The organism is Bifidobacterium saguinibicoloris (genome assembly GCF_019331725.1).
Classification (GTDB): domain Bacteria; phylum Actinomycetota; class Actinomycetes; order Actinomycetales; family Bifidobacteriaceae; genus Bifidobacterium; species Bifidobacterium saguinibicoloris.
In genome coordinates, this window is record NZ_JAHBBF010000009.1 from 1 (window position 1) to 107055 (window position 107055).

At 65.8% G+C, this 107055-nt stretch carries 75 protein-coding genes and 2 pseudogenes; 62 read left to right on the forward strand and 15 right to left on the reverse strand.

The window, feature by feature from the left end:
* The 4 genes and pseudogenes from KIH78_RS06855 to KIH78_RS06870 all read left to right on the forward strand — a co-directional run.
* Positions 1–230 (forward strand): annotated as a pseudogene (locus tag KIH78_RS06855) (carbohydrate ABC transporter permease); the annotation flags it as partial.
* A gap of 154 nt (positions 231–384) precedes the next feature.
* Complete coding sequence (locus tag KIH78_RS06860; RefSeq protein WP_219131759.1) at positions 385–2463, forward strand: beta-galactosidase; 2079 nt, start codon at positions 385–387, stop codon at positions 2461–2463.
* Positions 2464–2846: 383 nt separating this feature from the next.
* Positions 2847–4190, forward strand: coding sequence for an ABC transporter substrate-binding protein (locus KIH78_RS06865; RefSeq protein ID WP_219131760.1), 1344 nt, complete (start codon positions 2847–2849; stop codon positions 4188–4190).
* Positions 4191–4357: 167 nt separating this feature from the next.
* Positions 4358–5773 carry an ABC transporter substrate-binding protein gene (locus KIH78_RS06870; protein WP_219131761.1) on the forward strand — a complete coding sequence of 472 codons (1416 nt, stop codon included), beginning with the start codon at positions 4358–4360 and terminating at the stop codon, positions 5771–5773.
* A gap of 33 nt (positions 5774–5806) precedes the next feature.
* Here KIH78_RS06870 and KIH78_RS06875 read toward each other — a convergent pair whose 3' ends face one another.
* Together KIH78_RS06875 and KIH78_RS06880 are read right to left on the reverse strand one after the other, a co-directional pair.
* Positions 5807–6571, reverse strand: a complete 765-nt coding sequence (locus KIH78_RS06875) for a type III pantothenate kinase (protein WP_214312868.1) — start codon at positions 6569–6571, stop codon at positions 5807–5809.
* A gap of 118 nt (positions 6572–6689) precedes the next feature.
* Positions 6690–8102, reverse strand: coding sequence for a bifunctional phosphopantothenoylcysteine decarboxylase/phosphopantothenate synthase (locus KIH78_RS06880; RefSeq protein ID WP_219131762.1), 1413 nt, complete (start codon positions 8100–8102; stop codon positions 6690–6692).
* Between the two features lie 280 nt (positions 8103–8382).
* On the opposite strand from KIH78_RS06880, the gene KIH78_RS06885 reads away from it, so the two are divergent.
* From KIH78_RS06885 to pepN, 6 genes are all read left to right on the forward strand, one after another.
* Positions 8383–12186: an SNF2-related protein gene (locus KIH78_RS06885; protein ID WP_219131763.1), complete on the forward strand. Its 3804-nt coding sequence runs from the start codon at positions 8383–8385 to the stop codon at positions 12184–12186.
* A 158-nt stretch (positions 12187–12344) separates the two neighbouring features.
* Positions 12345–13100 (forward strand): 4-hydroxy-tetrahydrodipicolinate reductase, encoded by a 756-nt coding sequence (gene dapB / locus KIH78_RS06890; RefSeq protein ID WP_219131764.1) that lies wholly within the window; start codon positions 12345–12347, stop codon positions 13098–13100.
* Positions 13101–13151: 51 nt separating this feature from the next.
* A complete protein-coding gene (locus KIH78_RS06895) occupies positions 13152–14687 on the forward strand; it encodes a tetratricopeptide repeat protein (protein WP_219131765.1) in 1536 nt (511 codons plus the stop codon).
* A 147-nt stretch (positions 14688–14834) separates the two neighbouring features.
* Entirely contained in the window at positions 14835–15740 is a 906-nt protein-coding gene (dapA, locus tag KIH78_RS06900) for a 4-hydroxy-tetrahydrodipicolinate synthase (RefSeq protein WP_219131766.1), read from the forward strand.
* 55 nt (positions 15741–15795) lie between these two features.
* Entirely contained in the window at positions 15796–17670 is a 1875-nt protein-coding gene (locus tag KIH78_RS06905; protein WP_214312857.1) for a ribonuclease J, read from the forward strand.
* Positions 17671–17946: 276 nt separating this feature from the next.
* Positions 17947–20556, forward strand: a complete 2610-nt coding sequence (gene pepN, locus KIH78_RS06910) for an aminopeptidase N (RefSeq protein WP_219131767.1) — start codon at positions 17947–17949, stop codon at positions 20554–20556.
* Positions 20557–21313: 757 nt separating this feature from the next.
* Here the strand turns inward: pepN and KIH78_RS06915 are convergent.
* The gene (locus tag KIH78_RS06915) at positions 21314–22360 is read right to left on the reverse strand and encodes a hypothetical protein (protein WP_236034493.1); all 1047 of its coding nucleotides are present in this window, start codon (positions 22358–22360) and stop codon (positions 21314–21316) included.
* 457 nt (positions 22361–22817) lie between these two features.
* On the opposite strand from KIH78_RS06915, the gene KIH78_RS06920 reads away from it, so the two are divergent.
* The 9 genes from KIH78_RS06920 to KIH78_RS06960 all read left to right on the forward strand — a co-directional run bounded on the left by KIH78_RS06920 (position 22818) and on the right by KIH78_RS06960 (position 33180).
* The gene (locus KIH78_RS06920; protein WP_219131768.1) at positions 22818–23798 is read left to right on the forward strand and encodes a sulfite exporter TauE/SafE family protein; all 981 of its coding nucleotides are present in this window, start codon (positions 22818–22820) and stop codon (positions 23796–23798) included.
* An 80-nt stretch (positions 23799–23878) separates the two neighbouring features.
* Positions 23879–24604, forward strand: a complete 726-nt coding sequence (locus KIH78_RS06925) for a hypothetical protein (RefSeq protein ID WP_219131769.1) — start codon at positions 23879–23881, stop codon at positions 24602–24604.
* Positions 24601–25419 (forward strand): hypothetical protein, encoded by an 819-nt coding sequence (locus tag KIH78_RS06930; protein WP_219131770.1) that lies wholly within the window; start codon positions 24601–24603, stop codon positions 25417–25419. The genes KIH78_RS06925 and KIH78_RS06930 overlap by 4 nt, the downstream gene beginning before the upstream one ends.
* Positions 25420–25429: 10 nt before the next feature.
* The gene (locus tag KIH78_RS06935; protein ID WP_214312847.1) at positions 25430–25756 is read left to right on the forward strand and encodes a hypothetical protein; all 327 of its coding nucleotides are present in this window, start codon (positions 25430–25432) and stop codon (positions 25754–25756) included.
* 223 nt (positions 25757–25979) lie between these two features.
* Complete coding sequence (locus KIH78_RS06940) at positions 25980–26978, forward strand: DUF4190 domain-containing protein (protein WP_219131771.1); 999 nt, start codon at positions 25980–25982, stop codon at positions 26976–26978.
* Positions 26979–27196: 218 nt separating this feature from the next.
* Complete coding sequence (locus tag KIH78_RS06945) at positions 27197–28015, forward strand: hypothetical protein (RefSeq protein WP_219131772.1); 819 nt, start codon at positions 27197–27199, stop codon at positions 28013–28015.
* 922 nt (positions 28016–28937) lie between these two features.
* Complete coding sequence (locus tag KIH78_RS06950; protein ID WP_236034487.1) at positions 28938–29774, forward strand: hypothetical protein; 837 nt, start codon at positions 28938–28940, stop codon at positions 29772–29774.
* A gap of 992 nt (positions 29775–30766) precedes the next feature.
* Positions 30767–32155, forward strand: a complete 1389-nt coding sequence (glmM, locus tag KIH78_RS06955; protein ID WP_219131773.1) for a phosphoglucosamine mutase — start codon at positions 30767–30769, stop codon at positions 32153–32155.
* 371 nt (positions 32156–32526) lie between these two features.
* Positions 32527–33180, forward strand: coding sequence for a peptide deformylase (locus tag KIH78_RS06960; RefSeq protein ID WP_214312839.1), 654 nt, complete (start codon positions 32527–32529; stop codon positions 33178–33180).
* Between the two features lie 191 nt (positions 33181–33371).
* On the opposite strand, the gene KIH78_RS06965 is transcribed toward KIH78_RS06960, so the two are convergent.
* The 3 genes from KIH78_RS06965 to KIH78_RS06975 are packed head-to-tail and all read right to left on the reverse strand — an operon-like array spanning position 33372 to position 38052.
* Complete coding sequence (locus KIH78_RS06965) at positions 33372–34886, reverse strand: S8 family serine peptidase (protein WP_236034488.1); 1515 nt, start codon at positions 34884–34886, stop codon at positions 33372–33374.
* Positions 34887–34912: 26 nt separating this feature from the next.
* Positions 34913–36355, reverse strand: coding sequence for a type VII secretion protein EccB (gene eccB, locus KIH78_RS06970; RefSeq protein WP_219131775.1), 1443 nt, complete (start codon positions 36353–36355; stop codon positions 34913–34915).
* A gap of 32 nt (positions 36356–36387) precedes the next feature.
* Positions 36388–38052 (reverse strand): EsaB/YukD family protein, encoded by a 1665-nt coding sequence (locus tag KIH78_RS06975; RefSeq protein WP_219131776.1) that lies wholly within the window; start codon positions 38050–38052, stop codon positions 36388–36390.
* Positions 38053–38351: 299 nt separating this feature from the next.
* Here KIH78_RS06975 and KIH78_RS06980 point away from each other — a divergent pair, with 299 nt between their 5' ends.
* From KIH78_RS06980 to KIH78_RS07080, 21 genes are all read left to right on the forward strand, one after another.
* Positions 38352–38663: a WXG100 family type VII secretion target gene (locus tag KIH78_RS06980; RefSeq protein ID WP_214312826.1), complete on the forward strand. Its 312-nt coding sequence runs from the start codon at positions 38352–38354 to the stop codon at positions 38661–38663.
* Positions 38664–38712: 49 nt separating this feature from the next.
* Complete coding sequence (locus tag KIH78_RS06985) at positions 38713–39000, forward strand: WXG100 family type VII secretion target (RefSeq protein WP_214312824.1); 288 nt, start codon at positions 38713–38715, stop codon at positions 38998–39000.
* Positions 39001–39166: 166 nt separating this feature from the next.
* Positions 39167–39655, forward strand: coding sequence for a hypothetical protein (locus tag KIH78_RS06990; RefSeq protein WP_214312822.1), 489 nt, complete (start codon positions 39167–39169; stop codon positions 39653–39655).
* 179 nt (positions 39656–39834) lie between these two features.
* Positions 39835–41688 carry a S8 family serine peptidase gene (locus KIH78_RS06995; RefSeq protein ID WP_219131777.1) on the forward strand — a complete coding sequence of 618 codons (1854 nt, stop codon included), beginning with the start codon at positions 39835–39837 and terminating at the stop codon, positions 41686–41688.
* A gap of 47 nt (positions 41689–41735) precedes the next feature.
* Positions 41736–43232, forward strand: coding sequence for a hypothetical protein (locus KIH78_RS07000; RefSeq protein WP_219131778.1), 1497 nt, complete (start codon positions 41736–41738; stop codon positions 43230–43232).
* 171 nt (positions 43233–43403) lie between these two features.
* A complete protein-coding gene (locus KIH78_RS07005; protein WP_219131779.1) occupies positions 43404–44234 on the forward strand; it encodes a hypothetical protein in 831 nt (276 codons plus the stop codon).
* Between the two features lie 139 nt (positions 44235–44373).
* Positions 44374–45684 (forward strand): hypothetical protein, encoded by a 1311-nt coding sequence (locus tag KIH78_RS07010; RefSeq protein ID WP_219131780.1) that lies wholly within the window; start codon positions 44374–44376, stop codon positions 45682–45684.
* Positions 45684–46784 (forward strand): hypothetical protein, encoded by a 1101-nt coding sequence (locus tag KIH78_RS07015; protein WP_219131781.1) that lies wholly within the window; start codon positions 45684–45686, stop codon positions 46782–46784. Before KIH78_RS07010 ends, KIH78_RS07015 begins: the two co-directional genes overlap by 1 nt.
* A gap of 42 nt (positions 46785–46826) precedes the next feature.
* The gene (locus KIH78_RS07020; protein WP_219131782.1) at positions 46827–47255 is read left to right on the forward strand and encodes a hypothetical protein; all 429 of its coding nucleotides are present in this window, start codon (positions 46827–46829) and stop codon (positions 47253–47255) included.
* Between the two features lie 48 nt (positions 47256–47303).
* Positions 47304–48464: a hypothetical protein gene (locus KIH78_RS07025; RefSeq protein WP_219131783.1), complete on the forward strand. Its 1161-nt coding sequence runs from the start codon at positions 47304–47306 to the stop codon at positions 48462–48464.
* Positions 48458–49615, forward strand: coding sequence for an FHA domain-containing protein (locus KIH78_RS07030; RefSeq protein WP_219131784.1), 1158 nt, complete (start codon positions 48458–48460; stop codon positions 49613–49615). The genes KIH78_RS07025 and KIH78_RS07030 overlap by 7 nt, the downstream gene beginning before the upstream one ends.
* Entirely contained in the window at positions 49612–53577 is a 3966-nt protein-coding gene (gene eccCa, locus KIH78_RS07035; protein WP_236034489.1) for a type VII secretion protein EccCa, read from the forward strand. Before KIH78_RS07030 ends, eccCa begins: the two co-directional genes overlap by 4 nt.
* 73 nt (positions 53578–53650) lie before the next feature.
* Positions 53651–54274: a hypothetical protein gene (locus KIH78_RS07040; RefSeq protein WP_219131786.1), complete on the forward strand. Its 624-nt coding sequence runs from the start codon at positions 53651–53653 to the stop codon at positions 54272–54274.
* Between the two features lie 101 nt (positions 54275–54375).
* Complete coding sequence (locus tag KIH78_RS07045) at positions 54376–55830, forward strand: 3'-5' exonuclease (RefSeq protein WP_219131787.1); 1455 nt, start codon at positions 54376–54378, stop codon at positions 55828–55830.
* Between the two features lie 130 nt (positions 55831–55960).
* Positions 55961–57688 (forward strand): ABC transporter substrate-binding protein, encoded by a 1728-nt coding sequence (locus KIH78_RS07050; RefSeq protein WP_219131788.1) that lies wholly within the window; start codon positions 55961–55963, stop codon positions 57686–57688.
* Between the two features lie 51 nt (positions 57689–57739).
* Positions 57740–58708 (forward strand): ABC transporter permease, encoded by a 969-nt coding sequence (locus KIH78_RS07055; protein WP_219131789.1) that lies wholly within the window; start codon positions 57740–57742, stop codon positions 58706–58708.
* A gap of 17 nt (positions 58709–58725) precedes the next feature.
* Positions 58726–59631, forward strand: coding sequence for an ABC transporter permease (locus KIH78_RS07060; RefSeq protein ID WP_219131817.1), 906 nt, complete (start codon positions 58726–58728; stop codon positions 59629–59631).
* 11 nt (positions 59632–59642) lie between these two features.
* Positions 59643–60434: an ABC transporter ATP-binding protein gene (locus tag KIH78_RS07065; RefSeq protein WP_219131790.1), complete on the forward strand. Its 792-nt coding sequence runs from the start codon at positions 59643–59645 to the stop codon at positions 60432–60434.
* Between the two features lie 76 nt (positions 60435–60510).
* Positions 60511–61317, forward strand: a complete 807-nt coding sequence (locus KIH78_RS07070) for an ABC transporter ATP-binding protein (protein WP_219131818.1) — start codon at positions 60511–60513, stop codon at positions 61315–61317.
* 461 nt (positions 61318–61778) lie between these two features.
* On the forward strand, positions 61779–62801 hold the full coding sequence (locus tag KIH78_RS07075) for a pyridoxal-phosphate dependent enzyme (protein ID WP_219131791.1): 1023 nt from the start codon (positions 61779–61781) through the stop codon (positions 62799–62801).
* Positions 62802–62895: 94 nt separating this feature from the next.
* A complete protein-coding gene (locus KIH78_RS07080) occupies positions 62896–64080 on the forward strand; it encodes a cystathionine gamma-synthase (RefSeq protein ID WP_219131792.1) in 1185 nt (394 codons plus the stop codon).
* 40 nt (positions 64081–64120) lie between these two features.
* Here the strand turns inward: KIH78_RS07080 and KIH78_RS07085 are convergent, their stop codons facing one another.
* The 3 genes and pseudogenes from KIH78_RS07085 to KIH78_RS10880 form a co-directional block, all read right to left on the reverse strand.
* Positions 64121–65158 carry a serine hydrolase gene (locus tag KIH78_RS07085; RefSeq protein WP_236034490.1) on the reverse strand — a complete coding sequence of 346 codons (1038 nt, stop codon included), beginning with the start codon at positions 65156–65158 and terminating at the stop codon, positions 64121–64123.
* Positions 65155–66060, reverse strand: a complete 906-nt coding sequence (locus tag KIH78_RS07090) for a serine hydrolase (RefSeq protein ID WP_219131821.1) — start codon at positions 66058–66060, stop codon at positions 65155–65157. The genes KIH78_RS07085 and KIH78_RS07090 overlap by 4 nt, the downstream gene beginning before the upstream one ends.
* 156 nt (positions 66061–66216) lie before the next feature.
* Positions 66217–66285: pseudogene (locus KIH78_RS10880) on the reverse strand (zinc-ribbon domain-containing protein); the annotation flags it as partial.
* Between the two features lie 88 nt (positions 66286–66373).
* Between KIH78_RS10880 and KIH78_RS07100 the strand changes: the two are divergent.
* Positions 66374–66868 carry an S-ribosylhomocysteine lyase gene (locus KIH78_RS07100; protein ID WP_214312756.1) on the forward strand — a complete coding sequence of 165 codons (495 nt, stop codon included), beginning with the start codon at positions 66374–66376 and terminating at the stop codon, positions 66866–66868.
* 95 nt (positions 66869–66963) lie between these two features.
* Here KIH78_RS07100 and KIH78_RS07105 read toward each other — a convergent pair whose 3' ends face one another.
* Positions 66964–67698, reverse strand: coding sequence for a FadR/GntR family transcriptional regulator (locus KIH78_RS07105; protein ID WP_219131793.1), 735 nt, complete (start codon positions 67696–67698; stop codon positions 66964–66966).
* Positions 67699–67878: 180 nt separating this feature from the next.
* On the opposite strand from KIH78_RS07105, the gene KIH78_RS07110 reads away from it, so the two are divergent.
* From KIH78_RS07110 to KIH78_RS07125, 4 genes are all read left to right on the forward strand, one after another.
* Positions 67879–69303, forward strand: a complete 1425-nt coding sequence (locus KIH78_RS07110; protein ID WP_219131794.1) for a GntP family permease — start codon at positions 67879–67881, stop codon at positions 69301–69303.
* 62 nt (positions 69304–69365) lie between these two features.
* On the forward strand, positions 69366–69920 hold the full coding sequence (locus KIH78_RS07115) for a gluconokinase (RefSeq protein ID WP_236034491.1): 555 nt from the start codon (positions 69366–69368) through the stop codon (positions 69918–69920).
* A gap of 124 nt (positions 69921–70044) precedes the next feature.
* Positions 70045–70938 (forward strand): phosphogluconate dehydrogenase (NAD(+)-dependent, decarboxylating), encoded by an 894-nt coding sequence (gnd, locus tag KIH78_RS07120; protein ID WP_219131795.1) that lies wholly within the window; start codon positions 70045–70047, stop codon positions 70936–70938.
* A 203-nt stretch (positions 70939–71141) separates the two neighbouring features.
* On the forward strand, positions 71142–71627 hold the full coding sequence (locus KIH78_RS07125; RefSeq protein WP_214312919.1) for a GNAT family N-acetyltransferase: 486 nt from the start codon (positions 71142–71144) through the stop codon (positions 71625–71627).
* Positions 71628–71740: 113 nt separating this feature from the next.
* Here KIH78_RS07125 and KIH78_RS07130 read toward each other — a convergent pair whose 3' ends face one another.
* A complete protein-coding gene (locus KIH78_RS07130) occupies positions 71741–73201 on the reverse strand; it encodes an amino acid permease (RefSeq protein WP_219131796.1) in 1461 nt (486 codons plus the stop codon).
* A 311-nt stretch (positions 73202–73512) separates the two neighbouring features.
* Between KIH78_RS07130 and alr the strand changes: the two genes are divergently transcribed.
* The 9 genes from alr to KIH78_RS07175 all read left to right on the forward strand — a co-directional run bounded on the left by alr (position 73513) and on the right by KIH78_RS07175 (position 88537).
* Complete coding sequence (gene alr / locus KIH78_RS07135) at positions 73513–74871, forward strand: alanine racemase (RefSeq protein ID WP_219131797.1); 1359 nt, start codon at positions 73513–73515, stop codon at positions 74869–74871.
* Between the two features lie 405 nt (positions 74872–75276).
* Positions 75277–79026, forward strand: coding sequence for a fibro-slime domain-containing protein (locus KIH78_RS07140; protein WP_219131798.1), 3750 nt, complete (start codon positions 75277–75279; stop codon positions 79024–79026).
* A 140-nt stretch (positions 79027–79166) separates the two neighbouring features.
* The gene (locus KIH78_RS07145) at positions 79167–80852 is read left to right on the forward strand and encodes an isopeptide-forming domain-containing fimbrial protein (protein ID WP_219131799.1); all 1686 of its coding nucleotides are present in this window, start codon (positions 79167–79169) and stop codon (positions 80850–80852) included.
* 228 nt (positions 80853–81080) lie between these two features.
* Positions 81081–81560 (forward strand): hypothetical protein, encoded by a 480-nt coding sequence (locus tag KIH78_RS07150; RefSeq protein WP_214312713.1) that lies wholly within the window; start codon positions 81081–81083, stop codon positions 81558–81560.
* A gap of 26 nt (positions 81561–81586) precedes the next feature.
* A complete protein-coding gene (locus KIH78_RS07155; protein ID WP_219131800.1) occupies positions 81587–82873 on the forward strand; it encodes a deoxyguanosinetriphosphate triphosphohydrolase in 1287 nt (428 codons plus the stop codon).
* 97 nt (positions 82874–82970) lie between these two features.
* Positions 82971–85079, forward strand: a complete 2109-nt coding sequence (dnaG, locus tag KIH78_RS07160) for a DNA primase (RefSeq protein ID WP_219131801.1) — start codon at positions 82971–82973, stop codon at positions 85077–85079.
* Positions 85080–85299: 220 nt separating this feature from the next.
* A complete protein-coding gene (gene pdxS, locus KIH78_RS07165) occupies positions 85300–86175 on the forward strand; it encodes a pyridoxal 5'-phosphate synthase lyase subunit PdxS (protein WP_219131802.1) in 876 nt (291 codons plus the stop codon).
* A gap of 16 nt (positions 86176–86191) precedes the next feature.
* A complete protein-coding gene (pdxT, locus tag KIH78_RS07170) occupies positions 86192–86830 on the forward strand; it encodes a pyridoxal 5'-phosphate synthase glutaminase subunit PdxT (RefSeq protein ID WP_219131803.1) in 639 nt (212 codons plus the stop codon).
* Between the two features lie 57 nt (positions 86831–86887).
* Entirely contained in the window at positions 86888–88537 is a 1650-nt protein-coding gene (locus tag KIH78_RS07175) for an aminotransferase-like domain-containing protein (RefSeq protein ID WP_219131804.1), read from the forward strand.
* A 48-nt stretch (positions 88538–88585) separates the two neighbouring features.
* On the opposite strand, the gene phnX is transcribed toward KIH78_RS07175, so the two are convergent.
* From phnX to KIH78_RS07195, 4 genes are all read right to left on the reverse strand, one after another.
* Complete coding sequence (gene phnX / locus KIH78_RS07180; RefSeq protein WP_214312697.1) at positions 88586–89368, reverse strand: phosphonoacetaldehyde hydrolase; 783 nt, start codon at positions 89366–89368, stop codon at positions 88586–88588.
* 59 nt (positions 89369–89427) lie between these two features.
* Entirely contained in the window at positions 89428–90636 is a 1209-nt protein-coding gene (locus KIH78_RS07185; RefSeq protein WP_214312696.1) for a 2-aminoethylphosphonate--pyruvate transaminase, read from the reverse strand.
* A gap of 306 nt (positions 90637–90942) precedes the next feature.
* Positions 90943–93807, reverse strand: coding sequence for an extracellular solute-binding protein (locus KIH78_RS07190; RefSeq protein ID WP_219131805.1), 2865 nt, complete (start codon positions 93805–93807; stop codon positions 90943–90945).
* Between the two features lie 3 nt (positions 93808–93810).
* Positions 93811–94614: an ABC transporter ATP-binding protein gene (locus tag KIH78_RS07195; RefSeq protein WP_219131806.1), complete on the reverse strand. Its 804-nt coding sequence runs from the start codon at positions 94612–94614 to the stop codon at positions 93811–93813.
* 511 nt (positions 94615–95125) lie between these two features.
* Between KIH78_RS07195 and KIH78_RS07200 the strand changes: the two genes are divergently transcribed.
* The 8 genes from KIH78_RS07200 to KIH78_RS07235 all read left to right on the forward strand — a co-directional run bounded on the left by KIH78_RS07200 (position 95126) and on the right by KIH78_RS07235 (position 106431).
* Positions 95126–96322 (forward strand): SLC13 family permease, encoded by a 1197-nt coding sequence (locus tag KIH78_RS07200; RefSeq protein WP_219131807.1) that lies wholly within the window; start codon positions 95126–95128, stop codon positions 96320–96322.
* Positions 96323–96647: 325 nt separating this feature from the next.
* Positions 96648–97886, forward strand: a complete 1239-nt coding sequence (locus KIH78_RS07205; RefSeq protein ID WP_219131808.1) for an ABC transporter substrate-binding protein — start codon at positions 96648–96650, stop codon at positions 97884–97886.
* A gap of 121 nt (positions 97887–98007) precedes the next feature.
* Positions 98008–98943 (forward strand): carbohydrate ABC transporter permease, encoded by a 936-nt coding sequence (locus tag KIH78_RS07210; RefSeq protein ID WP_219131809.1) that lies wholly within the window; start codon positions 98008–98010, stop codon positions 98941–98943.
* Positions 98940–99776, forward strand: a complete 837-nt coding sequence (locus tag KIH78_RS07215; RefSeq protein ID WP_219131810.1) for a carbohydrate ABC transporter permease — start codon at positions 98940–98942, stop codon at positions 99774–99776. The genes KIH78_RS07210 and KIH78_RS07215 overlap by 4 nt, the downstream gene beginning before the upstream one ends.
* Before the next feature lie 73 nt (positions 99777–99849).
* Entirely contained in the window at positions 99850–100875 is a 1026-nt protein-coding gene (locus KIH78_RS07220) for a LacI family DNA-binding transcriptional regulator (protein WP_219131811.1), read from the forward strand.
* A gap of 161 nt (positions 100876–101036) precedes the next feature.
* A complete protein-coding gene (locus KIH78_RS07225; protein ID WP_219131812.1) occupies positions 101037–102677 on the forward strand; it encodes an MGH1-like glycoside hydrolase domain-containing protein in 1641 nt (546 codons plus the stop codon).
* 68 nt (positions 102678–102745) lie between these two features.
* Positions 102746–105319 carry a DUF4978 domain-containing protein gene (locus KIH78_RS07230; RefSeq protein ID WP_219131813.1) on the forward strand — a complete coding sequence of 858 codons (2574 nt, stop codon included), beginning with the start codon at positions 102746–102748 and terminating at the stop codon, positions 105317–105319.
* Positions 105320–105561: 242 nt separating this feature from the next.
* Positions 105562–106431 (forward strand): MurR/RpiR family transcriptional regulator, encoded by an 870-nt coding sequence (locus tag KIH78_RS07235; protein ID WP_219131814.1) that lies wholly within the window; start codon positions 105562–105564, stop codon positions 106429–106431.
* Positions 106432–107055 lie beyond the last annotated feature (624 nt).

Sequence of the window (107055 nt, forward strand, 5' to 3'; positions counted from 1 at the left end):
CGTGGAACAACTACTTCCTGCCCCTGATCATGTTGAAGGACGCGGACTGGTATCCGCTGACGATCGGCCTGAACCAGTGGAAGGACCAGGCCTCGACTGCTGGTGGCCAGGCGATCCAGAACCTGGTCATCACGGGGTCGCTGATCACGATCATCCCGTTGGTCATCGCGTTCCTGTGCCTGCAGAAGTACTGGCAGTCCGGCCTCGCCGCCGGCGCCGTCAAGGAATGACCGGCATACGTCCGGTATGGCGGCCGCCATACCGGACGGTCTCCCTCCATCGCCTGTGAATGATGGGCGACGGGCTCCGGCCCGCCGCCCATCATCTCTATCGGTGGATTTCAATCGTTGGCAATGAAGCACAACCCAACCAAAAGGAAAGAACATGACCGAACGTAGAACGTTCAAGTGGCCGCAGCCTCTGGCGGGCGGCAAGCCGCGCATCTGGTACGGCGGCGACTACAACCCGGACCAGTGGCCCGAGGAGACCTGGGACGAGGACATCATCCTGATGAAGGAGGCCGGCGTCAACCTGGTCTCCGTGGCGATCTTCTCGTGGGCGAAGCTGGAGCCGCGCGAGGGCGTGTACGACTTCGCGTGGCTGGACCGTGTCATCGACAAGCTCGGCAAGGCCGGCATCGCCGTCGACCTCGCCTCGGGCACGGCGTCGCCGCCGATGTGGCTGACGCAGGCGCATCCGGAGATCCTGTGGGTGGATGAGCGGGGCGACGTGTGCCAGCCGGGCGCGCGCCAGCATTGGCGCGCCACGAGCCCGGTGTTCCAGGAGTACGCGCTCAGGCTGTGCCGTGCGATGGCCGAACACTACAAGGACAACCCGTATGTGGTGGCGTGGCATGTGAGCAACGAGTACGGGTGCCACAACCGGTTCGACTATTCGCCGGACGCTGAGCGCGCGTTCCGCGCCTGGTGCGAGGATCGCTACAAGACGATCGACGCGGTGAACGAGGCGTGGGGCACGGCGTTCTGGGCGCAGCGGATGAACTCGTTCAGCGAGATCATCCCGCCGCGCTACATCGGCGAGGGGAACTTCATGAACCCGGGCAAGCTGCTGGACTGGAAGCGGTTCAGCTCGGACGCGCTGCAGGACTTCTACCGCGCCGAGCGCGACGCGCTGCTTCAGATCGCGCCGAAGCCCCAGACCACCAACTTCATGGTCTCCGCCGGCGGCACCGGTCTCGACTACGACAAGTGGGGCGCGGACGTGGACTTCGTATCCAACGACCACTACTTCACCCCCGGCGAGGCCCATTTCGACGAGCTGGCGTACTCCGCCTCGCTCGTCGACGGTATCGCGCGCAAGAATCCATGGTTCCTCATGGAGCATTCCACGTCCGCGGTGAACTGGCGTCCCATCAACTACCGGTGCGAACCGGGCGAGCTGGTGCGTGATTCGCTGGCGCATCTGGCGATGGGTGCGGACGCGATCTGCTACTTCCAGTGGCGTCAGTCGAAGGCGGGCGCGGAGAAGTGGCATTCGTCGATGGTGCCGCACGCGGGCCCGGACTCCCAGGTGTTCCGCGATGTGTGCGAACTCGGCGCCGACCTGAACAAGCTCGCCGACGAGGGCCTCCTCGACACCAGACTGGTCAGGTCCAAGGTGGCCGTGGTGTTCGACTACGAGTCCGAGTGGGCCACCGAGCACACCGCCACGCCCACGCAGCAGGTGCGCCACTGGACCGAGCCGCTCGACTGGTTCCGCGCCCTCGCGGACAACGGCATCACCGCAGACGTGGTGCCCGTGCGCGGGAACTGGGACGACTACGAGGCCGTGGTGCTGCCCAGCCTCGCCATCCTCAGCGAGGAGACCTCCCGTCGCGTGCGCGACTACGTGGCGAACGGCGGCAAGCTGTTCGTCACCTACTACACCGGTCTGGTCGACGAACGCGACCATGTGTGGCTCGGCGGCTATCCCGGCTCCATCCGGGACGTCGTCGGCGTGCGCGTCGAGGAATTCGCCGCCATGGGTGACGACTTCCCGGGCGCGATGGATCATCTCGACCTGGACAACGGCGCGACGGCGCACGACTTCGCCGACGTCATCACCTCCGTGGCCGAGACCTGCCGCGTGGTCGCCAAGTTCAAAGCGGACAAGTGGACCGGTCTGGACGGCTCGCCCGCCATCGCCGTCAACGAATACGGCGACGGCAAAGCCGCCTACGTCGGCGCGCGACTCGGGCGTGAGGGTCTCGCCAAGAGCCTGCCCGTACTGCTCGAGGATCTCGGCATCGAGGTTCCGGCCGGCGATGACCGGGACGAGGTGCTGCGCGTCGAACGTGCGGACGACACCGGCGAGAACCACTTCGTGTTCCTGTTCAACCGTACGCACGGCACGGCCGTGGTGGACGTCGAGGGCGAGCCCCTCGTCGCCTCCCTCGCCCAGGTCAACGAGAGCGAGCACACGGCCGCCATCAGTCCCAACGGCGTCCTCGTCGTCAAACTGTGACCTCGTGGCCGGTGCATGGGCAGGTCGTCCTCTTCCCCGGATCGTGGGGAGACAGCGGCCAGCCCTTCGCCGCAGTCGCGTCTGGCCGGAACCGCCCTTGGGCATGCCGGCCGGACGCGTCCGTCCATAACTGAAGAACGACAACTGAAGAACATGCCGTGTTATCGATAACACGCCGAAACACCCAAGCTGGTGGCGAAAAAGCTCGACATGTGTATAATCAATGTTATCGCAACCATCAAAGCGGAACAGGTAGGCAATTCAACCGGTTCTCACAGCCGAGAATCGAAGAGATTCGGTTCGAAGATCGCGGAGATGGAAGCGGCAACCACAAATGTCTTCGGTCGAAATGGAGTCGGCCGAAGGGAAGGAGATAAAGGACGATGAAGTTCACGAACGCCAAGAAGGCCATCGCACTGACCGGTGCGGTCGCTATGCTGGCCAGCCTCGCCGCCTGCGGTTCCGACAACGCCAGCGACCAGCCGGCGCAGGAGAAGGACGCCAAGGAGATTACCGTGTGGGCCTGGGAGCCCACCCTGACCCAGGTCGCCAAGGACTTCACGAAGAAGACCGGCATCAAGGTCAACCTCAAGAACGTCGGCACCAACACCAAGGAATACACCCAGCTGGACAACGCCATCGAGGCCGGCTCCGGCGCCCCGGACGTCGCCCAGGTCGAGTACTACGCCATCCCGCAGTACGCCATCAAGGGCAACCTGCTGGACATCACCGACAAGACCTCCGGCTACGAGGACTTCTACACCCCCGGCCCGTGGGCTTCCGTGCAGTTCTCCGGCAAGGTCTACGGCCTGCCGATGGATTCCGGCCCGATGGCCTTCTTCTACAACAAGGAGGTCTTCGACAAGGCCGGCGTCGACGCCGAGCAGATCAAGACCTGGGATCAGTACTACGATGCCGCCAAGAAGATCCACGCCCTCGGCGACAACTACTACATCACCTCCGACACCGGCGACGCCGGCTTCTTCGACTCCATGACCTGGCTTGCGGGCGCCACCCCGTTCAAGACCTCCTCCGATGGTTCCGAAGTCACCGTCAACCTGACCGGCGACGAGAAGGTCAAGACCTTCACCGACTTCTGGCAGAAGCTCCTCGATGAGGGCCTGCTCGACACCAAGACCACCGGCTGGTCCGAGGATTGGTTCAAGGGCATGGGCGACGGCACCATCGCATCCCTGTTCACCGGCGCCTGGATGCCGGCCAACCTCGCCAACTCCGCTCCGGCTGGCGCCGGCAAGTGGCGCGTCACCCAGATGCCGACCGCTGACGGCTCCGCGACCAACTCCGAGAACGGCGGTTCCTCGCTGGCCATCCTGAAGTCCTCCACCAAGGCCGACGCCGCGTACAAGTTCATCGAGTACGCGAACCACGGCGACGGCGTGGCCACCCGTGTGGCCGGCGGCGCCTTCCCGGCCGACAAGGCCTCCATGGAAGCCGATTCCTTCAAGAACGCCACCACGGTGAAGAACTCCGATGGCGAGGACGTCGACTACTTCGGCGGACAGAAGTACAACGAGGTCCTGGCCCAGGCCGCTGAGAACGTGTCCTCCGACTACCAGTTCCTGCCCTTCGAGGTCAAGGCCCGCACCATCTTCGGCGACTACGTCGGCAAGTCCTACACCGGCGACCAGAAGCTGAGCGACGGCATCGCCGCCTGGCAGAAGGCCCTGCAGGACTACGGCAAGGATCAGGGCTTCACCGTCAAGTGAACCCGACTCCGGTCCGAACCGGACGCGCCGGCGCGGACTGACGCATAACCGAACACGCGAGGCCCCTTGGAGCGATGCACGCATCGCCCCAAGGGGCCTCGTCATTGCGTGTAGACTCGAGACGACGGTACGCAACTGACGGACACAGGCAAGGAGCACGGACGGACATGGCACTGCGCAATCGGATCACCCGCGTCGTCGCATCCCTCGCGGCCATCGCCTCCATCGTCTCCCTCGCCGCCTGCGGACAGGCCGCCGACGACCGCACGCACATCACCGTATGGAGCTGGGAGCCGAGCATGGCCACCGTGGTGGACCGGTTCGAACAGGCCAATCCGGACATCGTCGTGGACCTCAAGGACATCTCCGGCTACGAGAACCTCAACACGGCCATCCAGGACGGTTACGGCATGCCCGACGTCGCCCAGATCGAATATTTTGCGCTCCCGCAATACGCCGTGTCCGGACAGCTGCTCGACCTATCCGACTACGTGGGTGACGACTATCCCGGGTTCTTCTCACCCGGTACCTGGTCGAGCGTGCAGCTCGCCGGACGCGTCTACGGCCTGCCGATGGATTCCGGCCCGATGGCCTTCTTCTACAACAAGGAGGTGTTCGATCAGGTCGGTGTCGACGCCAGCCGGATCAAGACCTGGGACGACTACTACGAGGCCGCCAAGAAGCTCAAGGAGATCGGCGTGTACATCGCCGCGGACGCCGGTGACGCCAGCTTCTACGCGGCCATGATCTGGCTGGCCGGCGGCCGGCCGTTCCACACCAGCGCCGACGGCAAGACCGTCACCGTGGACCTCGCCGGCGACGAAGGCACCGAACGGTTCACCGAATTCTGGCAGAAGATGATCGACGAGGGACTCGTCGACACCCGCCGCACCACATGGTCCGACAGCTGGAAGCGCGCCCTCGGCACCGGCGACGTCGCCTCCGTGTTCTCCGGCGCATGGATGCCGTCCATGCTGCTGTCCAACGTGCTCGGCGCCTCCGGCCTGTGGCGCGTCACGGCCATGCCCACGCCGGACGGCTCGACCACCACGGCGGAGAACGGCGGATCGGCCATGAGCGTCCTCCAATCCACGCGCAAGCCTCGCGCCGCGTACCGGTTCGTCGACTTCGTCACCCACGACAAGGAGGGCATCGGCGCGCGCGTGGACGGAGGCGCGTTCCCCGCCGACCTCGCCACCCTGCAAAGCGAGAGCTTCCTCGACAAGACCACCGTGCGCAACACGGACGGCATCGACATCCCGTACTTCGGCGGCCAGCAGTTCAACCGCGTGCTCGCCGAGGCGGCGGAGAACGTGTCCGTCGGATACCAGTACCTGCCGTTCGAGGTGTACGCGCGCACCGATTTCCGCAACACGGTGGGCAAGGCCTACCGGTGGTCGAGCTCATGGCAGGCGTACAAGAGACGTCAGGAGCAGATCCGCCAGGGCATGAGGGACGAGAACGGCGACCCGCTCCAGCCGCTGGAGAGGCCGGAGGCGAAGGTGAGCCTGCGCAAGGGGCTTTCCGCGTGGCAGGCCGACCTGCGCGAGTACGGCACGAACCAGGGCTTCACCATCGAATAGGAAGCCCCTGAATAGGAAGCCCGCGACGCCGCGTCACACGTTGCGCGAGTAGATGTACGCCATGCCCTTGAAGATGAGGTCCGGATCGTAGATGTCGATGAGGTCCGTGTCGTTCTTGAAGATGCGGCTCAGCCCGCCCGTGGCCACCACGCGGAACGGTTCGTCGATCTCCTTGCGGAACTGGGTGATCGTGCGTTCGATGCCGCCCAGGAACGTGTAGTACAGGCCCGCCTGCATGGCGGTGCGCGTGTTCGTGGCGAGGATCGACTGCGGACGGGTGATCTCCACCTCCGGCAACTGCGCGGTCTGCCCCCACAGCGCCTCGGCGCCGGTGCGGATGCCCGTGGTGATGAACCCGGAGCAGATCGTGCCCTTGGCGTCCACGAAGTTGAACGTGGTGGCGGTGCCGAAATCGGCCACCAGCACCGGTCCGCCGTACGTGTGGTAGGCGCCCGCGCAGTCCGCGATGCAGTCCGATCCGAGCGTCTTCGGATCGTCCAGGCGGATGTTCATGCCGGTCCTGATGCCCGGTCCCACCACCATCGGTTCGAGCCCGAGGAACTTGATGATCGACGAGCGGAACGAGTACATGACCTTCGGCACCACGGAGCAGACGATGACGTCGTCCACGTCCTCCGCCGTGTAGCCTTTGAGCGCGAGGAACTGGGTGATCATCAGCCCGTACTCGTCCGAGGTGTGCGTCGCCTTCGTGGTGATGCGGTACGTGCCGACGATGCGGTCCCGCTCCAGGAATCCGATGACGATGTTCGTGTTGCCGATATCGACGGCCATCAGCATGATGTCTGCTCCTTGGATGTGCTTGAATGCTTCGTTGCGTGTGTCGCGTGTGTCAGGTGTGTTGCGTGTGTCACGTATCGTGCCGCGCCGCCGTATACCGTGCGCGGCATACGGCCGGTCAGCTGTTGCGCAGGGCCGCGAGCCGCAGCATGATGCGCTTCGCCAGCACGGTCTTGTCCATCTTGTCCCAATGCTCGACCTGCGGGGTGCGCGGGTCCGCGATCCCCGGGGTGAGTACGGTGACCACGTTCGTGTCCGTGGCGAAGCCGGCGCCCTCCTCGCGCAGGTTGTTGGCGACGAGCATGTCGCAATGCTTCTCGGCGAGCTTCCTCGCCGCGTTGCGCAGCAGGTGCTCGGTCTCCATCGCGAACCCGCACAGGACCTGCGATCCGTCGTCGCGCTTGCGCCCGCCCGCCCAGGCGAGGATGTCCGGGTTGGCCACGAGCGTGAGCGTGATGGAGTCGCGCCCCGCCTTCTTGATCTTCTCCGGCGCCACGTCGGCCACGCGGAAGTCGCCGACGGCGGCGGCCATCACGGTGATGTCCGCGGAGGCGAACCGTTCCGCCACCGCGTCGAACATGTCCTGTGCGGTGGAGACGTGCACCACGTCCACGTCGGGGGAGTCCGGCGCGGCCAACGCCACCGGTCCGGAGACGAGCGTGACGTGTGCGCCCAGCGCCGCGGCCGATTCCGCCAGCGCGTAGCCCATCTTGCCGGTGGAATGGTTGGTGAGGAACCGCACCGGGTCGAGCGGCTCCTGCGTGGGGCCCGCGGTGACGAGCACGTGCAGGCCGTCGAGCGGGCGTGAGGCGACGGGATCGCCGTCCGTGATGCCGGAATCGGCCGCGGGGACGGCGTCTTCGACGTCCGTCCTCCGGACTGCGTCGCGCCCGGGTTGCGGGACCGCCTGCGTCCGTGCGGTCTGCGGGTTCCGCACGGTCTCGCCGGATGCGTCGCGACCGTGCGCGAGCAGTCCGTCCGCCGCGCGTTCGATGACGTCCGGTTCGGCCATGCGCCCGCGGCCTGTGTCGCCGCACGCCAGCGTGCCCTCGCCCGGTTCGACGATGTTCCAGCCGAGCTCCCGGCAGGTGGCGAGGTTGCGTTGCGTGACGGGATTGTCGTACATGTGCACGTTCATGGCCGGGCACAGGACCTTCGGCCCTTCGTACGCGAGGATGGTGGAGGTGAGGGTGTCGTCGGCGAGTCCGCAGGCGATCCGCGCGATGACGTCGGCGCTCGCCGGCGCCACCACCAGCAGGTCCGCCCAGGAGGCGTCCTTGACGTGGTTGATGGCGGCGGGCGACTGCGGGTTCGCGGCCACATCGCCGGGTACGGCCGGTATGGCCGGGAACATGGCGGTACGGGTGGTCTGGCCGGTGAGCGAGGTGAAGGTGAGCGGGGTGACGAACCGTTCCGCCGCGGCCGTCTCGACCACGCGCACCGTGTGTCCGGCCTTCGTCCAGTCCGAGGCCAGGTGGCATGCCTTGAATGCCGCGATGCTGCCGGTGACCCCGAGAAGAATGTTCGCCATATGCCAAGCCTCCGGCCGGAAATCCTTCCGGCGTGCGCACGCGCGCCGATGCCGCGTGCCGGTCGCCGCGGACCTTCCGTCGACGCCGAGACCAGTATAGCCGCGCGTTGTGGCCGGATCGGTATGGTCGCCGCCGTCTGAGCCGGGGATGGACGGGCGGGACACGCCGGCATGCCGGTAGGGGACGGCTCCGGGCGATATCGCCCGGAGCCGTCCCGCGACGATAGAATGGCGGGGCGGGACGCGGCCGTTCGCGTCCGTCGGGTCTCGCGGAAAGGAGATGCACATGGGCGTGAGCGTGTTCGGGCATGTACCGGGCGATTTCGACGACGTCGGGTTCGACGACGGCCCGATCTCCGGATTCCCTGCGTTCGGCGACGGTCCGGCCGAAGTCGATCCGTGGAGCGACGGCGCGTGGGGGAGCGGCGGCATGCGGCGGTCCGGCGCACGCCGGGGCCGCGGCGGGCAACGGCCCATCGACCGGTCCTTCATGGACGACCTGATGACCGACCTCAAGTACGAGGCGGACGCCGCGACGGTGTCACGCGCCCGGGTCATCGCGCGTCGTGTCGCCTCGATGATGGACTCGCTGACCTACGACCGGGACGAAGGCGGCGCGGTCACCATCTCCGGACGCGTGCACGGCACCACCAGCCCCACGAGCCGGTACACGGTGAACGTGTACATCGGCGGGCAGGATGCGGTGGTCTCCGGCGGGGGATGCACGTGCCCCGCATACCGCCGCGGCTACGTGGTCTGCAAGCACATGGCGGCGCTCGTCATCGCGTTCGCGGGCCGGCCCGAGATGTTCGCGGGATTCACGGCACGGCCGGCGCACGCCTCTTCGGCGGATCTGCTGGCCGTGATGCGGGCCATCGACGAACAGGACGAGCAGGAGCGGGACGCGAAACGCCGTGAGACCATCGCCCGCGCCGGCACGTCGGACGCGCGCGGCGGCGGCGAGGCGCGGCCGGTGGTGGCGCCCGGACAGGTCGAACTGCTGCCCACGCTGCGCCGCGTGAACGGATGGAACGTCTGGTTCCGCATCGGCGCGGGCGGCGGCTCCTCCTATGTGCTCAAGACGATCTCCGGCCTGCTGGACGACGTGCGCGCCCGCCGATACCACGAATACGGCAGGAAGCTCGCGTTCACGCATACCCCTTCCATGTTCGACGAGCGTTCGCGGCGGCTCCTGTCCTTCCTCGGGGGCGTCGAGGACGTGCGCCGCGCCACCGACCTGCAGGACATCCGGTACGGCAGATTCGGCGCCGTCACCATCGACCGCTACCTGACGTTGGCGGACAGCGAGACGGCCCGGTTGCTCGACATCATGGACGGCGGCCGTATGGACCTCGTGCTGGACGCATGGTACGACAATTCGCCGGCCACGGTGGACGTCGGCGGGGACGCGCCGTTCGCCATGCCGCTGGTGTCCATGAGACGCATCAACGGCAAGCAGGGCGTGGACGGATATGCGCTCAGCGGCGAACCCACCGTGGACTCCGTCATCACGGGCGATCACGGCGCCTGGCTGCTCATGCCGCCCGGCGAGAAACGGGGCGCCACGGTGACGCGGTCCGCGCGGAGCCGGCTGACGTACCGGAACGACGTGCACGTCAGCGCCGCCGGATACCGCTTCGTCCGTTGCCCCGAAACGCTCGAACCATACGCGGACCTGCTGCCCGTGCTCTGCGGCGGGACGGAGACGACCATCGCGTTCGACGACGCGCCGCTGTTCGCGCGCACCCTCCTGCCCAGGATGATGGACTCCGGGCTCCTGCCCGCCGGCAACGTGCCGAAGGAGATCGAACTGCTGCGTCCCGTCGAATGCGAACCCGAGTTCTACCTCGACCGGGACGAGCACGGCCTGACCTGCGTGGCGAAGGCCCGCTACGGGGAACGGGAGACCGTCATCGTGCCCCAGCGCGGCGGCGACTTCGCCTCCGGCGTGACGCCGATGGTCGGCGCCGGCCACGACTTCGGCGCCGAACGCATGATCATGGACCTCGTCCGCGCCTACTTCACCATCGACGCGCCCACCGCCCCCGGACGCATCGGCCGCGACGAGACCACGCGCATCGTGGCCCTGTTCGACAAGGGGCTGCCCGCCCTGCGGCAGGCCGGCAAAGTGTTCACCACACCCGCGTTCGACCGCATGCTCGCCCCCAAGCCGCCCACCGTGAAGGTGGGATTGTCCGTCAAATCCAATCTGGTGGAGATCTCGCCCATCGCCGACGAGGTGCCGCCGGACGAGGTGGGCTCGCTGCTCGCCTCATACCGCAGACGCCAACGCTTCCACCGGCTCAGGGACGGCACGCTCGTCAACCTCGAAGGCGCCCGGCTCGATGCGCTGGACCATCTGGCCGATGACCTCGACCTGAGCGAGGATGAGCTCAACGGGGGAGCCGTCACCCTGCCCGGCATGCAGGCGTTCCTCCTCGACGGCGAACTCGCCGGGACGGACGTCGAGAAGGAACCCTCGTTCATGGCGTACGTGGACGAGCTCACGCACATCGACCCGGCCGCCTACGAGGTGCCCGAACCCCTGCGCGGCGTTCTGCGCCCCTATCAGGAGGACGGCTACCGTTGGCTGCGCACCCTGTGCGACAAAGGCTTCGGCGGCATCCTCGCCGACGAGATGGGCCTGGGCAAATCCGTGCAGCTCATCGCGCTGCTGGAGGGGCTGCGATCCGCGGACGCCTCCTTGCCCTCGCTCATCGTGTGCCCCGCCTCGCTCGTCTACAACTGGGTCGCCGAATTCGCCAAATTCGCGCCGGACATCCGCGCGGTGGCCGTCGCCGGTACCAAGACCGAACGCCGCGCCGCCATCGCCCGGTACGCGCCGGCCGGGGAACAGGGCGACGGCGGCGAAGGCGACGGCCATGACGGTACGGACGCCGACCGGGACGCCGCGCCCGCCGTACTCGTCACCTCCTACGACCTGCTGCGCCGGGATGTGGACGACTACGCCGGGCGCCGGTTCTCCGTGATGGCCCTCGACGAGGCGCAGGTCATCAAGAACCACACCACCAAGATCGCGAAAGCCGTCAAGACCATCGAAGCCGACCACCGCATCGCCCTGACCGGCACGCCCATCGAGAACCGGCTGAGCGAGCTGTGGAGCATCTTCGACTTCCTCATGCCCGGCCTCCTCGGCTCCTACAAACGCTTCCACGAACGCTACGAACTGCCCATCGCCAACGGGCGCGCCGCGGACGCCGCCAGCGAACAGGGACGGGCCGCCGCCCGCATCAACCCCGAAAGCGAACAGGTGGCCCGGCGCCTCCAGGCGCTCGTCGGCGTCTTCATCAAGCGCAGGCTCAAAAGCCAGGTGCTCACCGACCTGCCGGACAAGATCGAGACGACGATCACCGTCCAGCTGGAAGGCGAGCAGCGCAAGCTCTACGCCGCTCACGAGCAGCGCCTGCGCCGACAGCTCGAACACAAGGACGACGGCGACTTCAACACGTCCAAGATCCAGATCCTCGCCGAACTGACCAAACTGCGGCAGATCTGCTGCGACCCGCGCCTCCTGTACGCCGACGCCAAGGACCGCTCCGCCAAGCTCGCGGCCATCGAGGAGCTCGTGGACAGCTGCATGTCCGAAGGCAAGAAGGCGCTCGTCTTCTCCCAGTTCACCAGCTATCTCGAACTCATCGCCGCACGGCTCAACCAACACGGCATCCGCCACTACACCATCGACGGGTCCACGCCGAAGAAACGCCGGCTCGAACTCGTCGACCGGTTCAACGCGGACTCCACGCCCGTGTTCCTCATCTCCCTCAAGGCGGGCAACACCGGGCTGAACCTCGTGGGCGCCAGCGTGGTCATCCACGCCGACCCCTGGTGGAACGCCGCAGCCCAGAACCAGGCCACCGACCGCGTACACCGCATCGGCCAGACCAGGGACGTGGACGTCTACCAGATCGTCGCCAAGGACACCATCGAGGAACGCATCCTCGAACTGCAGCACACCAAAAGCGAACTGGCCAGACAATTCACCGACGCCTCCGCGCTCGCCGAGGCCGCGCCCGCCTCCATCGCCTCCCTCACCAGGGACGACCTGCTTGGACTGCTGACATGAACGCCGGCACACCGCCCGTGGAACGGACGCGCACCGGGCAAAACGGAAATGATAGGCTCGACACGGATGCGACGCCCCGCACGCCACGGGCGGACGGGACGCCCGCGGATGAACGGTACGACGCCGGCATGACGCCGGTGCAACGGAAAGGAACGGACATGATCAGGGTTTCGGTCGTCGGCGCCAAGGGACGCATGGGATCGCACGTGGTGGACGCGGTGAACAGCGCCCCGGACACGCAGCTTGCGCTCGCGCTCGACGCAGGCGACGACCTCACCGCCATCACGCCGGACAACACCGACGTCGTCGTCGAATTCACCGTGCCGTCCGTAAGCCTCACGAACGTGCTCGCCCTCGTCGCCCAAGGCGTCGACGTGGTCGTCGGCACCACCGGCTGGACCGAGGAGAAGCTCGCGCAGGTGCGCGAGGCGCTCGCCGCCGGTCCGCGTCCGGACACGCAGAAGGTGTTCATCGCGCCGAACTTCGCGATCTCCGCCGTGCTCGCCGATTACTTCTCCACGCAGGCCGCAAAGTACTTCGAATCCGTCGAGGTCATCGAACTGCACCATCCGAACAAGGTGGACGCCCCCTCCGGCACCGCCATCCACACCGCCGAGGGCATCGCGGCCGCCCGCAAGGCCGCCGGCCTCGGCCCCGTGCCGGACAACACCCAGACCGACGGCGGCTCGCGCGGCCAGGTCGTCGACGGCATCCACGTCCACGCCGTGCGCCTGCGGGGACTCAACGCCCACGAGGAGGTGCTCTTCGGCAACGCCGGCGAGCAGCTCGTCATCCGCGCCGACAGCTTCGACCGCGGCTCGTTCATGCCCGGCGTGCTCCTCGCCGTCCGCAAGCTCGCCGGCGACGCGCCCGCGGGACTCACCGTCGGACTCGACAAGTTCCTCGACCTGTGAACGGCGCCGGACGGCGGCGGATGGTCAACGGCATTTAGGGAAGGACCGATCATGAGCGACGATACCGACGATATCCAGGACCTGATGCGGCGTGCGCAGGCCGGCGACGCGGAGGCGCAGCTCGAACTGGGCCGATGCTACGCGACGGGCGACGGCGTGCCCCAGGATAACGCGGCGGCCCTGCACTGGCATCTGGCCGCCGCCCAGCAGGGATACGCGCAGGCCCAGTGGATGCTCGGGGCGATCTACGCGTACGGCTTGTTGGGCATGGCCGAGGACATGCAGCAGGCGCGGCAGTGGTACGCCAAGTCCGCCCAGCAGGGATTCGTCAATGCACAGTTCGCGCTCGGTGATTGCTACGCCTATGGCGACGGTGTCGAACAGGATTGGGCCGAAGCGGTGACATGGTACCGCGCGGCGGCCGAGCAGGGACTGGACGAGGCACAGAAGAGGACCGGCGACTGCTACGCGCAGGGACAAGGCGTCGAACAGGACTACGCGCAGGCGGTGTCCTGGTACCGTGAGGCCGCCGAACAGGACTACGCCGACGCACAATGCGCCCTGGGCAGCTGCTACTACGGCGGTTATGGCGTGCCGCAGGACTACGCGCAGGCGGTCGTCTGGTTCACCAAGGCCGCCGAGCAGGGGAACGCCGTCGCCCAATCGCTGCTCGGCGACTGCTATGCGCAAGGACAAGGCGTCGGACAGGATGACGCCCAGGCGGTCGCATGGTATCGCAAGGCCGCGGAGAATGATGAGCCGGACGCCCAATACACGCTCGGCGTGCTGTACCGGGACGGCGCCGGCGTGCCGCAGGACTACGCGCAGGCGGCGGACTGGTATCGAAAGGCCGCGGAGAACGGCCATGCACGCGCCCAATTCACGCTTGGTGCGGTGTATGAGACAGGCAAAGGCGTGCCGCAGGATTATGCGCAGGCCGCGGATTGGTATCGCAGGGCTGCGGAGAACGGTGATACGGACGCTCCTTTCCTGCTCGGACTGATGTATCAGGAAGGCCGTGGCATGCCGCAGGACGACGCCCAGGCGTTCACTTGGTTCGAACGGGCCGCGCGGCAGGGCAACCTCGACGCGCAGGTCATGATGGGATCATGTTATGCGAACGGCATCGGCGTGGCGGAGGATTGGCACCAGGCGGCGGATTGGTACCGCAGGGCCGCGGAACAGGGGAATGCCGTCGCCCAATGGACCCTCGGCGTCTTCTGCATGGAAGGAGCCGGCGTGCCGCAGGATGACGTCCAGGCGGTGCATTGGCTGACCGCGGCCGTCGAACAGGACTACGCCAACGCGAAGGCGAGTCTGGGGGACTGCTACGCGCAGGGCAGAGGCGTGCCGGTGGACGTGGCGAAGGCCGTCGATCTGTATCGTGAGGCCCGGCAGGAGGGCGTCGACCTCACGCCGGAGCAGCTGCGGCTGATCAACCCGCCGCAGCCGTCCCTCCCGCCGCGTCCGGCGGTCCCCGCTCCGCAGGCTCCGCAAGCGCAGCAGGTCCCGCAGCCGCAACCCGCGGCCCAGCCCCAACAGCAGCAGCCCAAGCGCGGCGGCCTGTTCTCGAGGTTGTTCCGCTGATTGGGATGCTCCGGAACGTATCTCCGGAGCATCCCATGGTCCGCGCCATGAGAGGACGCCCATGACGCGGACCAGCGTCCGCCGCGCATCCATGCGCCCGCGGACGGCCCCCATACGGCGTCCATAACGCGAAGTACGGTGAACACTATGACTGAGAGCGCTATGCATCTGCTGAATCCGGCCCCGTTCGGGCGCATCCTGCCCGCCATGGTCACTCCGATGAAACCCAACGGGGACGTCGATTTCGAAGCGGCGCAGAAACTCGCCAGACAACTCGTCGCGGACGGCGCCGACGGCATCGTCGTCAACGGCACCACCGGCGAATCGCCCGTCACCCACATCGACGAGAAGGTCGACCTCGTGCGTGCCGTCAAGGAGGCCGTCGACGTGCCGGTCGTCTCCGGCGCCGGCTCCAACGACACCGCGCACACCGTGCGCATGGTCGAACAGACGCAGGAGGCGGGCGCCGACGCGGTGCTCGTCGTCATGCCGTACTACTCCCGCCCCTCCCAGGACGGCGTCGTCGGCCACTACAAGGCCGTCGACGAAAGCACCGACAAGCCGATCATCATCTACGACGTGCCCGGACGCACCGGACTCAAGGTGAAGGTCGACACCTACGACCGTCTCGCCGAACTCGAGCACGTCGTGGCCGTCAAGGACGCCACCGGCGACCTCGCCGCCGCCGTCGAGAAGCAGCAGCGCACCGGCCTCGCCTGGTACTCGGGCGACGACGGCCTGTTCCTGCCGTTCCTGTCCATCGGCGCGGTGGGCATCATCTCCGTCATCGCGCACGCGGCCGCCGGCCCCATGCGCGACCTCGCCGAGGCGTTCGACCGCGGCGACATCCACGAGGCACAGCGCCTCGCCAACCGTCTCGCGCCGCTCGTCCACGCCCTCAACGGCGACGGATACCAGGCCGTCATGGCCAAGGCCGCGCTGAAGATCCGCGGCGTCATCGACTCCACCACCATGCGTCTGCCGAACGTCGGCCCGGACGCCAACCAACTCGCCAAGGCCGAGGAAGGCATGCGCGCCGCCGGCCTGCTGTAAAGCCACAGTCCCCGTGAGAGCACGGGGGCGAAAACCCAGGAAACACAAGAAAGCAATGGCACAAGAGAACACCAACACCAAATCCACCAAGAACTCCAAGAACGCCGGCGGCTCCCGCCGGCGCGGAACCGGCGCCGGCCGTGGCCGTGGCACCGGGCGCACCCGCGGCGGCAACACCGGACGCGGACGCCACCAGAACACCACCACACAGGCCACCGCGCCCCAGCAGGACGCCGTCCTCATCGCCCCGCCGAAGTACCGCAAGGGCTCGATGCGCATCACGCCGCTCGGCGGCCTCGGCGAAATCGGCCGCAACATGAACGTCATCGAATACAACGGCCACCTGCTGCTCATCGACTGCGGCGTGCTCTTCCCCGAGGAGGAGCAGCCGGGCGTCGACCTCATCCTGCCGGACTTCAGCTACATCAAGAACCGTCTCGACAAGGTCGAGGCGCTCGTGCTCACCCACGGCCACGAGGACCACATCGGCGGCGTGCCCTACCTGCTCAAGCTCCGTCCGGACATCCCGCTCATCGGCTCCAAGCTCACGCTCGCGTTCGTCGAAGCCAAGTGCAAGGAACACCATCAGAACCCCACCAAGGTGGAGGTCCAGGGCCGCGACAAGCTCAAGGTGGGCCCGTTCGACCTCGAGTTCATCACCGTCACGCACTCCATCCCGGATGCGCTCGCCGTGCACGTGAAGACCCCCGCCGGCTCGCTCATCGACACCGGCGACATCAAGCTCGACCAGCTGCCCCTCGACCACAAGATCACCGACCTCGTCGAATTCGGCAAGATCGGCGAGAAGGGCGTGGACCTGCTCATGATGGACTCCACCAACGCCGAGGTGCCGGGCTTCGTCAAGCCGGAGACCTCCATCGGTCCGGCACTCGACCAGGCGTTTGCGCAGGCCACCCGCAAGATCATCGTCGCGAGCTTCTCCTCGCACGTGCACCGCGTGCAGCAGGTCGTCGACACCGCGCACAAGTACGGCCGCAAGGTCGTGTTCGTGGGCCGCTCCATGGTGCGCAACATGTCCATCGCCGCCGACCTCGGCTACCTGCACATCCCCGAAGGCACCGTCGTGGACCTCAAGCAGGCCAACGACATCCAGGACGACAAGCTCGTCTACATGTGCACCGGCTCCCAGGGCGAGCCGATGGCCGCCCTCGGCCGCATCGCCGACGGCAACCACCGCGACATCCACATCAACGAGTTCGACACCGTCATCCTCGCCAGCTCGCTCATCCCCGGCAACGAGCACGGCGTGTACAAGGTCATCAACAAGCTCGTGCAGCTCGGCGCGAAGGTCGTCAACCGCGACAACGCCGCCGTGCACGTGTCCGGCCACTGCAACGAGGGCGAGCTGCTGTACATGTACAACATCGTCAAGCCCAAGTGCGCCATGCCGATCCACGGCGAGAACCGCCACCTCGTGGCCAACGGCCTCATCGCCGTCAAGACCGGCGTGGACCCGCAGAACGTCGTCCTCGCCGAGGACGGCGACGTGGTGGATCTCTACCACGGCAAGGCCGCGGTCGTCGGTTCCGTGCCGTGCGGCTACGTGTACGTCGACGGCGATTCGGTGGGCGAGCTCACCGACGAGGAGCTCGAGAAGCGCCGAATCCTCGGCACCGAAGGCTTCGTCTCCAGCTTCGTGGTGGTCGACACCGAAGCCCGCGAGGTCGTCTCCGGCCCGAAGATCTACCTCAACGCCGTGGCCGAGGACGAAAGCGAATTCAACAAGATCCGCCACCAGATCGTCGAACAGCTCAACGACGCGATGATGCAGGGCACCACCGACACGTACAAGCTGCAGCAGATCATGCGCCGCACCCTCGGCGGATGGATCGCGCGCCAGCTGCGCCGCAAGCCTATGATCGTCCCCGTCGTGGCCGACATCGCCACCGACGTCGAAGAGCAGCACTGATCCCAAGCCGTTCCGGCACGCCGGAACGGCCTCATCGGACGACACCGCGGGCGCAACGGACACGTGCGGCCGTCACCGACGGCCGTGCGGACGTGACCCGCGGACCATAAAACGTAAGGCTCCCCGCTCGGGGAGCCTTGTCGCGTGGAAGACACATGCGCCGTACGCCACCGGCGCGCCCGCCGTCGGAAACGCACTCCAGCAGACCAACCGCACCGGTCGCATCCCACGGATGCGACCGGTCACAGACAACAAGCATCGCACAAGGAGAACCACATGCCCGGATCGAACCTGACCCGCGTCGAGGCCGAGGAACGCAAGGCCGTCGTCGAAGCGCCCATCCACTACCATGTCAACCTCGACCTGACGGTCGGCGCGAAGACCTTCGGCTCCGACACCCTCATCTGCTTCAACGCGAAGCCGGGCTCCGCCACCTTCCTCGACATCATCGCCGACCAGGTGACCGAAGTGACGCTCAACGGCGTCGCCCTCGACCCCGCCGAAGTGTTCGCCGACGACCGCGTCGAACTCAAGGACCTCAAGGCCAAGAACGAAGTCGTCGTCAAGGCGCTGTGCCGCTACTCCAACACCGGAGAAGGTCTGCACCGCTCCGTCGACCCGTCCGACGGCAACGTGTACCTTTACTCCCAGTTCGAAGTGCCGGACGCCCGCCGCGTGTACGCCGTGTTCGACCAGCCCGACCTCAAGGCCACCTTCGACTTCAAGGTCCTCGCCCCCAAGAGCTGGATCGTCACCTCCAACATGCCCGCGCACAGCGTGGAGGACGACCCGCGCGAGACCCTCGACGGCACCCTCGAAGCCAAGCCGAATGAAACCACCCGCCTGTGGTCCTTCGACCCCACGCCCGTGATGAGCTCCTACCTGACCGCCATCTGCGCCGGACCGTACGCCGAATGGCACACCGAATACCAGAACGAGGACGGCCGCACCGTGCCCATGGCCCAGTACTGCCGCCAGTCTCTCGCCGAAGCGTTCTCCAAGGACGTCGACTACCTGTTCGACATCACCAAGAAGGGCTTCGCGTTCTACGCCAAGACCTGGGGCGTGCCCTACCCGTACGCCAAGTACGACCAGATCTACGTGCCCGAATACAACGCGGGCGCCATGGAGAACATCGGCATGGTCACCATCCGCGACTCCTACGTCTTCGAATCCAAGGTGACCGACGCCCTGGCCGAACGCCGCGTCGTCACCGTGCTCCACGAGCTCGCCCACATGTGGTTCGGCGACTACGTCACCATGAAGTGGTGGAACGACCTGTGGCTCAACGAGAGCTTCGCCGAATTCACCTCCACCCTCGCCACCGCCGAAGCCACCGAATGGCACGACGCATGGGCCACGTTCTGCTCCGGCGAGAAGAGCTGGGCCCTGCGGCAGGACCAGCTGCCCACCACGCACCCGATCGTCGCGCCCATCAACGACCTCAACGACACGTACGTCAACTTCGACGGCATCACCTACGCCAAGGGCGCCTCCGTGCTCAAGCAGCTCGTGTTCTACGTGGGCCGCCGCAAGTTCTTCGAAGGCATCCACAACTACCTCCAGAAGCACGCGTACTCCAACGCCACGCTCGCCGACCTGCTCGGCGAACTCGAGAAGACCTCCGGCCGCGACCTCAAGACCTGGAGCGCCAAGTGGCTCGAGGAATCCGGCATCAACACCATTGCCGCCGACGTGCAGGAGCGTGAGAACGGCGCCATCGACGCGCTCACCCTCACCCAGACCGCGCCCGCCGAACACCCCGTGCTACGCCCGCACCGCCTCGCCATCGGCTTCTACAACGAGGACCCCGCGACCAAGCGCATCGTGCGCACCGACCGCTACGAACTCGACGTGGACGGCGAAACCACCCTCGTGGACGCCGTGGCTGGCAAGCAGCGCCCCTCGCTCGTGCTCGTCAACGACGAGGACCTCACCTACACGAAGATCCGCTTCGACGCCGACTCCCTGCGCTTCGCCGAACAGCGCCTGCCCGACTTCGATGACGCGCTCGCCCGCGCCGTGATCTGGCTCGCCTTCTGGGACATGACCCGCGACGGCGAATTCCCCGCCGAACGCTTCGTGGACCTCACCCTGCGCCTGCTCGCCCGGGAGACCGAATCCACCACGTTCCGCTACGCGCTCGCCTGCATGAGCACCACCGCGCACCACTACGTGGCCGCCGACCGCCGCGAGACCGTGCTGCGCCACGTGGCCGCCGAACTGTGGAAGCTCGTCGCCGCCGCACCCGGCGGCTCCGACCAGCAGTTCCAGCTCGCCACCGCCTACCTCGGCTACGGCGAGGAAGGCGACCAGGCGTTCATCGAGCACGCCCGCGGACTGCTCGACGGCGACGTCATCGTGCCCGGACTGGACATCGACAACAACTTCACGTGGACCATCGTCAACGCGCTCGCCTCCGTGAACGCGTTCGGCGAGACCGACATCGACGCGCAGCTCGCCAAGCGCGAGACCACCGAGAACCGCGAGTTCGCGTACGGCGCGAAGGCCGTGCGCGGCACCGCCGAGGCGAAGGCGTGGGCGTGGGACCAGGCGCTCCACAACGAGGAGCTCACCAACAGCCAGCTCGAGGCCGTGGCCCGCGGATTCGCCGCCACGCCGCGCACCGACCTGGCCGAGCCGTACGCGGCCAAGTACTTCGAGACCATCGACTGGATCTGGGGCAACAAGACCTACCACATGGCCGAGGCGCTGCTCAACGGCCTGTACCCGGGCTACGCCGACCCCGCCACGCTCGTCTCGCTCGGTGAGTCCTGGCTGGAAGGCCACGCCGATGCCGCGGACGCCCTGAAGCGTCTCGTCGTCGAGAACGTCGCCTCCTCAAAGCGCACCCTCAACGTGCGCCGCTACAACGAGGGGCTGTGACCTGGTCCGGTTATGACGCGGTCCGGTTGTGACGCGGTCTGGTTGTGACACCGGGTGATGCGTGGATTCACGGCGTGGATCATCGCTGAAGCCTGCTGAAGCCGTATGGGGCGTGCCGAATCGATTCGGCACGCCCCATACGCATATGACTGCATGCCACATACCCGTATGGCAATGCGGTTGCGGGTATGCAATAGCCTATTCGGGCATATCCCGGGTGTGTACCACTCGGGTGGGGGACATGACCGTGTTCCGCGCTTTGACGGTGTTGTGTACCCCGGGGCTCTGGTACGCAATGTGATTCCGAGGACCTGTGGTGTTGTGTACCCCGGGGCTCTGGTACGCAATGTGATTCCGAGGGCCTGTGGTGTTGTGTACCCCGAATTTGCGGTACACAACGCGGTTTCAGGGGCTGATGGCATTGCGTGCCGCGGCGGACCATGGTGCTCACGATGAGAACGGCCATTTCCCAACGGTTCGCCATGGCGTGAGCCGAAACATCGGGGTACACGGTCTTGCGGGATGCGTTAATCGTGTTGTGTACCCCGAATTTGCGGTACGCAACGTCATGAATCTCTGTATCAGCGTTGCGTACCACTGGCAATGCAGATGTATACCGGTGAGCCGTTGCCCGTCCATGACATTCCGCTGGATTCCGTGTCACCTGTCCGTCGGCGCTTCCCCACCGGACGTCCGCATTTCCATTACCCATCCTCCGTCCGGTTTCTGTATACCGTCCGATTCCTGTACTCCGTTCCTACATCCCGCCCGTATCCGATCGCCCGGCTCGTTCCCGCGCGATACGTTCCAACGGCCGGGCGAGGACATGGAAATCGAATATGGCGCCGCGTCCTGCGAGCACACGGGCGATGGAGAAGGCGAAATCGGCGCGGGACGCGTCATCGGCGAGTGTGGCCGCGGTGGCGATGCCGATGTGCCAGCCTCTGCCGCGAAGACGATCCCTCTTCTCCTGGTCGCGCCGCCATTGCGCCCGGTCGGTGCGATGCTGATCACCGTCGTATTCCACGGCGACCAGATGCGCCGGCCATGCGAGGTCCAATGTCATGGGGCTGCCGGAACGGAATGTCACATCGGGAACGGTGTAGCTTGCCACGGGATCGGGTAGTCCGTGAGCCAGCAGCCCGAGACGGGTGCGTGTCTCCTGCGGTGACTCCGCATGGGGACGCATCATTGCCATGGCCTGTTCGCATAGCCGTTTGCCTTTGAACCGGGGCATCGAGGTGAGCCATGCATCAAGCTCCCGCAGGATGGTGTCCGGTGCCCGTCCGTTCGCCAGCGCCGGTTGACGGCTTATCGCGGTGACGATCGACTCGCCGAGTATGATGGTCGATTCCAACGTCAGGTGGTTGGACAGCTGCGCCCACGTGTGGCGCAGGTCCAGCGCGTATACGAGCCGGTTGATGCGGATGTGGTCTGATGGTGGCAGCGGTTTCCAGATGTGGTTGCGCATTGTCGATGCGCGTTTGCGCACGCGTTTGGTCCTGCTGCTGGATACCGTATGCAGCAGTGTCTCATCGATGCCGCAATCAGGCGGAATCGGTACGGTCTGCAGCATGAGTGACGTGGTCATGCCGAACAGCAGGGTCGTTTTCGCGGACTGGGCCTCCTGCGTGCATCGGCGGATGACATCCTGTCTGCGTTGGACGAGGCTCATGGTCATGGGCGCGGTGCTCGTGGATATGTCCGTTGTGGTGTCCGCCGTACGCCGGTGGGTCACAACCGACGCGCTCGAAGCCGGCGGTGGGCAGGGGAGAGACACCGAGGGAACGGCTGGCTCATCCATGCCGTCCACGGGCTCGTAGGTCCAATCGTCATCGATCATCGTGTTCGTGTTCATACGGGCACGGTACGGGGAACGGACGTCGCGTGTAAACCCGATGCAGGGGTTGTGGTCGGAGCCCTCGCGAATCTTCACAATCGGGATTGGCCAGCATAGGACGTCCACGCATCAGGAGGACACGTACCAAGAGGCACGCCATGGCAGGCATGCAACGGTGCCCGTCCGTTCGCCGTTGGATGCGCCGACGCGTCGTTCGGCGCGCGTCCATGCATCGGCGTGCGATCGCGAAGACTCCGGAGGGGTGGCGCGGTCCGTATGGCAAGAGAAAACCCGCGGCCGGTTCCCAACGGCGTATCCTCGCAACAGGTTGATAGGAAAACCAGGGTTCCCGTGTGCTCCGTGGAAGGCATGCCCTGTCATGGACGCGGGACGATGCATGACGAGGTTGAAGGATGTGGATATGGTCGCGGGTTTTTCCTTGGTGACGCTGCTGTTGATTCTGCTGGCCGGTGTGGGTGCGGGATTCGTCGGGTATGCGGTGGGTGCCTCGTCGCTTGTCTCGTACCCCGCGCTGCTCGCATGCGGCATCCCGCCGGTGCTGGCGAACGCCTCGAACACGGTGGGTGTGGTCGGCACCGGCATCGGCGGCGTGATGGGCGCGCGTCGCGAACTGAAGGGACAGACGCTGCGCTCGGTGGTCTACGTGGCCGTGGGTGCCGTGGGCGGGGTGATCGGCGCGTTCCTGCTGCTCGAACTCGATCCGAAGGTGTTCGAATTCGCCGCGCCCGCGTTGATCCTGTTCTCGTCGCTCATCATCGCGGTCAACCCGCGCGGACGCATGCAGGCGAAGCAGGCGGCCGCCGACGCGAACGCGCAGTTGGCGCGCATGCGGAACGCCGAGGCATCCGCCGCAACGGGTGTGTCCGATAAGTCCGACAAACCCGATAAGTCCGACAAACCCGATAAGTCCGACAAACCCGATAAGACCGACAAACGTTCGTCCGTCGCCTCCGGTCCGTCTGCCGCACCCACTTCGTCCGCCGCGTCCGATTCCCTCGAACGCCCCGTGCAGCCGCTGAAGAAGGACTCCTGGTGGGTGTGGCTCGGCGTCGACGCGGTCGCTGTGTATTCCGGATACTTCGGCGCGGGCGCCGGCACGCTCGCGCTCGCCGTGCTCGACGCGGCGAAGATCGGCCCGTTCCATAAGATCAACGCGTTGAAGACGCTGATCGGCACGGGCGCGAACATCACCGCGTCGGTCGTGTTCATCGCGCGCGGCGCCGTCGACTGGCCCGCCGCGATCATGCTGTGCATCGGCTGTTTCATCGGAGGGTACATCGCCCCGCCCATCACCCGACGCATCCCCGCGAACATCATGCGCGCCGCCGCCGTGATCGCCGGCGTCGTCCTCACCATCGACCTCGCGTTGAAGACGTACTGAATCGTCGTGTCGCCGCGACGGTTCCTTCCTCGACGGCGATAGACTGGGCGATACCGGGAAACGGGGGAATCGAGGCGACGATGCGCAGACCGAACGGCAGACTGCTGGACAATCCGCTCTCGCAGGGAAACGTGGCCGCACGCCTCGTGGCGAACCGCACCGAACAGTGGCTCGCCGGACCGGGCGCCGTGGACCGGGTGGCGTCCGCGTACGCGGCCGGATGGATGCTGTGGGACTACACGCACGGACGGCTCATCGGATGGCAGTCCGGGCCGAACGACGTGTACGGCGTCACCCGGCATTGGCGTCATGTAATCTTCACCATGCCGAGCGCCGAATCGGAGAACGCGATGGTCGCCACGGCCGTGGGACAGCTCGCCGTGGACCATCTGCTGCCGTTCGGCGCGGACATCGCCGCCAGCATGGCCATGGGCGATGAGGAGGCGCGGCGGAACGCGGAACGTCGCATCGTGCTGCAGCCGCCGGACGGGCCGGACATGATGCCGTTGACCGCGCGCGCCGTCCAACTGCTGCAATGGGCGGACGCGACGGTCGGCGCCATGCGGTTCGTGGACGTGCCGCTCCTCATGGCGAACGCGGCCGCCGCGCGCGTCGCGCTCGCCGAATTCACGTTCCGCGAATACCGGGGACTGATCTGCGAGAGCGTGCCGGGAGCGGGCATGAGCCCGTACCCGCCTGCATGCCCGCCCGGCTGGACGCCGCCCGTGAACAGGCATGTGAACGGTCCCAACAGTCCCATGAACGGTCCCGTGAACAGGTCCGTGTATAGAGGAGGCGCGCGATGACCGTCCGCGCCGTCGGCATCTGGCGGTCGAACACTCCTGCGTCGAACCCCCGCCACTGGGCGCGACGCGGCTGGTATGGGCCGGGGCATACGGGCGGCGCCGCGCGTCCCTCGTTCGACCTGCCGCGTTGCCTGTTCTTCACTGCCGCGTCGGGTCGTGATGCGCCGGTCGCGCCCGATGACGGGATGCCGTTGGGCGGTCCCGCGGACCGCCGTTGGCAGTCGCGTCTTACATGGCGTGACGGCTGGGTGGCGGCCGATTGCGATTCCGTCGATCGTTTGTCTGGTGGTTTGGACTCGTCGACCGACGGAGTCGTGTCGCCGTATTACCGTCCGGTCCGACCGATGCCGTCCCTATGGAATCGTGAGGTGAATGAAGCGTGGTTCGATGTGCTGCGTGCTCCGTTTCCGTTGACCTCGGATGTCTCATTGACGTTGCATGCGACGTGTTCGTTGGGTCATGTGGACGATCCGCCGTTCATGCTGCCGTATACGGGCAGGCCATCGGTCTGTATGGTCGAGCTGATGAACGGTATGGCGATGAAGCCGGGTTGGATTGTATGGAATGGGTACCTGTATGTGTGGGTGAACCGGATGTACTGGTGCCGCATGCCCGGCGCCGATCCGGATTTGGAATATCTGGCGTCCGGTATGGCGGCCTCGATGGAATTGGTCTTGTTTCGTGCGTATTGCACGTACTATGAGCAGTTGCGACGCGAATTGCCTTGCCCGTATGCGGGGCCGATCGTGTGGCCGGACCAGTGCGACCCTCGGTTCCCGCTGCCGTCCGATCCGCGATACGGTGCGTACGTGTAGGAGGATGCCGATGTCGCGTCTCATGGAACGGGTGGACCGTCTGGATCGTCTGGCGGAACGCCTGACACGGATTCACATGGACTGGCTGCTGTACCTGATCTGGTTCGCGGTCTGGCTCATACCCGGCACGATGCAGGATGCGCCGCCGAATCTGCCGCAACGGCTGATGTTGGTGCTCTACATCCCGTTCTTCCCGATGATGACGTTCGTGTGCTGGCGATGCATGCGTACGAGGAACCTGAAGGTAAGACATTGGCGGTATCCGGGCGGAGTGTTCAGCATGTGGATGCTGACCGTGCTCATGGAGGGAGTGGCGATTTCGACCTTGATGAGATAGGACGTGAACGGGTGTGGGGGACGGAATCATGCGGGTCGGGTTTCGTAGGTGGCGCGATAGGGGGTAGGCTGGACGTGAAGGGATTTCCTGAATGGTACGGCGATCTCCTCGGAATCATCCAACGGCGGCGTGAGCCGTCGAACGCATGAAGGAGTGCGGACGTCAAGGTGGGGCATCATACGACGATGAACGACCGGATCCGCCAAGAAGGGAAACAGGTACGATGACCAATCCAACGATGAACCCACAGGGCCAGTGGAATCCCGCGCCTCCGGCGGGGCAGCCGGGAGTGTACGGCCAGGGCGGGCAATACGGCGGCGCGTACGGCGCGCCGGCTGGCCAGTATCCGGGAAGCCAGTATCAGGGCGGCGTGTATCCGTCAGGCGGCCAATACCCCGGAGGTTCGTATCCCGGTGGCCCCGGCCCGTATCCGGGCGGTCCAGCCAATCCGTATCCTGGCGGTCCGGCTAATCCGTACCAGCAGCCGCAGCAGGCGAAATGGAACACGATGGCGATCGTCGGCTTCATTGGCTCGTTCTTCATCAGCCTGCTCGGCCTCATCTGCTCCATCATCGGCTACCGCCAGACCGGACAGACCGGCGAGAAGGGACGCGGCCTCGCGCTCGCCGGCATCATCATCAGCGGCGCCAGCATGGTGCTGAGCCTCATCCTGGTCATCGGCGTCATCGGCGGGGCCGTCGCGACGAGCGGCAGCCACTCGAGCGGTTCCACCGGCGGCGACGGGTCGTCGCTCGCCGAGCCTTCGCCCAAGTCCGATTCCGGATCCGGTTCCGACGGCGGTTCAGGCTCGTCCGGTTCGTCCGGTTCCGATTCGGGGTCCGGCTCCGGTTCGCTGCGCGGCGGCAAGACGTATGCGAACATGGACGAGTTCGTCCAGTCCGGCGACGGCACCGACTTCATCGATTCGATTGCCCAGGCGTTCACCAAGAACGGGCTGAACCCGATCGTCAGCGGCCAAGGCGACACGCTCACCTACGACATCTTCATCATGCCCACGTTCGACGGCTCCAACGACGAATACGAGGATTCCAGCGCATGGGAGTCGATGTTCGACACGAAGGACTCCTATTTCGCCGAGAAATGCCAGGAACTCGACAAGCAGGTCAAGACCTCGTCCGGCGCGAAGATCCGCATCCACATCCAAGGCGGCGACGGTGACATCTTCGACCGCACATGGGATGTGGACGGCGCCGTCAATTAGCCGTCGGCCGTCGAAACCGTCCGACAATCGTACGGTCGACCGGGCGGGAATGGAGACGGACTCACGCCGTCGGGCCTCCGACATCGGGTTCCGCACGTACGCGTCTGCGTGCGGAACCCGGGCGTCACACCCGGGCGGCCATCGGAGCGTGATGGACCGGAACATGAAACCGGATGACAGAACCGAAGGGGAACCGGAATCGGAGACAGAGGAGGACGATGGCGGAATCGTGGCTCGAATGGGTTCGCGCCGAGAACCCGCGGCACAATCCGCATCATTGGAAATACCGTGGCTGGACCAGCCAGCTGGAGGTCACGTCGCCGACGTACGCATTTCCGACGTTCGCGTTCGACCTGCCATGGAGCCTGTTCTGGATGGCCGTATCCGGCAGCGACGTGCCCACCGGCAAGGTGACGGACGACACGCTGCGGCATATGAGGTCGCACGACGCCACATGGATCCAGCCGACGTTCTGCTGGCGCGACGACGGCTGGATGGTGATGAGCATCGACAGCTTCCATCGCACCAGCTTCACCCGCTGGTTCAAACCGGTGCGACCGCTGCCTGATCAGGGCATAGGTTTCTTCGAACAGGGCCGTTCCACCGCGCTCTACGTGATGCGCGCTCCATTCCCGCTCACCCTGGACACGTCCATCACCCTGCACTCCACCTGTTCGCTGGGACACGTGGACGATCCGCCGTTCATGCCGCCGTACTGCGGCAATCCCTCGTCGCGGATGATCGAGCTGATGAACTCCGTGCCCGCGAAACCCGGGTACATCGTCTGGAACGGGTTCCTGCACGTATGGTTCAACCACCTGCTATGGGATCAAGTGGATACCGCGCCCAAACGCCTGCTGGACACCATGGCGGTGTCCGCGCCGGCCGAACTCATCCTGTTCCGCGCGTACAAACTGTATTACGAGCAGCTGCGACGCGAACTGCCACAACCCTATGAGGGGCCGATCGTGTGGCCCGACCAATGCGATCCGCGCTTCCCGCTGCCGGGCGATCCGCGGTATTCCGCGTACCGGTGAGGGGTGTGGTTCTTGTTCCTGTGAGGAAGGCAGGCAGGTTTCGTGGTGTTTCGTGGTGTTCCGTGGACCCGGAGTGCTGTGTGGTGTGTGGATTGCGTTCCGGTCCGGAGCGCCGTGGTCCGGAGTGCTGTGGAGTGGTGTTTTCTTGTTCCGGGTGCAGGTTCTGTGGCCCCGGAGCGGGGGAGAGGGGTGCTGACGCGTTCCGGACCGGGGTGCCGTGGTCCGGAATGCCGTAGGGCTTGCGATTGCTGTTCCGGTGGCAGATTTCGTGGACCCGGAGTGCTGTGTGGCGTGTGGGTTGCGTTTCGGTCCGGAGCGCCGTGGTCCGGAGTGCTGTGGAGTGGCGTTTTCTTGTTCCGGTGGCAGATTTCGTGGACCCGGAGTGCTGTTAGGCTCGTGTTTTCTGTTCCGGACCGGAGCGCTGTGGTCCGGAATGCCGTGGGATGGTGTTTTCCTGTTCCGGGGCCAGAATACGCGGACCGCGGTGCATGCCTGGAATGGGGTGTGACATCTTTTGCCAATGGACACTATATGGGCGAGTCGGTGTCCGAACCTGCTTCGCATGCGTGAAGACTATTCCGTACAGTTTGAAATGTGAAGATTTACGAGGGCTCTATCCACATTGCCCGGATGGGCTTTTCCGGATGTGCCCCGGTTGTCTACCGTGAACGGCATGAACGCTTGTGATGCCAATGTAGGCCATGCCAATGCCGCCCGTGCCGGTGCGGTCCGTGCTGATGCCGCGGGTACCGGCGCCTCCACGCCCTATGTCTCCTCGCCCATGTCCGTATCCGTGCCTGAGACCATGATGGCGGTTCCTCCGGATACACCTCCGGGCGGACCTCCGGGCATACCATCCGATGCGCCGATGCCAATGGGGGAGAGTCTCGCCCAGCGTCGTGCGGACATGGTCCGACGATGCATGGAACAGGTCGAATCGTTGCGAAGGCCGATGCTGTTCGGCATGACCACATCGTTGGTGCTGCAGTCGGTGCCGCTCCCCGATGATTGCCCGTTCGGCACTGATCTGCTGCACTCCGTATCGGGCAGCAAACGGAAGCGCATACGGGCGCGGGGTGTTCGGCACCATACGTGGAGCCCGTTGCGTCACGCCCACAACGTGTGCATCGGGACATGCGTGGGACAACGGGCGTATGCGCTTGACTTGTTCCATACATGGGCGCAGATGTCGCCGTACCTGTCTCTGCCTTCACTCGTCATGCTCGGTGAGTCGGTCATCACTTCGATCGCGCGTCAACGCGAGTTGGCCAATGGACGTACGTCTGAGCAGATTCATGCGGATATGCAGCTGTTCCTTGAGCGGATTCCGAGATTCACCGGCAAATGCAAATGCGCACGGGCCATGGCGTTGATTCGTCCGAATGTGGATTCCCCCCAGGAGACGAAGACGCGGCTCATGCTGTCGTCGCACGGGTTGCCCGAATGCGTGGTGAATTACGCCGTGCCCGGCGTCTCGTTCGATTCGGGCGTAGCGATGACGTTGGATATGGCATGGCCGGATTATCACGTGGCGGTGGAATACGATGGCGACCATCATCGTGTGGACCGGGACCAGTGGCGCCGCGACCGCAGCAAACGTGGCCGTCTGAACGGCCGCGACTGGGTGGTGTTCACGGCGACTGCCGCCACGCTTGCCGACGCCGCGGCCAGTGCGGAATTCGCGTTCGGTGTGGCGCGACAGTTGACGTTGCGTGGAGCGTCGTTCCCCTTTCATGTGGTGGCGCGGAGTCTGGAATAGGGGGACTGCTGCGGAATGTATGTTGTTCGTATGGGCCGCGGCTTTATGAACTGGAACACTGCAGAGTGCACGATTCCGATCTCGGGTCCACGTTGTTTTCTCATGCTCGTGACAGGTTGGTGTCCGATGGGACACCGTGATTTGTGAAGGAGTGTTGTGGGGGAGAAGGCCGTGGATGGTGTGATGGAGGAGTTGTTGTGGGGATGATGCAGACGAGGTGCCGAGGGCTGTCTGGACTGGATGGCCGGTGGTGATGTTGACACGTGACATGCCGGTGTCCCATCGGACACCGGCATGTCACGCGCTGGTTACGGGGGAGATGAGTCCGGAGCGTGCGGTGGGGTTGTTGGTGTGTTCCGGACCAGAGGCGTGTGGGCCGGAACGATGTGAGGCGTGTGGTTCCGGTTCCGGGTCCAGGTTGCGTGGTGTTCTGTGGACCCGGAGTGCTGTGGGACTTGTGATTTTGGTTCCGGACCAGAGGCGTGTGGGCCGGAACGATGTGAGGCGTGTGGTTCCGGTTCCGGGTCCAGGTTGCGTGGTGTTCTGTGGACCCGGAGTGCTGTGTGGTGTGCGGGTAACGTTCCGGACCGGAGCGCTGTGGTCCGGAATGCCGTAGGGCTTGCGATTGCTGTTCCGGTGGCAGATTTCGTGGACCCGGAGTGCTGTTAGGCTCGTGTTTTCTGTTCCGGACCGGGGTGCCGTGGTCCGGAATGCCGTGGGATGGCGTTTTTCTGTTCCGGGTCCATTCGATTATGTGTCCATGCGATCATGCCTGAGTCCCGCCGGACTCTGCCAGCTCTCCCGCCCTCCCGCAGGCCCTCATCCTCACGATTGTGGCCGATTTGGGCGGCAATCGGACGAATCGGGTGATTTCCCGGCTCGCGCCGATTACCATGGGGCAGGGTAACGGGACGGGCCGGCTTGCGTTGCTTGGCGCTCGTCGTGCATGCCCCCGCAACATGTTCGAATACTCGGATGAAGGATGCAGAACAATGCCGAAGATGTTTGGAACCGATGGTGTTCGCGGTCTGGCGAACCGTGATCTGACCGCGCGCCTCGCGCTCGACTTGGGCGATGCCGCCGTGCGCGTGCTGGGCAAGGCCGGCCAGAAGGACGAGAACCAGCCGGAGGGCCGCCGTCGTGCGCTCGTCGGCCGCGATACGCGCGTGTCCGGCGATTTCCTCGCGTCCGCGCTGTCCGCGGGCATGGCCGCCGGCGGCTTCGACGTGATCGACGCGGGCATCATCCCCACGCCGGGCGTGGCGTTCCTCACCTCCGTGCTCAACGTGGAGATGGGCGCCGTGATCTCCGCCTCCCACAACCCCATGCCGGACAACGGCATCAAGTTCTTCGCGCGCGGCGGTTTCAAGCTGCCGGATGCGAAGGAGGATGAGATCGAGGCGGTGCTCGGCCAGGATTGGGAGCGTCCCACCGGCGCCGGCGTGGGTCGTGTGAGCCATGACACGGTGACCGCCACGAACCTGTACATCGACCATCTGGTCTCCTCGATCGCCCCGCTCAACCCGGACAAGACGCAGCCGAAGCCGCTCAAGGGCCTCAAGATCGTGGCGGATTGCGCGAACGGCGCCACGTCCGTGGTGGCTCCGGAGGCGTTGCGCCGCGCAGGCGCGGACGTGATCGTCATCAACGCCTCCCCGGACGGCTACAACATCAACAAGCATGCGGGCTCCACGCATCCGGAGCAGCTGCAGGCCATGGTCAAGGCCACGGACGCGGTGATGGGCGTCGCGTTCGACGGCGATGCCGACCGTTGCCTCGCCGTGGACGAGGACGGCAACATGGTGAACGGCGATCAGATCATGGGCATTCTCGCGCGCGCCAAGAAGGAGGCGGGCAAGCTCGCCGACAACACGCTCGTGGTGACCGTGATGAGCAACCTCGGTCTGAAGCTCGCTCTGAAGGACATGGGCATCAAGACCGTGCAGACCGCGGTGGGCGACCGCTACGTGCTGGAGGAGATGCTGCGCGGCGGCTACACGCTGGGCGGCGAACAATCCGGCCACGTCATCAACCGCGAGTTCGCCACCACCGGCGACGGCACGCTCACGGCCCTCACCCTGTGCAACGAGGTGGTGCGTTCCGGCAAGAGCCTCAAGGAGCTGGCCGCGGACTTCCCGCAGTTGCCGCAGACGCTCGTCAACGTGCCGAACGTGGACAAGATGGCCGCCACCACGAACGCCAAGGTGCAGGCCGCTGTGGAGAAGGAGTCGAAGCTGCTGGGCGAGACCGGCCGCGTGCTGCTGCGTCCGTCCGGCACCGAGCCGCTGGTGCGTGTGATGGCCGAGGCCGCCACGCAGGAGCAGGCCGACGAGGTGTGCGACCGTCTGGCGAAGGTCGTCGCCGAGGAACTCGCCCTGTAAGGGAGACGCGGTTCGTTCCGCGACGAGGCGGCCATCGTCCGTTCGTTCGACGACCGTCTGTTCATTCGACGGCAGTCGTCCGTACGTTCGACGACCGCCCGTACGTTCGATGATTGTCTCCGTTCGGCGGCCGTCCTCACGTTCGGCGGCCGTCCGTTCGCCCGTCGGGCGGGTGCTCATCAGACGTCCGATCAGTACGTTTGATGCAACCGTCCGACCCGGGCCCCGCCGACGTCCGTTCGTCAACGTTCCGCTTCGCTGACGCCCGGCCCGGCAACCCCAGGTCCCAAGCCCCGCAGCCCCACCCNTCCACGCACCCCGCCGCGCGTCCCCGCCGGCGGGATGAAGCAGAAGCAAAGGAAACAACCGATATGTTCGGCAAGAACTCGAAGGTCGACATCGCGTTGAACCGCGATGTCGAGCAGCTCATCAAGACCGGCGGCAAGGAGCGCATCCTGCCCATCGTGCAGGCGGGCGAGCCCGTGCTGCGCGCCAAGTGCGCCGCGTACACCGGCCAGCTGTCGAAGGGCACGCTGCGCAAGCTCATCGACACGATGCGCGTGACCATGCTCGAGGCGCCCGGCGTGGGCCTCGCCGGCCCGCAGATCGGTCTCGGCCTGGCGCTCGCCGTGGTGGAGGACCATGTGCGCGACGACGAGGACGATCCGCGTGAGATCGCGGAGTTCCCGTTCCATGCGATCATCAACCCGAAGTACACGCCTGTGGGGGAGAAGACCGCGAGCTTCTTCGAGGGGTGCCTGAGCTTCGACGGCTATCAGGCGGTGCGCCGGCGTTGGCTGGACATCGAGGCCGAATGGGACGACGAGGCGGGCAATCATCACAAGGAGCGTCTGCACGGTTGGCCGGCCCGCATTTTCCAGCATGAGACGGATCATCTGAGCGGCGAGCTGTACATCGACAAGGCGGAGATCCGCTCGCTCACCACCTCCGAGAATCTGGAGGATTTCTGGTGTGAGGATCCGGTGCCGACCGCCGCCGCGGAGGAGCTTGGTTTCGACCTGTGACATGAGAACCGTGGAACCTTGCGTGACACGGTTTGCGGGCGATGTCCCGCGAACGGGATTCCGCGGGTGTCACCTGTATGTGGTGTCCTGCGGATGATGATTCGTGGACGACGTCCCATAGGAAACGCCCCGTACGCATGACGCCCTGTGGCGTAGGACACCATCGGATGTCCTATGCCACAGGGCGTCCGTCATTCCGTGGTGTCGCGGTCGAGTGCGGCGGCCCCTGTATCGCCGTTGCGCAGGACCCCGCCGTTCCGCCGAAGCCCGCTGTCCCCGCTCGTCCGTTCGTCGTGACGTGCGTTGCGTCGTCCGCCCATCCGCGTGCCGCGACGAACGCCGCCCTGTCCGTCCGCCTGTCCGTCACGCCGCCCCAGGCCGCGCAGGAACGCCACGCCCCAGAGCGCGGCCAGTCCGATGGCGGTGATGGCCACGATGCGTTTCACCTGCGCGTTCGCGTCCTTGACCGGGTGCAGCACGATGGGGTCCTGTGCGGTGGAGGCGTGTCGTCCGCCGCCCGCGGGCCCGCGCAGATGCGGGGAGAGTGTCACGTCGATGGCGTTGAGCGGGTCCATGACGCCCCATCCGGTCTGGTCGTCGCGCTGGTCGGGGTTGGTGCGGTTGGCGGTGGTGAGGATGCGTTGCCGCCATTGTTCGGGTGTTTCGTCCGGATGCGCGGAGGCGATGAGCGCCGCCTCGCCGCTCACGTAGGCGGTGGCGAAGCTGGATGATGCGGCGTCGGTGGCGAAGACGCAGTCCAATCCTCCGGGGACGGTGGTGGCCACGTCGGCGCCGGGGGCGGCCACATCCACCTGGTCGCCGTGGACGGAGTCGTTGGTGGGGTTGAGCGTGGTGTCGAGCGCGGTGACGCCGACGACTTCGGGGTAGGCGGCGGGGTAGCGTTCCCCGTCCTTGGTGGTGGAGGAGGTGAGCCGGTTGCCTGCGCTGGCCACGATGAGGCTGCCGTGCGATTCGGCGTAGGAGACGGCTTGGCGCATTTCGGGGATGTCGCGTATGTCGCTCAGCGAGATGTTGATGACGCGCGCGCCGTGGTCCACGGCGTAGGTGACGGCGCTGGCCACGTCCTCCATGCTGGGGGCTCCGGTCTGGCGTCCGTTCTCTTCGCGGATGTCCTGGAAGACGCGGATGGGCAGGATGGTGGCTTCGGGTGCGATGCCTTGCACCTGCGAGCCGTCCACGGGGCGTGCGGCGATGATGCCTGCGACGGCGGTGCCGTGGTTGTAGGTGTCGGCCATGCCGTTGGAGGGGTCGTCGGGTATGAGGCTCATGCCGGGGGTGACGGCGCCGTCGAGGTGCGGGTTGTCGGTGTCGACGCCGGAGTCGATGACGGCGACGGTGACGCCTGCGCCGGTGGCGTGATGGTGGAGTTGGTCGAGTTCGAACAGCGTGTTGGTCCATGGCGTTTGGGTGATGCTGTTTTCGACGCCGGCCTGGCATTGGCCGCCGTTCGACGAGCTGTTCGAGCCGTTTGATCCGTTCGCCCCGTCGGTCCCGTTGGATGTCGACGTGTCGCCCGATGCCGTGCCGTCGTCCGCGTAGGCCGTCGCCGGGTTGGCGAGTGGTGCGGTGAGGGCGAGGGCGCAGCCCAGTGCGGCGGCGACGATGCCTCCGATCGCGGCGGCCAGCGCGGAGCGTGGCCCCGTTGCCGCGTGCGTTGCCGCGCGTGCCGTTCCGCGTCCGGTCATGCCGGTGCCATCCGAGTCACGTCCGGTCATCGTGTGCCGCCGGTCTGGTCGATGACGGCCTGCGGGTTGGGGGCGTCGCCCGCTGCGGCGGGGGTGAGCTGCACGCCGGTGGGGAAGACATCCACCCAGGCGCGGGGGATGGCGTGCACGTCTTTGCCGGTGTAGCCGAGACGGTTGAGGATCTCCTCGGTGGCGTTGGGAATGGGGTAGGCGGTGCCGGTGGAGTCGATGGCGAAGACGGTGCCTTTGCCGCTGTCGCCGATGGACGCGCGGACGAGCGCGCCGGTGCCGCCGGTGACGCGCGTGGTGACGGTGGGCGTCTCGTCCAGACCGGGGCCGTCGGACTGCTTCGTGTCGGACCCGGTCGTGCCGGCGTCGCCGTCGGACTTGAGGGATTGCGGCGCCACGGCGAGACGAACGCGGGAGCCGAGCGTGCCGGAACCGGAGGCCAACGGGAACGTGGCGCACATGGTCGCGCCGTGGTCCACGGGACGCAGGGCGGACGTGGGCCAGTCGGACGGGATGACGCCTGCGGATGCGTTCTTCAGCTGCTGGAAGTCGGCGGTGCCGACGGTCCTGGGTTTGGCGAGCGTCTCCGGCTTGCCCACGACGTACAGGTTGTAGGCGAGGTCGTCGAGCGCGGTGACGGAACCGTCCTCGAGGACGAGGTAACGGGCGCCGGAGGCGTCGCCCTGCTGGGTGATGACGCCGCCGACGGTGAGCGTGGTGCCGCGCACGGTGACCGTGTCGCCTTCGCCGGGCACGGTGATGATGTCGATGGGGTCGCCGGAGCGGAACAGGTTGAGCCATTGCGCGCTGGCATGGATGGTGTTGGTCTGGGGGACGCCGAGCGCGCGCAGGAAGCTGTCGCGGATGATGGATTGTTTGGGCAGCCGGTAGTGGGTGGAGCCGGCGATGAGATAGTCGTCGCCGTCCACGGTGGCCACGATGGCTTGGCGTTCGTCGAGCGCGGGGATGGTGCTTCCGCTGATGAGGTTGTCGACGGGGCCGTCCGCGCAGCTGGTGATGGATCCGGCGGCGAGCTGGTCCTTGGCGGGCAGTGCGTCGGGGGCGCCGAGGATGCCGATGGTGGAGCCGATGGGTTTGCCGGCGAGCTGGTCGTCCTTGACGGTGATGACGTCGAAGTCGGAGGAGGGGATGAGCAGGCGCGCGCTGATGGCGTTGATGACGGGGTGGAGGGTGCCGTTGACGCTGACGTAGCGTGCGGCGGAGTCCTTGGCCACGATGAGCTTGTTGTTCTCCCATCCGGCGGGCAGGGACGGGCTCATGATCCCGTAGAACACGCTGACGAGGATGGCGATGAGCGCGAGTCCCACGCCCACGATGACGGGCGTCTGGTTCTTCTTCGGGGTGAGCTCCACGCCGGAGGGGATGCCGCTGGTGAATGCGGTGACGAGTCTGCGGCGCGAATAGCTCTGCGCTTCGGAAAGGTCCTTCTTGTCTGCCATGGTGCGGGTTCCTTCCTATTGGCCTGCGGCTGTTACATCGTCAACGTCAGGTAGGCGAGCGGCGGCAGCAGGATGATGCACAGCACTTCGGCCGCGTCCGCCACGCGCGTGCCGAACAGGGAGCTGCGGGTGGTGACGTGGGTGATGGTGACGGTGGCCATCGCGCCGATGAGCAATGCCAGGGTGAGCGGCATGGCGAGCGTGGGATGCGTGCGGATGGCGATGAACGCGGTGGCGACGAGCCCGATGCCGGCGGCGCCCACGGTGACGAGCATCTCGCGCAGCGTGTAGATTTGCCGGGAGTCGAGCAGCATGCCGAGGAACGCGACGAGGCAGATGAGCGCGCCCAGCGGGTTCGGTTGCGCGGCGAGCAGGGGTGCGGCGGTGATGAGGAGCGCGGCCACGGCCACGCGTCCGATGAACAGCATGGTGGAGCCGAGGATGTAGCGGCGGCGGATGTCCTCGTAGTCGATGTCCTCGGGCAGTTTGAAGATCTCGGATTCGCTGTGCGGGCTGTCCACGCTGATGCGCGCCATGGAGAGGCACATCCAGGGCAGCGCGTTGGCGGCGAGGGCGATGAGCGTGGTGGTGAAGATCCAGATCTGCGCGGCGTTCACGGGGAACATGAACGCGAGTCCGCTGGGAATGACGGCGAGGAGTCCCGCGCAGATGGGGATGAGGCTGTAGGGGCGGGCGCCGGATGCGGCGAGCGTCATGACGCCGCCGCCGATGATGAGGCCCGTGGCGGCGGCGAGGAGCGGCAGCCCGTGGAAGGGTTGTCCGGGAAGCAGCGTGGATGCGAGCTGGTAGCCGCCGATGGCGGCGAACAGGCTGGCGACGAGCCCCATGACGAGCGCCTGCGCGGTCATGGCCTTGCCGTTGAGGAGCGCGGCGAGGGCCGCGAGCACGGCGCAGAACGCGAAGCCGAGCGTTGCGTTGACGAGGCCGGCGGGGAAGAGCGCCAGGCATGCGGCGGCGATGAGGAGGAGTCCCGCGCTGATGATGAGCGAGGTGATGGTGGTGTGTTCGTTGGTCCAGGGTTTGTAGACGCGTTGCACGCTGGCTCCGACGGCTTCGACGACGTCGTCGTAGACGATGTCGCCGTCGGTGAGCGCCCCGGGTTCGAGGGTGAGCGTGGCGCCGTCCGCCACGTGCTGCTCCTCGAGGGTGCGCGAGGGGTCGAGCGCCTCTCCGCCGGAGGCGACGAGCCGGTATCCGCCATAGACGATGGCGGGGTCGAGTACGCCGAGCCGTCGTGCGATGTCCGGCAGGAGGTCGGCCACGATGGGGGTGGCGCCCACGTTGAGGGTGATGGTGCGTGACTTGTAGCCGATGGTGACGGTGAGGCGGGGATCGTCGTCGGCGTCCGTCTCCGGGGGGAGGGGCGCGTCGTCGACGGGGTATGCAATCTGCGGGATGTCGGCCGCCGGTGTGCGCCGTGCATGCGGCGTGGCCGCCGGAGTGACGGTCGGCGCGGGTGCGGGCGCCTGCACGGCGGCGGGACGTGGCGGGACCGTGGCGACGCGTGCCGGAACGGGTGCGACGGGCGGGGCCGTCGGCACCGGAATGGGGGCCGGCACGCCTGCGGAGGCCGGCGGCGGTGCGACGGAGGGTGCCGGCGGGATGGCGGGGACGTCCGGTGGGGTGCGATGCGCATGGTTCGGCCGTCGTGGGGGTATGGGTGTGCGTGCTGCCATTGCTGACGTCCCTTCTGATTCCTCCGGCCCACGCCCGCGTGGCCGTATGCCGGTTGGTTCCCATCATAGGGGGCGAATCGCTTGTCGTCCCGTGTTCACGTGAAATTCAGGAGAAATCATTGACGCGTTGGTTTCTGGGCGTATGATGAAAACCATCGTTGTATATGGTGAAGAGAGAGCCAAGGGCGCGTCCCGCCGGAACCATGGTGGTTTTCTTGGGGAAGGGCGAAGCGGCCTGAGGATTTGTCATCATCCGCCGCAGCGACATCGGATAACGCACTCAATGAAGGGATGCACACATGGCGGAAAAGATTGCAGCTGGCGAAGGTGCGCTTGAGAAGGGCGCCGTGGCCGTGGAGAACGCCCGTACCGGCATCGATCATCGCATCAAGGACATCGAGTCCAAGATGGCGGAGCTCGGCTCGTTCTGGAGCGGCGACGCGGCCACCTCGTACAACACGCTGATGACGAACTGGCAGGAGAAGGCCAACTCCCTGAACCGTATCCTGAACGATCTGCGCGACAACCTGCGCGGCACGGCCAAGGACCAGGCGGCCAACGAGGAGGACAACCAGTCCCGCACCAACCGTCTGCAGGCGCTGCTCGGCTGAGCCGCGGACGATCGAACAATCATCAGTCAGGGTTTGTAAGGAGCATATTATGGTGGGTTCCATTTCCGTTCGTCCGCAGATGGTGGACACGCTGTCCAGCGACATCGCCAATGACGCGCAGGGCATCGCCCAGGAGCTGGACACGTTGGATTCCGAAGTGCGCAGCCTCATCGACCAGTGGGATGGCGCCGCGCAGGAGGCGTATCACCGCGCGCAGACCGATTGGACGAACAAGCTGCAGGAGATGAACCAGATTCTGGGTCAGATCTCCCAGGCCACGTCGCAGATCGCGCAGCAGTACGTGGAGTCGGACAACCGTTCGGCGCAGCGTTTCTGACGATGCGACGGCCTGGCCTCTCATGCTGCTGAGGCATGGGCCGTGCATCGCGTAGTGGGGACCGGCTTTCCGGGAGGGGCGACGCCCGTCCGGAAGCCGGTTCTCCATCCGCGCGCCGGCGACGGACGCGCATGAGGATGATGGGATGTCCGGAAGGGAGACGGCGATGGCCACGGGCGACATTCATGTGGAAGGCGACAAGGTGCGTGCGGAGGCCGCGAACATGCTGGCCGCCGGCAAGGACGTGCAGGATGGCGTGGGAGGCCACTGGGACGGCACCGTCCGCAGCGATCCGAATTTCTTCGAACGGGACATGGAGGACTATTTCAAGCAGGTCGCCGAGAAGTTCGGCGAGTCGCGCAGGAACCTGAACGCCACCGCCGGCAAGTACGCGGACGGTCTGGTGAAGGCGATCGCCGAGCTCGAGGAGGGCGAGCAGGCGCAACAGGCGACGTTGGCGGCCTCGCAGGCCGCGGTGGAGCAGGCTTCGGATGCGAAGTTCGAAAGCGATCAGGCCCGCGACACGCTGCGTGAGGTACTCAAGCCGTTGGACGACCTGTTCGGGCTGAGTCTGGCGGACAACGTCGAGGACGCCGATGATGTGACGTCCGTGCCGCTGCCGCCCGACCCGCCGGCGCCACCCGCCGTGGCGTGACGTTGCCGTTTGGGCGATGTGGTGCGATGATGGTGAAGGGGACCGGCGCGAACGCCGGTGACAAGGACTTCGGGGGAAGGCTCCGACGGCTTGCCGTCGTGTGCCGCCGCTCTACGGCGGGCCTCGTGGCGATGACGCCACGGACTCGCCGGACGGTGTCTTTCAGCGCTGGTGGTCGTGTGGCTGGTGTGGTGCGTCGGCTGGTGATGGGTGTTGTGGCGGTGGTTGCGGCGGGTGCGTTGTGTGTGCCGTCGGCGGTGGCCGCGGATAGTCCGGGGTATTGGTATGTGGATGACACGGGGGTTCGTGACGCGTGGGCGCAGGGGGTCACCGGCGAGGGCGTGAAGGTCGCGGTGGTGGATGACGAGATGATTTCGGATTATCCGGGGTTCGCGGGTGCCGATGTGTCGTTCAAAGCCGCTATCAAACATGGTGACTCGTGCTCAACCTCCAAAGATTATAACGGAGATATAGTCACGGGGCGTCGAACCATCAAGGCCGATGACGCGGGCCGTAAGGCCGGTGATGGTGGTATCTATACGACGCATGGGACGAACATGATGGCGTTCATTGTGGGCAACGGCCAGGGGTATGACGGCAACCCGGGGGTCTTGGGTTCCGCGCCGAAGGCAAGCGTGACTTCATATGCCAAGGGATTCGCGACGACAGGGCTGTTGGATGGGGTGATTGTCCCTTGTATGGATTCGGATGACGCGCCGATAAGCGGGCCTGATTCCATCCGTGCTGCTGCTGAGAATGGAGCGCGAATTATCAGTCTATCCATCGATCAGAATATAACCGGGCTGGGAGTCCCGTCCATTATGTATGCGGTTCGTCATGGGGTGATCATGGTGACGGGACGTGGCAATGATCCGGTGAAGGGTACCAAGGATCTGGTGGGCAAGCCCGGAGCCATGAACGAGTTTCCCGGCCAGGTGGTGACGAACATGGTGGACCGGGACGGGAACATCGACAAGTCCACGGATGTGATGGACGGTAACGTGACGACGTTGTCTCCCGGTGTGGATGTGCTGCGTTACAACAAGGCCGAGGACAAAGCGCCTCAGATCATGGGGGGCGGCACCTCCGTGGCCACGGCGGTCCTGTCGGGGTATCTGGCGTTGGTGTTGTCGCGTTGGCCTGAGGCGACGGGCAATCAGGTGCTGCAGTCCCTGATCCGGAATACGAAGGGGAATGATTCGGGTGAGGCGAAGCTGGATCCGGAGCACAGGCGCGGGTTCGGCGAGGTGGACCTGAGAAGGCTGCTCGAGGTGGATCCGACCCAGTATCCGGACATCAACCCGATTCTCCAATGGCAGGTGGAGACCAGTGAGAAGCATGAGGAGACCCGCGGCATGTATACCAGCCACGCCGACTGGAAGGACTATTCCTATGGCCAGACGGATCCGTTCGACGGCGACGATGGCGAGCGGCCTATCGAGGTGCCGAAGGAGGCGGAGCTGGTGGGCCAGGAGCTGGACCGTCAGGTGAAGGCGTGGAAGAAGGTGGAGCAGTGCCGTGCCGACGGGGGTTCGGATTGCATGCGGTATTCGGCGACGAACACGGCGGACGAGGCTGACAGGTCGACGCCGCTGCCGGACACGGGCGGCGGCAAGGCTGTCTCGTCCGGTCTGCCCTCGTGGTTCTGGTGGGCCGTGGGCGGCGGTGCCGGCGTGCTGGTGCTTGCGATCGGCGGCGTCGTGCTGGCGGTGGTGCTTGCGAGACGGAAACGGAGCCGTGGCCGTCACGGCGGTCCCGGGAACAGCGGCCCCGGCGCCCCGCCCATGCCGCCTGCTCCTCCCGTTCTTCCCATGCCTCCCATGACCGGACGCCCGGGCGTCAATGTTCCTGCGGTTCCCAGCCGGTTGCCGCAAGGCCCGGCCGTTCCGTCGCCTTATGGCAAAGGGGTGGAAACTACTGGTCTGAATATGGGACAAGTGCCTGTGCCAAGTGCTATGCCTAGGCGAATGCCTTATCCGGGGAACGGGAGTATTCCTGATTCGCCTAATCCAACTCAGCATCAACAACAATGATGATGCGGATATCAATCCGCTGATACGACAGCAAAGGAAGGTGGCATATGGCTACCGAAAACAATGGCGATGCCGAATACAGGCTCTCGGTGATAGCGCAGACGCCCGAATGGACGATGCCGACCGAAGTAACCCAGTACGTGCAGGCGGTGAGTGACGTTTCACAAAGCTTGTTTGACATTACTGATCGTCTGAATGAAAAAGGCGTATTCGAATGTCAGGCGAAGCGACAAGCGCAGGAGTACTGTGAGAACATCATCGCCGCGATACGCAATGTCGACATTGACGGTCAGGTTCTTCAAATCAAAGAGAAAATCAACAGCTACAATGCCGCCATCCATGCCGCCCAGAATGTCTCATTGCCGGGAGACGCATTGGATGAAGAGTCTCAACAGGTCATCATGGGAGCGACGCAGCCGTTGGACTGCGTGGTGCCCGGACTGGGCAAGATAACTGGCATCGCCGGCATCGCCGGCGTGAACATGATTAACCGGCTATTGGCTACAAATCGTAACGATGTTGCTGCGCAAGAACTGGACAAGGTGCAGGAGATTGCAGATAAGAAGAAGTTTAAAGGTAGCTCCATTCCAATCGTCGACCCGCCCGCTCCAAAACCACCGCTTCCATGGCCCGATCCGCATGATGATGAGAACCATGGCGGCGGCTCATCCTCACAATCCATCGGCTCGCTGATCGGCGGTGGCGCGGCCATCGCCGGCGGCGCCGGAGCTGTGGCGTTGTCGCGCGCCGCCGGTGTCTCCGGAGGCGTCGCGTCCGCGGTTTCGGGCGGTGCCGTAGGAACGGCCGGAGCCGGTGCGGCCGTCGGTTACGTCTCCGCGCACCCGGTGCCGGCGCCCCCAAGCGCAGGCACCGGCTCCTCCAACGGTGGAACCAACGGGTCGAGCTCCTCCCCGAACGGAGGCGGTGCGGGCTCCAACGGTTCCGGGCGCACCGAATACGGCGACTACGTGTATGATCCGGTGACCCACAAGTGGGTGCGCAAAGATGACGACTCCGTCGCCGTGGACAGCTCGCAATCCGGGCTGCACGGCGGCACCGGTTTCGGCAAGATCGCCGGCGCGGCCGGCGTCGGTGCCGGAGTGGGCGTGGGCGGCGCCCTGGCGGCCGGACGGTTGTCCGGATCCGCCGGCGGAGCCGGCCTGTCCGGGGCTGCAGCCGGCATGGGCGTCTCCGGAGGTGGCGTCGGACTCGCCGCCGTGGGCGGCGCAGGCGGCGTTGGCTCCTACTATGCGAACACGCCCGTCCACGCGACCATCGCATCGTCCTCCTCGCTGAAAGGCGCCACCGGCATGGCCAGCGGACTGCAATCCGCGAACACGGCCGGAGCATCCGCTGCATCCGGCGCGGGCGCACGCACCGGCGCACCCGGCATGATGGGCGGCCAAGGCGGTGCCGGCAACGGCAAGAAGCAGAAGCGTCGCGGGCTCGGCTACATCGCTCCCGTCCTGGAGGACGACGAGGAATTCGAAGCCAAACCGCTGGCGGCCATGGCCGGCCGGCGCAAGCGCTCCGACGAAATGTGACGGGGTGTCTGTCAGCTGATGGACGGACGCCGTCTCCCGCTATGGCCGGGAATGACGGCGTTCGTCCATCCGTCTATTGCGGCATCACGGCCGGTCCCACCCGTCGGGATGGGCTGCAGGAAGAGCGTACGCCGTTCAGCGGCCGGTACGGGATTGGACTATCGTTGAGCCATGGCGCGCTTGGATTTATCGTGGAATTTCATCCACAAATACATCGAGGATCCGTTCGACAGGAGGGATCGTGGCTGGCGCGACGCCGACGAGTCGTATTCGACCAGCGGACGGCACAGCATTCTCATTCCGCAATGGCTGATGTGGATGTGCGTGTCCGGTCAGGAGAATCCATGGCGCAGCTGGCTCGGCAATATCGAGAAAGGGTTGTTGCTGCCGCTTCCTGACACGCAGAAACGGGACGAATGGTCTTTGGGAGTGTTCCCGAACATGGACTGTTCATATGATGCGAGCGGTTACTACGGGCGCGGCTATCACCCGGTGATACCGAAACTGGGACGACGTTGCACCCCCGTGCTGTTGCGCGCGCCGTTCCCCGTCACTCTGGACGACCAGCTCATCGCGCATGCGGCGTGCAGCATCGGTGAGACGGAGTGGGTGCCGTTCGCGCCGTTGATCAACGGCAGGTGTTCGCGGGAGATGCTACGGCTGATGAACATGTTCCCGCACAAGCCGGCGTTCATCATCTATCAGGGTGTGCTCCACCTGTGGATCAACGTGGAGCACTGGGGTCAGGTCGAGCCGAGGATTTCGTACTATTCGCTGCAGCCGTATATCGAGTTGGAGTTGTTCCGTGCGTATCGCGTGTATTACGAGCAGTTGCGGCGGGAGCTGGCTCAGCCGTATTCGGGTCCGGTGTGGTGGCCTGATCAGTGTGATCCGCGGTTTCCGTTGCCGGGCGATCCGCGTGGCGCGCATTACGGCATGTGGATTTACTCGGGTGGCCTGACGTACGGGGAGAACGCAACGGAAACATACGGCATCCGTTAAAAGAATCTTCGGGAAACATTGACGTATTCGTTCCACGTGGCAGAATGGATGGTGACAATGTTGTAATGGGTCGACGATAATCGAACCAAGCAAGGGAACCGCAGGGGAAGAGCAAGGGGGCAATATGGCGGCATCGCTTATGCAAATGGACCCTGACGATTTAGGGACCGTATCCGATTCCTTCAGTCAAGCGGCCAACGAGTTCGCCAGCGCGAAAGCGCAGTTCGAAGGCTCCGGAAGCCCGAACTTCGGCATACTCCTCAGCTTCGTGGCTCCGGCATATGAGACGGCCAAGAGCTCCACGGTGACGTATCTGGACAACATCGAATCCATGCTCGACTCCATCTCCGGTGCCGTGCAGGGGACGGCCCAGGACGGTGAAGACACCGAACAGAAGATCATCGACCTGCTCAACAAGATCCTCAAGGAACTCGAGGAAATCAAGGGGAACCAGGAGAACGGCGGCGGCTCCGACAACGAAGGCACGAGCGACGGCGGCAGTGGCTCCTCCACCGGCGGCACCGGTGGCTCCGGTGGCGGAGGAAGCTATGGCGGCGGCTCCGGCAGCGGAGGAGGATCCGGTTCCGGCGGCTCCGGTGGCGGCTCCGGTTCCTCGAACGACGATTCCACCCAATACCAGCCGCTTCAGCAAGCAGACCTCAGCGGTGGCACGCCCACCGCGGGCGGCGGTGCAGGAGGCGCTGGCGGAAGCTCCACCGGCGGGAGCGCATCCGTTTCCACGCAGGACGGGCAAACCCCCGGCTACACCACGCTGCCGGACGGAGGGGCCTCCAACGGCGGCACGAACGGCGTACCCCTGCCGCCGGACACGTCGACCACCACTCCCGGCGGTACGAACGGCACCGGTCATGGCTCGACGCCCGGAGGAACCACCACTCCCGACACCGGACGCGACACCACCTCCAGCCTCGGCCTCGACACCGACGGCGACGCCACGGACGACTACTCGCTGAACGCCACCGACGGGAACACACACGTCACCGTGAACGCCGACGGGTCCGTCACCCTCGGCAAACAGGACACCTCCACCGTGCCGCTGCCTCCCGGAGCGGATGAGACGCAGAACGGCAAGACCGGATCGTTCACCGTGGACGCCGACCACGACGGCACCGACGACATCGCCCTCACCCCGGACACGGGTGACGACTCGCGCATCAGCGTCTTCGACCACGAGGACGGCGAATACGCCGCCATCGACTTCGACAGCGACGGCGACTACGACGCCGTCGTACGCATCGGCGACTCCGAAGCCGCCTACGAGAAAATCAGGCAGGAAGCCGAAGCCAACGTCTGGGAGAACATCTCCCGCAACGACCCGCTCGGCCGATCCGCGGAGGAACTGCAGGCGCTCTACGCCGACCGTGACCTCATGACCCTGCCCGAACGCACCGACATCACCATGCCCACCACCCCGAGGAGGTTCGCCTGATGGCCAAAGACGACGGTTCCGGCAACGACATCTCGATCGGCCCCTTCAGCTACGACGTGCCGGACAAGGATGAGACAGTAGTCCCCGAAGGCTCCGAAAACGACATCCGCATCGGACGGCTCGGCTACGATACGCCGGACAACCTGGACGAAGTGCATCGCGACCTCAAATTCGCCCAAAACCTGGGCGAATTCGCCACAACCCACGAACTGGGCAAGCTGACCAGCGCGCTGAGCCCCACCATCGGGCCGTTGAAGACGGGGCCGATCGTCAACGGACTGCTGACGGACCTTGGCTTGAAAAAACTGAAGATAGGTGATGTCTCCAAGGAAATCGGGAATGCCTCCGAGGAGGTGAGCAAGAACGTCAGTACCATCCAAAAAACCGCGAAGGGGATGAACGAGGCAATCAGCAACGGCATCGCCAACGTGCGCATGGCCGTGGCCGTGGTGGACTTCGTCTCCAAGACCCTGTTCGGCTTCAGCATCGTCGACGAATGGGTGAAGAAGCCGTTCTTCGGCGACTGGGATGAACTCGAGAAGACCGCGGCCAAATGGGACGCGCTCGCATCCTCCCTGACCGGCGTGCAGACCGCCATACAGAACATGTCCAGCAACGTGAACGAGGAATCCTGGTGCGGCTGCGCGGCGGACATGTTCAAGGAACGCAACGACGCCGTGGGCGAGGTAGCCGGCGAAGGCTGCGCCCCCTGCACCGAGATGTCGCAGGCGTTGAACGCGCTCGCCGAAAACGCGCAGAACGCGTTCGACCTGATCCTCGACACCATCGACGAGATCATCAGCCTGTTGAAGATCATCTCCGGCGAGCTCATCGTTCCCGGCGCCGGTCCGGTCCTTGTGGCCGTGACCTGCGCGGCCGAAGTGACTCAGGCCATCCAGTGGGCGAACGACATCACCACCTGCCTCAACAACCTGTACACGGCATTCTCCGGATTCTCGAGCTGCATCTCCACCATGCAGCAGCTCGTCAGCAAATCCGAAGGCGTGAAAGCCACGTTCGGTTCCGGTTCGGGATCGGGCTCCGGTTCCAACGGCGGATTCACCCCGGCGGGCCGCGACGGCACCGTGGTGTTCGCCTGACCCAACACACGAGACGTCAACACGAAGCACAAGGAGCCGATCATGGGATCGCCTGAATTCGAAGCGTTCATGAAGCAGATGGACGACCTGAGCCAACAGATCAAGGAGCAGCGCGCCAAATTCGAGAAGGAGAAGGCGCGCGTGGACAAGATGATCGCCGAGAAGCATGAGGACATCGAATCCAAACGCCGCAGCGGCGAATACGGGCACGCATGGCAGGTGCTCCAACAACGTATCGACATGGGCAAGACCTGCGAGAACGACATCTACGCCGGCATCGACAAATCGCCCGAAGCACGCGAAGTGCGCGGCTACCTCGAAAAGAGCATGGGGCTCGTGCGGGACCGCCTCGAAGACGTGGACGATCCGGACAACGAGGCCGCGCAGGGCCGCACCGAGCTGGACGAGGGCATGCGCAGGCTCCACGCCCAGGAAGCGGAACTCAACCGCGGACACGCCGGACGGCGATAGGACGGAACATATGTACCGGCCGGCACACGCCGGCCGTACCATACCAGCATGGCCACCGGAACACAGCATGAGCAGCGCGAGACACGGCGGCGCGACCTGAACCTGGTGGCGCCGCTCCTCGTCATGCTCTTCGCCGCCACGGCCATGCTCATCCACACGTCCGCGGCTCGTGGCGGCACCCCGCGCATGGGCGTCGCATGGACATGCGTCATCGTCGTCATCACCGCGGCGGCGGCGCTCGCCTGCAACCGCATCGCCATCCGCATGGCCGTCCTCAGAAACACCGGCATGGCCGTATGGACGCTGCTCGCCGGAGTGGGCCTCGCGGCTTGGGCGGGAGTCGCCGCGGCCGGACCCACGGGCGGAGACAGACCCGCACTCACCGCCGTCTTCTGCGCCGCAGGCATGATCGTGGCGGACACGGCGCTCGTCTTTCCGAACGCCACGGACCCCGCCCTGCGTGGCGTGGCATCAACGCTCGCCGCCACCGCGCTCATGCTCGCCATATGCAGCGCCGGAACCATCCTCGCTGACCTGCCGGCATCCATCCTCGCCGGGGGAGTGGCGGCCGCAGGCGTCTGCGCCATCCAACTCATGCCGAACATCGTGGTGCATGTGCCGGACCGGTATCTCGTGGAATGGCGCACCTACATGACCCGCCGGTGGACGGTGCGCGGCTCCATCCCGGACGAGGCGCGCGTGCTCACCCCGAAGGACGTCTCCGAGGACATGCGGTCGTTCCTCGCCCGATACGCCGCCGGTCTGAGCCTCGCCGTGACGCTCGCTGCATCCGCATACCTGGCGTTGGCCGCATGGATGGACCACGGCGCCCTGCTCGACCGTATCGGCTTCCACACGCTCAGCCTCACGCTGTCCCTCTTCCTCACGCTCAAACCACGCCAATCCGGCCGGCCCTTCGAACGGTACCTCATGCGCGCCGCCGCGCTCCTCGTCGCCGCCGTCTGGCTCGCCCACATCAGGCAGACCCTGCCCGTGGCGGGCGGCGTCACACCATTCGCCGGCATGGCCGCATTCGCCGTGGTGGGCATGCTCGTCGGCTACGGCATGCTCGCCCAACGCGGCGGCTTCCACTCGCTCGCACTCTCACGAATCGGCGACGCGCTCTGCTTCGCCTCCACCATGCTCACGCCCGCGGCCGCGCTCCTCGCCGCAGGCACATTCGAACTGCTCAGGGGGATGCCATGGTGAACACCGCCGCCAACAGCGCTCCGCACACCAGAACTGTCGTCACCGGATACCGGCCGGCCCTCGCCGGCAGACAATGCGCCGCCGCGTTCATAGACATCATCCTCATGTCCGCGGCAGCGACAGGCGCCGGTCTCGCGGCCCGCAACATCGCGTTGGGCGTGCTGGTCGCCGTGGAATGCGTCATCGTCTACATGGTGGGGGAAGGCGCCAGGGGCGTCACCCCCGGCAAGCTCATGCTCGGCATCCGCACCGTACGCGCCGAAAGCCAACGGGATCCGCGCGCGGGCATTCTGCCCGGCGGCGGCCGTGTCATCCTCAAATACCTCGTGCTCGCCGGATCCGCACTCCTCGCGCTCCTCGGACTCGTGGCCACCGTGCTCTCGCCCCTGTTCAGCCGCGGCGAACTGCGCCAGGGATGGGCGGACCGCGCCGCCGGACTCGTGGAAGTGGACATCCACCAACGCGTCATCGGCACCATCACCGTACGGGACCCGCAGGATGCGCGCTACCACGAAGTACGCCGCTCCGAAGCCATGCGGCATGTGGACGACTCCTCCGAATCCCTCGACATCCGCGTCACGCCGGACACGCCCGCCGCGCCGGAACCCGCCATGACATACCGGGCGCCTGCAGCGCCCGTGCAGGCCGTTCCATCCGTGCCCGCGCCCATCGCGCCGTCCGCACCCACCACGCCACCCGTACCCGGCCGGGCCGCCTCTGGACAGGCCGGCGTTCCGGTCCCGCCGGCCATGTCTGCTGCCGCAGCCGTTCCCACGCCGCCGGCGTCGCAGCACGGTGGACCACGCATCAGCATCTACTTCGAAGACGGCTCGCGCCAGCCGCTCGTCATCCCCTCCACCGTGGTGCTCGGCCGCAAGCCGGCACTCCAACAGCCGGGAGACGCCACGCTCGCCGTGCCGGACCACACCGGCACCGTCTCACGCAGCCACGCGCGCCTCGAAATCACCGCCGCACACCTGTGGATCACGGACCTGGGCAGCACCAACGGCACACGCGTCATCGCCGAGGACGGCGAGGAGACCACCCTCCAACCGCATGTCAGACACGCCATCCGCTCCGGCGCGCGCATCACGCTCGGAGACATGGGATGCAGCATCATCACCGCCAAAAGCAGGGGGCGTCGCTCATGACCACCGAAACACAGCAGAACCGGCTCGAAGGCCCCAAAGCGCCCAAAGGCAAGGTGGTGCTCCAACAGCCGCCCGAACTCGAACCCAGCGACGGCGTCAACACGCTCCTCACCTCGCTGGTACCCCTCCTCGGCACCGCCAGCGCCATGGTCATGATGCTCATGACCAACTCCGGACTCACCGGCATTCTCACCGGCGGCATGTTCATGCTTTCCTCGCTCGGCTTCGTCGTCGTCAACGGCTTCCGCCAACGCTCCCAGCGCATGGCCAACCTCACCGCGTCCCGCCGTGAATACCTCACCTATCTGGCCGGACTGCGCAAGACCGTCCGCACCGCCGGACGCAAACAACGCAACGCCGCCCTCTGGAACGCGCCCGCGCCGGACTCGCTGCCCGGCATCGCCGAGGAACCCGCACGACGCTGGGAGCGCATCCCCTCCGACGAGGACTTCATGACCCTCAGGTTCGGCACGCACGACGAACCCCTCTGCATCACGCTCGAAGCGCCCGAACTGCCGCCCCTCGCCCAGCTCGACCCCGTCTCCGCATCCGCCGCACACCGGTTCATGATCGCCCACGAATCCCTGCGCCACATGCCCTACACGGTGAACCTGCGGAAATTCAAACGCGTGGAGCTCCTCGGCGACCTCGACCACACGCAATCCCTCGCCCGCGCCATCCTCTGCCAGGCCGCCACATGGCATGACATGGACAACCTGCGCATCGTCGTCCTCGCCTCCGCCGACCGCATCGACCAATGGGCATGGACGCGTCTCCTGCCCCACACGCGCGCCCTCAACGAGGAACTCGGCCGGGAACCCCACGAGATCCTCGCCTCCACCGTGGGACACGGCCGCTACATGGTCACCGCCAACATGCACGCCGTCGACACGCTCGTCGGCGAGCAGGTCCTCGACCGCAGCCGGTACACCGGCGGCGACTACGAGATCACCCCGCACCTCATCGTCGTCAACGACGGCTTCGACCCCGACACCCTCGCCAAGGAGACCCGCCTGTTCTCCAAGGACGGGCTCGACGGCGTCACCGTCATCGACATGCCAGCCCAATGGGACGACCTCGAAGAGGACGACGTGCTGCGCGTCCTCTTCTCCCGGACCACCGTGGAGGAGGGCCTCAACATCCTCGAAACCCACGAGGCGGACACCGTCGAACTGTTCTCCACCACCATCAAACCCTTCGAGATCACGCCGGACGCGCTCACCGTGCGCGAAGCCGAAGCCGTGGCTCAACGCCTCCAGGCCGCGCCCACCGCGGGAACGGCGGACGAATCCGGCCAGACCGCCGGCGGCGGGCACAAGAAATCCTCCGAACTGCCCGACCTGCTTGGCATCGAGGACATCCGCCGCATCGACCTCGCCAAGCTCTGGGCGTACCGCACCGGCAAGGAACGCCTGCGTGTGCCCATCGGCCTGCACGACGACACCAGCACCGCCTACCTCGACATCAAGGAGATGGGCCAGCACGGCATGGGCCCGCACGGCGTGCTCGTCGGCGCCACCGGATCCGGCAAATCCGAAGTGCTGCGCACTCTCGTGCTCTCCCTTGCGCTCAGCCACTCGCCCGACCAGCTCAACTTCGTGCTCATCGACTTCAAAGGCGGCGCCACCTTCGCCGGCATGGACGGCATGCCCCACATCTCGTCCATCATCACCAACCTCGGCGAGGAAGCCTCCCTCGTGGATCGCATGGAGGACGCGCTCGACGGCGAGATCAACCGCCGGCAGGAGCTCCTGAGGGACGCCGGCAACTTCGCCAACATCACCGAATACGAGGAGGCTCGCACCAACGGCGGGCGCACCGACCTCGAACCGCTGCCCTCGCTGCTCGTCGTGGTCGACGAGTTCTCCGAGCTGCTCAAAGCCAAACCGGACATCGTCCAATCGTTCGTGCGCATCGGCGCCGTCGGCCGCTCCCTCGGCGTGCACCTGCTCATCGCCTCCCAGCGCCTCGAACAAGGCAAGCTGCGCGGACTGGACGAACACCTCTCCTACCGCATCGGCCTCAAGACGTTCTCCGCATCCGAATCCCGCGCCGTGCTCGGCATCCCGGACGCCTACGAACTGCCCAGCCTACCCGGCATCGGCTACCTCAAGACCCCGGCCGGCACCATCACCCGCTTCCGTGCCTCCTACGTGTCCGGCGTGCCCAAAGGGCTCGACGGGGAGACCACCACGTTCCAATACGCCGTCGACCAGATGCGCGGCCACGGGCGCAAGGCGCACGTGGTCTGGCTGCCGCCGCTCGTCACACCGAACACGCTCGACGACCCCGACTTCATGCCCGACCTGGCCGTCACCCGCGAATACGGTCTCGTCTCGCCCCGATGGCGCAAGGCGGGCGCGCTCGTCGCCCCCTGCGCGCTCGAAGACAAGCCGCGCGAACAGAAACGCGACGTCATGGCGCTCGACCTGTCCGGCGCGGGCGGCCATGTGGCCGTCGTCGGCGGTCCGCTCAGCGGCAAGAGCATGATGCTGCGCACCATCGTCACCTCACTCGCCCTGAGCCACACGCCCCTCGAAACCCAGTTCTTCGTCATCGACTGCGGCGGCGGCACCTTCACGCCGCTCGAGGACCTCGAACACGTCTCCGGCGTGGCCGCCGGCAACGAGGAGGAGAAGGTGCGGCGCACCATCGCCGAAGTCACCGGCATCATCGACGCGCGCGAACGCTTCTTCAAGGCGCAGCGCATCGACGGCATGGACACCTACCGCAGGCGCCGCGCCGCCGGACAGGTCGACGACGGCTACGGCGACGTGTTCCTCGTCATCGACGGCTGGGGCGTGTTCCGCGGCGACTACGAGGAGCTCGAACCCAAGGTCCAGCAGATCGTGGCCCGCGGCCTCACCTTCGGCGTGCACGTCATGCTCAGCGCCAACCGGTGGATGGAAATCCGCGCCAACATCGGCGACCTCATCGGCACCAAGCTCGAACTGCGGCTCGGCGAACCCGGCGACTCCCAGATCGACCGCAAGATCGCCGCCACCGTGCCCAAAGGCGCGCCCGGACGAGGCCTCAGCCCCGCCAAACGCCACATGCTCGTCGCCCTGCCACGCATCGACGGCGACCACGCGGCCGGCACCGTCTCCGACGGCGTGGCCGACCTCATCGCCAAAGTGCACGCCGCATGGCAGGGACAAGGCCACAAACCCGGTCCCAAACTCCGCCTCCTGCCCACCGAACTGCCCTACGAGCGCATGGTGTCCGCCGTGCTCCGCCAACCCGAGGCCGCGAAACTCCTCACCCGCGGACGCCTCATCATGGGCATCAACGAAAGCGCCCTCGCGCCCGCCGTGTTCGACCTGCGCAAGGAACCCCACTTCTACGTGTTCGGCGACGCGAAATCCGGCAAATCCTCCCTCCTCAGACTCGCCATCCGCGAGATCGTGCGCGGATACCCGGACGGCAAGGCCAAGATATTCATGGTGGACTACCGGCGCGCCAACCTCGCGCAGATCCCGGACACGCACATCGGCGCCTACATCACCAACGACGACCAGGCCACCGGACAATTCCAGGACCTCGCCGACTACCTCAAGACCCGCATGCCAGGCCCCGACCTCACGCCGCAGCAGCTGCGCGACCGCTCCTGGTGGACCGGATCCGACGTGTACGTGCTCGTCGACGACTACGACCTCGTCGCGACCAGCCGCGGCAACCCGCTGCGACCCCTCGTGCCCTACCTCGCGCAGGCGGGCGACATCGGCCTGCACGTCATCGTCACGCGCCGCACCGGCGGCGCCAGCCGCGCCCTCTACGACCCGGTCCTCCAATCGTTCCAGGACCTCGGCATGACCGGCGTGCTCCTGTCCGGCGACCCCAACGAAGGCCAGCTCATCGGCCGAGTCAAACCCAAACGCGCCGTACCCGGACGCGCCCAGATCGTCAGCAGGGACGACGGGCTTTACGTGGCCCAGTTCGCATACGCGGCGCCCAGCGAATAGTCCGCGGGCAAGTCGGCGGACAACCCGCTGATGCGGGCGGGACGGCAGCGGATACGACGGAAGGAGCATGGCCATGCTGGAAAAGGAATTCTTCGTGCAAGGCGTCTGGCAGTTCCCCATATGGGCCGCCGGCACCGGCATGCCCACCGTATTCCAGAAAAGCCCCATGTCCGACGGGCCCATGTCCACCATCAGATGGGTGGACATGGCCGTGGCGCCCACCGGCAACGTCCAACTCATCCTCGACATCCTCAACAAGACCGGCACGCCCATGCCCGTCAGCCGCCTCTGCGACGGCCCCATCCTCTCCCTGCGCAACCACGTGGCCGTCGACGCCGTCCAATTCGTCTCACCCGTCCTCAGCGCCGCCACGTCGCAGCGATGGTCGCTGGAACTCGGCGAGACCATGCCCGCCCACGAGCCGCCCCTCGTGCCGCCGGGCCGCTGGGAGCGACGTGTCCTCGAGTTCCCCGCACGCCTCAACCCCACCGTGGCGCGCACCGTACGTGTACTCTCCATGCCGCGCCCCGGCTCCACGCCATACGTGTACACCAGCGAGGACGGCGTGGTCAACCAGTTGCAGATGCGGTTCGCCGCCACGCAGGCGCCCATGTGGACCGTGAACATCTACCCGCGCATGCTCGTGCAGGCCGTCATCTCCGACGCCATGCACGGCCTGCCGCGCCGCTTCCTCTAGACGGAATGCCGACGGACAGGGCGGACACGGTCGAACACAGGCGGACACGGGTTTCCGGGCGATATCTACCGCTGCCCGAACCCTCGGATTACGATGAACGCATGACCAACACGAATCCCGCATCCGGCCGCGCGTGGCTCACCCAGGCCAAGGAGGACATCGCCCAATGGGAGTCCGTCATGCCGCGGGACGCCGACGGCAAACCCATCGACTGGCGGTGGATCCGCGAACTTGACCTCGAACACGGCATCGGTGCCGGGAGACGATTGCAGGTGCCGGAGCCCGAGGAGAAGCCTGCGGGTGGCGCCATCGCGGAGAAGACGTTCGCCCACGCGCTGCACGACGCGCTCGCCGCCGACTACGCCACGCGGGAACGGCTCGAAGCGGTCATCGCCCAATGCTCCACCGCGTTCATGACCGACTTCGACCGCCGCATCGTCTCCTACCGGCTGCCCCGCGCCCTCGCATGGGCGAACCGCCGGCTCAACGACGACATCGCATGGCTCATCCGCCTCGGCGAACGGCATCACCTCTGGAACGCCACGCACCGGCAGCAGGGACGCGCCTCCGTCGTCACGCTCACCCCGGCGGAGGGCGCCCGCACGGCGGGAATCCGCCTCGACGACCTCGCGGACCGCACCGGCACGATTCTCGAGACGCGCGCTGCACGACGCAACGCGGAACGCCGCACGCGGCGGGGGAGCGACGCGCTCGTCGCCCGAGCCAACCTGTCCGGCGCCACCGCACCCGGCGGAGAACCCGCCGGCCTCTCCATCGACGTCCGCGGACGCACGCACGACGCGGCCGCACCCGACTGGCGCGACGTCTACCTGCCCGGACGGAACGTCGACACCGTCATGGGCATCGACATCGAAACCACCGGCATCGACCCGGCACGCGTCTACATCATCGACATCGGCTTCGAATACATGAACATGATCTCGCCGCGACCCGCCGAAACACCCACGGACTACACGTACGAACAATCCGACTACCGGGCCGGCGACGCCTACGGACAATCACGCCTCGGCTTCGGCGTGCCCGATATGAACGCACGGCTCGGCAACCCGTTCATCGCCAAGCTCACCGGCATCGACGTGCGCGAACGGGCCGCCTCGGACGGACACCGGCCGTTCGACGAATGGCCCGCCGCACAGGCCGGACTCCTGAAACGCCTTGAACGGCAACCCTACGTGGCGCACAACGCCACCTTCGAACACGGCTTCTTCATGCTCACCATCGAAGGCTATGCGGAACGCTACCGGGACGGCCGCATCACCATCATCGACACGCTCCCCATGAGCCGCAGATGGGACCCCGGCGCCGCACCCAGCGAACACCACCCGTACGGCGACAACACGCTCGACGCCTACGCCAAACGCCAGGGCGCGCTCGCACCGGACCGCAGCGAACGCCACCTCGGGCTTGAGGACGCGCACATCATGCTCGTCGCCATGAAACACCACATCGCCGCGCTGCGCGCCGAACGCCAAGGACCATGGGGGCCCGGTGGGCGCGGCGGCACCGGCGGCAAACGCTGCGGACGCGGCGCGTGAACGGCGTATAGTGATATCCGGTGATCGACCCTCCACGGGCGGTCAACCACGCATAACCCAACATATCCAGATACAGACAACGCGCAAGCGGGCGCACGCATGCCCGAACACGCGACAGGAGAACCGGTCCATGACACAGGACAACGGTGCGCACGGCGAAGCCGGCGCAACCAACAGCATCAACATCACGAACAACGTCAACGTCGCCGCGAACACCGCGGACGGCACCACGAACAACGCAAACACCACGAACACCGGGAACACGGCCACGAACAACGCCGCCAGCACCGACGCCAGCCTCGAAGGCCGCGCCAAACGCCCCGGCCGCCGTCACTCCCTCGGATGGCTGTGGTCCCTCATCGCCGTCATCGTCGTCGCCGCGCTCGTCGTCGGCGTCAACACGTACTTCACGCTCAAGCAGGACGCCTCCGCGGCCGGAAAACAGGCGGACACCGTCGCGATCGGACTGAAGCTCGCCCCCGTCAACCTCGACATCCGCCACCAATCCGGCTCCGCATTGGAACAGATCCTCATCGGCAACGTGTACGAAAGCCTCGTCTCCCGCGGCTCCGACAACAAGGTCCACCCCGGCCTCGCCAAAAGCTGGGAGATCTCCAAGGACGGCCTCACCTACACGTTCCACCTGAACGACCACATGACCTTCTCCAACGGCGACGTGCTCGACGCCGACGACGTCGCCTGGTCCATCAACGAGCTCAAAGCCAAGCAGTACTACAACTACGATCAGGTCACGAACCTCGACAAGGCCGAGGCCGTCGACGCGAAGACCGTGAAGCTCACCCTCTCCGCGCCCGACTCGAACATGCTGTGGTACCTGACCGGCCGCCCCGGCCTCGTCTACGACAAGGACGGCACATGGGACGAGAAGACCGGCGCGCTCGGCTCCGGTCCGTACACCGTCGCCTCGTTCGATCCGAGCGACAAGATCGTGTTCAAGGCCAACCCGAAGTACTGGGGCACCGCGCATAAGGCGAAGACCAAGAACGTCATCATCCGGTTCCTGCCCGACGACAACGCGGGGATCAACGCGCTCAAATCCGGCGACGTGCAGGTCCTCTCGCCGATCACCGCGACCCTCGCCGAACCGTTCCGCAAGAACCCCGACTACGTCGTCAAGGAAGGCGACGGCTCCGACAAGTTCGTTCTCGCGTTCAACATGACCAACGCCAAACTCGCCGACAAGCGCGTGCGCCAGGCCATCCGCTACGGCATCGACCACAAGCAGCTCATCGCCTCGCGCGGCGGCGTCGACGCGGCCCTCGGCGGCCCGATCCCCAAGGTCGACCCCGGCTATGAGGACCTCACCGGCCTCTACCCGCACGACGAAGCCAAGGCCAAGCAGCTCATGAAGGAGGCCGGCTATAGCGAGTCGAACCCGCTCCAGCTCACCCTCACCTACGCGAACGTGTACGGCACCGAACTCGGCGACCAGCTGAAGAGCCAATTGAAGCCCATCGGCATCGACCTCAAGATCAACTACGTCGAATTCTCCACCTGGCTGCAGGACGTGCACACCAACGGCGACTACGACCTTTCGCTCGTCGACCACGCTGAAAGCCACGACTTCTACAAGTGGGCCACGCCCAGCTACTACTACCACTACGACAACAAGCAGGTGCAGGACCTCTACGCCAAGGCCCTCGCCGCCACCAGCGACGACGAAGCCTCGAAGTACCTCGCCCAGGCCGCGAAGATCGTCTCCGAGGACGCCCCCGCCGACTGGCTGTTCAGCTGGCGCGTCGAACAGGCCTACGCCAAGGGCGTCTCCGGCTACCCCGAAAACCTTTCCCAGACGGTCCTGCCCCTCTGGCAGGTCACCTACACGCCGTCCAAGTGACGTCCCGCCACCCGCCCTGCGGGTGCGGCGGACGATGACGAAAGGAACGTCATGCGATTCGTGGTGAAACGGCTGCTGCTGTTCGCGTCCGCCCTGTTCGGCGTCTCGGTGCTCGTGTTCGCGGCGTTGCGCATCCTGCCGGGCGACGTGGCCGTCGTCATGGCCGGCACCAACGCCACCGCTTCGCGCGTGGCCGCGCTGCGCGCCGAATTCGGCCTCGACCGTCCGTACGTCGTCCAATACCTCGACTGGGCGGGTGGGCTCCTGCACGGCGATCTCGGCATGTCCGCGCTGACCGGACGGCCTGTCGCCGCGCAGGTGGGCGCGCGTGCGTCGATCACGTTCCCCTTGATCGTCATGAGCCTTGTCGTCGCGCTCGAGGTCGGACTGCCGCTCGGATGCGCCGCGTCCATCGCACGCTCGCCGCGGCTGCGCGGCTTCTTCCACGTGCTCGCCATCGTGGGCGGCGCCGTGCCCGCGTTGTGGAGCGGACTGTTGCTGCTCCTGCTGTTCGGACAGGGCGTGGGATTGCTGGGTCTGTTCCCCTCGCAAGGATTCCCGGCCGACGGATGGGCGGGGGCGCCCGGGCGTGCGTTCGCGTCGCTGATCCTGCCGGCGTTGGCCACCGGATTCGTCGCCGCGGCCGGCATCATGCGCTACACGCACGCCGCGCTCGACGACGTCGCCGCCGACGGCGGTCCGGTCGACATGGCGATGGCCTGCGGTATGACCCGACGGCAGGCGATGCTGCGCGTGGGACTGCGCCTCGCCACCCCGCAGCTCGTGTCCGTCGTGGGACTGACGTTCGCGTCGATGATCACCGGCGTGATGGTCATCGAGAACCTGTTCGCGCTGCCGGGCCTCGGCGCGCTGCTCGTCGGCGACGTCGGCAACCGCGACTTGGTCGCCGTGCAGAGCGAACTGTTCCTCCTCGCCGCGTTCTTCCTCGTATTGGGACTGATCGTCGACCTTGCCCACCGCGCGCTCGACCCGCGCCTTGCGCACGGAGAGGAGGAATGATGGCCGATATGCACGATATGTCCGATACGCGTACGAACTTCGCCCCCGCCGGCACGGACCGACGGCGCAGCCGTCCGGGAGTGGTCCTCGCCACCATGTGGTCGCACGGTACAGGCCGATACGCGCTCGTCGTGCTGGGGTTGTGGCTGCTCGTCGCGCTCGTCTCCCTGTTCTGGACGCCGCGGCCATTGTTGGAGACCGACGGCTACCACGTGTGGGCCGCCCCGTCCGCCGGCCACTGGCTCGGCACCGACGGCACCGGTGCGGACGTGCTGAGCTGGCTCATGGCCGGCTCGCACACCAACCTCGCAATCGCGTCACTGACGGTGGTGTGCTCGGGGGCCTTGGGACTGCTGCTCGTCGGATTCATGGTCGCGCGCTCGAACGCCCTCGCCTCCGTCTCCGTCGCGGTCGTCGACGCGCTCATCTCCATCCCCACCGTGCTCATCGCGCTCCTGCTCGCCGTGCCGTTCGGCGCCTCGGCGGCCGTCGTCGTCGGTGCCTGCTCGATCGCCTACGGACTGAACCTCGCACGCGTGGCCCGGCCCGCCGCGCTGCTCGCGGCGCGCTCGCAGTACGTCGAATCGGCGCGGTCCAACGGGGCCGGAGCGTTCACCGTGCTCGTTCGGCACATCGTGCCGAACATCACGCCGGTGCTCGCGGTGCAGCTGTCGATGTCCGCCGGCACGTCGGTATTGGCCGAGGCTGGGCTCACGTACCTGGGCGTCGGGGTCGGCGCGGGCGTGCCCAGCTGGGGGCATTCGCTCGCGACCTCGGTCAAGCTCATCAACGTGTTCCCGCTGACCGTGCTGTGGCCGGGCCTCGTCGTCACGCTCGTCGTCGTCGCGTTGAACCTGTTCGGTGACGCCCTGCGCGACGCGGCCGACCCGGTCGCCAACCCCGCGTTGAGAACCCCGCGTTGAGGGAGGCATGAATGGCTGTTGAGATCACAGGATTGCGCGTCGCCGTCGGGGCGACGGAGGTCGTGCACGGCGTGGACCTGTCCATCGTGGACGGGGAACGCGTCGGCCTCATCGGATCGTCCGGATCCGGCAAGTCGATGATCGCGAAATCACTGCTCGGACTGCTGCCGCACAACGCGACCCTGTCCGGACGGATCACAATGGGCGATACGGTCGTGCTGGACGGCGATGGCTACGCCGACGAGCGGGCGCTCGCCGACCTGCGCGGACGATACGTGGGCACCGTGTTCCAGAACCCGTCCGCGGCATTGAACCCGGTCCTGACCGTCGCGAAACAGGTCGAACTCCCGCTGCGGATGCACTACGACCTCACGGCCGTCGAACGCGCGGACCGCGTCAAAGCCATGCTCGGCAAGGTCGGTCTGCCCGAAGACGTGCTGGGCAAGCGCCCGCACGAACTGTCCGGAGGACAACGTCAACGCGTCGGCATCGCGACGGCTCTCATCACCTCGCCGCGCCTCATCATCGCCGACGAACCCACCACCGCGCTCGACTCCATCACGCAACGCCAGATCGTCGACCTGCTCGTCTCGCTCGTCGACGACGCGGGCGCCTCCATGCTGTTCATCACCCACGATTTCGCCGTGCTCTCGCGTGCCACCACGCGTTGCTACGTGCTCGATGCGGGGGCCGTCGTCGAAACCGGCACGACCGCCGATCTGCTCGCCGCGCCGAAGGCCGCGCCCACCCGCGACCTCGTCTCCGCCGCCCGCGTACTGACCTTGGAGGCGCATCATGACTGACATTGCCGCTGTCGCCGAACCCACCGACATCCTGCTCTCTGCAAGGCATGTCGACGCCTCGTTCGCGGTCCGCGACATGCACGCCGGGTTGTCCGGGTTGCCCGACCTGTTCGCCCCCAAACGCCGCCGTCAGGTGCTGTTCGACGTGTCCGCCGAGGTGTGCGCGGGGGAGTGTCTCGCCGTGATCGGCGCGTCCGGATCGGGCAAGACCACGCTGACCCGCATCATGCTGGGCCTCGACGCGGCGGATTCGGGGGCCATCACATACCGTGGCGATGGGGTCGCGCGTGGCACGGCCGGCATGCGGGCCCTGCGCGCCGAATCGTCCATCGTCTTCCAGGATCCGTACGGGTCGCTCGACCCGCGCTGGACCGTCGAGCGTTCGGTATCCGAACCGTTGTGGCTGCGCCGCAAGGCACTCGGCTTCGCGTTCGACGAAGTCGGCGCGAAAACCGCGCAGGCGTTGGCCCGCGTCGGACTCGACCCGCGCGCGTTCCTCGACCGCTATCCGTGCGACCTGTCCGGAGGGCAGGCGCAGCGCGTCGCCATCGCCCGCGCCATCGTCAACGAGCCGAAGGTCATCCTCGCCGACGAGCCGATGAGCGCCATCGACGTGGCCGCCCGCGTGCGCATCCTCGACACGCTCCAGTCGATTCTCGCCGGCGTGGGGATGGACGGTACAGGCGTGGACGGCACGGGCGCGGACGGCGGACGCCCGGCCCTCATCATCGTCTCCCATGATCTCGGCGTCGTGCAGCATCTCGCCGACCGCATCCTCGTCCTCCATGAGGGCCGCGTGGTCGAGACGGGCCCCACGGACCGGGTGCTCGGCAGCCCTGAATCCGACTACACCAGAAGCCTCATCGAGGCCGCCTCGCTGTAGCGGACATCGGACCGCGACACGCCGACGTCGTCGGCGGTGGTAGGGTATGAGGCATGCAGTTTATCTCGTGTTGTTGTCGCTAACCGACGCCCCCGGGCGAACGGTCAGTGACGCATAACTTGAGATAGAGCATTCGGACGCGGCCATCGGCCGCACATCCATGTCGAATTCACGCGCAGAGGTTTCGCGCAAGGCTATTGGTGCGTTGGGGGTACCGATATCCGGTCTTCGCACAAGGACATCGGACACCACGAACCAACCGGACGGGCCTGAGGCCCACACCCGAGGTCAGCCGAACAGCAGTCCGCAACGCATCCATCGCAACGCACCACGCATCGTCACTTTCCCATTCGTCCGGGAACGCCGGTTCGCGACGGCACACGTCGCCCCACCCACAACCGAACCCCAGACCAAGCCGACCCGGCCCGACGGACCGGAACCACATCAGGAAAGAGACGATCATGACCATCGCGAACAGCGTCGCCGACCTCATCGGCGGCACCCCCATCGTCAAGCTCAACCACATCCCGGCCGCCGAAGGCGTCAACGCCACCATCGCCGTCAAACTCGAATACATGAACCCGGGCGGCTCGTCCAAGGACCGCATCGCCGCGCGCATCATCGACGCGGCCGAACGCTCCGGCGAACTCAAGCCCGGCGGCGTGATCGTCGAACCCACGTCCGGCAACACCGGCGTCGGACTCGCGATGGTCGCCCAGCAGCGCGGCTACCGCACGATCTTCACCCTGCCGGACAAGGTCTCCGAATCCAAGCGCGCCGTGCTGCGCGCGTACGGCGCCGAAGTCGTCGTCACCCCCACCGACGCCGGCCCCGACGACCCGCGCTCCTACTACCAGGTCGCCGAACGTCTCGCCAAGGCCATCCCCGGCGGCTTCCGCCCCAACCAGTACGACAACCCGAACGGCCCCGCCAGCCACTACGCCACCACCGGCCCCGAGATCTGGGAGGCGACCGAAGGCAAGATCACGCACTTCGTGGCCGGCATCGGCACCGGCGGCACCATCTCCGGCACCGGCAAATACTTGAAGGAGGCGTCCCACGGCAAGGTCGTCGTGGTCGGCTCCGACCCGGAAGGCTCCATCTACTCCGCGCCGAGTCTCGCCGACGTCCACCAGTACGACATCGAGGGCGTGGGGGAGGACTTCTACCCGAAGGCCTACGACCGTTCCATCCCCGATGAGATCGTCAAGGCGAACGACGCCGAAGCGTTCGAGATGACCCGCCGCCTCGCCGCCGAGGAGGCCCTGCTGGTCGGCGGATCGTCCGGCATGGCCGTCGTCAGCGCCATCAAGTACGCGAAGGAGCACGACCTCGACGAGAACCAGCTCGTCGTCGTCCTCGCCCCCGACTCCGGCCGCAGCTACCTCGAGAAGATCTTCAACGACGACTGGATGCGCGCCAACGGCTACGCCGACGTCGTCGCACGCACCACGAAGCCGTCGCTCGCCGAACAGTACCTGTGACGTGCGCCGCACGGCACCTTCGACACTCCCCGAAACCCGATAAACCGATACCTCAATACACAACATCCAGTACACCGAAAGGAACGCACCCATCATGTCCGCCGAATACAACGCCAAGTTCACCGCCACCGACATCGCCACCCGCGCCATCCACGCCGGACAGGAGCCCGACCCCACCACGGGCGCCGTCGTCACGCCCATCTACGCCACCTCCACGTTCAAGCAGGACGGTGTGCTCGGCCTCAGGGGCGGACACGACTACTCGCGCTCCATCAACCCCACCCGCACCAGCTTCGACGAACAGCTCGCCGCCGTCGAAGGCGCCAAGTACGCGCTGTCCTTCTCCTCGGGCCTCGCCGCCATCGACGTGCTGCTGCGCTCCACCCTCAAGCCCGGCGACAACATCCTGCTCGGCAACGACGTGTACGGCGGCACCTACCGGCTGCTCTCCAAGGTGTTCGTGCCGTGGGGCGTCGGCCTCGACGTCGTCGACATCACCGACGCGAAGGCCGTCGAGGAGGCGCTCGCCGCCAAGCCGTACCGCTACATCTGGGTCGAGACCCCGTCGAACCCGCTGCTCAACATCACCGACATCGCTTTGACCGCAGAGATCGCGCACCGTCACGGCACCAAGGTCGTCGTCGACAACACGTTCGCCTCGCCCGCCCTCCAGCACCCGCTCGACGAGGGCGCCGACGCGGTCGTCTACTCGACCACCAAGTACATCGGCGGCCACTCCGATGTGGTCGGCGGCGCCGTGGTCCTCAACGACGAGGAGACGCGCGACCAGGTCGCGTTCCTGCAGAACGCGGCCGGCGCCGTGCCCTCCCCGTTCGATTCCTGGCTTGACATCCGCGGGCTCAAGACCCTCGCCCTGCGCGTGCAACGCCACTCCGAGAACGCGCTCAAGGTGGCGCAGTGGCTCGAATCCCAGCCGGCGGACGTGGTGGAGCGCGTCTGGTACCCGGGCCTCGAATCCCACCCGGGCCACGAGATCGCCGCGCGTCAGATGCACGGCGGCTTCGGCGGCGTCGTCTCCGTGCAGCTCGCCGCCGGCGCCGAAGCGGCCAAGCGGCTCGTCGACCACACGGAGATCTTCACGCTGGCCGAATCGCTCGGCGGCGTCGAAAGCCTCATCGAGGTGCCTGCCGCCATGACCCACGCCTCCGTGGCCGGCACCACGCTGCAGGTGCCCGCGAACCTCATCCGCATCTCGGTCGGCATCGAGAACGCCGACGACCTCATCGCCGACCTCTCCCAGGCGCTCAAGGCCATCTGACGGGCCCACGGGCCTGCGGCGGGTGGTACAGGCTGGACCGCTACCCTGCGAACGCCTGATACACGGCGGCCGAGAGCGACGCGATCCGTCCGGCCGCCGACTCGTCCACGTCGTTCGCCATCACGGCGAACACGTACGGGTGCGGGGCGTAGACGATGGCGACGTCGTTCTGCACTGCCGCGAGCTCGCCGGTCTTGTTCGCCACCTGCACGCCGGCCGGCACGCCCGCCGGGATCTTGGTGCGGCGGGTCTGGCCGAGCAGCAGGTCGGTCATCCGCTTGCTCGCGTCCTGCGACACCAGTTCGCCGCGGTACGCCTTGACGAGGAACAGGGCGCAGTCGCGCGCCGACGTCCAGTTCTCCACCGTGTTGCCCGAGGCGGCGCCGGTCAGGGCGCGCAGCTCCTTCGTGTCCGTGAACCCGTAGCGTGCGGCGGTGTCGGTCACGGTCGCGATCGCCTGCGCCGTGCCGCCCGTGCCTCCGGTGCCGCTTGTGCCGCCGATGACGGCGAGCAGCCGGTTGGCCGCGTCGTTCGAGCTCACCGTGATCATCTGCGTGAGGTCCGCGTCGATGGTCGCGCCGTCGGCGATCGTGCCTTGATTGATGCCGTCGAACACGGCGAGCATGATGTACAGCTTGATGAGCGAGGCGGCGACCATCGGCTGGTCGGAGCCGGCCGCGCTTTCGAGGCCGCTCTCCAGGTCGACCACGTGGACCGACCATGTGCCGGGATACTGTCCGATGGCTGTTTCGGCCGCCTGTCTGGCCGCTTCGACGCGCGTCCGGCCGTGGTTCGGCTCCGGGGGTTTGGCTCTTGCGACGTCTCCGCCCGTGTTCGCCGTCGTTGTGTCCTCCATGTCCTTCGATGCGGCGGACGCGGCCGATGTCCCGGATGCGGCGCCGTCCCGCGCCGAGGCGCCTCCCGTGATCCGTGGATAGGCGAGCGTGCCGAGGAACACCAGTGCGGCGGCGAGCACGACGGCGATGGCCGCGGCGAGGATGCGGCGGTTCCGCGCCCGTCGCCTTGCCTCGGCGCGTGCCTGGGCGCGTGTCATGCGGGACTGCCGTCCGTCCGTCATTCGTCCGCCTTGGCGAGCTGCGAGTCGATGTCGGCGAGGACCTCGCCCATGATCTTCGCGGCCGTCTCCTTGCCCTGGTTCTGCGTGGCGAGCGCGACCGCCGCCTTGCCGTGCGGGGTGGTGACGACGGCGAAGTAGTTCCACGTGTTCTTGATGCCTTGGCCGCGGTGGGCGTGGACGGTCATGTCGGTGGGGATGGCCACGCCTTCGGACGCGACGTCGACGTTCATGAGGTCCGATGCGCCGTCGGCGTCCACCGCCGCGAGCATGCGCACCGCGTCATAGGTGGAGCTGTAGTTCTCGTAGCCGGCGTCGCTGGCCGCCACGTCGCCGTAGTTCCGGCCGAGGGTCGTGTCGTCGTATCCGTGGGACGAGAGCCATTGGTTGACCGCGTCGAAGCCGCCGAGGTCGGCGATCGCCTGGTTCGCGTCGTCGTTGCTCATCGTCGACATCATGGACTGCGCTTCGGCGAAGGCGTCCCCGCCGTTCGAGCGGGCGGCGACGTACACCGGCAGGTACAGGCCTGCGGAGACGAACTTCGTGCGTGCCGCGGCCGTATTGGCGATGTCGTCCGCGGAATAGTCGGCGCCGGTCGTGGACGACGTGCCGTCGCCGAGGAACATCGCCGAGACCGAGACGTCGGTCGACGAGTATTTGCTGGTGATCGACGAGAGCGATTTCGCGTCCGGTTTGGCGGTCGCCTTGGACTTGGTGTTGGTCTTCGTCTTCTTCTTGGTCTTGGAGCCGGTCGTGCCGTTGCCTGACGACGTGCCGGTGTCCGACGACGCCGATGATGTGGGCGGGGTGGCGCCGGTGAAGAAGTCGCGGCCGACGGTGAACGCGAACACGAGCGCCGCGACGAGGGCCACCGCCGCGACGATGGCCGTGATGACGGTCCACATGCGTTTGGGTTTTGCGGCGGTCGGCACCGGCGTGGGAGAGGGAAGCGGCCCGGGGAGCGGGGCGTCGGGCATCGGGACGGGAGGTATGCCGTTGGGGAGAGGTCCGTCGGGGAGAGTCCCGTCGGGCTGCGTCCGGTCCGGATCCTCCGTGACCGGTGCACCGCATTCCGTGCAGAACCGGGTGCCCGGCTCCAGCTCGTGACCGCATTCCATGCAGAACCGCATGTCGATCCCCTTTCCTCGTCCCTTTCCTCTGGGGACTACCGTCTATTATGGTATCCGTCATTCCGCATAACGCTAAGGGGGACAACAAATGGCCGAGGAAACCAAGGAGAAGCCCGTCGTCGAGAGCTTCCAGCTGGACCACACGAAGGTGAAGGCGCCGTACGTGCGCTATATCGACACGGAGAAGGGGCCGCACGGCGACGTCATCTCCAACTACGACCTGCGTCTCGTCCAGCCGAACGAGAACGCGATCCCGACGGCCGGCCTGCACACCATTGAGCACACGATCGCCGTGCTGCTGCGCGAGCGCATCAACGGCTACATCGACTGCTCGCCGTTCGGATGCCGCACCGGCTTCCACCTGCTCACCTGGGGCGAGCATCCCACCGAGGAGGTCGCCAAGGCGTTGAAGGAGTCTCTGGAGTTCATCGCCTACCAGGCCACGTGGGACGACGTGCCCGCCACCACGATCGAGAGCTGCGGCAACTACCGCGACCACAGCCTGTTCACGGCGAAGGAGTGGTGCAAGGACATCCTCGCCAAGGGCATCAGCTCCGATCCGTTTGTCCGCAAGGTCGTCTGAGCCGTTTCCTGTGATATGCGATGTGCAGGGCCGTCCCCGTGGGGACGGCCCTGTTGCGTTCCGCCGCGATGCGGCGGCGGTTTCCGCGGATGCGCCTATTCGCGTGCGATGCGCGTGATGGCGTCGTCCGCCTCGCCGACGATGCGGCGCATGGCGGCTTCGGCGCCGGCACCGTCGCCTTTGCGGACGAGCGCCGCGACCTCGCTGTGCAGGTCGAGCGCCTCCTGGTTCGCGGTCTTCGGCATGAGTTCGTGCCGTGTGCGTCCTTCGAGCGTGGCGACGACGACGTCGGCCAGGTCCGCGATCATGAGGTTGCCGCTCGCCTCCACCAGCGTGCGGTGGAAGAGGCTGTCCGCCTCCAGGTATTCCGGTTCGTCGGCGTGGTTCGAGTGGGAGACCATGCCGATGGCGGCTTCGGTGAGCGCCGCCCACTGTTCGCTGGTGGCGTGCGCGGCGGCGAGGCGTGCGGCCAGCGGTTCGATGGCGGACCGCAGTTGGGACAGCTCGTGCAGGGCTTCGAGGCGGTAGCGTCCGGACAGTCGCCAGCGCACCACCTGCGGGTCGAACATGTTCCATTCCCGAATCGGATTGACGGTGGCGCCGGCCTTGCGCCGGACGGTGACGAGTCCCATCGATTCGAGCACGCGCGTCGCCTCGCGCGTGACGGTGCGCGAGGGGTTCTCGCCGTCCAGTTCCGGCTCGGGGAGGCGTTCGCCGGGGGCGATGACGCCATCGACGATGGCCGTGCCCCATTCGTCCAGCAGCCGGTCGTGTAGGGATCGTTCGTCCGCTCCCGCCGTGCCCGTGCCGTCGGTCCCCTTATCCTTCATCTCCGTATTCATAGGATAAGTATCGCACGATTCGTGTTTATGGCATACATATTCGACACGCCGGCAATAAATCGTATTGCGTATTCCAAATCAAGACGTTATATTTTATTGCAACATACAAAACAGATTGGATGACACAGTTTCGTCATCCAATACCACGACTCAAAGAAGAGATGGATTATGAATACCATGATTCTTGCCGCGGCCGATACGGCGGTCAAGCTCAACGGCACCCAGCTCGGCATCAGCGTGGTCGCCAGCATCGTCGTCCTGATCCTGCTGGTCACCGTCGCCAAGCTGCACCCGTTCGTCTCCCTGCTCCTCTCCGCGCTCGTCGTCGGCATCGGCTCCGGCTACGGTCCGGTCGCCACCGTGGAAAGCTTCTCCACCACCTTCGGCTCCACGATGGCCTCCGTCGGCATCCTCGTCGGCCTCGGCGCCATGCTCGGCCGCGTGCTCAGGGACACCGGCGCCGCGGACAGCATCGTCGACACACTCCTCGCCAAGACCTCCACGCGCATGATCCCGTGGACCATGGCCCTGATCGGCGCGCTCATCGGCCTGCCGATGTTCTTCGAGGTCGGCCTCGTCGTGCTCGTGCCCGTCATCATCCTCATCACCCGCCGCTCCAAGCTGCCGCTCATGCGCGTCGCCATCCCCACGCTGGCGGGGCTTTCGGTGATGCACGCCTGCATGCCGCCGCAGCCCGGACCGCTCGCCGCCCTGAGCTGCTTCAAGAACGGCTCCGTCGGCATCACCATGATGTTCGGCCTGCCCATCGCCGTGATCACCGCCGCGCTCGTCGGCCCGCTCTTCTCCAAGTTCGCCGCCCAGTGGGTGCCCGTCGGCGCCCCCGAGAACTTCGAGACCGGCAAGGGCCGCGTCGACGCCGACGGCGACCCCGTGACCTCCAAGCCTCCGTTCGCCCTGTCCGTGCTGTGCATCCTCATGCCCGCCATCCTTATGCTCGGCAACGCCATCTTCGAGATCGCCGCCCCCGACCAGGCCGGCTCCGACGCCGTCTACGCGCAGGTCCTCGCCTTCTTCGGCAAGCCCGCCATCGCGCTCGCCGTCGCCGTCATCTTCGCGATGCTCGTGCTCGGCCACGCCACCCATATGTCCTGGAAGGCCGTCAACGACTCCCTCAAGGCCGCGTTGCCCCCGATCGCCGGCATCCTCCTCATCGTCGGCGCCGGCGGCGGCTACAAGGGCGTCCTTGTCGACACCGGCATCGGCGACGTCATCGGCAGGTTCGTCGAAAGCTCCTCCATCTCCATCTTCCTGCTCGCCTGGGTCATCGCCGCGTTCGTCCGCGTCGCCACCGGCTCCGCCACCGTCGCCATCATCACCACCGCCGGCATCCTGGGACCCGTCGTCGACCAGATGGGCGTGGCCGCCCCCGCCATCGCGCTGCTCGTCATCGCCATCGGCGCCGGCTCCGTGTTCCTCTCCCACGTCAACGACGCCGGCTTCTGGCTCATCAAGGAATACTTCGGCCTCGAGGTCGGCGAGACGTTCAAGACGTGGACCGTGCTCGAATGCCTGCTGTCCGTCGTCGTGCTCGCCCTCGTCATGATCTGCAGCATCTTCGTGCCGCTCGTCTGACCCTCCGAAGCGCGAACCCGCCGATCGTCCATCATCCGCATCCCAACGAAGGAACAACCAACATGACCACCGCACCCATCATCGTCGAGAACACCGTCCCGAACGGCTACTTCGACCGCACCAAGCCGATCATCGTCCTCATGGGCGTGTGCGGCTGCGGCAAAAGCACCGTCGCCACCCACCTCACCGACCACTACGGCATGAAGTACGCCGAAGCCGACGACTTCCACCCGCAGGCCAACATCGACAAGATGGCCGCGGGGCACCCCCTCACGGACGAGGACCGCTGGCCGTGGCTCGACACCCTCGCCGCATGGATCGACGACCGCATCGCCGCCGGCGAACCCGCCGTCGTCACCTGCTCGGCGCTCAAGAAGGCCTACCGCGACAAGCTGCGCCGCCCGGGCGTCGTGTTCGTCTACATGAAGGGCACGTTCGACGAGGTGCTGGCGCGCCTGTCCACCCGCGAGAACCACTTCATGAAGCCGAGCATGCTCCAGAGCCAGTTCGACATCCTCGAGGAGCCGGGCGCCGACGAGACGCACGTCGACGTGCATATCGGCTTGGGCACCCCCGACCAGGAGGCCGCGGCCGTCGCCGGCGCACTCAACCTCTGACGTGCCGCGACAACAAGCCGCAACAAACAACCGTCGAACGGGTGCGACGCCGTACCGTTGCGGACGGTCGCAACCGCACGCATCCAACACAACAGCACATCACAGCGAAAAGAAGGTACCTGAAATGCAGATGGGAATGATCGGACTCGGCCGCATGGGCGGCAACATGGTCAAGCGGCTGAGGGAGGACGGCCACGAGATCGTCGGCTTCGACATGAATCCGGACTCCGGACGCGACGTCGACTCCCTCGAGGCGCTCGTCGCCGCGCTCGTCGCCCCCCGCGTCGTCTGGGTCATGGTCCCCGCCGGCACCCCCACCGAAACCACGATCGCGAAGCTCGGCGAACTGCTCGAGGCCGGCGACATCGTCGTCGACGGCGGCAACTCCAAGTACACCGAGGACCGCGACCACGCCGCCGCCCTCGCCGAACACGGCATCGGTTTCCTCGACTGCGGCGTCTCCGGCGGCGTGTGGGGCGCCGAACGTGGCTACGCGCTCATGATCGGCGGCGACGACAAGGACTACGAGACCGTGCTGCCCATCTTCGAAAGCCTCAAGCCGGAAGGCGAATACGGGCTCGTGCACGCCGGGCCCGTCGGCGGCGGCCATTTCGCCAAGATGGTGCACAACGGCATCGAATATGGCATGATGCAGGCGTTCGGCGAAGGCTTCGCCACCATGATGCGCAGCGAATACGTGACCGACCCCGCCAAGACCATGGTCTCCTGGAGGTCCGGCTCCGTCGTGGCCAGCTGGCTGCTCGACCTGTTCGAGAACGCCACCAAGGACGACCCCGAACTTAAGGGCGTGCCCGCCGTCGCCAACGAATCCGGCGAGGCCAAGTGGATGATCGAGGCGGCGCTCGAACTCGGCGTGCCCACGCCCACCACGGCCGCCGCCCTGTGGCAGCGCCAGGATTCGCGCGGCGCCGCCGACGACATCCTGCGCGTCGTCACCGCCCTGAGGGCCCAGTTCGGCGGACACGTCACCAAGGTCGACGAGATCGCCACCCACTGACGATTCCCGTCCCGCCATCGGTTTCGGCCCTCCCGCCGCACGGACGGGAGGGCCGAAACACATTCCCGGCCGGATCGCGAGGCCATGCCCCGGCGTTTGTGGGGCGGACGTGGTAGCGTAGCCGGTCAGTCACAACAATTCCGCCTACCGTGAGGTGAACCGTGGTCTCCAATACGTCCTCCCGGCATTTCCGCCATGCCACCATGCGCGACTTCCCCCAGATGCTCAAGATCTACGCGCATGCGCGGGAGCTCATGGCCCGCAACGGCAACCCCACCCAGTGGGGCACCACGTTCCCCCGCGAGGAGGTCGTCAGGGACGACATCGCCAACCACCGCACCATGCTGCTCGTCGACACGCTCAACGGACACGAGCGCATCCTCGCCCAATTCGCCGTATGCCCGGGTGAGGACCCCACCTACCGGCACATCGAGGGCGCCTGGCTGGACGGCGACTCCTATGTGACCATCCACCGCATTGCCTCGTCCGGACTGGTCAGGCACGCGGCCCGCGAATGCATCATGTGGGCGCTCAAGCACCACGGCAACGTGCGCGCCGACACCCACCCCAACAACAAGGCCATGCAGCATGTGCTCGAGACGGCCGGTTTCGCGCGCTGCGGGCTCATCCAGCTCATCGACCGGCCCACGGACACTACGCGCATCGCCTACCAGCGGCACGAATGGTAGGGGCATCGGAATAAAAAACGGAGCGTCATCCGCGTTGCCCTGAATACACGGAAAAGCCCCTCGATCCCTTGCAAGGAATCGAGGGGCTTCGTCGTATCGGGCGGACGTGGCGGCTATTCGGCCTTCGTCGCGGCGACCTGCGGGGTGCCGGCGTCGTCCACGCCCTCGAGCTTGGAGTGCCTGCGGCTGTAGCCGAAGTAGACGGCCAGACCGATGGCCAGCCAGATCGCGAAGCGCACCCAGGTCTCCCAGTTGAGGCCGGCGATGAACACTAGGCAGAAGATGATGGACAGCGCGGGCACCACCGGCACGCCCGGAGCCTTGAACCCGCGATGCGCGTCCGGGGCCGTCTTCCTCATCCACAGCACGCCGGCGGAGACGATGATGAACGCGGACAGCGTGCCGATGTTCACCAGCTCGAACAGGATGTTGATGTTGATGAAGCCGCCGGCGATCGCGGTGAGGATGCCGAAGAACCAGGTGCCCTTGAACGGCGTGCGGTGCTTCGGGTGCACCTCGCTGAAGAACTTCGGGAACAGGCCGTCACGGCCCATCGCATAGCAGATGCGGGACTGGCCGTACAGCTGGACGAGCATCACCGTGGTCATGCCGACCAGCGCGCCGATGTTGACGATCACGGCGAGCCAGTTCATGCCGGTGTACAGGATCACGCCGGCGACCGGCGCGTCGATGAACTGCGCGAACTCCTGGTAGGGCACGATGCCGGTCATCACCAGCGTCATGATGATGTAGATCACCGTGGAGACGGCGAGCGAGAGCAGGATGCCGCGCGGCAGCGTTTTGTTCGGTTCGACGGTCTCCTCGGCGGAGGAGGAGACGGCGTCGAAGCCGATGAAGCTGAAGAACACGATCGACGCGGCCGGCAGGATGCCGTACGGCTGGGTGGACCCGGGCTGGAACGTGTAGATGCCGTACGGGGAGAACGGCTGCCAGTTGGACGGCTTGACGTACCAGATGGCGCAGATGATGAACAGCGCGATGATCGCGAGCTTGATCATGACCATGATGTCGTTGGTCTTCTTCGTCTGGTTGATGCCGATGGACAGGATCCAGGTGATGAGCAGCACGACCACGAAGCCGGGCAGGTTGAAGTAGGTGGTGACCCCGGGCGTGGTGCCGTACGCGGCGGTCAATTCGACCGGCAGGCTCAGGCCGAACTCTTCGAGCAGCTTGTTGAAGTAGCCGGCCCACCCGGCGGACACGGTGGCCGCCTGCAGCGCGTACTCGAGGATCAGATTCCAGCCGATGACGAACGCGATGAGCTCGCCGAACGCCAGATACGCGTATGAGTAGGCGGAGCCGGACACGGGCGCCATCGAAGCGAACTCGGCGTAGCACAGGCCGGCGAAACCGCAGCAGATCGCGGCGAGCAGGAACGACACGGACAGGGCCGGGCCCGCGGTCAGGGCACCCTTGCCGGTCAGCACGAAGATGCCGGTGCCGATGATCGCGCCGATGCCGAGCATCGTCAGGTCGAAGGTGCGCATCGTGCGCTTGAGCGGGGTGGAATCGGCGACAAGCTGATCCACCGTTTTCTTACGGAACAGATTCATGGTCTTCTCTCATGAATTAGTGGAATGGGCTTGACCGGACGGAATTCCGGGACCCCGACACGCCTCAACGCCGGGAGTCTGAACAATACGGTTGATTGTTGCCTCCGCAGGTTACGAGCGGGAGAACGGCAAGCGAACCGTGTAAGGGGAAAGTATACGTGCCACGCGGGAGAAGCGAGGGCGTGCGTCTCACGATGCGTCTTCTCCCATGGAACACGACGTCGGTGGACGATGGCGCCGCCGTCCGCCGGACGGCCGCAATGTGGGCCCGGTTACCGTCTCGTCACCAAGCCGAGCAAGAATAGGGCCTCATGACTATGAACGCAGCCCCCGGCATCGATTTCTCCGGGGAACAAGGCAAAGCCAACTATGCGGCCGCGCGCCGCCGCTACCCGGCGCAGGCCATCGTGGACCTCAAGGCCATGCGGGATAACATGACGCATCTGGTGCATGTGGTGGGCGGACCGGACTCCGGCACCGCCGTGATGGGCGTCGTCAAGGCCGACGCCTACGGCCACGGCCTGCTGCCCTCCGCGCTCGCCGCGCTCGCCGGCGGCGCCACCTGGCTCGGCACCGCGCAGTCGCATGAGGCGCTGCTGCTGAGAAAGCTCGGCATCGGCCCCGACCGCTGCCACATCCTCACCTGGGTCTACAACGGTGCGGAAGTGCCGTTCGACGAGCTCATCGCCAACGACATCGACGTGTCCGTCGGCTCCCTGCCCGGCATCGACGCCGTCGCCGCCGCGGCCCGCAGGCTCGGCAGAACCGCCCGCGTGCACGTGAAGGTCGATTCCGGCTTCGGCCGCAACGGTTTCACCCCGGAAGGGTTCGACGCGGCGCTCGCCAAGCTCGTGCCCCTCGCCAAGGAGGGCGTGCTGCACATCGTGGGCCAATGGAGCCACCTCGCCGTGGCGGACAGCCCGGACGTGCCCGAGTTCGTCGCCTCCACCGACCGTCAGATCGAGAACTTCAAGGACTTCACGCGCCGCATGGAGGCCGCCGGCATCCCGCCGGAGATCCGTCACCTCGCCAACACGGCCGCCACGCTGTCCCGCCCGGAGATCCACTTCGAGCTCACGCGCCCGGGCATCGGCCTGTACGGCTATGAGCCGGATCCGGCGATGGGCACGCCCTCCCGCTATGAGCTGAAGCCGGCGATGCGCCTGCAGGCGCAGCTCGGCACCGTCAAGGACGTGGAGGCCGGCCACGGCATCTCCTACGGCCGCACGTATCTGACGCCCGACGACACCTCCACCGCGATCGTGCCGCTCGGCTACGCGGACGGCATCCACCGCTCCGCCTCCGGCTTCGACATGCAGGGCGCCAAGCACGTGGAGAAGCCGGGCGGGCCGGTGCGCGTGATGACCACCGAAGGACCGAAGCTGTACCGCGTGTCCGGCCGCGTGTGCATGGACCAGTTCATCCTCGACCTGCACGGTTCCGCCGCCGCGCTGGGCGTCCACGAGGGCGACACCGTGGAGCTGTTCGGTCCGGGCCGCGGCGAGGAGTTCGCCGAGCCGACCGCCGACGACTGGGCCCGCGCCGCGGACACCATCAGCTACGAGATCTTCACCTGCCTGAGGAACCGCATCCCGCGCCTGTACGAGCACGCCGCCGAGGTGCTGCCGCCCGCGGACCTCGCCAAGCTGGACGCGTCCACGCTGCTGTGACGTCGCCTCCGCCGCTCGCGCCGCATCGGGGCCTTCCGGTTCGCCGGAAGGCCCCTTCTCGTATCCGATGAACGTCGCCGGACAAAGCGGTCCGCGCCGTACCGAAGGCCGGACATGGCCGCCACGCCGGATACCGATCCGGATGATGTGGCGTATCTCATAGTTCCCCTCATACGTGGGGACGTGGCAGGCCCCCTATCTATACTGTGGATGGGGGATGATGGAGGGGGCATTGTGGTGCCCGAAAGGGGCTTTGGGGGGCTGTAATCCGCAGTTTTCAATGGATACGATACGTGCGTACGGAAGATTCCGGGATGGTGCTGTTTGCCCCGTGGTAGGGGGTTCCGGGGTCGGAGGGAACCGAGACACGGACGCATGGGAATGCGGGAAGAGATGCAAACGGCAATGCGAACGAGCACAGGTCTGCAGGACATGATGAGAAGGACGGGCGCACTGGTGGCCACGCTCGCCATGATCGGCACCGCGGCCGGAGTGGGCGCCACCGCCATGGCGGCACAGGCGGGGAAGGGCGCCTCCTCCGCCGCGCAGGCCGCGGCGCAGGACGGTTCCGCAATCGCCACGAAGGCGCCCGCCGGCGCCACCATGACGTTCAACGACTACTGGGGATACGACTGGGACAACCCCGGCGAGCACGACGGCACCCTCGAACAGCTGAACCAATACAAAGAGGACTACGGCTTCGACTTCCGGCAGATCAACGCCGACGCCGGCAATCACCGCGACTCCGGCATCAACCAGGGCGCGCTGAAGTTCTCCCAATACGCGTGGGACACGATCTCCGGCGGACGCAACTACACGCCGTGGATGAACGCCTCCGCCAAGCAGGGCGTCGGCTCGGTCCCCGCGAAGGACGGCAGCAGCGCCGTACGTCAAGGCATCGTCGACCCCACTCTGGGGAATGACGGATACCCGCGGCTCGCCGGAAGCCGCGACATCGTCACCGCCGACGGACAGACGCTCAACACCGGGGACGTGACGAACGGCGCCACCGATTCGCTCGCCTACCTGTTCAATGGGGCGGACAGGAACACCGCCTGCACGCAGGACGAGATCACCTGCTACAAGACCAACTATCCGGTCAACGCCAACCTGTTCCAGATGACCGACGGCTACTACACGTACGACAGCCGCAACACGCACGCCCGGCTCTCGGACGCCAAGGACGCCAACGGCAACTACTCATGGACCGAGACCAAGGCCTCGGACGCGAACAGCCTCGGATTCTTCCCGCTCAACAACGGTTCGATCAGCCCCGCCGTGCAGGACTTGCTCGCCCACGGCTGCAACCCGGACAAGCTCACCGACTGCGGCGGACTCAACCACAGCTTCGGCCTGTCCATGACCGTGCCGTTCACCCAGCCGACGAACGGTCTGACCGGAGACAAGGACACGACGTTCGAATTCTCCGGCGACGACGACGTATGGGTGTACATCGACGACACGCTCGTCCTCGACATCGGCGGACGCCACGGCCGTGCCGAAGGCAAGATCGACTTCGCCACCGGCGAAGTGACCGTCGGCGGCAACACCACCACCCTCGAACAGATGTACCGCAACGCCGGCGTCACCGACTTCAGCGCGGACGCCGGCTGGAAGCGCGCCTCGAACGGCAAGTACGTCTACGGGGACGACACGCAGCACACGCTCCGGTTCTTCTACCTCGAACGCGGCAACGACCAGTCGAACATGATGCTCAAGTTCAATCTGCGCACCATCCCGCAAAGCGACGTGGTGAAGATCGACCAGACCGGCACCCCGATCCCCGGCGTACTCTTCGACCTCTACCAGGCGGACGGGAACTACGCCGTCGTGGACGGCGCCGCGCCCACGGCGACCGGCTCCACCGACGAACAAGGCCAGTTCACCTTCGTCGACGCCTCCGGCAGGAACATCACCCTGAGCCAGCTGTACGCGAAGAGCCACCACTACGTGCTGAGGGAGGCGCAGACCCCGCAGGGCTACCGTCCGGTGAAGGACATCCAACTGGAACTCAGACAGGACGCCACCGACGCCCACAACGTGTACGCGGTGTCGAACAACCGGTTCGCAACCGGCGCCATCGCCACGCCGCGCGTGCAGACCACCATCACGGACGGGCGCGTCACCGGCGAACGCGCGGGTGGCTCCGGCAAGACCGAGATCACCAGCACCATGCTGAAAGACGGCAGCCTCGTCGCCGTGCCCATGCGCTTCAACGGCACCGCCTGCAAGAGCGTGAGCGACGCGAAGGAATGCTGGCAGGCGGTCACCGGCGACGCCGTCGACGGATGGACACAGACCGGCGAAGGCTTCGCCGGCGTGCTCAAGGCCGCGCAAAGCAACTACGCCAAACACGGCGACGCCTACAACACGTTCGCCCCGAACTCCAGCAACCAGTGGATGGCCGACGTGGAGGACCTGCCCGGCGAAATCGGCGAATACTACTACGCCGCGCAACAGGGCGATCCGGTGCATTACGCCATCGGCTACTACTACATCCCGAACGACGTGCTCCAAAACAAGGACGGCACGGACACCTCCGGCATGCTCCGGTTGGACAGCGAAGGCTACGACCGCAAATACGCCACCGAAATCCAGGTGCCGAATATCCGGAACATCCTCGTCGTACAGAAGACCGACGAGAACGGCGTGGCCGTCAAGGCCGGCACACCGGGAACCTCCGACAGCCAGGCGACCTTCGCCCTGTACGCCGACGAGAACGGCGCACCCGCAACCAAGCCGCTCGCCGAAAAGCAGACCACCGATCAGAAGGTCGCCGATGGACGTCTCAGCCTGGAAGGCGCGGTCAGCTTCCCCGAAGCGAACGACAATACTCTGCTGGAGACCGGCAAGGCCTACTGGGTGGAGGAGACCGCGGCGCCGAAGGGCTACCGGGTCAACGAACACTGGACCAAGGTCGTCGTCGACGCGACCGGTGTGCACGCCGACGCCACCGCCTACACGCGGGATGCCGACGGCACGATGCATCAGGTCGCATCCGGAGCCAAGGACGACGTCAGCGTCAACGTGGGCGTCGGCACGCTCGTGCGCACCATGACCCAATGGGCCGGCGACGGCGGCGACGATCCGCTGCAGTACGTCAACGGCATCAAACAATCCGGCACGCAAGGGGCCGACGGCACGCTCACCTGGACCGACGCGCCGACCACCGAGGAATCGCTGCGCCACTTCCAGTACGGCTACGGCGACACGGCGGACATCCCCCTGCTCAAATACGGCTACTTCGCCCTCGACAAGGGTTGGAACCGGTACGCCAACCAGACGCTGCTCGAAACCACATTCGCATCCGAGGACGGCTTCACCGACGTCAAGGTGACGCCCTGCCCGGCGAAATCCACGACGCCCGACGGCTGCAAGGCCCCCGCCGACCTCACGGACGCGTCCGCGCTGTTCACCGGCTCCACCATCATCCGCGTGGCCGACGAGACCACCGACGCGCACGCCCGCATCCAGCTGGACAAGCAGGTGCAGGGCGGCGACTGGTCCGGCGAGAACGGCAGGAACTTCACGTTCACGCTCATCCGCACCGATGACGTGACCGGCGACGTGACCGTCCCCGGCGCCACCGCGCCCAGGAAGCTCGCCAAGTGCGACGCCACCGGCCTCGACTGGTCCGCATGCGCCACGGCGTCCGGCAATGACACCGTCAGGCAGCTGACCGCGCACACGACGGGAGCCATCAAAGCCGGCGCCACGCAGACGGTCGGTCTGCGGCAGGACGGCACCGCCACCGCAGGTGCCCTGCCCGAACTCACGTTCACCAAGGCCGGCACCTATACGTTCCGGCTCAAGGAGGACACCGCCGATCCGGCGGACGGCTGGCGGTACGACACCGGCAAGACCAACGGCACTGACGGGTACGCCGTCAAGGTCGTCGTCACCGATGCTGACGGTGGGCTCGATGCGGTCGTCACCTACGGCGACGTCACGGGGAACGACACGGACGGCGACGGCATCATCGGCAAGGCGCCCACGTTCGTGAACACGTTCGTTCCGCCGGTCTCCGTGCTGCCGTTCACCGGTGGCATGAGCGCGCGCGACTGGCTCGTGTTCGGCGGCATCGCCGCGATCGTCGCGGCCGCAGGAGCGCTCGTCGCCAACGAATACCGCAAGCGCAAGGGCCTCATGGCCTGAGTGTTCAGCGGCAACAGAAGGATTTGCGGATCGTGAAGGCTCCGGAAGGGGCCGGAGCCTCCGCGATTGCAAGAACAATCAATCGTGCCGACGGCTTCGGTCGGGGCACGGAGAATAGGTAAGGAAGAGAGGGTTTTCTCATGCAGTTGAGGAAGCTTTTCGCAGGCGTCGCCGCGGCGGCGACCCTGCTGGGTGGTTTCGCGTTGGGCGCGGCCACCGCGAATGCGGCGGAGGTCACGCTGGATGACACGTACCAGCCGACCATCACGCTGAACAAGGTCGACGACAAGGCCGAGAACAACACGTATACCGCGTACCGGATCGCCTCGTACACGGATGCCGTGGTGGACGATCAGGGTCGTCTCACCTCCGTGGGGCTCGAACCCGTCGACGGCAGCCAGTGGGATCTGAAGATCTCCGACGCCATGACGGCCGCGCAGATCGAGAAAGGCGACGCGCCGAACAATCTGTACGCCATCGCCCGGCTGGACACCGTCAAGGACGGCGCGAAGCTGCGTGCCTTCGTGAAGGCGCTGCAGGTGCCTACGAAGCTCGGATCCGACGAGCCGTCCGTCACCGGCACTCCGCTGACGCTCGGCCAGGCCGCCACCGTCCCCGCCGCCGGCTGGTACTTCGTCACCGACAGCAACGGCACGAACCTGCTGGTCGCCACAGCGCTGAAGGACGCTAACGGCACCGTGTACACGTCCCTGTTCGACACGGACGCGACCCCGGCGACCGAGCAGAAGCTCGGTGTGGCGGATGTGAAGCCGGACGTCGCCCCGACGCCGGACAAGAAGGTCGACGGCAGCGCGGCCGACAACACCGCCGAGGTCGGCCAGAAACTCAGCTACGCGGTCTCCGGCAAGGTGCCGAACACCACCGGATACGAGACCTACACGTTTGCGATCAAGGACGTCGCCTCCAAGGGCCTGACCGTGAACGCGGACAGCATCAAGGTGTTCTACGACGAGAACTCGAACGGCAAGCTCGACGGCAACGAGACCGCGCTCACGGCGGGCACCGACTACACGCTCTCCGGCCCGACCGTGGACGCCACGACCGGGCAGACCACGACCACGGTCACGCTGGACAACGTGGCCGGCAACGACGGCAAGACCATCACGCTCGCCTACACCGCTCTGGTCAACGGCGACGCCCTGGACAAGGTCACCAACACCGCGACCGTCAGCCACAACGGCGGCACCGAATCCGGCGGCAAGACCGTGACCACCACGCTCGGCAAGTTCCAGTTCACCAAGGTGGACGCCAAGGGCGCCGGCGTCGAGGGCGCGTACTTCGACGTCGTCTATTCCGGGGACGGCATCGGCAACGCGCTCGTGTTCAAGAAGGTCGGCGAAGGCGAATACGTGCGCGCCGCAGACAAGAAGGAGTCCGACTACACGGACCCGTCCGTCAACCGTGAGGACAAGGACGTCAAGGTCGGTGAATACACCACCAGGCTGCGCACCCCGAAGAGCGGCGTCGTGAAGGTCGAGGGCCTGAAGGCGTGGGGATACGTGGTCCGTGAGCAGAAGCCGGCCGAGGGCTACATGCAGTCCGTCAAGGCCAACTTCACCGTGCGGATCGACGAGAACGGCAACCCGACGGTCACCAAGGGGAAGGCCGACGACCTGTACGGTCTCGTCACCATTCCCGCCGACAAGACCACCGCCACAGTCCTCAACGTGAAGAACGTGACCGAGCTGCCGAAGACCGGCGCCGCGGGCATCGCCCTGTTCGTCGTGCTCGCCGGCCTGCTCGCCGGCGCGGCGGCCACCGTGTTCGCCAAGAGCCGCAACACCAAGCGCGCGCTCAACGCGTGAGCATGATGCCGACTCCTCCGGACCATGCCCGTCGCATGGCCGGGTGAGGCTCAATCCCCAACAACAAATGGGGCGCGCCGGTCGTATTGCGCGGCCGGCGCGCCCGTTCCATATGGCGACACGCCGCTTGATGGCAAGCGGTAGATATCGCCCGTTTCGAACATCTGTTCGATATAACGGATGCATCGAACCCATCGCATGTGTCATGACCCGGGAAAGGAGGTCGTCGTGGAAGTCGGTGAGTTCACGAACGAGGAGGTCGCATACCTCAGGTCCCTGCCGGCCGTGGACCGCGTATCCAACGGCCGCATCCGCTACACGGAGGCGTTCAAGCGCGAATGCATCCGACGCTACGCCGCGGGCGACTCGCCCGCCCGCATCTTCCATGACAACGGCCTCGACTCGTCGCTCATCGGGTACAAACGCATCGAACGGTGCATAGCCCGTTGGCGCGGTCAATACCTTGACGGCGACGAGCGTGCCGGAACCGAACCGCATGCCGACCGGAACGACGACCATACCGAGGAACGCACCTTCGTTCCCAAACTCCGCGTGCGCAACGGCAGGCGCGACCTGCGCGACCTGCTCATCGCGCAACAGGTCCGCCGCATCGCCGAACTCGAACACGAGGTCGCCGAGCTCCAGCAGCTGCAGCAGCACGAACGGCAGGACAGCCGGGACGACGTCGGAGAGGTTCCGCGCGACTGATAGGCTGTGGGCGAGGGGAGTCGCCTATGGAACAGACACGACCGGTCGAACGCATACCGGCGGGGGAGGGGTACGCCGCCTCCGATGAGGAGCGCTGGGCGCCGGAACCTCCCAAATCGGCCGCGCGCACCGCGTTCGAGCGCGACAGGGCCCGCCTCATCCACTCGTCCGCGCTGCGCAGGCTCGGCGCCAAAAGCCAGATCCTCGTCGCCGGCACCGACGACTTCGCCCGCACGCGTCTCACCCACACGCTCGAAGTGGCGCAGATCGGACGCCAGATCGGCAAACTCCTCGGCTGCGACCCCGACGTCGTCGACTGCGCATGCCTCTCCCACGACCTCGGCCACCCGCCCTTCGGACACAACGGCGAACGTGAGCTCGCACGCATCGCCGCGCACATCGGCGGATTCGAAGGCAACGCGCAGACCCTGCGCCTCCTCACCAGACTCGAACCGAAGGTGTTCCACCCGGACGGCCGCTCCGCCGGAGTCAACCTCACGCGTGCCTCGCTCGACGCGGCCGTCAAATACCCGTGGACCCTCGCCGAGGCAGCGCAACACCCCAAAGGGGAGCGCAGCCTGAAATACTGCGTGTACCCGGACGACGAACCCGTCTTCCGTTGGCTGAAGACCGGTGCGCCCCATGAGGCGAAACCCATGGAATGCCAGATCATGGACCTGTCCGACGACATCGCCTACTCCGTGCATGACGTGGAGGACGCCATCGCCACCGGCGCGTTCGAGCCCATCGTCCTGCGCGACGCGCGCATCGTCGACCGCATCGCCGTCTCCGCGCGCGAATGGTACGGCCCGCAATGGCAGGAGGACAAGCTCGTCGCCGCGCTCCTGCGGCTCAGACGTCTCGACATGTTCCCCGAGCATTTCAACGGATCCAGAACCGCGCTCGCACAGCTCAAGAACATCACCTCCGACCTCATCGGACGGTTCGCATGGAGCGTCGAGGAGGCCACGAGGGACACATACGGCTCCGGCCCGCTCACCCGGTACTCCGCGAACGTCGTCATCCCCGAGGACACCGCATACGAGATCGTCGCATTGAAGGGCGTGGCCGTGTATTTCGTCATGGCGCCCGGTGAGAAGGAGCCGCTGCACGAGCGGGAACGCCGCATCGTGACGGATCTCGTCGACGTGCTCATGGACGGCTCGCCCCACCCTTCCGACATCCTCGAGGCGCAGTTCCTCGAGGACTGGGAGAACGCCGCCAACGACGACGAGCGCCTGCGCGTCGCCGTCGACCAGGTCGCCTCCCTCACCGACTCCTCCGCGCTCGCCCTCCACTCCATCCTGTTCTGAACCCGTCGCCACACGCCCGCGTGGGTGCGGCGCGGGTCCGGCACGGCGACGGGCGAGTTGTTCCGGCATCCCACGCCAGGCGGTAGGGTAGTGTGTCATGGCCGGAATGATCAAGAAGGAAGACGTGGAGAAGGTGCGCGCAGCCGCGGACCTGTACGACATCGTATCCGCATCCGTGTCGCTGAAGCCCTCGGGCACCGGCACGTACGTGGGGCTCTGCCCGTTCCACGACGAGAAGACCGGCAGCTTCAACGTGCGCCCCGCGCTCGGCGTCTGGCACTGCTTCGGCTGCGGACTCGGCGGCGACGTGTTCAAATTCGTCGAACAGCAGGAGAACATCGACTTCCGCGAGGCCGTCCAGCTGCTCGCCGACAAATACCACATCGAACTGCACTACGAGAACACGGGCAACGGACGTGCGGAAGGACACTCCGGTTCGAAACGCGCCCGCCTCCTCGAAGCGAACGAGGAGGCGCAACGCTTCTTCGTCTCGCAGATCATGACCAAGGAGGCGCTCGCCGCGCGTAAGCTCCTCGGCGGACGCACGTTCAGCCAGGCCGACTGCGAACGCTTCGGCTGCGGCTACGCGCCGCAGGGCTGGGACAACCTCGTGCGGCACCTCGCGTCCAAGGGCTTCACGCAGCAGGAGATGCTCGACGCGGGACTGGCCCGTCAGGGCCAGCGCGGCGTCTACGACTACTTCCGCGGGCGGGTCACCTGGCCGATCCGCGATTCGACCGGCCGCACGCTCGGCTTCGGCGCGCGCAAGCTGTACGAGGACGACACGATCGCCGCGAAGTACATCAACACGCCGGACACGGCGCTCTACCGCAAGAACCAGGTGCTCTACGGCATCGACCTCGCGAAGAAGGCGATCGTCAAGAAGCGCCAGGTCGTCATCGTCGAGGGCTACACGGACGTGATGGCCATGCATCTGGCCGGCGTGGACACGGCGATCGCGACGTGCGGCACCGCGTTCGGCGCCGAGCATGCGAAGATCGTGCGGCGTCTCATCGCCGACGATTCGCTCGGCGCGGTCCAGCTGGTGGGGCCGTTGAAGGTCGAGGGGCAGCCGTTGAGTTCGCGCATCGTGTTCACGTTCGACGGCGACGCCGCCGGGCAGAAGGCGGCGCTGCACGCGTTCGGCCTCGACTCGGCGTTCCTGTCGCAGACGTTCGTCGCCGTCGCCGACGACAACCTCGACCCGTGCGACCTGAGGATCGAACGAGGCGACGAGGCGGTGCGCTCGCTCGTGGCGAACGCGAAGCCGTTGTACGACTTCGTCATCGACGCGGCGATCGGCCGGTTCGACACCACGTACACCACCGGCCAGATGGGTGCGGTCAAGGCCGTGGCGCCGTTGGTCGCGCAGATCCGCGACCGTTCGTTGCTCGACATCTACACGCGTAAGGCCACGCGCCGCATCGGCGTGGATCTCGACATCATGCGCCGCGAAGTCAACACGGCTCGTCGTCGGCAGCATGTGCGCGAGGATGATGCGTACGCGCCGCGCCGCAGGTTCGGGGGAGCGGGCGGCGGTTCGGGCGCGTTCGCGCGCGGCGAGGAGCGCGGCGGTGCCGGCGATCCGTACATGAACCCGGCCCGCCGGCGTGAGATCGAGCACCGGGATGCGGCCGAACAGACGTACTTCCGCATCGACGACGCCGTGTTCATCGCCGAACAGCAGTTCATGGCGATGCTCATCCAGGTGCCGCGCGCCGTCGACCACAACTGGTTCGAGGCGCTGACGCTCGCGAACTTCATGACGCCGGTGTTCCGCACGCTCTACCAGGCGATCGCCGCGGCCGGCGGGCTGCCGTCGAACGAGACTCCGCAGGGTCTGTGGATGCACAACCTCACCAAGGCGGGCGGGCCGATGCTCGAACCGGTCATCAACGAGCTCGCCGTCATGCCGCTGCCGTTGCCCGCCGACGGCAGGACCGGTCAGGGAGGCGGAGCCGGCCAGGACGTCCCGGCCGCCGACGCGCAGCTGCGCGCCCCCTCCAAGGCCGAGCTCCAGTACGCCAACGAACTGCTCGCCAAACTGCTCGACATGGGGCTCATGCGCCGCATCGGCGCCGCCCGCCGCCGCATGGCGATGCTCCCGGACGGCGAGGAGAAGATCGCCCTCCTCGGCGAGATCACCAAGCTCGAGACCTCTCGCAAGGACCTTCAGGCCCAGGTCTACGGCAACAACATCGGGTGACGGCCGGCCTGGCCGCGTGGCCGGTCGCATGGCTGGATTGCATGGCCGAAGCCGGATTGGCTGGGTGAGGAAATCCCTGATTGGTCTGGTCCAAATTGGACCGGCTCGGGTGGGTGCGTGCTTCCGCGTTCGATAATGAACGCCGACGGACGTCGACCACGGCAACGCGCGGCGACGATCCCGTCCGATCATCACCTCACACGAAGGGACACCGAACACCATGACGCAGAACCGTGTCGAACTCAACCGCAACCTTGCCCAGATGCTCAAGGGCGGCGTGATCATGGACGTGACCACGCCCGAACAGGCGAAGATCGCCCAGGACGCCGGCGCCTGCGCGGTCATGGCGCTGGAACGCATCCCGGCCGACATCCGCGCCGCCGGAGGCGTCTCCCGCATGAGCGACCCGGCGATGATCAAGGGCATCCAGGAGGCCGTCTCCATCCCGGTCATGGCCAAGGTCCGCATCGGCCATATCGCCGAGGCCCGGATCCTGCAGGCCATCGACATCGACTACATCGACGAATCCGAAGTGCTCTCCCCGGCCGACGACGTCTACCACATCGACAAGAACCAGTTCGACGTGCCGTTCGTGTGCGGCGCGAAGAACCTCGGCGAGGCCCTGCGCCGCATCGCCGAAGGCGCGGCGATGATCCGCACCAAGGGCGAGCCGGGCACCGGCGACGTGATTCAGGCCGTACGTCACATGCGCACGATGAACAAGCAGATCCGCGAGCTCGTGGGACTGCGCGCCGACGAGGTCTACGAGGCGGCCAAGCAGCTCGCCGTGCCCTACGACCTCGCCAAGTACGTGCACGACAACGGCCGTCTCCCGGTCGTCAACTTCGCCGCCGGCGGCGTCGCCACCCCGGCCGACGCGGCCCTGATGATGGAGCTCGGCGCCGAAGGCGTCTTCGTCGGCTCCGGCATCTTCAAGTCCGGAGACCCGGCCAAGCGCGCCGCCGCCATCGTCAAGGCGACCGCAAACTGGCAGGACGCCGACCTGCTCGCCAAGCTCTCCGAGAACCTCGGCGAGGCGATGGTCGGCATCAACGAGGACGAGATCCAGACCATCATGGCCGCCCGCGGCGAGTGATTCCGGGAGTCCCATCATGGTCGTAGCCGTCCAATACATCTCCAAGGAGGAGTCCGACGACGCCGAGACCGCACGCCACGGCGTCACCGGCATTCTCGCCGTCCAGGGTGCGTTCGCCGAACACGCCGCCGTCCTCGACCGTCTCGGCGCCCCGTGGAAGCTGCTGCGCGCCGCCGAGGACTTCGACGACTCCATCGACCGGGTGATCCTGCCCGGCGGCGAATCCACCACGCAGGGCAAGCTGTTGCACTCCACCGGCCTGTTCGAGCGGATCGACGCGCACATCAAGGCCGGCAAACCGGTGTTCGGCACCTGCGCCGGCATGATCCTGCTCGCCCGCAGGCTCGACAACGACCCGAACGTCTATTTCGGCGCGCTCGACGCCGTCGTACGCCGCAACGCATATGGGCGCCAGCTCGGCAGTTTCGAGGCGACCGCCGACTTCGGCGCGCCCGGGGACCCGGAACGCATCGAAGGATTCCCGCTCGTCTTCATCCGCGGGCCGTACGTGGTCTCGGCCGGACCCGAGGCGCGCGTCGAAACGCAGGTCGACGGGCATCCGGTCGCCCTGCGCCAGGGCAACATCATCGCCACCGCGTTCCACCCCGAACTCACCGACGACACCCGCATCCACGAGCTGTTCCTCGGCCTGTAGCCTAGGGTGTTCGTAAGGCGCGTCGAACGGAATCCCAAGGAAAGGCGGTGAGGCGGGATGCGGTTGGCACTGAACAGGCATGACGCCGCGCCGCTGTACCGGCAGCTCGCCGCGCAGCTGCGCGAGCAGATCGTGTCCGGCGCGCTCGCCGCCGGCTACCGGCTGCCGCCCGAACGCGAGCTCGCCTCGCGTCTGGACGTCAACCGCGCCACGGTCCTGCAGGCCTACCAGCAGCTGAAAGACGAAGGCCTCATCGCCTCGAAGGTCGGCAAGGGCACGTTCGTGACGGCGGTGACGGCGGTGACGGCGACATCACAGGCGGCATCGGCGGTGTCCGTGAGTCGGGAAGGGGAGCCGCGGACGCCACGCGAATCCGCCGTCGTCCACACGATACGCGACGGCGTTGCGCCGGAACCGGAGGTCACCGAGCCTCCCGTCATCCGTCCGCCGTGGTCGGTGCTGTTCTCCGACTACTCCAACCGGTTCACCTACCACGACATCGCCGAGGCCGACCGGGCCCAGCGGGCGGCCGGCCCCGCGGATGGCCGGCCCTGCCCCGTCGACTTCGCCACCGGCTCGCCGAACCCGGCCGACATCCCCGACGACCTGCTGCGCGCCGTCAGTCTCGAGGCGTTCTCCTCGCACGAGTTCGACGGCCAGCCGGAATCGCCGATCGAGGGGTTCCACGAGCTGCGCGGCCTGCTCGCCGCGCACATGCGCGACCGCGGCGTGGGCTGCGACGCCCGCAACGTCATGGTCCTGTCCGGCTCCGAACAGGGCATCGATCTCATCGTGCGCGCGTTCGTCAATCCCGGCGACCATGTGCTCGTCGAACAGTCCACGTTCTTCCCCGCGCTGCAGACGTTCCGTTCGGCCGACGCGCGGCTCGTCGGCGTGCCCGTCGACGCCGACGGCATGCGCACCGACCTGCTGGAGGGATACTGCGCGCGGTTCCGTCCGAAGCTCATCTACACGATCCCCACGTTCCACAATCCCACCGGCACGACGATGCCGATCGAACGCCGCCGCACACTCATCGACGTGGCACGGCGCTACCAGTGCCTCGTCATCGAGGACGACGCCTACGGCGAACTGTGGTACGGGTCGTACGACCCGCACGGGCCGATGGGGGAGCGGGACGTGTCCGCCGCGTCCCGACCCGTGCCGCTCGCCGGCATGGAGAACAGCGGATACGTGATGTACCTGTCCACGTTCTCCAAGACCGTCACCTCGGGCCTGAGGACCGGATGGGTCGTGGCCGACCCGCACGTCATCGCCCGTCTCGCCGCGTTGCGGCGCATGGTCGACCAGCATACGAGCACATCGTCGCAGCGTATCTGCCTGGAACTGCTCAAGGAGGGACGCATCGCGGGCCATGTCGCATCCCTCACCGACGCCTACCGCGCGCGACGCGATGCGGCCCTCGCCGCGCTCGAGCGGTACGCGCCCGAAGGCATGCGCTGGACCGTGCCGGATGGCGGCTACTACGTGTGGGTGACGCTGCCCGACGGCGTGCGTGCGCTCGATCTGCTCGCCCGATGCCGCGCGTACGGCGTCACGTTCATGCCCGGCGGCGTCTTCGACGTCGACGAGACCGACGACGCGCACATTCGCCTCAACATGGTCCGGCCCGACGCCGGCGACATCGAACGCGGCATCCGCGTCATCGCCGGGTGCGCGGCCGACGAAAAAAGCTCCCCTCGTTGAGGGGAGCTTCCGGGTGCGTGCGTGCGTGCGTGCGCACGGAGCGACGGCTCAGGCGATCTGACGCAGGAGCGTCGGCAGCTCGGCCATCGTGTCGATGACCGCGTCGGCGCCGGCGGCGACGAACGCGTCACGCGCCTTGGCGCGGGCCGCGTCCTTGTCCTCATCGGACAGCGCCTCGAACTCGGCCTGGCTCAACGCCATCTGCGAGCTGCCCTCGGTCACGCCGATCGTGAACACGCCGGCGTTCTTGCCCTCGCGGATGTCGGAGAGCGTGTCGCCGACCTTCGCGGCGCGGCGCACGTCGGTCACGCCGAGCTTCTCCAGGTTGCGGAACACCATGTACGGGTAGGGGCGGCCGAAGCCGTTCACGCCGTCCGGGCTGATCCAGAAGTCCGGCGCGTAGCCGTTCTCGGCCGCCTTCGGCACGACGATCTCCATCATCCTGTCCGTGTAGCCGGTGGTGGAGCCGATCTTGAGACCGTCCGCACGCAGGGCGGCGACGGCCTCGACCACGCCCGGCTTCGGATCGGCGAAGCCGTCGAGGATCGACAGCAGCTTCGGCTCGAAGTGCGCGTACACGGCATCGGTGTCCGCGTCGGTCGGGGCGGCGCCGTGACGGTCCTCCCACGCGCGGGCGATGCGGTCCATGCGCAGCATCGTGGCGATGTGGTCGTGCTTGAGCATGCCCATCGGCTTCCTGGTCTCGGCCATCGTCGGCTCGACGCCGAACTCCTTGAACGCCTCCTGGAACGCCTTGACGGGGGCGAAGCAGCCGTAGTCCACGGTGGTGCCGGCCCAGTCGAAGATGACGGCCTCGAAACGGTTGGTCATTGTCGTAACTCCTTTGGTTTCCTCTTGCGATTCCCGCTGGATTCCCCGTGGAACGCGGCTCACGCGGTGAGCTTCACGTTCTTCGGCGCGGCGGCCTTGATCGGTTCGCCCGCCTTGTCCATCGCGGCGATCGCCTCCGGCACGGAGGCGGAACCGGTGGCGGCCTCGAGCAGGCCGCGCTCGCCCATGTACAGGGCCAGCAGCTCGGTCACCTTCTCGATGTCGTCGGTGTAGATCTCGCCGATGTTGCCGAGACGGAACGTGTCCTCGGTGGTGAGCTTGCCCGGGTAGATTGCGTAGCCGCGCTCCTTGATGAACTCGTACATGTCGTGGAAGTCGAACTGCGTGCCCTGCGGGTAGAGGAACGTGGTGATGATCGGGCCCTGATGCTCGTTCAGGAACACGCGGAAGCCGAGCGCCTTCATGCGGGCGATGAGCAGGTCGTTGTTGAGCTGGTATCGGGCCGAGCGGGCGGGGATGCCGCCTTCGGCGAACATCTCGTCGAGGGCCTTGGAGAAGGCGAGCACCACGTGGGTGGGGGAGGTGTAGCGCCACTTGCCGTTGGCCTTCTCGAGCGTGTTCCACTGGTCCCACAGGTCGAGGGACAGGGAGCGGGCCTTGCCCTTGGAGGCTTCGAGCTTCGCCTTGTTGCAGATGATGAAGCTGAAGCCCGGCACGCCCTGGATGCACTTGTTCGCGGAGGAGACGAGGAAGTCGATGCCCCAGCCGGAGACGGGGATGTCGACGCCGCCGAAGGAGCTCATCGCGTCGACCATGAACGTGCAGCCGTGCGCCTTGGCGACGGTGGCGACCGCGGCGATGTCGTTGAGCAGGCCGGAGGTGGTCTCGGAGTGGATCATCGAGACGTGGGTGATGGACGGGTCGTTCCGCAGGTACTCCTCGACCTTGTCGGCGTCCGGGATGCGGTCGTACGGCTCGGCGTACTGCACGTAGTCGATGCCGGCGTGCTCGCAGATCTTGACCTGACGGTCGCCGTACGCGCCGTTGGTGCACAGCAGCACCTTCTCGTCCTTGCCGATCACGGAGGTGAGCACGCTCTCCACGCCGAAGGTGCCGGAGCCCTGCATGAGCACGACGGTGTAGTCGGCCGGATCGCAGTGCGCGAGCTCGAGCAGCTGGCGGCGGATCTTCTGCGTGATCTGCTGGTAGTCCTCGTCCCACGTGCAGTGGTCGAAGAGCATCTCCTCCTTGACGGTGCGCGTCGTGGTCAGAGGGCCGGGGGTGAGCAGCTTGTATTCGTTGGCCATGATGGTCTCCTTTCGTGGGGTTCCCGGAAGCCCTCCGGGATGGTTTCGTGTGGTGTTTCGTTGAATTCCGATGCGATCGATGTCGTTGCGGCGTCTTGTCGTATCCGAGCGCCGAGTGTAGTCACGCACGTAATCGGAGAAAACTTCTACGTTGATTATGAGGTGCACTCGGCGTGTTGTATGTAGTTTTGTGAATCCCGTTCGCTCGGCGTTCACTTTCGGCGGGATGCCGGATAAGTGGGGAGCCGTATCCCGGCCCGGTGGGGGCGACGGGAACCGTCGCCCCCACCGGGCCGGGGAAGGCGACTACTCGTTCTGCGCGATGCGCTTGCATTCGGACGAGAAGTCCTGATGCTGCTGGAGGAGGTCCACCGTCAAAGGCTTGGGGAACGTCTTCGAACGCTTGGACGCATTCGCCGGGGCCTTCTCGCCCTGGTAGAGCGGCGTCGGGTACGTCTGGAGCAGTTCCTTGCGGCCCTTGTCGATGATGATCCCGGCCATCTTCTGCGCCTTCGGGTTGGTGGCGCGGCCCTTGTCGAGCACCGCCACCGATTCGGTCAGCGAGTAGTTGCCTTCGGTCGGGTCCACGTAGTCGATGGGCAGGCCCTTCTTCTTGTCCGCGACCGCCTGGTGGCGCAGGCCGAAGCCGATCGCCACCTCCTTGGCGCGCACGGACTTCAGCGGTCCGGAACCGGACTGCTCAAGGTGCGGGCCCGCGTTGCGGTAGATGTCCGTGAGGATCTGCCTGCCCTTCTCGCCGGTGCCGTAGGCGTCGACGATGGCCTGGACCATCAGCCAGCCGGTGGAGGAGCCCTCCATGTCCGGCACGGAGATGAGCCCCTTGTACTCCGGCTTGGCGAGGTCGGCGTAGCTGGTCGGCTTCGGCACTCCCGCGGACTTCAGCGCCTCGGTGTTGATGATGATGGCGCCCTCCTGCGCGGTGGTGGGGGAGCGGTAGGCCGGGGCCTTCGAGTTCTCCGTGGTGCCGAGCAGCTTGGAGTGGACGTCGGTCAGGTCGGCGAACATGTGGTTGCGTTCCTGCGCGGAATCCACGTAGTAGGAGCTCATCGTGAGCATGTCCGCCTCGAGCGCCTTGCCCTCGGCCAGCATCTTGCCGCCGAGCTCGGAGGTGCCGAACTCCTGGATGATGTACTGGTCCTTGTAGCCGTTGCGGTCGAGCGCGTGTTCGAAGGCGGTGACGGCCTCCTCGTCGGCGTTCGTGTAGATGACGACCTTGCCGCCGGCCGCCGCCGCGGAGGTGGATACCGCGCCGAAGGTGACGAGCAGCGCCACGCACACGGCGGACGTGATGCCCGTGAGCAGGCCGCGGGCCTTGCGGTTGTTGTCGGTCGGCAGCTGGAACGTCGCCGCCGCGGCGGCGAGCTGACGGCTCGGGCGCACGGTGCTGAACGAGGCGGCCACCTGCGGGGTCTTCACGGCGGCGCGCTCCTTGGCGCGGGCCTTCGCGCGCGCCAAGGAGCGGTCACGGGTGAACAGGGCGATCAGGCCCTTGACCACGAGGTTCACCACGAGGATGAGCAGCGAGAGGACGAACACGTCGTCGAACTTGGCGATGTGCTGCAGGGCGGAGATCTTCGTGGTGATGACCTGCGTGCGGGCTCCGGTGAGGAACACCACCGCGGAGATCGTCACCATCGCGTTGACGAAGTAGTAGCCGAAGATCTGCAGCAGCGTGGGCCACGCGTTCGGCGTGACCACGCGCACCAGCGTCTTGATCCAGTTGTCGCCCATGAGCTTGGCGGTGGTCTCCCAACCGGCGTTCATCTTGGTGAGCGAATCCTTGATCATCTGGTACGGGGTGGCGAAGTAGTGGATGATGTTCGCGATGATGAGGATCCAGAACGTGTTCTGCAGCGGCGAGCCGGAGAAGGCGAACAGGAACGCGATGCCGAGCACCATGCCCGGGACCGTGTTGATGATCGCGGAGATCGAATCGACCGAGCGGCGTGCCCACGCGGGCAGCTTCGAACGGGAGGTCACCAGGCCCGCGGCGTAGACGAACAGGCATCCGAAGATCGCGGTCATCGCGGCAACGTACAGCGAGTTGACGAACACCTGCGTGAGCTGCGAATCGGTGAACAGGTTCGCGATATGCGCGAACGTGAACCCGAGATGGTCCGGCCACTCCTGCACGAACGGGATGAGCAGGATCACGAGGAACACGGACAGCACGCACACGAGCGTCACGACGGACAGCACGCCGCACGTCCAGTCGCGGCGCTTGCCCTTCGGCAGCTCCACCTGGCTGATTTGCTTGTAGCGGATCGCGAAGCGTTCGAGCACGGTCATCAGGACGATCGAGATGATCGAGGGGATGAGCATGAACACGGCGATCACGGCGCCGCGGTTGAAGTTCGGGATGGAGCCGAGCATCTGGTTGAACAGCGTCATCGCCAGCACGTCGTATTCGCCGCCCACCGAGGTCGGGATGCCGTAGTCGGTGAACGCGAGGAAGAACGACTGGATGAACGCGACGGCCAGCGTGCCGACCAGCGGCCTCAGCACGGTGTTGAGGAACGTGGCCCACGGCTTGTCGCCCATGATGTGGGAGACGATGATGAACTTCTTGTCGACGAACTGGAAGCTGTTGTTGATGAGCAGGAAGCAGGTCGGCAGCGTGTAGATCACATAGCCGATGAGCAGGCCGTTGAAGCCGTAGATGTCGAACAGCGGATGCCCGATCAGCTGCGTGATGAGACCGTTCTTGCCGAACGAGTAGATGATCGCGAAGCCGTAGGTGATGGTCGGCAGCAGCATCGGCAGCTGGGCGAGCAGCGCGATGGCCTTCTTGAACCCGGACGGCACGTTCGTGCAGTTGATGGTGTAGGAGAGCAGGAACGCGAGGATCACGGCGACGAGCGCGGAGACCGCGGAGACGGTCAGCGAGTTGGTGATCGAACGCGTGAACTCGGGGCGCGACAGGATCGTCGCGTAGTTCTCCAGCGTGCCGGCGCCGGAGGCGGTGGTGAACGAGCGGATGATCACGAGGATCATCGGCACGACGAGGAAGCCGAGGAAGCAGGCGGCGACGATCGCCAGCAGCGTCCACAGCTCCGTCTGCTTCGGCTTGGAGGGACGCGCCTCGTAGTTGTGGATCTCGGGGCGGATGTTGGGCAGCTGCTTGCCCGCCTGGATGGATTCGACCGACATGGCTCAGGCCTCCCGGCCCGCGGCGACGGGCTCGGCTCCGGCGTGCGCGGCAGCGGCCCCGTCGCCCTCGTTGAACAGTGTGTAGATGTTGTTGCGCTTGACCTCGAGCTGGTGGAGGATGAACGTCCGCACGAAGTCGCTGGCCGGATGCTCGATGATGTTCTCCGGAGTGTCGAACTGCGCGACCTTGCCGTGGTTGATGATGAGCACCTTGTCGCTCATCGTGCACGCCTCTTCCGGATCGTGCGTGACCATGATCGTGGTGAGCTTGTACTGCTCGACGATCTGCTTGATCTTCGCCTTGATGGACTCCTTGATGACGCCGTCAAGGGCGGACAGCGGTTCATCGAGCAGCAGCAGCTTCGGTTTCATCACGAGCGTGCGGGCGAGGGCCACACGCTGCTTCTGGCCGCCGGAGAGCTCGTCGATGCGCTTGTTGAGGTGCTCCTCGAGCCCCAGCAGCGAGATGAGCTCCTTGATCTCCTGCTCGGAGGAGATGCCCGGGTTGTTGCGCAGGCCGTAGGTGATGTTCTCGTAGGCGGTGAGGTTCGGGAACAGCGCGTAGTCCTGGAACACGATGTTGAAGCCGCGCTTCTCCATCGGGACGTGGGTGAGGTCCTCGCCGTCGTAGAGCAGCTGGCCGCTGGTCGGCTCGGTGATGCCGAGGATGATGTTGAGCAGCGTGGTCTTGCCGCCGCCGGACGGGCCGAGGATCGACATGATCTTGCCGTTGTCCAGCTCCAGGCTGATGCCGTTCAGCACGTGCGTGTCGCCGAACGATTTGGTGATGTCCTTGAGTTCGAGCATATTCCCTTCAACTGCCTTCCGGAGACCCGCCCTTGCGGGCGGTCCGTATCGTGTGGTGCCGGTCTTGCCGGCCGGGTCCGTATTCTGTTATCGCGACGCCGGGAAGGCGTCGTGTCGGCGTGAACCTCTGCCGTATTCCATGGTGTCGCCGCTTGGGGGCGTACGGACGTCAAACGGGGGAAAGTTGGTTGAAAGTACGGTGAACAGCGAGTGAAACTACACCGGCCGGCTGTAGTCGCGTAGTTTCCGGCGGCCCGGGCGGCGACGGCGCGGGTGGTGGGTATGTGGTGGGTGCATGCGGAAGGGGCATGTTTGGAATTTGCCGTACGTTTCCCTTTCGTTCATATGTCGCAACAATGAAAAGTCGGCGATGAAACCTAATCGGCAGTAGTCGTCATCCCGGTTTTTCGACGGAAAAGGTCGGAAAACAGCACGCCGTGGGAACGTAGTTGGGGCGGGCGTTCCATTAGAATGAGTGGCGCACCATGCCGGAACATTCACGGAGGAACCGATGCGACGTTGGCTCGTCGGGCTGCTTAAGAGCGAAACCATTCTCATCGTCGCCACGGTATTGGCCCTCATCTCGTGCTTCATCGTGCCGCCGGACGCGGACTACAAGGGCTACGTCCACATGAGCACCATCAGCCAGCTGGTATGCCTCATGCTCGTGGTGTGCGGCTTCCAGCGCATTGGCGTGTTCCGCATCATCGGCTCGCGGCTGCTCAGACACGTGAATACGCAGCGCGGGCTCGTGCTCACGCTCATCTCGCTCACGTTCTTCTCCGCCATGCTCATCACCAACGACGTGGCGCTCGTCACGTTCATCCCGTTCGCCATCTCCGTGCTCGTCATGGCGGACATGGAGGAGCATGCGGTGCTCGTCGGCACGCTCATGACGGTCGGGGCGAACGTGGGCAGCATGCTCACGCCGATCGGCAACGCGCACAACCTGTACCTCAAGGCCCTCACCGGCATGCCGGCCACGGAGATGATCGGCATCATGGCGCCGTATTCCGCCACGGCGGCCATCATGCTCGTGATCGTCACCTGCGTGGTGTTCGGAGGGCGGCCGGTCTCCGAGTTCAACGAGCTGGATGGCACCGGCATCGAGCAGGGGGTGCTCGCGCCGGAGCGCGGCAAGCATCAGCCCGACGAGATCCGCATCACCGGCTACGGCGCCGGCTACGGCGGATGGCGCACCGTCGTCTATGCGCTGCTGTTCGTGGTCTGCCTGCTCGCGGTGAGCGACTTCGTGCCCCTGTGGGCCATGTGCGTGGTGGTGTTCGCCGCGTTCCTCATCTGCGACCGCAGGGTCTTCCGGAACGTCGACTGGGGTCTGCCGCTCACGTTCACCATGTTCTTCATCTTCATCGGCAACATGAAGCGCGTGCCCGAATTCTACGAGCTGGCCGCATCCCCCGTGGACGCGCACCCGCTCGAGGTGTCCGTAGGCTCCAGCCAGCTCATCAGCAACGTGCCCACCACCATCCTTCTGTCCGGATTCACCGAGCAGTGGCGTCCGCTCATCATCGGCACGAACCTCGGCGGCATGGGCACGCTCATCGCCTCGATGGCCTCGCTCATCGGCTACAAGAACGTGGTGCGCAAGTACCCGGACCGCAAGGGCCGCTATCTGGCCGTCTACTCCGCCGTCAACATCCTCTTCCTCATCGTGCTCGTGGGCCTTTCCTGGATCATCGAGCCGTGACGGCCGGGCCGGGCGCATCGGATTCCGTTTCCGTCGTCGTGTGACGGGCGGAGTGCCGCCGCGTCCGCGAGCCTTTCTCGCCGTTTGCTGCCGACATCCTCTTGTTGTATGTCGTAACGTTATGGTGAAAGCAAAAAACGTAACGTTGCGACACGCTGATATATATCTGTTGTGAAGTATTGCAAACCGTTGAAAAATCAGCGTTTTCTCCATGAGTCGCCGCGCTTGCCGGAGAAAAACCGTAACGTTACGGAAAATGGTGCTAAAGTGAAGTCATCGCCCAACGATGGAGCGAGAACATCCATAACCAGCAAGGAGAAAGACAATGCGGTCACGTATTACCAGGATGGTCGCGGCGGCGGTCGGCGCCATGGCGATGATCGTCCCGATGGCGGCGTGCGGTTCGGGCTCGTCGTCCGCATCGGGCGACACCCTGACGGTGTATTCCTACTACAACAAGAACACGATGGACCCGGTCGTCGCCGCCTTCGAGAAGGCCAACCCGGACATCAAGGTCCAGATCTCATACAGTCAGGGCGACTCCGACTACAACTCCACCCTGCAGACGCGCATCGCCGGCAACCAGGCCCCCGACGTCTTCAACCTCAACGGCAACAACCGCGCCGATCTCATGAGCAACGGCGCGGCCGCGGACATCACCGACGCCGACTACCTCAAGGGCATCGACGAGACGTATCTGGCCGACTACACCAAGGACGGCAAGATCTACGGCATGCCGATCTCCGGATGGCTGGCCGGCGTCGTCTACAACAAGGACCTGCTCAAGGAGGTCGGCTACGATTCCGTGCCCGACAACCTCGACGACTTCGCCGCGCTCGCCAAGAAGCTCAAGGACAAGGGCATCACCCCGTTCCTCGAGAACGGCCAGGAGATGTCCGGATCGCTGATCGGTCTGCTCGGCAGCTACTACGCGAAGGCCGGAGAGGACGGCGACAAGCGGATCTACGCCGGCAAGAGCACCTTCGCCAAGGAGTGGACCAAGGCGTTCGAGGCATGGAACGACGGATTCATCAAGTCCGGCGCCCTGCCCGAGGAGGCCACCGGCCTCAACGCCGACCAGGTCAAGCAGTCCTTCATCAACGGCGAAGCGGCGATGTACCGTACCGGCGGTTGGGACGTCGCCGACATCAAGGCCGCCGGCGTGAACTACGGCTTCTCGCCGTTCCCCGCGTACCCGGGCTCCGAGCCCTACATCGACGGCGGCGCCGATCCGGCGTTCGCCATCAGCGCCAAGACCAAGAAGAAGGCCCAGGCCGAGAAATTCCTCTCCTTCATGAACTCCAAGGAGGGGTTGAAGCTCTTCACCACCGCCTACGGCTCCGCATCCGTGTCCAGCAACTACGATTCCCAGATCGACGAGCAGCTCAAGCCCCTGTACGACGACTACTTCTTCAAGGGCAAGTTCCACTGGGTGTCGTTCGAAAAGGGCTCGACCGCGATGAGCGCCGAAGTCATCTCCCAGCAGCAGGGCATCCAGGGTGGGAAGACCACGCCGGCCGACGCCGCGAAGAACCTCGACTCCAAGTGGGATTCGGTCAAGTGACCCGACACTTGACGGTCCGCACGGCTGTCGCGCACGGGATGGACGGCGGATGGAATCGATATCCATCCCGTCGTCCGTCCCCATCACCACACAACAATCACCGCAAGAAAGCCATCCTCCCATGAACGTTTCGCGAACCCGCAACACGCCGTCCTCCGGCGCGGTTGCCGGCAGGAGGCGCATCGGCCCGGAGAACTGGGCCACCTTCGTCTTCCTGCTGCCGATCATGGTCGTGTTCGTCGTCCTGACGTTGGTCCCGCTGCTGTCGTCCATCTACTATTCGCTGACCGACTACAACGGATTCTCGGACGACTACGGCATGGTCGGACTCAGGAACTACGCCACGATCTTCTCCGAACCCGAGCTCCTGCACAGTCTTGGATTCACACTCCTGTTCGCCGTCTCCACCACGGTGCTCATCACCGTGCTGGCGTTGCCGTTGGCGGTCACCCTCAACAAGAAGTTCTTCGGACGGTCCTTCGCCCGTTCGCTGTTCTTCTTCCTCGGCATCCCCGCCCAGGCCATCCTCGGCCTCATCTGGCGCCAGATCTTCTCCCCGATGAAGTCCGGCATCCTCAACCAGATCCTCGACCTGTTCACCATCCCTCCGATTCCGTGGACGTCCGATGACCATTGGGCCCAGTTCGCGGTGATCTTCGTCGGCGTGTGGATGGGCGTCGGCTGGCACGCCACCCTGTATCTGGCCTACATGCAGGCGATTCCCGCCGATCTCTACGAGCAGTCGCTCATCGACGGTGCGAACTCTCGCCAGCAGTTCCTCCACGTGACGCTGCCCCAGCTGGTGCCGGCCGTGGTGGTGTCCACCTTCCTCATCATGACCGGCAACCTCAAGGTGTACGACCTCCCGTACACCCTCACCGCCGGCGGTCCCCGCAACGCCACGATGACCATCACCCAGGCCATCCTGCTGCGCGGCACCGGACAGTCGCAGTACGGCGTGGGCTCGGCGCTCGCCGTCACCTTCACCATCGCGTGCCTGTTGCTGGTCAGCGTGCAGCAGGTCGTCGCCAACAGCGTGCAAAGGAGATTCGAATGACAAACGCACGTGCCAACAGCCTGTCGCGCAGGATCGTGCGGTCGATCGTGGTGCTCGTTCTGGCGGTCGTCTGCGCGCTTCCGCTCTACTACGTCATCATCAGCTCGTTCAAGACGAGCGTGGACATGACCAGGCATCCCTTTGCTCTGCCGGAGAAGTGGATGTTCGCCAACTACGGACAGGCCATCGCGGACGGCAGCATCTGGACGGCGTTCCTCAACACGATCGTCGTCACCGTGTTCGCCGTGATCCTTCAGGTCGCCATCGGTTCGCTCGCCGCCTACGCCATGGTGCTCAAGAGGAACTGGCTCACCGTCGGCATGGGGGCCGTCCTGACGCTCGCCTTCTGCATCCCCGTGCAGTCCACGCTGCTGCCGCTGTACAAGATGGAGGGCGCCGTCGGCATCGTCGACAGCCTTCCCGGACTGATCGCCCTGTACGCCGCGGATTCGGCGTTCTGCTACTACCTCATCGTCGGATACATGCGGAAACTGCCCTTCGAACTGTTCGAGGCGGCACGTGTGGATGGCGCCAGCCCCTGGCGCATCTACTGGCAGATCGTCCTGCCGCTCATCCGGCCGATTCTCGCCACGGTGATCGTCTTCCAGACGCTGGCCGTGTGGAACGACTTCCTGAGGCCCAGCGTATTCATCTCCACGCAGGAGAAGCGCACCGTGGTGCTGCAGGTGTACAACGCGGTCAACGGCTATTCGACCAACTGGCCGCTGTTCATGGCGATCACCTGCATCGCGCTCGCCCCGGTGGTGGTGTTCTTCCTGTTCTGCCAACGGTGGATCGTATCCGGTCTGGTCGCCGGCGCGGTCAAGGGGTGATTCGCGGATGGGGCGCGATCTGTCGGCCCGCCCCTCCGCAACGTTTCGGTTGCTACAATGACGGGAGACGACGATGAACATGAAAGGTGGCATGGTGGCGACGCTCAAGGATGTGGCCCGCGAGGCCGGGGTCTCGGTCACCACCGCGTCGGCGGCGCTTCGCGGCGGTGACGGCGTCAAGCCGGCCACACGTGAGAAGGTGCTGAAGGCCGCCGCCGTGGTCAAGTACAGCGCCAACGCCTCCGCCCGCTTCCTCAAGCAGGGCAAGAGCGACGTCATCGCCTTCGTCGTGCCCGACCTCGAGAACCCGTACTTCGCCGATCTCGCCTGGGCCATCTCCAAAGAGGCGGCCAGGCACGGGCTGCAGACCATCGTCCAGCAGACCAACGCCTCGGTCGCGGTCGAACGCGACTTCCTCAAGCGGGTCAACTCGCCGATGTGCGACGGGCTGATCCTCAACCTGCACAACGTGCCGGAAAGCGAACTGCGCTCGCTCATCGGCAACCATCCCGCCGTGCTGTTCGAGGATTACTCGCCGCATCCGTTGTACGACAACGTCTCGTTGCCGCTGGAGCCGGCGTTCAAGGCGGCGTTCGCCTATCTGAAGCAGCGTGGCTACGAGCATGCGGCGATCGTCGGTGGACAGCGTCTGTCCGCCGGCCAGTTCAGCGCGGAAGGGCGCAACACCGGTGTCGAACTTGCGAAAAAGGCCATGACGGGTGTGGGGCTCGGCGTCGAAACCGACATCGTGCCCTGCGAATGGACCGTCGACGGTGGGCTCAAAGCGGCCGCCACGATCGCCCAGAACGATCTCGGATACGACGTGCTGTTCTGCATGAACGATCTCCTCGCCTTCGGACTGATGCGCGGATTCGCCAGCATGGGCATCCAGGTGCCACGCGACAAGGCCGTGTTCGGATTCGATGGTGTCAGCCCCGCCTCGTACACCTCGCCGCTGCTGTCCACCATCGCCGTAGACTTCGATGGCATGGCCGAATCGGCGGTGGCGATGCTCGTCGACCGGATGGGCGGGGACGTCTCCTCGCCGGTGAGGCGCGAGACCGTCGGATTCCATTTGGTTCGCGGCGAATCGGCCTGAGTCGGTTCGCTCGCGCCTCCCGTTGCATTTTTCATTGATTTCATATCGATCCGCCGCGGTCCCTCCGCGCGCGGAACGCCCACGTATGCCCGACGATGATTCGTAACGTTGCGGTCGTTGTGGTTCATCGGGCGTGGTCCTACGACTGAAAGGACGATTCCATGAACGACGTGTATCAGACTTCCCATAAGGGCGGCGTGTACCGTCCGGTCGAGGAGCCTCCCGCACTGACGCCGTTGCGTGAACCGGACGACGTCATCGACCGCTACGTCGCCGACTTCAACCGCAACGACGAGGAGCTGTACGTCCAGGACATCCCCAACGAGGCGGCCGCCGACTGGATGAAGCATGAGGTGCCGTTCTTCGAATGCTCCGACGTACTCATCGAACGTGTCTACTGGTTCCGATGGTGGACGTTCCGCAAGCATCTGGCATCCACGCCGGAGGGACGCATCATCACCGAGTTCCTTCCCGACGTGTACTGGGCGGGCGCATACAACTCCATCAACTGCGCCAGCGGTCACCATATTGCCGAGGCGCGCTGGCTCAGGAATGGTCCGAGACTCGTCCGCGACTATGTGGGTTTCTGGTTCACAGGGCCGGGCGACGAGCTGTCCTATTCGTCCTGGGTCGTCGACGCGGTTCGTCGTTACGCCGAGATCCGCGACGATCGTGCGTTCGCCGTATCGCTGCTCGACGAATTCGTGCGCTTCTATCACACGGTCGAGGAACGCAACATGACCCGCTACGGCCTGTTCTGGTCGTACGACGACCGCGACGCGATGGAGGATTCCATCTCCGGTTCGGGGCTGCGCCCGACGCTCAACAGCTACATGGCCGCCAACGCCCGCGCCATCGCGACGATTGCACGTTGGGATGGTCAGGATGCGCTCGCCGACGAATTCGAGGCGAAGGCGGCCTCGTTGGCCGCGCTCATCCACGAGGAGCTGTGGGACGAGGACGGACGGTTCTTCAAAGTGCTGCCGCTCGACGACAAGGACGGCATCCTCGCCACGACGGACTTCGCCGACGTGGATCCCTCACGCAACGTACGCGAGGAGATCGGCTACATCCCATGGATGTTCGATCTCGCCGACGAACGTCATGAGGACGCATGGCGGTTCCTCGCCGATGCCGACCATTTCGGCGGCGCCGTAGGCATCCGCACCGCCGAGGCGTGCCACCCTCGCTACATGAACTGCGATTCCCCGCACGAATGCCAATGGAACGGTCCCTGCTGGCCGTTCGCCACCACGCAGACGCTCAATTCGATGATCGCCGAGATCCGTTCCGGTCGCGGTGGCGTCACCTCCGATGACTTCATGCGTGAGATGCGCCGCTACGCCGCCATCCATCGCCGTCAGGCCCCGGACGGCGGGGTCGTCGACTGGATCGACGAGGACCTCGACGCCGACACGGGAGCGTGGATTTCCCGCGATCGGCTTGAAGCATGGAAATGGCGTGAGGACAAAGGAGGCTACGAACGCGGCAAGGACTACAACCACTCCACGTTCGCCGACCTCGTCATCTCCGGTCTCGCCGGTGTACGGGTCGAAGGCGTGCCCGATCGTCCGAAGACGGGCGATGCCGCCCATTCCACGCTCATCGTGAAGCCGCTCGCCGTAGGACACTCGATGCCGTACTGGCGCCTGCTGGGATTGCCGGTCGGCGGCACGACGGCCGACATCTACTACGACCGTCTCGGCGACCGTTACGGCCACGGCATCGGGCTGACCGTGATCGTCAACGGCGAGACGTATCGCAATGAGTCGCCGACGCCTTACATCGCAATAGCGCTCTGACGATGCCACGGGCATCGTCCCCCAAATCATCCACCGGCACGACAATCAACCAACCAAGAAGGAACATCATGTCACAGACGACACATCATCCATGGAGGACGGCGCTGCATGCCGTCATCGCCGTCATCGCCGCAGCCGCCATGGTCGCACCGGCCGGTGCGGTCGCCGCGGAAGACGGCGGACACGCGCAGGACAATCGGCGCGTGGTCTCCCGCGTCGCACGGAAAAGCAACGGCGAATACTACCTCGAAGTGAACGGGCGCCCCTATCTGTACTCGTTCGCTCAGAACATGGGCACCTGGGAACGCATGGGACATCAGGAGGAATTCAAGGAGGACTCCGGCTCCAGCAGAGACGGCTATCCTACGGAACACCTCGATCTCGGCTTCAGTGAGAACGCGTACGAGAAGACCGCGAACCTCAACTACGCGACCATCTCGCAGGCGCTGCTGTGGAGAGATGTCGAAACGGCTCCCGGCGTATACGACTTCACCGTGCTGGACGCCTACGTGAAGTGGGCGAGGAAATACGGACTGAAGATCGACCTCGCATGGTTCGGATCCGCATGCCAAAGCGGCTCGCGCATCCCCACATACAGCAGCGCATGGAACGGCAAGGAACACAAAACCGTCGACATCGGCTACCAATACACCGCGCCGTCCTGGTACGTGCAGGACGAGGACGGCAACCCCATCGGGGACTACTACGACATCACCGGAGGCAAAGGCAAGGTCGACTATCCGCTCATCACCACCGGTCCGAAGGCCGAAGCGATGAAGCAAGCCGAAATCAAGACGATGGAGGCGATCTTCGCTCACCTGGCGCAGACCGATCCGGCCGGCACCGTCATCTCCATCCAGCTCGAGAACGAGGCGAACAACAACCCGCATTTCAAAGACCAATACATCAACTGGATCAACGATCTCGGCAAAGCCGTCAAGGAATCGGACTACAGCATCGCCACCCGCGTGAACTACTCCGGCTCCGGCTATCCGGTGAACGTCAACGATTACGCATACATCGACTTCGCCGGACCCGATCCATACTCCACCAGCGTGAGCCGCATGAAGGAGATTATCGCCGACGGCAAACGGAATTCCACACTCGGCCACATCGCCGAGAACTCCGGCGACTACGCCAATCTGACCTCATTGGAGACCACCGCCTTCGCCGCAGGCGGCGGATACGGCACCTGGGAGATTGACAACTGGTTCTGCGACGGTGGCGGCGGTCACTTCAACGGTCCGCACGCGTTGTACTCCAACCTGGACCAGAGCGACATCCACTCCCAGGAGATGTACTACGACTGGAAACTCGGCGAGATGCCCACCATGACCGAACAAGCCAAAGAACTGCAGCGGTATAACCCAGGTCTCAACGCCATGGGACAGGTGCTGGCGGGCGCGACGGCATCCGACCGCACCGGATTCAACATCGACCAAGACGATCCGCAGACCGAATACTCGGCCATGAAGACGATCGGCCGGTACCGTCTCGGATTCCACACGACCGACGGCGCCGTCGGCATCGCTGCCACCGCTGGCCGGAACCTGTACGCGACCTCCGACACCGCCGGCTCCGTCACCATCACCACCGAACAACGACCCGACGCCGCCAGCGTCGGCGCATTCGGCGACGACGGCGAATGGACGGCGGCCGAGCAACGCGCCGTCGCCGCGCAGGACGACGGCACCTACGCCATCACACTGAAGACGGGGGAGGCGTTGCGCCTCGCCATGCCGGTCGGCGACGTACTGAGCAACCTGGCGTTGGACGCCACCGCGGAACACAGCAGCGTGAACGCCGACTATCCGGCCTCGAACGTCAACGACGGCGATGAATGGAGCGGCACGAAAAGCCGGAATGACCCCACCTATCCGCAATACGTCACCTTGACGTGGGACAAGCCGCAGACCTTCGACACCGTCGACCTGGCCGGCATCTACGCCAAAGACCAGAACCCCACCAATTGGGACATCGAGGTCTCAGCGAACGGCAAGGACGGATGGACGCCAGTCGCCTCCTCCGGCGACGTGACATGGAGCACCTCGGACGGCACGGCCGAACACCACACCGTCACGATGCCCATGCAACGTGACGTCACCGCCATGCGCATACGCATCAACAAGGCGGCAACCACCTGGGGAGCGTACTACATCACCGAAATCACCGTGACCAACACGTTGCAGCCACTGACGGAACTCGTCGCGGACATCGATTCCTCTGGGCCGAAGGAGACGGACTACACCGCCGAGACATGGCAGCCGTTCGCACAGGCGCTGAGCGCGGCCCGCACGATGCTGAAGCAATCGGAGCCCGACGGCAAAGCGGTGGACGAAACAAAACGGACCCTGGAATCGGCATGGAGGGCGTTGACGAAGGAGGAGCGGCCGGTCGATCCGGACCCCTCCGAACCGGACCGGCCGAACACGCCCGACGACCAAGACAAGACGGACCGACCGAATTGGCCGGCGGAACACGGAAACGACGGGGATGACGAATCCATCGATGCCGCCACCGGTCGAAAGCGGCTGTCCGACACGGGTTCCGCCGTCGCCCTGATCGCCGTGGCCGCCACCGTCACCGCGCTCGCCGGCATCGGTATAGCCATCGTCGGGCGCGGGTACGGAGACCGCGGATAGGAGACGGCCGGAACGGCATCCCAGTGCGGGCCCGGCCATGCCGGGCCCCGTCGCGTTCCGCCGGAGACGAGCCATGACGGCGGATGCATTCGCATCGCAATGCGACGCAAAAGTTAACGGACGGTTCACCTTGAAGACAACCCGCGTCATCCGCCGCCACACCCGCGTCGGCTAGTGTCGATTGCGGCAAACGAACAAGACGCCCGCGCGCGCGGGCGGAACTACTCCGGGGAGATGGAACAGTGCAGTCTTCGGTGGGAATTCGGGAACGCATCGACCACATCTATCCTTCGCTCCGCCCCGCCGAACGGGCGGTCGCCCGCTATGTGCGCGACCATCTCGACGAAGCCGCCGAACTCACCGTCGGCCAGCTCGCCGACGAGGCCCAGGTGAGCCAACCCACCGTCATCCGCTTCTCCCGCAAGCTCGGCTTCGGCGGATACCGCGAACTGCGCTACGTGCTGCGCCACCCGGAGGCCGAACACCAGGTGACGTTCGACCCGCTCGAAGGCTTCGACCTCAACCCGTGGGACGATCCGGAGGACGTGCCGGCCAAGGCCGCCGCCGGTGCCACGTCGCTCATCGACGAGCTGCGGCGATCCCTCGACGTCAAGGCGTTCCGCAAGGCCACCACGCTGCTCGCCGAAGCGGACGCCATCGACATCTACGGCGTGGAGAATTCGCTCGTGCCGGCCACCGACCTGTTCACGAAGCTCATGTATCTGGGATTGGACTGCCGGCTCAACACGGACGCCTACCTGCAGCAGATCGGCGCCGGCCACCTGCGGGACACGGACGTGGCCATCGCGTTCTCCCATTCCGGCTCGTCCGCCGACACCGTCAAGGCGCTGCGTCTGGCGAAATCCGTCGGCGCGCACACCATCGCCGTGACCAACCACGTAGGTTCCCCGCTCGCCGGGTCCGCCGACGTGACGCTGCTCACCGGATCCGGCGCGCACACCATCTACGGCAACGCCATCTTCTCCCGCGTGGCGAACGTGGCCCTCGTCGACATGCTGTACATGGGCGTCATCCTCTCCGACTACGGCAGGTTCTCCACGGCCCTCGACCAGTCCGGGCGCATGATCGCCGACCGCGAATACCACGGCTGATCTCCGCGACGCCATGTGTGCCCTTCGTGCCTTCCGTGCACCCCAACGTCTGCGAAATCTCGGCGAAACACGGTGAAAACGACGTCCCCATCAGGGACGAAACGGGGGTGACGGAAAAATCAAACCCCTTGGAATCGTTGGAATTCCAAGGGGTTTTCCGGTGACCCCGGCCGGGCTCGAACCGGCGACCCTGAGGTTTGAAATACTGTAATACGAGGGGTTACGGTGTTTTATGGACATGTATGAAAACGCTGGAATATCAACGTTTTTCGGTTTTCAGGTCTACGGTAAAACATGACTGGAAACGGCGTTTTATGAAGTTCATGTTGTCTGTATGTTGCCTGGTTTTATTGCTGCCCACGCCAACTGTGGAGATAATCTCCACGACTGTCCGCGCCAGTTGTTCGTGTCATACGAATAACTGCCCACGCCAGTTGTTGGGGTAATCGAAACAACTGCCCACGGCTGCCAGTTGTGGTCATAATGTCCACGGCTGTTGTCGGCGTGGGTGTAGTCTGGCGGTAATCGATTCTTAGGCCGTCCGTCCTTCCGTCGTCCTACAGGGCTTCGGGCTGGGTGTGCTATCGGACGGCCGCAATGCTTCGGGGGATGGGTCCGCCGGTG

Excerpts from the sequence above, each read along its gene's own strand:
- KIH78_RS06860 (WP_219131759.1), top strand. The coding sequence starts at position 385 with ATGACCGAACGTAGAACGTTCAAGTGGCCGCAGCCTCTGGCGGGCGGC.
- KIH78_RS06865 (WP_219131760.1), top strand. The coding sequence starts at position 2,847 with ATGAAGTTCACGAACGCCAAGAAGGCCATCGCACTGACCGGTGCGGTC.
- KIH78_RS06870 (WP_219131761.1), top strand. The coding sequence starts at position 4,358 with ATGGCACTGCGCAATCGGATCACCCGCGTCGTCGCATCCCTCGCGGCC.
- KIH78_RS06875 (WP_214312868.1), bottom strand. The coding sequence starts at position 6,571 with ATGCTGATGGCCGTCGATATCGGCAACACGAACATCGTCATCGGATTC.
- KIH78_RS06880 (WP_219131762.1), bottom strand. The coding sequence starts at position 8,102 with ATGGCGAACATTCTTCTCGGGGTCACCGGCAGCATCGCGGCATTCAAG.
- KIH78_RS06885 (WP_219131763.1), top strand. The coding sequence starts at position 8,383 with ATGCACATGGGCGTGAGCGTGTTCGGGCATGTACCGGGCGATTTCGAC.
- dapB (WP_219131764.1), top strand. The coding sequence starts at position 12,345 with ATGATCAGGGTTTCGGTCGTCGGCGCCAAGGGACGCATGGGATCGCAC.
- KIH78_RS06895 (WP_219131765.1), top strand. The coding sequence starts at position 13,152 with ATGAGCGACGATACCGACGATATCCAGGACCTGATGCGGCGTGCGCAG.
- dapA (WP_219131766.1), top strand. The coding sequence starts at position 14,835 with ATGACTGAGAGCGCTATGCATCTGCTGAATCCGGCCCCGTTCGGGCGC.
- KIH78_RS06905 (WP_214312857.1), top strand. The coding sequence starts at position 15,796 with ATGGCACAAGAGAACACCAACACCAAATCCACCAAGAACTCCAAGAAC.
- pepN (WP_219131767.1), top strand. The coding sequence starts at position 17,947 with ATGCCCGGATCGAACCTGACCCGCGTCGAGGCCGAGGAACGCAAGGCC.
- KIH78_RS06915 (WP_236034493.1), bottom strand. The coding sequence starts at position 22,360 with ATGGATGAGCCAGCCGTTCCCTCGGTGTCTCTCCCCTGCCCACCGCCG.
- KIH78_RS06920 (WP_219131768.1), top strand. The coding sequence starts at position 22,818 with ATGGTCGCGGGTTTTTCCTTGGTGACGCTGCTGTTGATTCTGCTGGCC.
- KIH78_RS06925 (WP_219131769.1), top strand. The coding sequence starts at position 23,879 with ATGCGCAGACCGAACGGCAGACTGCTGGACAATCCGCTCTCGCAGGGA.
- KIH78_RS06930 (WP_219131770.1), top strand. The coding sequence starts at position 24,601 with ATGACCGTCCGCGCCGTCGGCATCTGGCGGTCGAACACTCCTGCGTCG.
- KIH78_RS06935 (WP_214312847.1), top strand. The coding sequence starts at position 25,430 with ATGTCGCGTCTCATGGAACGGGTGGACCGTCTGGATCGTCTGGCGGAA.
- KIH78_RS06940 (WP_219131771.1), top strand. The coding sequence starts at position 25,980 with ATGACCAATCCAACGATGAACCCACAGGGCCAGTGGAATCCCGCGCCT.
- KIH78_RS06945 (WP_219131772.1), top strand. The coding sequence starts at position 27,197 with ATGGCGGAATCGTGGCTCGAATGGGTTCGCGCCGAGAACCCGCGGCAC.
- KIH78_RS06950 (WP_236034487.1), top strand. The coding sequence starts at position 28,938 with ATGGAACAGGTCGAATCGTTGCGAAGGCCGATGCTGTTCGGCATGACC.
- glmM (WP_219131773.1), top strand. The coding sequence starts at position 30,767 with ATGCCGAAGATGTTTGGAACCGATGGTGTTCGCGGTCTGGCGAACCGT.
- KIH78_RS06960 (WP_214312839.1), top strand. The coding sequence starts at position 32,527 with ATGTTCGGCAAGAACTCGAAGGTCGACATCGCGTTGAACCGCGATGTC.
- KIH78_RS06965 (WP_236034488.1), bottom strand. The coding sequence starts at position 34,886 with ATGACCGGACGCGGAACGGCACGCGCGGCAACGCACGCGGCAACGGGG.
- eccB (WP_219131775.1), bottom strand. The coding sequence starts at position 36,355 with ATGGCAGACAAGAAGGACCTTTCCGAAGCGCAGAGCTATTCGCGCCGC.
- KIH78_RS06975 (WP_219131776.1), bottom strand. The coding sequence starts at position 38,052 with ATGGCAGCACGCACACCCATACCCCCACGACGGCCGAACCATGCGCAT.
- KIH78_RS06980 (WP_214312826.1), top strand. The coding sequence starts at position 38,352 with ATGGCGGAAAAGATTGCAGCTGGCGAAGGTGCGCTTGAGAAGGGCGCC.
- KIH78_RS06985 (WP_214312824.1), top strand. The coding sequence starts at position 38,713 with ATGGTGGGTTCCATTTCCGTTCGTCCGCAGATGGTGGACACGCTGTCC.
- KIH78_RS06990 (WP_214312822.1), top strand. The coding sequence starts at position 39,167 with ATGGCCACGGGCGACATTCATGTGGAAGGCGACAAGGTGCGTGCGGAG.
- KIH78_RS07000 (WP_219131778.1), top strand. The coding sequence starts at position 41,736 with ATGGCTACCGAAAACAATGGCGATGCCGAATACAGGCTCTCGGTGATA.
- KIH78_RS07005 (WP_219131779.1), top strand. The coding sequence starts at position 43,404 with ATGGCGCGCTTGGATTTATCGTGGAATTTCATCCACAAATACATCGAG.
- KIH78_RS07010 (WP_219131780.1), top strand. The coding sequence starts at position 44,374 with ATGCAAATGGACCCTGACGATTTAGGGACCGTATCCGATTCCTTCAGT.
- KIH78_RS07015 (WP_219131781.1), top strand. The coding sequence starts at position 45,684 with ATGGCCAAAGACGACGGTTCCGGCAACGACATCTCGATCGGCCCCTTC.
- KIH78_RS07020 (WP_219131782.1), top strand. The coding sequence starts at position 46,827 with ATGGGATCGCCTGAATTCGAAGCGTTCATGAAGCAGATGGACGACCTG.
- KIH78_RS07025 (WP_219131783.1), top strand. The coding sequence starts at position 47,304 with ATGGCCACCGGAACACAGCATGAGCAGCGCGAGACACGGCGGCGCGAC.
- KIH78_RS07030 (WP_219131784.1), top strand. The coding sequence starts at position 48,458 with ATGGTGAACACCGCCGCCAACAGCGCTCCGCACACCAGAACTGTCGTC.
- eccCa (WP_236034489.1), top strand. The coding sequence starts at position 49,612 with ATGACCACCGAAACACAGCAGAACCGGCTCGAAGGCCCCAAAGCGCCC.
- KIH78_RS07040 (WP_219131786.1), top strand. The coding sequence starts at position 53,651 with ATGCTGGAAAAGGAATTCTTCGTGCAAGGCGTCTGGCAGTTCCCCATA.
- KIH78_RS07045 (WP_219131787.1), top strand. The coding sequence starts at position 54,376 with ATGACCAACACGAATCCCGCATCCGGCCGCGCGTGGCTCACCCAGGCC.
- KIH78_RS07050 (WP_219131788.1), top strand. The coding sequence starts at position 55,961 with ATGACACAGGACAACGGTGCGCACGGCGAAGCCGGCGCAACCAACAGC.
- KIH78_RS07055 (WP_219131789.1), top strand. The coding sequence starts at position 57,740 with ATGCGATTCGTGGTGAAACGGCTGCTGCTGTTCGCGTCCGCCCTGTTC.
- KIH78_RS07060 (WP_219131817.1), top strand. The coding sequence starts at position 58,726 with ATGTCCGATACGCGTACGAACTTCGCCCCCGCCGGCACGGACCGACGG.
- KIH78_RS07065 (WP_219131790.1), top strand. The coding sequence starts at position 59,643 with ATGGCTGTTGAGATCACAGGATTGCGCGTCGCCGTCGGGGCGACGGAG.
- KIH78_RS07070 (WP_219131818.1), top strand. The coding sequence starts at position 60,511 with ATGCACGCCGGGTTGTCCGGGTTGCCCGACCTGTTCGCCCCCAAACGC.
- KIH78_RS07075 (WP_219131791.1), top strand. The coding sequence starts at position 61,779 with ATGACCATCGCGAACAGCGTCGCCGACCTCATCGGCGGCACCCCCATC.
- KIH78_RS07080 (WP_219131792.1), top strand. The coding sequence starts at position 62,896 with ATGTCCGCCGAATACAACGCCAAGTTCACCGCCACCGACATCGCCACC.
- KIH78_RS07085 (WP_236034490.1), bottom strand. The coding sequence starts at position 65,158 with ATGACGGACGGACGGCAGTCCCGCATGACACGCGCCCAGGCACGCGCC.
- KIH78_RS07090 (WP_219131821.1), bottom strand. The coding sequence starts at position 66,060 with ATGTGGACCGTCATCACGGCCATCGTCGCGGCGGTGGCCCTCGTCGCG.
- KIH78_RS07100 (WP_214312756.1), top strand. The coding sequence starts at position 66,374 with ATGGCCGAGGAAACCAAGGAGAAGCCCGTCGTCGAGAGCTTCCAGCTG.
- KIH78_RS07105 (WP_219131793.1), bottom strand. The coding sequence starts at position 67,698 with ATGAAGGATAAGGGGACCGACGGCACGGGCACGGCGGGAGCGGACGAA.
- KIH78_RS07110 (WP_219131794.1), top strand. The coding sequence starts at position 67,879 with ATGAATACCATGATTCTTGCCGCGGCCGATACGGCGGTCAAGCTCAAC.
- KIH78_RS07115 (WP_236034491.1), top strand. The coding sequence starts at position 69,366 with ATGACCACCGCACCCATCATCGTCGAGAACACCGTCCCGAACGGCTAC.
- gnd (WP_219131795.1), top strand. The coding sequence starts at position 70,045 with ATGCAGATGGGAATGATCGGACTCGGCCGCATGGGCGGCAACATGGTC.
- KIH78_RS07125 (WP_214312919.1), top strand. The coding sequence starts at position 71,142 with ATGCGCGACTTCCCCCAGATGCTCAAGATCTACGCGCATGCGCGGGAG.
- KIH78_RS07130 (WP_219131796.1), bottom strand. The coding sequence starts at position 73,201 with ATGAATCTGTTCCGTAAGAAAACGGTGGATCAGCTTGTCGCCGATTCC.
- alr (WP_219131797.1), top strand. The coding sequence starts at position 73,513 with ATGACTATGAACGCAGCCCCCGGCATCGATTTCTCCGGGGAACAAGGC.
- KIH78_RS07140 (WP_219131798.1), top strand. The coding sequence starts at position 75,277 with ATGCGAACGAGCACAGGTCTGCAGGACATGATGAGAAGGACGGGCGCA.
- KIH78_RS07145 (WP_219131799.1), top strand. The coding sequence starts at position 79,167 with ATGCAGTTGAGGAAGCTTTTCGCAGGCGTCGCCGCGGCGGCGACCCTG.
- KIH78_RS07155 (WP_219131800.1), top strand. The coding sequence starts at position 81,587 with ATGGAACAGACACGACCGGTCGAACGCATACCGGCGGGGGAGGGGTAC.
- dnaG (WP_219131801.1), top strand. The coding sequence starts at position 82,971 with ATGGCCGGAATGATCAAGAAGGAAGACGTGGAGAAGGTGCGCGCAGCC.
- pdxS (WP_219131802.1), top strand. The coding sequence starts at position 85,300 with ATGACGCAGAACCGTGTCGAACTCAACCGCAACCTTGCCCAGATGCTC.
- pdxT (WP_219131803.1), top strand. The coding sequence starts at position 86,192 with ATGGTCGTAGCCGTCCAATACATCTCCAAGGAGGAGTCCGACGACGCC.
- KIH78_RS07175 (WP_219131804.1), top strand. The coding sequence starts at position 86,888 with ATGCGGTTGGCACTGAACAGGCATGACGCCGCGCCGCTGTACCGGCAG.
- phnX (WP_214312697.1), bottom strand. The coding sequence starts at position 89,368 with ATGACCAACCGTTTCGAGGCCGTCATCTTCGACTGGGCCGGCACCACC.
- KIH78_RS07185 (WP_214312696.1), bottom strand. The coding sequence starts at position 90,636 with ATGGCCAACGAATACAAGCTGCTCACCCCCGGCCCTCTGACCACGACG.
- KIH78_RS07190 (WP_219131805.1), bottom strand. The coding sequence starts at position 93,807 with ATGTCGGTCGAATCCATCCAGGCGGGCAAGCAGCTGCCCAACATCCGC.
- KIH78_RS07195 (WP_219131806.1), bottom strand. The coding sequence starts at position 94,614 with ATGCTCGAACTCAAGGACATCACCAAATCGTTCGGCGACACGCACGTG.
- KIH78_RS07200 (WP_219131807.1), top strand. The coding sequence starts at position 95,126 with ATGCGACGTTGGCTCGTCGGGCTGCTTAAGAGCGAAACCATTCTCATC.
- KIH78_RS07205 (WP_219131808.1), top strand. The coding sequence starts at position 96,648 with ATGCGGTCACGTATTACCAGGATGGTCGCGGCGGCGGTCGGCGCCATG.
- KIH78_RS07210 (WP_219131809.1), top strand. The coding sequence starts at position 98,008 with ATGAACGTTTCGCGAACCCGCAACACGCCGTCCTCCGGCGCGGTTGCC.
- KIH78_RS07215 (WP_219131810.1), top strand. The coding sequence starts at position 98,940 with ATGACAAACGCACGTGCCAACAGCCTGTCGCGCAGGATCGTGCGGTCG.
- KIH78_RS07220 (WP_219131811.1), top strand. The coding sequence starts at position 99,850 with ATGAACATGAAAGGTGGCATGGTGGCGACGCTCAAGGATGTGGCCCGC.
- KIH78_RS07225 (WP_219131812.1), top strand. The coding sequence starts at position 101,037 with ATGAACGACGTGTATCAGACTTCCCATAAGGGCGGCGTGTACCGTCCG.
- KIH78_RS07230 (WP_219131813.1), top strand. The coding sequence starts at position 102,746 with ATGTCACAGACGACACATCATCCATGGAGGACGGCGCTGCATGCCGTC.